This window comes from Streptomyces sp. NPDC006339 (genome assembly GCF_040612775.1).
GTDB lineage: Bacteria > Actinomycetota > Actinomycetes > Streptomycetales > Streptomycetaceae > Streptomyces.
This window is the reverse complement of record NZ_JBEXQW010000005.1, coordinates 111,852-223,608: the sequence shown is the minus strand read 5'-3', so window position 1 is coordinate 223,608 and position 111,757 is coordinate 111,852. Positions and strand designations below refer to the sequence as shown.

At 73.3% G+C, this 111,757-nt stretch carries 106 protein-coding genes (2 of these 106 only partly in view); 59 read left to right on the top strand and 47 right to left on the bottom strand.

The features are described from left to right. Positions 1–1,027: the 3' portion of a GGDEF domain-containing protein gene (locus ABZ135_RS06180; RefSeq protein ID WP_356692292.1), read on the top strand. The gene continues 89 nt to the left of window position 1, outside the view; only the last 1,027 of its 1,116 coding nucleotides appear in the window; its start codon lies off the left edge, out of view; its stop codon occupies positions 1,025–1,027. 565 nt (positions 1,028–1,592) lie between these two features. Then, positions 1,593–2,828 carry a hypothetical protein gene (locus ABZ135_RS06175; RefSeq protein ID WP_356692290.1) on the top strand — a complete coding sequence of 412 codons (1,236 nt, stop codon included), beginning with the start codon at positions 1,593–1,595 and terminating at the stop codon, positions 2,826–2,828. Here the strand turns inward: ABZ135_RS06175 and ABZ135_RS06170 are convergent. Beyond that, positions 2,809–3,759 (bottom strand): hypothetical protein, encoded by a 951-nt coding sequence (locus ABZ135_RS06170; RefSeq protein ID WP_356692288.1) that lies wholly within the window; start codon positions 3,757–3,759, stop codon positions 2,809–2,811. The genes ABZ135_RS06175 and ABZ135_RS06170 overlap by 20 nt on opposite strands. Positions 3,760–4,020: 261 nt before the next feature. On the opposite strand from ABZ135_RS06170, the gene hutH reads away from it, so the two are divergent. After that, positions 4,021–5,562 (top strand): histidine ammonia-lyase, encoded by a 1,542-nt coding sequence (hutH, locus tag ABZ135_RS06165; protein WP_356692335.1) that lies wholly within the window; start codon positions 4,021–4,023, stop codon positions 5,560–5,562. 64 nt (positions 5,563–5,626) lie between these two features. Here hutH and ABZ135_RS06160 read toward each other — a convergent pair whose 3' ends face one another. Next, entirely contained in the window at positions 5,627–5,899 is a 273-nt protein-coding gene (locus ABZ135_RS06160) for an LAETG motif-containing sortase-dependent surface protein (RefSeq protein ID WP_356692286.1), read from the bottom strand. 109 nt (positions 5,900–6,008) lie between these two features. On the opposite strand from ABZ135_RS06160, the gene ABZ135_RS06155 reads away from it, so the two are divergent. Both ABZ135_RS06155 and ABZ135_RS06150 read left to right on the top strand, forming a co-directional pair. After that, positions 6,009–6,353: a hypothetical protein gene (locus ABZ135_RS06155; RefSeq protein WP_356692284.1), complete on the top strand. Its 345-nt coding sequence runs from the start codon at positions 6,009–6,011 to the stop codon at positions 6,351–6,353. Positions 6,354–6,543: 190 nt separating this feature from the next. Next, positions 6,544–7,815: an Ig-like domain-containing protein gene (locus ABZ135_RS06150; protein ID WP_356692282.1), complete on the top strand. Its 1,272-nt coding sequence runs from the start codon at positions 6,544–6,546 to the stop codon at positions 7,813–7,815. A 62-nt stretch (positions 7,816–7,877) separates the two neighbouring features. Here the strand turns inward: ABZ135_RS06150 and ABZ135_RS06145 are convergent, their stop codons facing one another. Further along, a complete protein-coding gene (locus ABZ135_RS06145; RefSeq protein ID WP_356692280.1) occupies positions 7,878–8,768 on the bottom strand; it encodes a helix-turn-helix transcriptional regulator in 891 nt (296 codons plus the stop codon). A 128-nt stretch (positions 8,769–8,896) separates the two neighbouring features. Between ABZ135_RS06145 and ABZ135_RS06140 the strand changes: the two genes are divergently transcribed. Both ABZ135_RS06140 and ABZ135_RS06135 read left to right on the top strand, forming a co-directional pair. Continuing rightward, the gene (locus tag ABZ135_RS06140) at positions 8,897–9,940 is read left to right on the top strand and encodes an NAD(P)-dependent alcohol dehydrogenase (protein WP_356692278.1); all 1,044 of its coding nucleotides are present in this window, start codon (positions 8,897–8,899) and stop codon (positions 9,938–9,940) included. Between the two features lie 80 nt (positions 9,941–10,020). After that, a complete protein-coding gene (locus tag ABZ135_RS06135) occupies positions 10,021–10,374 on the top strand; it encodes a DUF1330 domain-containing protein (RefSeq protein ID WP_356692276.1) in 354 nt (117 codons plus the stop codon). A gap of 24 nt (positions 10,375–10,398) precedes the next feature. Here ABZ135_RS06135 and msrA read toward each other — a convergent pair whose 3' ends face one another. Continuing rightward, complete coding sequence (msrA, locus tag ABZ135_RS06130) at positions 10,399–11,058, bottom strand: peptide-methionine (S)-S-oxide reductase MsrA (protein WP_356692274.1); 660 nt, start codon at positions 11,056–11,058, stop codon at positions 10,399–10,401. A gap of 116 nt (positions 11,059–11,174) precedes the next feature. Then, positions 11,175–12,281, bottom strand: a complete 1,107-nt coding sequence (locus ABZ135_RS06125) for a hypothetical protein (protein ID WP_356692272.1) — start codon at positions 12,279–12,281, stop codon at positions 11,175–11,177. Positions 12,282–12,354: 73 nt separating this feature from the next. On the opposite strand from ABZ135_RS06125, the gene ABZ135_RS06120 reads away from it, so the two are divergent. Then, on the top strand, positions 12,355–13,509 hold the full coding sequence (locus ABZ135_RS06120; protein ID WP_356692270.1) for a cystathionine gamma-synthase: 1,155 nt from the start codon (positions 12,355–12,357) through the stop codon (positions 13,507–13,509). A 168-nt stretch (positions 13,510–13,677) separates the two neighbouring features. Here ABZ135_RS06120 and ABZ135_RS06115 read toward each other — a convergent pair whose 3' ends face one another. Genes ABZ135_RS06115 through ABZ135_RS06105 form a run of 3 tightly spaced genes read right to left on the bottom strand, consistent with a single transcriptional unit; the run spans position 13,678 to position 14,942 of the window. Next, positions 13,678–13,926: a hypothetical protein gene (locus tag ABZ135_RS06115; protein ID WP_356692268.1), complete on the bottom strand. Its 249-nt coding sequence runs from the start codon at positions 13,924–13,926 to the stop codon at positions 13,678–13,680. Continuing rightward, entirely contained in the window at positions 13,923–14,369 is a 447-nt protein-coding gene (locus tag ABZ135_RS06110) for a sigma factor-like helix-turn-helix DNA-binding protein (protein WP_356692266.1), read from the bottom strand. Before ABZ135_RS06110 ends, ABZ135_RS06115 begins: the two co-directional genes overlap by 4 nt. 57 nt (positions 14,370–14,426) lie before the next feature. Beyond that, positions 14,427–14,942 (bottom strand): MarR family transcriptional regulator, encoded by a 516-nt coding sequence (locus tag ABZ135_RS06105; protein ID WP_356692264.1) that lies wholly within the window; start codon positions 14,940–14,942, stop codon positions 14,427–14,429. A gap of 124 nt (positions 14,943–15,066) precedes the next feature. On the opposite strand from ABZ135_RS06105, the gene ilvA reads away from it, so the two are divergent. The 3 genes from ilvA to ABZ135_RS06090 all read left to right on the top strand — a co-directional run bounded on the left by ilvA (position 15,067) and on the right by ABZ135_RS06090 (position 18,308). Next, complete coding sequence (gene ilvA, locus ABZ135_RS06100; protein ID WP_356692262.1) at positions 15,067–16,299, top strand: threonine ammonia-lyase; 1,233 nt, start codon at positions 15,067–15,069, stop codon at positions 16,297–16,299. 132 nt (positions 16,300–16,431) lie between these two features. Next, on the top strand, positions 16,432–17,466 hold the full coding sequence (locus ABZ135_RS06095) for an ATP-binding cassette domain-containing protein (protein WP_356692260.1): 1,035 nt from the start codon (positions 16,432–16,434) through the stop codon (positions 17,464–17,466). Continuing rightward, on the top strand, positions 17,463–18,308 hold the full coding sequence (locus ABZ135_RS06090) for an ABC transporter permease (RefSeq protein WP_356692258.1): 846 nt from the start codon (positions 17,463–17,465) through the stop codon (positions 18,306–18,308). The genes ABZ135_RS06095 and ABZ135_RS06090 overlap by 4 nt, the downstream gene beginning before the upstream one ends. Here the strand turns inward: ABZ135_RS06090 and ABZ135_RS06085 are convergent. The 4 genes from ABZ135_RS06085 to ABZ135_RS06070 all read right to left on the bottom strand — a co-directional run bounded on the left by ABZ135_RS06085 (position 18,253) and on the right by ABZ135_RS06070 (position 24,289). Next, complete coding sequence (locus tag ABZ135_RS06085) at positions 18,253–20,670, bottom strand: protein kinase (RefSeq protein WP_356692256.1); 2,418 nt, start codon at positions 20,668–20,670, stop codon at positions 18,253–18,255. The two genes, ABZ135_RS06090 and ABZ135_RS06085, sit on opposite strands and share 56 nt — an antisense overlap. Positions 20,671–20,691: 21 nt before the next feature. Continuing rightward, on the bottom strand, positions 20,692–23,079 hold the full coding sequence (locus ABZ135_RS06080) for a PQQ-binding-like beta-propeller repeat protein (protein WP_356692254.1): 2,388 nt from the start codon (positions 23,077–23,079) through the stop codon (positions 20,692–20,694). Positions 23,080–23,189: 110 nt separating this feature from the next. Further along, entirely contained in the window at positions 23,190–23,687 is a 498-nt protein-coding gene (greA, locus tag ABZ135_RS06075) for a transcription elongation factor GreA (protein ID WP_356692252.1), read from the bottom strand. Between the two features lie 200 nt (positions 23,688–23,887). Next, positions 23,888–24,289, bottom strand: a complete 402-nt coding sequence (locus tag ABZ135_RS06070; protein ID WP_356692250.1) for a DUF4307 domain-containing protein — start codon at positions 24,287–24,289, stop codon at positions 23,888–23,890. 97 nt (positions 24,290–24,386) lie between these two features. On the opposite strand from ABZ135_RS06070, the gene mca reads away from it, so the two are divergent. Continuing rightward, a complete protein-coding gene (gene mca, locus ABZ135_RS06065) occupies positions 24,387–25,268 on the top strand; it encodes a mycothiol conjugate amidase Mca (RefSeq protein WP_356692248.1) in 882 nt (293 codons plus the stop codon). Continuing rightward, positions 25,261–25,503 carry a hypothetical protein gene (locus ABZ135_RS06060; protein WP_356692246.1) on the top strand — a complete coding sequence of 81 codons (243 nt, stop codon included), beginning with the start codon at positions 25,261–25,263 and terminating at the stop codon, positions 25,501–25,503. The genes mca and ABZ135_RS06060 overlap by 8 nt, the downstream gene beginning before the upstream one ends. Positions 25,504–25,650: 147 nt before the next feature. Here ABZ135_RS06060 and ABZ135_RS06055 read toward each other — a convergent pair whose 3' ends face one another. Beyond that, entirely contained in the window at positions 25,651–28,818 is a 3,168-nt protein-coding gene (locus ABZ135_RS06055) for a tetratricopeptide repeat protein (RefSeq protein WP_356692244.1), read from the bottom strand. Positions 28,819–29,098: 280 nt separating this feature from the next. Between ABZ135_RS06055 and ABZ135_RS06050 the strand changes: the two genes are divergently transcribed. Next, entirely contained in the window at positions 29,099–29,491 is a 393-nt protein-coding gene (locus ABZ135_RS06050) for a rodlin (protein WP_345485985.1), read from the top strand. Positions 29,492–29,648: 157 nt separating this feature from the next. Next, entirely contained in the window at positions 29,649–31,676 is a 2,028-nt protein-coding gene (locus tag ABZ135_RS06045) for a thioredoxin domain-containing protein (RefSeq protein WP_356692242.1), read from the top strand. Positions 31,677–31,703: 27 nt separating this feature from the next. Here the strand turns inward: ABZ135_RS06045 and ABZ135_RS06040 are convergent, their stop codons facing one another. Then, entirely contained in the window at positions 31,704–32,717 is a 1,014-nt protein-coding gene (locus ABZ135_RS06040; RefSeq protein ID WP_356692240.1) for an LCP family protein, read from the bottom strand. A 150-nt stretch (positions 32,718–32,867) separates the two neighbouring features. Between ABZ135_RS06040 and ABZ135_RS06035 the strand changes: the two genes are divergently transcribed. Both ABZ135_RS06035 and ABZ135_RS06030 read left to right on the top strand, forming a co-directional pair. Continuing rightward, entirely contained in the window at positions 32,868–33,071 is a 204-nt protein-coding gene (locus ABZ135_RS06035; RefSeq protein ID WP_356692238.1) for a hypothetical protein, read from the top strand. Positions 33,072–33,258: 187 nt separating this feature from the next. After that, on the top strand, positions 33,259–33,492 hold the full coding sequence (locus ABZ135_RS06030; RefSeq protein WP_356692236.1) for a chaplin: 234 nt from the start codon (positions 33,259–33,261) through the stop codon (positions 33,490–33,492). On the opposite strand, the gene ABZ135_RS06025 is transcribed toward ABZ135_RS06030, so the two are convergent. Next, complete coding sequence (locus ABZ135_RS06025) at positions 33,482–34,780, bottom strand: ATP-grasp domain-containing protein (protein WP_356692234.1); 1,299 nt, start codon at positions 34,778–34,780, stop codon at positions 33,482–33,484. The genes ABZ135_RS06030 and ABZ135_RS06025 overlap by 11 nt on opposite strands. A 368-nt stretch (positions 34,781–35,148) precedes the next feature. Between ABZ135_RS06025 and ABZ135_RS06020 the strand changes: the two genes are divergently transcribed. After that, the gene (locus ABZ135_RS06020) at positions 35,149–36,531 is read left to right on the top strand and encodes a glycosyl hydrolase (RefSeq protein WP_356692232.1); all 1,383 of its coding nucleotides are present in this window, start codon (positions 35,149–35,151) and stop codon (positions 36,529–36,531) included. Between the two features lie 48 nt (positions 36,532–36,579). Here the strand turns inward: ABZ135_RS06020 and ABZ135_RS06015 are convergent, their stop codons facing one another. From ABZ135_RS06015 to ABZ135_RS05975, 9 genes are all read right to left on the bottom strand, one after another. Continuing rightward, positions 36,580–37,713 (bottom strand): GNAT family N-acetyltransferase, encoded by a 1,134-nt coding sequence (locus tag ABZ135_RS06015; RefSeq protein WP_356692333.1) that lies wholly within the window; start codon positions 37,711–37,713, stop codon positions 36,580–36,582. A 167-nt stretch (positions 37,714–37,880) separates the two neighbouring features. After that, the gene (locus tag ABZ135_RS06010) at positions 37,881–38,534 is read right to left on the bottom strand and encodes a lipopolysaccharide biosynthesis protein (protein WP_356692230.1); all 654 of its coding nucleotides are present in this window, start codon (positions 38,532–38,534) and stop codon (positions 37,881–37,883) included. A 10-nt stretch (positions 38,535–38,544) separates the two neighbouring features. Beyond that, a complete protein-coding gene (locus tag ABZ135_RS06005; protein ID WP_356692332.1) occupies positions 38,545–39,735 on the bottom strand; it encodes a glycosyltransferase in 1,191 nt (396 codons plus the stop codon). Positions 39,736–39,941: 206 nt separating this feature from the next. Further along, positions 39,942–40,724: a polysaccharide deacetylase family protein gene (locus tag ABZ135_RS06000; RefSeq protein ID WP_356692228.1), complete on the bottom strand. Its 783-nt coding sequence runs from the start codon at positions 40,722–40,724 to the stop codon at positions 39,942–39,944. Next, on the bottom strand, positions 40,639–42,273 hold the full coding sequence (locus ABZ135_RS05995; protein ID WP_356692330.1) for a lipid II flippase MurJ: 1,635 nt from the start codon (positions 42,271–42,273) through the stop codon (positions 40,639–40,641). The genes ABZ135_RS06000 and ABZ135_RS05995 overlap by 86 nt, the downstream gene beginning before the upstream one ends. A 1,396-nt stretch (positions 42,274–43,669) precedes the next feature. Continuing rightward, positions 43,670–45,067 (bottom strand): O-antigen ligase family protein, encoded by a 1,398-nt coding sequence (locus ABZ135_RS05990; protein ID WP_356692226.1) that lies wholly within the window; start codon positions 45,065–45,067, stop codon positions 43,670–43,672. Between the two features lie 2 nt (positions 45,068–45,069). Then, on the bottom strand, positions 45,070–46,521 hold the full coding sequence (locus ABZ135_RS05985; RefSeq protein WP_356692224.1) for a sugar transferase: 1,452 nt from the start codon (positions 46,519–46,521) through the stop codon (positions 45,070–45,072). Next, positions 46,518–47,678 (bottom strand): glycosyltransferase, encoded by a 1,161-nt coding sequence (locus tag ABZ135_RS05980; protein WP_356692222.1) that lies wholly within the window; start codon positions 47,676–47,678, stop codon positions 46,518–46,520. Before ABZ135_RS05980 ends, ABZ135_RS05985 begins: the two co-directional genes overlap by 4 nt. Continuing rightward, positions 47,647–47,832 carry a hypothetical protein gene (locus tag ABZ135_RS05975; protein WP_356692220.1) on the bottom strand — a complete coding sequence of 62 codons (186 nt, stop codon included), beginning with the start codon at positions 47,830–47,832 and terminating at the stop codon, positions 47,647–47,649. Before ABZ135_RS05975 ends, ABZ135_RS05980 begins: the two co-directional genes overlap by 32 nt. A 433-nt stretch (positions 47,833–48,265) precedes the next feature. On the opposite strand from ABZ135_RS05975, the gene ABZ135_RS05970 reads away from it, so the two are divergent. From ABZ135_RS05970 to ABZ135_RS05945, 6 genes are all read left to right on the top strand, one after another. Then, positions 48,266–48,505, top strand: coding sequence for a chaplin (locus tag ABZ135_RS05970; protein ID WP_356692218.1), 240 nt, complete (start codon positions 48,266–48,268; stop codon positions 48,503–48,505). 296 nt (positions 48,506–48,801) lie between these two features. Next, the gene (locus tag ABZ135_RS05965; RefSeq protein ID WP_356692216.1) at positions 48,802–49,392 is read left to right on the top strand and encodes a hypothetical protein; all 591 of its coding nucleotides are present in this window, start codon (positions 48,802–48,804) and stop codon (positions 49,390–49,392) included. A 256-nt stretch (positions 49,393–49,648) separates the two neighbouring features. Beyond that, complete coding sequence (locus ABZ135_RS05960) at positions 49,649–49,927, top strand: hypothetical protein (RefSeq protein ID WP_356692214.1); 279 nt, start codon at positions 49,649–49,651, stop codon at positions 49,925–49,927. Positions 49,928–50,168: 241 nt separating this feature from the next. Beyond that, positions 50,169–51,158, top strand: coding sequence for an LPXTG cell wall anchor domain-containing protein (locus ABZ135_RS05955; RefSeq protein ID WP_356692212.1), 990 nt, complete (start codon positions 50,169–50,171; stop codon positions 51,156–51,158). 114 nt (positions 51,159–51,272) lie between these two features. Next, on the top strand, positions 51,273–51,773 hold the full coding sequence (locus tag ABZ135_RS05950) for a hypothetical protein (protein ID WP_356692210.1): 501 nt from the start codon (positions 51,273–51,275) through the stop codon (positions 51,771–51,773). A 351-nt stretch (positions 51,774–52,124) separates the two neighbouring features. Then, the gene (locus ABZ135_RS05945) at positions 52,125–52,403 is read left to right on the top strand and encodes a chaplin (protein ID WP_356692208.1); all 279 of its coding nucleotides are present in this window, start codon (positions 52,125–52,127) and stop codon (positions 52,401–52,403) included. Positions 52,404–52,513: 110 nt separating this feature from the next. Here the strand turns inward: ABZ135_RS05945 and ABZ135_RS05940 are convergent, their stop codons facing one another. Together ABZ135_RS05940 and ABZ135_RS05935 are read right to left on the bottom strand one after the other, a co-directional pair. Next, positions 52,514–53,380, bottom strand: coding sequence for a tyrosinase family protein (locus tag ABZ135_RS05940; RefSeq protein ID WP_356692206.1), 867 nt, complete (start codon positions 53,378–53,380; stop codon positions 52,514–52,516). After that, positions 53,364–53,774: a tyrosinase family oxidase copper chaperone gene (locus ABZ135_RS05935; protein ID WP_356692204.1), complete on the bottom strand. Its 411-nt coding sequence runs from the start codon at positions 53,772–53,774 to the stop codon at positions 53,364–53,366. The genes ABZ135_RS05940 and ABZ135_RS05935 overlap by 17 nt, the downstream gene beginning before the upstream one ends. A gap of 149 nt (positions 53,775–53,923) precedes the next feature. Here ABZ135_RS05935 and ABZ135_RS05930 point away from each other — a divergent pair, with 149 nt between their 5' ends. From ABZ135_RS05930 to ABZ135_RS05920, 3 genes are read left to right on the top strand one after another with little or no spacing between them, the layout of a single operon-like run. Next, positions 53,924–54,427 (top strand): DUF5949 family protein, encoded by a 504-nt coding sequence (locus tag ABZ135_RS05930; RefSeq protein WP_356692202.1) that lies wholly within the window; start codon positions 53,924–53,926, stop codon positions 54,425–54,427. Positions 54,428–54,446: 19 nt separating this feature from the next. Further along, a complete protein-coding gene (locus ABZ135_RS05925; protein WP_356692200.1) occupies positions 54,447–55,097 on the top strand; it encodes a vitamin K epoxide reductase family protein in 651 nt (216 codons plus the stop codon). 1 nt (position 55,098) lies between these two features. Continuing rightward, entirely contained in the window at positions 55,099–56,163 is a 1,065-nt protein-coding gene (locus ABZ135_RS05920; RefSeq protein WP_356692198.1) for a glycosyl hydrolase, read from the top strand. Here the strand turns inward: ABZ135_RS05920 and ABZ135_RS05915 are convergent. Further along, on the bottom strand, positions 56,117–56,752 hold the full coding sequence (locus ABZ135_RS05915) for a TetR family transcriptional regulator (protein WP_356692196.1): 636 nt from the start codon (positions 56,750–56,752) through the stop codon (positions 56,117–56,119). The genes ABZ135_RS05920 and ABZ135_RS05915 overlap by 47 nt on opposite strands. 18 nt (positions 56,753–56,770) lie before the next feature. Next, the gene (locus ABZ135_RS05910) at positions 56,771–57,463 is read right to left on the bottom strand and encodes a hemolysin III family protein (protein ID WP_356692194.1); all 693 of its coding nucleotides are present in this window, start codon (positions 57,461–57,463) and stop codon (positions 56,771–56,773) included. A 196-nt stretch (positions 57,464–57,659) separates the two neighbouring features. On the opposite strand from ABZ135_RS05910, the gene ABZ135_RS05905 reads away from it, so the two are divergent. Continuing rightward, positions 57,660–59,483, top strand: coding sequence for a phosphoenolpyruvate carboxykinase (GTP) (locus tag ABZ135_RS05905; protein WP_356692192.1), 1,824 nt, complete (start codon positions 57,660–57,662; stop codon positions 59,481–59,483). 137 nt (positions 59,484–59,620) lie between these two features. Here ABZ135_RS05905 and ABZ135_RS05900 read toward each other — a convergent pair whose 3' ends face one another. The 6 genes from ABZ135_RS05900 to ABZ135_RS05875 form a co-directional block, all read right to left on the bottom strand. Next, positions 59,621–60,235 carry a hypothetical protein gene (locus tag ABZ135_RS05900; protein ID WP_356692190.1) on the bottom strand — a complete coding sequence of 205 codons (615 nt, stop codon included), beginning with the start codon at positions 60,233–60,235 and terminating at the stop codon, positions 59,621–59,623. Then, on the bottom strand, positions 60,222–61,910 hold the full coding sequence (locus tag ABZ135_RS05895; protein WP_356692188.1) for a VWA domain-containing protein: 1,689 nt from the start codon (positions 61,908–61,910) through the stop codon (positions 60,222–60,224). The genes ABZ135_RS05900 and ABZ135_RS05895 overlap by 14 nt, the downstream gene beginning before the upstream one ends. Next, positions 61,907–63,229: a toxic anion resistance protein gene (locus tag ABZ135_RS05890; RefSeq protein WP_356692186.1), complete on the bottom strand. Its 1,323-nt coding sequence runs from the start codon at positions 63,227–63,229 to the stop codon at positions 61,907–61,909. The genes ABZ135_RS05895 and ABZ135_RS05890 overlap by 4 nt, the downstream gene beginning before the upstream one ends. Further along, the gene (locus tag ABZ135_RS05885) at positions 63,226–64,347 is read right to left on the bottom strand and encodes a hypothetical protein (RefSeq protein WP_356692184.1); all 1,122 of its coding nucleotides are present in this window, start codon (positions 64,345–64,347) and stop codon (positions 63,226–63,228) included. Before ABZ135_RS05885 ends, ABZ135_RS05890 begins: the two co-directional genes overlap by 4 nt. 263 nt (positions 64,348–64,610) lie before the next feature. Beyond that, on the bottom strand, positions 64,611–65,003 hold the full coding sequence (locus tag ABZ135_RS05880) for a hypothetical protein (protein ID WP_356692182.1): 393 nt from the start codon (positions 65,001–65,003) through the stop codon (positions 64,611–64,613). Positions 65,004–65,081: 78 nt separating this feature from the next. Further along, the gene (locus tag ABZ135_RS05875) at positions 65,082–66,293 is read right to left on the bottom strand and encodes a pyridoxal phosphate-dependent aminotransferase (RefSeq protein WP_356692180.1); all 1,212 of its coding nucleotides are present in this window, start codon (positions 66,291–66,293) and stop codon (positions 65,082–65,084) included. A gap of 116 nt (positions 66,294–66,409) precedes the next feature. Here ABZ135_RS05875 and ABZ135_RS05870 point away from each other — a divergent pair, with 116 nt between their 5' ends. Both ABZ135_RS05870 and mptB read left to right on the top strand, forming a co-directional pair. Further along, complete coding sequence (locus ABZ135_RS05870; RefSeq protein ID WP_356692178.1) at positions 66,410–66,889, top strand: hypothetical protein; 480 nt, start codon at positions 66,410–66,412, stop codon at positions 66,887–66,889. Positions 66,890–66,940: 51 nt separating this feature from the next. Beyond that, positions 66,941–68,665 (top strand): polyprenol phosphomannose-dependent alpha 1,6 mannosyltransferase MptB, encoded by a 1,725-nt coding sequence (gene mptB / locus ABZ135_RS05865; protein ID WP_356692176.1) that lies wholly within the window; start codon positions 66,941–66,943, stop codon positions 68,663–68,665. On the opposite strand, the gene ABZ135_RS05860 is transcribed toward mptB, so the two are convergent. Beyond that, positions 68,598–70,181: a D-aminoacylase gene (locus ABZ135_RS05860; RefSeq protein ID WP_356692174.1), complete on the bottom strand. Its 1,584-nt coding sequence runs from the start codon at positions 70,179–70,181 to the stop codon at positions 68,598–68,600. The genes mptB and ABZ135_RS05860 overlap by 68 nt on opposite strands. Before the next feature lie 105 nt (positions 70,182–70,286). Beyond that, the gene (locus ABZ135_RS05855; protein ID WP_356692172.1) at positions 70,287–71,633 is read right to left on the bottom strand and encodes an alanine racemase; all 1,347 of its coding nucleotides are present in this window, start codon (positions 71,631–71,633) and stop codon (positions 70,287–70,289) included. Positions 71,634–71,766: 133 nt separating this feature from the next. Here ABZ135_RS05855 and ABZ135_RS05850 point away from each other — a divergent pair, with 133 nt between their 5' ends. The 5 genes from ABZ135_RS05850 (at position 71,767) to ABZ135_RS05830 (ending at position 76,500) form a co-directional block, all read left to right on the top strand. Further along, positions 71,767–72,996 carry a sugar kinase gene (locus ABZ135_RS05850; protein WP_356692170.1) on the top strand — a complete coding sequence of 410 codons (1,230 nt, stop codon included), beginning with the start codon at positions 71,767–71,769 and terminating at the stop codon, positions 72,994–72,996. Beyond that, entirely contained in the window at positions 72,993–73,748 is a 756-nt protein-coding gene (locus ABZ135_RS05845) for an IclR family transcriptional regulator (RefSeq protein ID WP_356692168.1), read from the top strand. Before ABZ135_RS05850 ends, ABZ135_RS05845 begins: the two co-directional genes overlap by 4 nt. A gap of 70 nt (positions 73,749–73,818) precedes the next feature. Next, positions 73,819–74,229, top strand: coding sequence for a RidA family protein (locus ABZ135_RS05840; RefSeq protein WP_356692166.1), 411 nt, complete (start codon positions 73,819–73,821; stop codon positions 74,227–74,229). A gap of 91 nt (positions 74,230–74,320) precedes the next feature. Next, positions 74,321–75,778, top strand: a complete 1,458-nt coding sequence (locus ABZ135_RS05835) for a gluconate:H+ symporter (RefSeq protein ID WP_356692164.1) — start codon at positions 74,321–74,323, stop codon at positions 75,776–75,778. A gap of 74 nt (positions 75,779–75,852) precedes the next feature. Further along, complete coding sequence (locus tag ABZ135_RS05830) at positions 75,853–76,500, top strand: hypothetical protein (RefSeq protein ID WP_356692162.1); 648 nt, start codon at positions 75,853–75,855, stop codon at positions 76,498–76,500. Here ABZ135_RS05830 and ABZ135_RS05825 read toward each other — a convergent pair. Together ABZ135_RS05825 and ABZ135_RS05820 are read right to left on the bottom strand one after the other, a co-directional pair. Next, on the bottom strand, positions 76,497–77,894 hold the full coding sequence (locus ABZ135_RS05825; RefSeq protein ID WP_356692160.1) for a M14 family metallopeptidase: 1,398 nt from the start codon (positions 77,892–77,894) through the stop codon (positions 76,497–76,499). The genes ABZ135_RS05830 and ABZ135_RS05825 overlap by 4 nt on opposite strands. 199 nt (positions 77,895–78,093) lie before the next feature. Continuing rightward, the gene (locus ABZ135_RS05820) at positions 78,094–79,776 is read right to left on the bottom strand and encodes a glycoside hydrolase family 18 protein (RefSeq protein WP_356692158.1); all 1,683 of its coding nucleotides are present in this window, start codon (positions 79,774–79,776) and stop codon (positions 78,094–78,096) included. A 236-nt stretch (positions 79,777–80,012) separates the two neighbouring features. Here ABZ135_RS05820 and ABZ135_RS05815 point away from each other — a divergent pair, with 236 nt between their 5' ends. From ABZ135_RS05815 to ABZ135_RS05755, 13 genes are all read left to right on the top strand, one after another. After that, positions 80,013–80,882: a hypothetical protein gene (locus tag ABZ135_RS05815; RefSeq protein WP_356692156.1), complete on the top strand. Its 870-nt coding sequence runs from the start codon at positions 80,013–80,015 to the stop codon at positions 80,880–80,882. A gap of 61 nt (positions 80,883–80,943) precedes the next feature. After that, positions 80,944–81,651 (top strand): Flp pilus assembly protein CpaB, encoded by a 708-nt coding sequence (cpaB, locus tag ABZ135_RS05810; RefSeq protein ID WP_356692154.1) that lies wholly within the window; start codon positions 80,944–80,946, stop codon positions 81,649–81,651. A 9-nt stretch (positions 81,652–81,660) separates the two neighbouring features. Further along, a complete protein-coding gene (locus ABZ135_RS05805; RefSeq protein ID WP_356692152.1) occupies positions 81,661–82,935 on the top strand; it encodes a P-loop NTPase in 1,275 nt (424 codons plus the stop codon). Between the two features lies 1 nt (position 82,936). Further along, on the top strand, positions 82,937–83,344 hold the full coding sequence (locus ABZ135_RS05800; protein WP_356692150.1) for a TadE/TadG family type IV pilus assembly protein: 408 nt from the start codon (positions 82,937–82,939) through the stop codon (positions 83,342–83,344). Beyond that, positions 83,344–83,712: a TadE/TadG family type IV pilus assembly protein gene (locus ABZ135_RS05795; protein ID WP_356692149.1), complete on the top strand. Its 369-nt coding sequence runs from the start codon at positions 83,344–83,346 to the stop codon at positions 83,710–83,712. The genes ABZ135_RS05800 and ABZ135_RS05795 overlap by 1 nt, the downstream gene beginning before the upstream one ends. Then, a complete protein-coding gene (locus ABZ135_RS05790; RefSeq protein WP_356692147.1) occupies positions 83,709–85,052 on the top strand; it encodes a CpaF family protein in 1,344 nt (447 codons plus the stop codon). Before ABZ135_RS05795 ends, ABZ135_RS05790 begins: the two co-directional genes overlap by 4 nt. A 12-nt stretch (positions 85,053–85,064) precedes the next feature. After that, positions 85,065–86,012: a type II secretion system F family protein gene (locus ABZ135_RS05785; protein WP_356692145.1), complete on the top strand. Its 948-nt coding sequence runs from the start codon at positions 85,065–85,067 to the stop codon at positions 86,010–86,012. A gap of 12 nt (positions 86,013–86,024) precedes the next feature. Beyond that, the gene (locus tag ABZ135_RS05780; RefSeq protein ID WP_356692328.1) at positions 86,025–86,912 is read left to right on the top strand and encodes a DUF5936 domain-containing protein; all 888 of its coding nucleotides are present in this window, start codon (positions 86,025–86,027) and stop codon (positions 86,910–86,912) included. Between the two features lie 11 nt (positions 86,913–86,923). Beyond that, entirely contained in the window at positions 86,924–87,490 is a 567-nt protein-coding gene (locus ABZ135_RS05775) for a response regulator transcription factor (RefSeq protein WP_356692143.1), read from the top strand. Positions 87,491–87,595: 105 nt separating this feature from the next. After that, on the top strand, positions 87,596–87,838 hold the full coding sequence (locus tag ABZ135_RS05770) for a Flp family type IVb pilin (protein ID WP_356692141.1): 243 nt from the start codon (positions 87,596–87,598) through the stop codon (positions 87,836–87,838). Between the two features lie 53 nt (positions 87,839–87,891). Then, entirely contained in the window at positions 87,892–88,521 is a 630-nt protein-coding gene (locus ABZ135_RS05765; protein WP_356692139.1) for a hypothetical protein, read from the top strand. A gap of 21 nt (positions 88,522–88,542) precedes the next feature. Further along, positions 88,543–89,121, top strand: a complete 579-nt coding sequence (locus ABZ135_RS05760) for a hypothetical protein (protein WP_356692137.1) — start codon at positions 88,543–88,545, stop codon at positions 89,119–89,121. Positions 89,122–89,131: 10 nt separating this feature from the next. After that, complete coding sequence (locus tag ABZ135_RS05755) at positions 89,132–89,740, top strand: OmpA family protein (protein WP_356692136.1); 609 nt, start codon at positions 89,132–89,134, stop codon at positions 89,738–89,740. A 1-nt stretch (position 89,741) separates the two neighbouring features. Here the strand turns inward: ABZ135_RS05755 and ABZ135_RS05750 are convergent, their stop codons facing one another. After that, positions 89,742–90,743, bottom strand: coding sequence for a hypothetical protein (locus tag ABZ135_RS05750; RefSeq protein ID WP_356692134.1), 1,002 nt, complete (start codon positions 90,741–90,743; stop codon positions 89,742–89,744). Between the two features lie 123 nt (positions 90,744–90,866). On the opposite strand from ABZ135_RS05750, the gene ABZ135_RS05745 reads away from it, so the two are divergent. Together ABZ135_RS05745 and ABZ135_RS05740 are read left to right on the top strand one after the other, a co-directional pair. Beyond that, positions 90,867–91,232, top strand: a complete 366-nt coding sequence (locus ABZ135_RS05745; RefSeq protein WP_356692132.1) for a hypothetical protein — start codon at positions 90,867–90,869, stop codon at positions 91,230–91,232. Between the two features lie 51 nt (positions 91,233–91,283). Then, positions 91,284–92,381: a mannosyltransferase family protein gene (locus tag ABZ135_RS05740; RefSeq protein WP_356692131.1), complete on the top strand. Its 1,098-nt coding sequence runs from the start codon at positions 91,284–91,286 to the stop codon at positions 92,379–92,381. On the opposite strand, the gene ABZ135_RS05735 is transcribed toward ABZ135_RS05740, so the two are convergent. Beyond that, positions 92,353–92,784, bottom strand: coding sequence for a DUF192 domain-containing protein (locus ABZ135_RS05735; RefSeq protein WP_356692129.1), 432 nt, complete (start codon positions 92,782–92,784; stop codon positions 92,353–92,355). The two genes, ABZ135_RS05740 and ABZ135_RS05735, sit on opposite strands and share 29 nt — an antisense overlap. A 38-nt stretch (positions 92,785–92,822) precedes the next feature. Here ABZ135_RS05735 and ABZ135_RS05730 point away from each other — a divergent pair, with 38 nt between their 5' ends. Continuing rightward, positions 92,823–93,560: an A24 family peptidase gene (locus ABZ135_RS05730; RefSeq protein WP_356692326.1), complete on the top strand. Its 738-nt coding sequence runs from the start codon at positions 92,823–92,825 to the stop codon at positions 93,558–93,560. A gap of 94 nt (positions 93,561–93,654) precedes the next feature. Then, entirely contained in the window at positions 93,655–95,205 is a 1,551-nt protein-coding gene (locus tag ABZ135_RS05725) for a DUF2079 domain-containing protein (protein WP_356692127.1), read from the top strand. Here ABZ135_RS05725 and ABZ135_RS05720 read toward each other — a convergent pair. Continuing rightward, complete coding sequence (locus tag ABZ135_RS05720; protein WP_356692126.1) at positions 95,202–96,365, bottom strand: winged helix DNA-binding domain-containing protein; 1,164 nt, start codon at positions 96,363–96,365, stop codon at positions 95,202–95,204. The genes ABZ135_RS05725 and ABZ135_RS05720 overlap by 4 nt on opposite strands. Before the next feature lie 313 nt (positions 96,366–96,678). Further along, entirely contained in the window at positions 96,679–97,716 is a 1,038-nt protein-coding gene (mgrA, locus tag ABZ135_RS05715) for an L-glyceraldehyde 3-phosphate reductase (RefSeq protein ID WP_356692124.1), read from the bottom strand. A gap of 110 nt (positions 97,717–97,826) precedes the next feature. On the opposite strand from mgrA, the gene ABZ135_RS05710 reads away from it, so the two are divergent. The 5 genes from ABZ135_RS05710 to ABZ135_RS05690 all read left to right on the top strand — a co-directional run bounded on the left by ABZ135_RS05710 (position 97,827) and on the right by ABZ135_RS05690 (position 103,497). After that, positions 97,827–98,588, top strand: a complete 762-nt coding sequence (locus tag ABZ135_RS05710; protein WP_356692122.1) for an isoprenyl transferase — start codon at positions 97,827–97,829, stop codon at positions 98,586–98,588. A 300-nt stretch (positions 98,589–98,888) separates the two neighbouring features. After that, positions 98,889–100,211: a PhoH family protein gene (locus ABZ135_RS05705; RefSeq protein ID WP_356692120.1), complete on the top strand. Its 1,323-nt coding sequence runs from the start codon at positions 98,889–98,891 to the stop codon at positions 100,209–100,211. A gap of 342 nt (positions 100,212–100,553) precedes the next feature. After that, positions 100,554–101,264, top strand: coding sequence for a transglycosylase SLT domain-containing protein (locus ABZ135_RS05700; protein WP_356692118.1), 711 nt, complete (start codon positions 100,554–100,556; stop codon positions 101,262–101,264). Positions 101,265–101,386: 122 nt separating this feature from the next. After that, positions 101,387–102,799, top strand: a complete 1,413-nt coding sequence (locus ABZ135_RS05695) for an AI-2E family transporter (protein WP_356692116.1) — start codon at positions 101,387–101,389, stop codon at positions 102,797–102,799. Then, the gene (locus tag ABZ135_RS05690) at positions 102,796–103,497 is read left to right on the top strand and encodes a hypothetical protein (RefSeq protein WP_356692114.1); all 702 of its coding nucleotides are present in this window, start codon (positions 102,796–102,798) and stop codon (positions 103,495–103,497) included. Before ABZ135_RS05695 ends, ABZ135_RS05690 begins: the two co-directional genes overlap by 4 nt. A gap of 81 nt (positions 103,498–103,578) precedes the next feature. Here ABZ135_RS05690 and ABZ135_RS05685 read toward each other — a convergent pair whose 3' ends face one another. Both ABZ135_RS05685 and ABZ135_RS05680 read right to left on the bottom strand, forming a co-directional pair. Next, positions 103,579–104,112: an alkyl hydroperoxide reductase gene (locus ABZ135_RS05685; protein ID WP_128976662.1), complete on the bottom strand. Its 534-nt coding sequence runs from the start codon at positions 104,110–104,112 to the stop codon at positions 103,579–103,581. Between the two features lie 2 nt (positions 104,113–104,114). Further along, complete coding sequence (locus ABZ135_RS05680; RefSeq protein WP_356692112.1) at positions 104,115–104,669, bottom strand: peroxiredoxin; 555 nt, start codon at positions 104,667–104,669, stop codon at positions 104,115–104,117. A gap of 150 nt (positions 104,670–104,819) precedes the next feature. Here ABZ135_RS05680 and ABZ135_RS05675 point away from each other — a divergent pair, with 150 nt between their 5' ends. Then, positions 104,820–105,764 carry a hydrogen peroxide-inducible genes activator gene (locus ABZ135_RS05675; RefSeq protein WP_356692110.1) on the top strand — a complete coding sequence of 315 codons (945 nt, stop codon included), beginning with the start codon at positions 104,820–104,822 and terminating at the stop codon, positions 105,762–105,764. On the opposite strand, the gene ABZ135_RS05670 is transcribed toward ABZ135_RS05675, so the two are convergent. The 3 genes from ABZ135_RS05670 to ABZ135_RS05660 are packed head-to-tail and all read right to left on the bottom strand — an operon-like array spanning position 105,751 to position 109,510. Continuing rightward, positions 105,751–108,306, bottom strand: a complete 2,556-nt coding sequence (locus ABZ135_RS05670; protein WP_356692108.1) for an FtsX-like permease family protein — start codon at positions 108,304–108,306, stop codon at positions 105,751–105,753. The genes ABZ135_RS05675 and ABZ135_RS05670 overlap by 14 nt on opposite strands. Further along, on the bottom strand, positions 108,303–108,989 hold the full coding sequence (locus ABZ135_RS05665) for an ABC transporter ATP-binding protein (RefSeq protein WP_356692107.1): 687 nt from the start codon (positions 108,987–108,989) through the stop codon (positions 108,303–108,305). The genes ABZ135_RS05670 and ABZ135_RS05665 overlap by 4 nt, the downstream gene beginning before the upstream one ends. Beyond that, positions 108,986–109,510: a PadR family transcriptional regulator gene (locus ABZ135_RS05660; protein WP_356692105.1), complete on the bottom strand. Its 525-nt coding sequence runs from the start codon at positions 109,508–109,510 to the stop codon at positions 108,986–108,988. Before ABZ135_RS05660 ends, ABZ135_RS05665 begins: the two co-directional genes overlap by 4 nt. 252 nt (positions 109,511–109,762) lie before the next feature. On the opposite strand from ABZ135_RS05660, the gene ABZ135_RS05655 reads away from it, so the two are divergent. Next, positions 109,763–111,757 carry the 5' portion of a transglycosylase domain-containing protein gene (locus tag ABZ135_RS05655; protein ID WP_356692103.1) on the top strand. It continues 189 nt past the right edge of the window, so the window shows 1,995 of its 2,184 coding nt (coding positions 1–1,995); the start codon lies at positions 109,763–109,765; the stop codon falls past the right edge of the window.

Below are 111,757 nucleotides of genomic sequence, written 5' to 3'. Positions count from 1 at the left end.
CGCGCTCGGCGCCTGCGAGGCGCTCGGCGGCGGTTTCGCGGCGCTGTCCGTCTGGGAGCGGGACCACGGCCGGCTGAAGGTCCTGGTCAACGCGGGTGCGCGGGCGGTGGGGGAGGAGGAGTTCCCGGACGCCGAGACCTACCCCGTGCACCAGTTCCCGGAGATCACCGAGTTCCTGCACGAGCAGTGGGCGGGCGGCGGCGAGCCGGACGCGTGGGTGGAGACCGTCGACGACCCGGTGCCGACCGCCCGGGTCGCCGGTCTGCGGCGGCGCGGGCGCGGCTGCTGTGTGGTCGCGCCGGTCGTGCTGCACGGGCGCGCCTGGGGCGAGCTGTACGTGGCGCGGCCGGCCGGGGCGGTCGCCTTCGACCGGGACGACGCGGACTTCGCGACCGTCCTCGCCGCCGTCGTCGCCGCGGGGATCGCCCAGGCCGAGCGCCTGGAGGAGGTCCGCAAGCTGGCCTTCACCGACCCGCTGACGGGGCTCGCCAACCGCAGGGCCGTGGACACCCGGCTCGACCAGGCGATCGAGCGCTACCGCGCCGACGGCTCTGTGGTGAGCCTGGTGGTCTGTGACCTGAACGGCCTCAAGCGGGTCAACGACACCCACGGCCACGCGGTCGGCGACCGTCTGCTGGAACGGTTCGGCTCCGTTCTGTCACGATGCGGCGCGATGCTGCCGGGGGCTCTTGCGGCCCGGCTCGGGGGTGACGAGTTCTGCCTCCTGACGGTCGGCCCGACGGCGGATGAGGTGGTGGCGGTCGCCGAGGAGCTGTGCGTACGGGCGGCGGAGCTGGAGCTGGGGGAGGGCGTGGCCTGCGGGGTGGCGTCCACGGGTGACCCGATCGGCCCCCTGAAGTCCGCCCGGCGCCTGTTCCGCCTCGCCGACGCCGCCCAGTACCAGGCCAAGGCGGCCCGCTCCGCCAAGCCCGTGGTGGCCGGCCGCGACGGCACGGTCATCCGCCTCGCCGACGCCCCGCCCGGAGCCCGCGACCGCCGCCGCTTCCGGGACGCGCCGCCGGTGTAGGGCGCGCTGTACGGGACCTCGTGCGGCTGTACGGGGTCCTCGTGCGGGTCCTCGTACGGGGACGTCGTACGGGGGCCTCGTGCGCTGCCCGCCCCGGCCACGCGGCCCTGCTCCGGCCCTGCCCCCGGCCCCGTGGCGGGCCTCATGGCGCACGCCTCCGCGCCGTACTCCCTCGTGCGCCGGGCGGCCGGCGGGGAGGCGCCGGGGTGACGCGGGAGCGGCGCCGGCCGGTGCTGCGCGGCGGTATCCGGCCAGGACCGGGGCGGGCGAGGCGGAACGTTCAGCCGGGTGGGAGGGCGAACCGGGGGACCGCTTCCCGGGCGGCCGGACCGGTCGTATCCGGACAGCGGCTGTCGCCGTGCCCGGACGGTGCGCCGGGGGCGCGTGCCTCCGCCGCGGCGGCCATGGGCAGGGGTTTCGCCCGGCGCCGGGGCGGCGGACGGGCCGCGGGGCGCTTCCGGAGTACGGGTGCGTGCGCCTTTTTCGGCCCGACGGGCCCCTCCTAGCATCCGGGACACCGGGACCCCGCTGCCGCGGGGTCGGTGACGGTTGATCAGGGGGGTTCATGAAGAAAAGAATCAGGCGCTCCCTCGCCTTCCTGGGAGCGCTGGTCCTGCTGCCCGCCCTGGCGGTCTCCGCCCACGCGGAGCCGCCCGAGCCCGAACCGCTGTCCGCCGACCGCGTCGCGGCCCTGTCCCCGGAGCGGCAGGCCGAGATCCTCGGACCGCTGAGGCTGGCGGCCGACGCCGCCGCCCAGGCCGGGCAGGGCCCCATGGCCGACGTCTACACCCAGGTCGCGATGGCCTCCGACTACCGCTCCGTCCACGTCCATCTGACCGACCCCCGCCAGGGCGCGCGTTTCCTGGCGGCCGCGCACCGGGCCGTACCGGAGGCGGACACCCGCCTGATCCGCATCCTCCCGGCCAAGAAGTCCCGTAAGGAGCTCAGGGCGGAGATCACGGCCCTCACCTCCCGTGCGGACCTGCCCTTCACCGTCTCCCTGGCCGGTGCCTCGCCGGACGGCGGCACCATCGAGCTCGGGGTCGACAAGCCGGGCGCGGCCCGGGAGTGGCTCGCCTCCCCGGCCGTGACCCGCCAGCGCGCGGCCGCCGGGGCCACACCCGTACGCGTACGGCAGGCGCCGCCCTCGGCTCCGCTGAGCCGGTGGAACGACACGGCACCCTTCTACGCGGGAGCGGCGCTCGGCCCGGCCAACGGCGACCGCTCGTGGTGCACCAGCGGGATCCCCGCCGTCAGCACCTGGGACGGCCGCCAGTGGCTGGTCACGGCCGGGCACTGCTACAACGTCAACGACAACGTCTGGGCGGCCGGCGGCAACTACATCGGCCAGGTGAAGTACAAGAAGCCGGAGATCGACTCGGCCTTCATCGAGACCCGGACCTACCGCGCCACCTGGGACGGCGTCGACGCGGCGGGATACAGCCGCTATCTGAACGGCGTCCGCAACGTCGCCGTCGGCGACTTCACCTGTCAGTTGGGCTACAACTCCAAGGTGGTCTGCAACATCCGCACGGTGTACGCGGGCAACGCGAGCTGGAACGTCAACGGGACGACCGTGTGGGGAAGTTACGGCGTCCCGCACCACGGCGGCATCGTCGGCCGCGGCGGTGACAGCGGCGGCCCCGTGATCTTCATCAACGATCCCGACTCGCGCCAGCTCAACGGCATCGTGAGCGTCGGCTACGGCTGCAACGCCGCGAAGGAGTGCAGCACGGGCCTCGGCTGGGTCGACGTCTGGTCCGTCTTCAACGGATTCGCGATCAAGCTGAACCCGTCCTGAGGGGCGGCGGCCCGGCCGGGAGGGGTGCGGGGGGCGGGGGTGCGGGGCGCGGAGCGCACCGGGCGCAGAGCGTCTCGTCCCCGACCGGCCGGAACAGGGTCGCCTGAAGGTGCTCGCCCTCGCACTCCCGGACCCCGTCCAGCCGCGCCGAAAGACGCGGCCCGGTACGGGGCCCGGGAGTGACGGCTTCCGGGGGCGCGGGCGGCGGGACCTCCCGCAGCAGATACCGCACGAGCCCGCCGGGCCGGTGCACGGGCGTGCCGCCCCCGGGCAGGCCGCGCAGCAGGTGGGCGTGGATGTCGGCCGCGCTGTGCCCGGCGGCCAGCCAGCGGGCGGCGAGCCCGGCCAGCTCGTCCCGCATGCCGGCCGGGATGTACCGGAGGGCGGGCGAGAGGAGGGGCAGCGCGGCGACGAGCGCGCGTGCCTCTTCGGGAGCGGCGGGCGGGGGCGGCGCGGGCGGCGCGGGCGGCGCCGCCCCGACCTCGACGTCCGGGCCGGGTGGACGGTCGGAGGTGTCTTCGACACGGTCTTTCTTCGGATGACCGCCGGTCGACGGGGTGGTCGGCCCACCGACGGCCGGAATCCCGGCACCCGGTACGGGCACCCGCCCCAGCAGCTTCGCCGCCTCCGCCGCGCTCAACGGCCGGTTCGACACGAGCTGTTCGGTCACCCACCGCCCACCCGGCCCCTGCACGCGCCGCTCGTGCACGAACCCCTCCTCCTTCAACTGCCGCTTCGCCCTGGCGAACGCGCATGCCCCGATCCGGGCACGTTCGGCCGTCCGGGACAGCGACTCGGCCGCACCAGGCGGCAGGGACAACTGCCAGGTCAGAAGCCGTACGGCATCGGAGCCGAGGCGTGGATGCCGGATGATCTCGTGGGAGAACGGGGTGAAGCCGCGCGAGGGCGCGATAATGTGCCGGTACATCATCGGTGGAGGGGTCTCGATTCCACTGGTGGTGAAGGCCCTCGCCGATGGCTGCAACCATCGCGGGGGCCGTTTTGCGTGAACGGTACCGCACGCAGAGTGTCACTCCGGACGCGTTGAGTGAATATGCCAGAACTTGAAGGCTCCTGATCACCAGGGGTGGGTGTCGCCCCTCCGGCGGCCCGTGGAACTTTGCCCTCCAGGCGTCTCCCCAGGCGACTAGTGACATGTCGCTCTTCAGTCCGTAGGCTGCTGAATATGGATATGCAGACTGTCGTCCTTGGGACGTCCGGCACCACCCCGCAGGACGTCATCGACGTCGCCCGCCACGGCGCCCGCGTCGAGCTGTCATCCGAGGCCGTCCAGGCGCTCGCCGCCGCGCGTGCCACCGTGGACGCGCTCGCGGCCAAGCCCGAGCCGGTCTACGGCGTCTCCACCGGCTTCGGCGCGCTCGCCACCCGGCACATCGGCCATGAGCTGCGCACCCAGCTCCAGCGCAACATCGTCCGCTCGCACGCCGCCGGCATGGGCCCGCGCGTCGAGCGGGAGGTCGTGCGCGCGCTGATGTTCCTGCGGCTCAAGACCGTCGCCTCCGGCCACACCGGCGTCCGTCCCGAGGTCGCCCAGACCATGGCCGACCTCCTCAACGCCGGGATCACCCCCGTCGTCCACGAGTACGGCTCGCTCGGCTGCTCCGGCGACCTCGCCCCGCTCTCCCACTGCGCCCTCGCGCTCATGGGCGAGGGCGACGCCGAAGGCCCCGACGGCGTGGTCAAGCCGGCCGGCGAGCTGCTCGCCGCCGCCGGCATCGAGCCCGTCGAGCTCCGGGAGAAGGAGGGCCTCGCCCTCCTCAACGGCACCGACGGCATGCTCGGCATGCTGATCATGGCGCTCGCCGACCTCGACACCCTCTACAAGTCGGCCGACATCACCGCCGCCCTCTCCCTCGAAGCCCTCCTCGGCACCGAGAAGGTCCTCGAGCCCGAGCTGCACGCCATCCGCCCGCACCCGGGCCAGGCCGCCTCCGCTGCCAACATGCTGGCCGTGCTCAAGGGCTCCGAGCTCACCGGCCACTACCAGAGCGGCGAGGCCCCCCGCGTCCAGGACGCCTACTCCGTGCGCTGCGCCCCCCAGGTCGCCGGCGCCGGCCGCGACACCATGGCCCACGCCCGGCTCGTCGCCGAGCGCGAGCTCGCCGCCGCCGTCGACAACCCCGTCGTCCTCGCGGACGGCCAGGTCCGCTCCAACGGCAACTTCCACGGCGCCCCCGTCGCGTACGTCCTCGACTTCCTCGCGATCGCCGCCGCCGACCTCGGCTCCATCGCCGAGCGCCGCACCGACCGGCTGCTCGACAAGAACCGCTCGCACGGCCTGCCGCCGTTCCTCGCCGACGACGCCGGTGTCGACTCCGGTCTGATGATCGCCCAGTACACGCAGGCCGCCCTGGTCAGCGAGATGAAGCGGCTCGCCGTCCCGGCCTCCGCCGACTCCATCCCGTCCTCGGCGATGCAGGAGGACCACGTCTCCATGGGCTGGTCCGCCGCCCGCAAGCTGCGCACCGCGGTCGCCAACCTCAACCGGATCATCGCCGTCGAGCTCTACGCCGCCACCCGCGCCATCGAGCTCCGCCACGGCCTCGCCCCCGCGCCCGCCTCCGCCGCCGCCATCGCGGCGCTGCGCGCGGCCGGCGTCGAGGGCCCGGGCCCGGACCGCTTCCTCGCCCCCGACCTGGCCGCCACCGACGCCTTCGTGCGCGAGGGCCGGCTGGTCGCCGCGGTCGAGCCGGTCACCGGACCGCTCGCCTAGCGGACGTACGAGCCGGTACGGAAAGGGCCGCCCCCGAGCACCCGGGGGCGGCCCTTCGCCATGCTCAGGAGGCCCGGCCGCTCTGGCGCATCGCCAGCGTCACGAAGCCCGCGCCCACGGCCAGGAAGGTCGCGCCGCCCAGCAGATACGGCGTGGTGTCGATGCCACCGGTCTCCGCGAGCCGCGGCTCGCCGCCGTGGACCTCGGCGCCGGCCGAGGACGCGCCGACCTGCGCGTGCTGTTCGCCGGTGGCGTTCGCGGAAGGCACGAACCAGAGCGCGCAGAGCAGTGTCCCCGCGGCGGTGGCGGTGAGCAACGGGCGTCGGGCGGCGGACACGTCTTTTCGATCCCCCTTGCGGAAACCGCGAATTGGTAGGTGCGCCGATGCTAATGAACTCAGCGGGTCGCGGGAAAGCCGAGGCCCCCGCGCGCTCTACGCTCCGCCCATGAGCACTTCCGAGACATCACGCTATGTACGGCTTCGGGTCGATCTAGTCCTGGAGGTCGACGGCCCCGCCGAACTCACCGAGGCCGCCGCGGGCCGCATCGACGCCGACGAGTTCATGCCGGAGGAGGAGCGGGTGCACGCCCGCGCCGCCGTCGCGGAGGACAGCGCGGAGGCCCTCGCCTACCTCGTCGAGCCCTTCGACCTGGTCGGAACCGTCCCCGGAGTCGAGATGGTGCAAGCCTCCTGGAGCAGCGAGGAGATCGACTACGACCCCGATGCGATGGAGTGGGACCCCGACGACGAAGATGGTGTGCGGGAAGACGACGAAGACGACCGCACCTGACGACCGCCCCTGCCCTCCGGGCCCCGGGACGACGTCGTCCCGGGGCCCGTTCCCGTGACGGGACGACGGCGGGAACCGAACGCTCCGCCGGTGCGTGTCGCACAGTGGTGTTCCCCACAAACCCCCCGGTTACGGAACCGGGCGGGTTGTCATGGGTGTTTCAGTGGGAAGTGGCAGGTAATCGGCGACGATGGAGAAGCGTGTGATGACGTACGGCAAGCGCCGCAAGAGCCTGACGGCGGCCGCCGCGGTGCTCGGTGGCGTGCTGGTGCTCTCGGCGTGCAGCGACAGCGACAAGGGCGGCAGCGCCGCCGACGCCTCGCAGAGCGCCCAGTCACAGGCTCAGGTCGACGAGGCCGCCGCGCAGAAGACCTCGAAGGCGCAGATCACCATCTCGCCGAAGAACGGTGCCCAGAACGTCTCGATCAACGACGGCGCCAAGGTCACCGTCACCGACGGCAAGCTCACGGAGGTCACCATGACCTCCGCCGAGGGCGACACCGTCAAGGGCGAGATAGCCGCGGACGGTCTGAGCTGGCAGCCCAGCGGTCAGCTCAAGCGGGGCGTCGTCTACAAGATCGCGGCGACGGCCACGGACGCCGACGGGCTGGAGGCGCACGAGAACTCCTCCTTCACCACGGTCTCCAAGGCCAACAGCTTCATCGCCAACTTCACGCCGGAGGCCGGCTCCACGGTCGGCGTCGGCATGCCGGTCTCGATCAACTTCAACAAGTCGATCAAGGACAAGAAGGCCGTCCAGAGCGGCATCAGCGTGAGCTCCAGCTCCGGCCAGGAGGTCGTCGGCCACTGGTTCAACTCCACGCGGCTCGACTTCCGCCCGGAGAAGTACTGGGCCGAGGGCTCGACCGTCACCATGAAGCTGCAGCTCGACGGTGTCGAGGGCGCCGACGGCGTCTACGGCGTCCAGGAGAAGACCGTCACCTTCAAGATCGGCCGTAACCAGGTCTCCACGGTCGACGTGGCCACGAAGATGATGACGGTCAAGCAGGACGGCCGCACGATCAAGACCATCCCGATCTCGGCGGGCTCCCCGGAGAACACCACCTACAACGGTCAGATGGTGATCTCCGAGAAGTTCAAGGAGACCCGGATGAACGGTGCCACCGTCGGCTTCACCGACGCCGACGGCAAGGGCGAGTACGACATCAAGGACGTGCCGCACGCCATGCGCCTGTCCACCTCCGGCACCTTCATCCACGGCAACTACTGGGGCGCGCGCTCGATCTTCGGCAACGTCAACACCAGCCACGGCTGTGTGGGCCTCGCCGACGTCAAGGGCGCGGGCGACCCGAACCAGCAGGCCGCCTGGTTCTACAACAACTCGCTCATCGGCGACGTCGTCATCGTCAAGAACTCCAAGGACAAGACGATCGCGCCCGACAACGGTCTCAACGGCTGGAACATGAGCTGGTCGGAGTGGAAGGCCGGCTCGGCGGTCTGATCCCTGCCGTACCGGTGAAGTGAAGCGGCCCCCCTCGTCCACGACGAGGGGGGCCGCTTCGTTCAGGGCCGCGTGTCCGCGTTCGGGTCCGGCTCCGCCTCCACCGGATCGTCCACGCCCCACTGCGCCAGCAGCCGCAGCGCGTCCGCCGACGGCGAGCCGGGCTCCGCGTGGTAGGTCACCAGCATCAGGTCGGGATCGTCGCCGGACACCTTCAACGACTCGTACGACAGCGTCATCTCGCCCACCAGCGGATGCCGCAGCCGCTTCGTCCCGTGCCCCTTGTCCGTCACCGTGTGCGCCGCCCACAGCGAGCGGAACTCCTCGCTCCTGACCGACAGCTCGCCGACCAGCGTCATCAGCTCCGGGTCGTCCGGGTGCAGCCCGGCGTACAGCCGCAGCACGCTCACGACCTCGACCGCCTTGCACTCCCAGTCGACGTACAGATCACGCGCGTTGGCGTCCAGGAAGATCATCCGGGCCATGTTCCGCTCACCGGGGTCCCACGCGGCGAAGTCCCCGAACAGCGCCCGCGCCATCCGGTTCCAGGCCAGGATGTCGAGCCGCCGCCCCAGGACGAAGGCCGGCACCCCCTCCATCGCGTCCAGCAACTGCGCCAGACCCGGCCGCACCTGCTGCGGGCGCGAGCTCCCCGCCCGCTGCCGCTTCTTCACGGTCGGCTTCGCCAGATGGGTCAGGTGCGCCCGCTCGGTGTCACTGAGCCGCAGCGCCCGCGCGATCGAGTCCAGCACCTCCATGGACACGTTCCGGCCGTTGCCCTGTTCGAGCCGCGTGTAGTACGCCACCGACACCCCGGCCAACTGCGCCAGCTCCTCGCGGCGCAGGCCGGGCACCCGGCGGTGCCGCCCGAACTCGGGCAGGCCGACGTCCTGGGGTTTCAGGCGTGCCCGCCGGGAGCGGAGGAATTCGCTGAGTTCGGCACTGAGGTCCATGCCTCCCCAGTATTCCCGGTGACGGCCGGAACCGTGCGTACGTTCCTGACCCTGCCAGTGGTAGGCACGCCGGTCGTAGGCAGAACAGTGGTCTGGGTGTGGCCGGAAACCCACGGCAGGCTTGCCCCATGACCACGAACGTCTCCGCCATCGCAGCACCCGCCGCCAACGCCCCGCTGGAGCGCACCACCGTGCCGCGCCGGGCCGTCGGCGAGCACGACGTCCTCATCGAGATCAAGTACGCCGGCATCTGCCACTCCGACATCCACCAGGCCCGCAACGGCTGGGGCGAGGGCATCTTCCCGATGGTTCCCGGCCACGAGATCGCCGGCATCGTCACCGAGGTCGGCTCCGGCGTCACCCGGCACAAGGTCGGCGACCGCGTCGGCGTCGGCTGCTTCGTCGACTCCTGCCGCACCTGCGCGTACTGCGAGCAGGGCCTGGAGCAGTACTGCGTGAACGGCATGACCGGCACGTACAACGCCCTCGACAAGAACGGCGAGCCGACCTACGGCGGCTACTCCACCCACATCGTCGTCGACGAGAACTACACCCTGCGCATCCCCGAGGGCATCTCGCTCGACGTTGCCGCCCCGCTGCTGTGTGCCGGCATCACCCTCTACTCGCCGCTCGCCCACTGGCAGGCCGGCCCCGGCAAGAAGGTCGCCATCGTCGGTCTCGGCGGCCTCGGCCACATGGGCGTCAAGATCGCCCACGCGCTCGGCGCCGAGGTGACCGTGCTCAGCCAGTCGCTGAAGAAGCAGGAGGACGGCCTCCGGCTCGGCGCCGACCACTTCTACGCCACCAGCGACCCGGCGACCTTCACCGAGCTCGCCGGCACCTTCGACCTGGTGATCTCCACGGTCTCCGCGCCGCTGGACTTCGACGCCTACCTGAGCCTGGTCAAGACCGACGGCGCCCTGGTCAACGTCGGCGCCCCCGAGGAGCCGGTCAAGGTCGGCCTCTTCTCCCTCATCGGCGGCCGCAAGACGCTGGCCGGCTCGATGATCGGCGGCATCGCCGAGACCCAGGAGATGCTGGACTTCTGCGCCACGCACGGGCTGGGCGCGGAGATCGAGCTGATCACGGCGGACCAGGTCAACGAGGCGTACGAGCGGGTCCTCGCCTCCGACGTGCGCTACCGCTTCGTGATCGACGCGTCGACGATCTGACCGGCGCTGGGCCCCAGCGGGCCGGGGCATGACCTGCGGGGTAATCGACCCCGTACGGCATGCCCCGGCATGCTCTCCCCATGACCGCATACGCGATAGCCAACCTGCAGCCGAGCGCCACCCCCCACGAGGAGGTCCTCGACTACATCGAGCGCATCCAGGCCACCCTCGACCCCTTCGGCGGCCGCTTCCTCGTCCACGGCGCCCCCCGCCGCGAGACCCTGGAGGGCGAGTGGCCCGGCGCCCTCGTCATGATCGCCTTCCCGACGTACGAGGCCGCCCGCGCCTGGTACGACTCCGAGCCCTACCAGGCCCTCATCCCCCTGCGCACCCGCCACATCCCCGGCGACATCCTGCTCGTCGACGGCGTCCCCGAGGACTACGACCCGGCCACGACGGCGGCGGCGATGCGCGCGGCGGCGTCGGCCGAGTAGGGGCGGAGTCCGGATGACCGACGCCTACTCCGCCTTCGCCACCCCGATCGGGCACGAGACGCCCGTGCCGCCGATGCCGCAGTAGCCCGCCGGGTTCTTGTCCAGGTACTGCTGGTGGTAGCCCTCGGCCGGGTAGAAGCGGCGGCCCTCGGCGGGGAGGATCTCGGTGGTGATCGCGCCGTAGCCGGAGCCGGTCAGGACCTTCTGGTAGGCGTCACGGGAGGCCGCGGCGGCCTCGGCCTGCTCGGGGGAGTGGGTGTAGACGGCGGAGCGGTACTGGGTGCCGACGTCGTTGCCCTGGCGGAAGCCCTGGGTCGGGTCGTGGGACTCCCAGAAGAGCTTCAGCAGGCGCTCGTACGACACCTTCGCCGGGTCGAAGACCACGCGGACGACCTCGGTGTGGCCCGTGAGGCCCGAGCAGACCTCCTCGTACACCGGGTGCGGCGTGTAGCCGCCCTGGTAGCCGACGAGGGTCGTGAAGACGCCCTCGGTCTGCCAGAACTTGCGCTCGGCGCCCCAGAAGCAGCCCAGCGCGAAGTCCGCGACCTCCAGGCCCTCCGGGTAGGGCCCGAGGAGCGGGGTGCCGAGGACCGTGTGGCGCTCCGGGACCTGGAACTCGGGCTCGGAGCGCCCGCGCAGGGCCTGGTCGGGAGTGGGGAGCACGGGGGTGCGGGACAGGAACATGCGGCATCTCTCCTCGACAGTCGGCGAAAGGCACAACGTCCCCCGCCGTCCGGCGATTCCCCGCCCCGGCGGCATCACCCCGCAGGCATCACCCCGCCAGCGTCACCGCGGCGGCGTCACCTCGGCAGCGTCGCCGGGCTGCCCCCGCTCGCCTCGTAGCCGGCCACCACCAGGTTGCGGTGCGCCGTGTACGCCGCCGCCGGGTCCTCCTCCAGCGTCCACGGCAGCGCGCCCACGTACCCGTCCACCCGCACCAGGAGCGCCATCGCCTCGCTCCAGCGCTCGGCACCGATCAGGAAGGGCACCAGCAGGTGGCGTACGTGCGCGAGCATCGGGTCGTCGGGGCGGGCCGAGTGCACCGCGTACAGGGCGCCCTCCACGGCCCTGGTCACCACCGCCGTGCGGTGGAAGTCCACGCCGACCACGATCTCCGGCCGGTTCTCGAACACGGCGAACAGCGGCAGCGCGGCGAGCAGCGAACCCCGCGGCGCGCGGGCCGCCGCCGAGGTGGCGAAGCGGTCCGCCTCCTCGCGCGAGCCGTGCCACTTCCCGCACCAGTAGTGCAGCGCCGCCAGATGCGCCCCCATGTGCTCCGGCGCGCGGTCGATGACCTTCGCCCACAACTGGTCGAACTGCTCGTGCGGGTAGGCGAGTCCACGGGCCACGGCCAGCTCGGAGATGTACGGCACCGGGTCGCCCGGCGACAGCAGCGCCGCCTGCTCGCACGCCGCCCGGGCCTCCTCCAGGATGACCCGGAAGTCCTGCGAGCCGGCCGTCGACGAGCGCCACGCCTGCTGCACCAGGAACTCCGCGTACACCTGCGCGCCGCCCGGGTCCTTCGGCGCCTCCGCCCGCCAGGAGCGAAGCCACGCCGCCCCGACGCCCGGCCGCTCGGCCAGCTCCAGGGAGGCCGCGCCCGCGAAGGACTGGACCCGCTGCCAGCGCGTCTCGCCCTCCTTCGCGGTGCCCTTCAGGAGCTGCGAGGCGGCCCGCCAGTCCTGCGTCGCCTGGACCACGTCGAGCACGTCGAGGAGATCCCGGTCCGGCCCGGGCAGCCGCACGTCCTGCTCCTCCTGGCGCAGGAATCCGTACGCCTCCGGGTCCGCCGCGTCGGGCGAGCCGGGTGCCACCTGCCGGATGCCGCCACCGCGCCGGCGCAGCACATAGGGACCCAGGACGCCGAAGAGCAGTCCGAGCGCGATCAGGAACCAGAGAATCTCCATGCGTCCATTGTCCAGGACACCCGATGAGACATGAGGCGGCGACCGGCCCACCACGGGACTACGCTCCTTCCTCATGAGCGACCAGCACACCCACCAGAGCTTCGAGACCCGCGCCATCCACGCGGGCAACACCGCCGACCCGCTGACCGGCGCGGTCGTCCCGCCCATCTACCAGGTGTCCACCTACAAGCAGGACGGCGTGGGCGGGCTGCGCGGCGGCTACGAGTACAGCCGCAGCGCCAACCCCACCCGTACCGCCCTGGAGGAGAACCTGGCGGCCCTCGAAGGCGGCCGGCGCGGTCTCGCCTTCGCCTCCGGCCTCGCCGCCGAGGACTGCCTGCTGCGCACCCTCCTCGTCCCGGGCGACCACGTGGTCATCCCCAACGACGCGTACGGCGGCACGTTCCGCCTCTTCGCCAAGGTCGTCGAGCGCTGGGGCGTGGACTTCTCCGTCGCGAACACCTCCGACGTCGAGGCGGTGCGCGCCGCGATCAACGAGCGTACGAAGCTGATCTGGGTGGAGACCCCCTCCAACCCGCTGCTCGGCATCACCGACATCGAGGCGGTCGCGGGCGTGGCCCGGCAGGCCGGGGTGAAGCTGGTCGTCGACAACACCTTCGCCTCCCCCTACCTCCAGCAGCCGCTCGCGCTCGGCGCGGACGTGGTCGTGCACTCGCTCACCAAGTACATGGGCGGCCACTCCGACGTCGTCGGCGGCGCCCTGGTGACGGCCGACGCGGAGCTGGGCGAGGAACTGGCGTACCACCAGAACGCCATGGGCGCGGTGGCCGGCCCGTTCGACTCGTGGATCGTGCTGCGCGGCATCAAGACGCTCGCCGTGCGCATGGACCGGCACAGCGAGAACGCCGGCAAGATCGTGGAGATGCTGACCCAGCACCCGAAGGTCACCCAGGTCCTCTACCCGGGCCTGCCGGAGCACCCGGGCCACGAGGTCGCGGCCAAGCAGATGCGTTCCTTCGGCGGCATGGTGTCCTTCCGCGTGGAGGGCGGCGAGGCCGCGGCCGTCGAGGTCTGCAACCGCGCCAAGCTCTTCACCCTCGGCGAGTCCCTCGGCGGCGTCGAGTCCCTGATCGAGCACCCGGGCCGGATGACGCACGCCAGCGTCGCGGGCTCGGCCCTGGAGGTCCCGGCCGACCTGGTCCGCCTCTCGGTCGGCATCGAGAACGTCGACGACCTGCTCGCGGACCTGCGCGAGGCGCTGGGCTAGTCCGTGTCCTCCGGCTGAGGTCCGAGCCCCCGTCGGGCGCCCCGCCAGGGGCGCCCGCCCGGTCGTCCGGCCTGGTGGGCCCCGCGCGGTCGTCCGGCCTGGTGGGTCCCGCGCGGTCTTCCGTCCTCCCGCGCCCTGCGCGGTCGTCCGGCCGGGCCGGGACCGCCGTCACCAGCCTTCGAGCGGTGGCGTCGTCCGTGCCGGTACGTGCCAGGGCTCGGCCACCGACGCCCAGACGGCGAAGGCGACCACGGCCGCGGCGAGCAGCGCCCAGCCGATCCGGCGCAGTACGCGGTCGCGGCGCAGCCGCCGGGTGCCGCGGGCCACGGCCCGCGCGGCGAGGTCGACCGGCACGGCCGGCGGCGCGGTCCGCATCAGCCGCCGGACCTCGTCCTCCTTGCGTTCGTGGCGGTTCACGAGGCCGCCCGCAGGGCGCTCACGGAGCGCGCGCAGACCGCCCGCACCCGCTCCTCGGGCAGCCCGAGCAGCGCGGCCGTCCGCTCCTCGGGCACGCCCTCGTACAGCCGGAGCACGACGACGAGACGTTCCTGCGGGGTGAGCGCGGACAGGACGCCGCCGCGGCCGCGGTGGTGCCGCCAGGCGGTGCGGGCGAAGCGGCCGGCGAGGTCGGCGCGCGTGACCTCGTACGGGTCCTCGCCGCGCAGCCGGTCCCACCGGGCGTAGGTGTGGGCGAGGGAGGCGGTCAGCAGGTCCTGGGCGAGCGGGTTGCGGTGCGCGGGCTCGGTGGTGAGCAGGGTCGCGACATGCAGCAGCCGGCCCGACGCCCCGGCCGCGAAGGCGTGGAACTCCCGGGTGCGGGTGGCGTTTCCGTCAGGGTGGCCGTGATTCGACTCGCGCACGTCCTCATCTAGCGGCCGGCGCGCGCACGGGGTCAAGACCCGTGCGAGGGCCCCGGGTCACGGCTTCGGCGCGGCTTCTTCCCGGTCGGCGGGCGGCAGGCCCGACTGGCGTGCGGACAGCGCCGAGTTGAAGCGCGTGAGCAGGGTGCAGAAGGACTCGCGCTCGGCGGGCGTCCAGCCGTCCGTCACCTCGGCCATCAGCCGGCGGCGCGAGGCGCGGACCTCCTCCAGGCGGGCCTGGCCGCGCGGGGAGAGCTGGAGCACGACCGCACGCCCGTCCTCGGGGTGGGAGGTGCGCTTGACCAGGCCGGTGTCGACGAGCGGGGCGACCTGGCGGGTGACCGTGGAGGAGTCGATGCCCATGCCGGCGGCGAGCGCCTTCACGCCCATCGGGCCTTCCTGGTCGAGCCGGTTGAGCAGCAGGTAGGCGGCGCGGTCCATGGAGTTGCGGAGCTGCCCGGTGCCGCCGAGCCGGGTCTGCTCGGCCCGCCGGGCGAAGACGGCCACCTGGTGCTGGAGGGCGTCGAGGAGACCGGGGTCGAGCTCAGTCGTCATGTCCTGAGATGTGGGCATGGCTGTGGGGGCTCTCTCGTGCGGTGGTCGGTTGGTGGGGGACAGAGTACGCGGCCCCGGCGGGGTCCGTACCGGCGCTGCGCAATCCGGATCCGGACCCCGCTGAGCTGCGAGACTTGATGTCATGAGCTTCCGTACACCACGCCCCTTGCACCCGCTGATCCTCGACGACGTACGGGGGGCGCAGAAGATGCTCGCCGGGGTGGCGCGGGTGACCGCGATGGAGGGCAGCCGGCATCTGTCGTCGCTGGTGGGGGCGCCGGTCCACTTCAAGTGCGAGAACCTGCAGCGGACCGGCTCGTTCAAGCTGCGCGGCGCGTACGTGCGGATCGCGGGGCTGCGGCCGGAGCAGCGGGCGGCCGGGGTGGTCGCCGCCTCGGCCGGCAACCACGCGCAGGGGGTGGCGCTCGCCTCCGCCCTGCTCGGGGTGCACGCGACGGTCTTCATGCCGGTCGGCGCCCCGCTGCCGAAGGTGGCGGCGACCCGTGAGTACGGGGCGGAGGTGCGGCTGCACGGGCACGTCGTGGACGAGACGCTGGCGGCGGCCGAGGAGTACGCCCAGGAGACCGGCGCGGTCTTCATCCACCCCTTCGACCATCCGGACATCATCGCGGGCCAGGGCACGGTCGGTCTGGAGATCCTGGAGCAGTGCCCCGAGGTGCGGACGATCGTGGTGGGCGTCGGCGGCGGGGGTCTGGCGGCGGGCATCGGTCTCGCGGTGAAGTCGCTGCGGCCCGACGTGCGGGTGGTCGGCGTGCAGGCGGAGGGCGCGGCCGCGTACCCGCCCTCGCTGGCGGCGGGGCATCCGGTGGCGGTCGATTCGCCGGCGACGATGGCGGACGGGATCAAGGTGGGGCGGCCGGGGGACGTGCCGTTCGGGATCGTCCGGGAGTACGTGGACGAGGTCCGCACCGTCTCGGAGGACGCCCTCTCCTCGGCGCTGCTGCTGTGCCTGGAGCGGGCGAAGCTGGTGGTGGAACCGGCCGGGGCGAGCCCGGTGGCGGCGCTGCTCGCGGAGCCGGAGGCGTTCCGGGGGCGCGGGCCGGTGGTGGCGGTGCTGTCCGGCGGGAACGTGGATCCGCTTCTGATGCAGCGGATCCTGCGGCACGGCATGGCCGCCGCGGGCCGCTATCTGAGCCTGCGGCTGAAGGTGACGGACCGCCCGGGCGCGCTGGCGACGCTGCTGGCGGTGCTCACGGTGGTGGACGCGAACGTGCTGGACGTGAGCCATGTGCGGACCGATCCGCGGCTCGGGCTGACGGAGGCGGAGGTCGAGCTGCACCTGGAGACCAAGGGGCCGGAGCACTGCCAGGAGGTCGCGGCGGCGCTGCGGGACGCGGGGTACACGGTGCTGTAAACCGGTGGCGTGTCGCGATGTATCGCGTTAGCGTGTGGTCTGGGTCACGAAATCGCCGGGCGGGCGCCGCTCGGCGTTCCTAGACTTGGACAGAAACGCTCAAAACCGCCTCGATCGTGTGGGAGACCCCTTATGCCAGGCGCGATCCACGCCGAAGGTCTGGTGAAGACCTTCGGTGACGTACGAGCTCTGGACGGCGTGGACCTCGACGTCCCCGAGGGCACCGTCCTCGGCCTCCTCGGTCCGAACGGCGCGGGGAAGACCACCACCGTGCGCGTCCTCACCACCCTCCTGAAACCCGACAGCGGCAGAGCCGTGGTCGCGGGGATAGACGTGCTCAAGCACCCCAACGAGGTGCGGCGCTCCATCGGCCTGTCCGGCCAGTTCGCCGCCGTCGACGAGTATCTGACCGGCCGCGAGAACCTCCAGATGGTCGGGCAGCTCTATCAGATGAACGCGAAGAGCGCGAAGGCCCGCGCGGGCGAGCTGCTTGAGCGGTTCCACCTCGCCGACGCGGCCGACCGCCCCGCGAAGACCTACTCCGGCGGCATGCGCCGCCGCCTCGACCTCGCCGCCGCCCTCGTGGTCTCCCCGCCCGTCATGTTCATGGACGAGCCCACCACCGGCCTCGACCCCCGCAACCGGCAGGCCCTGTGGGAGGTCATCCAGGAACTGGTCGCGGGCGGCACGACCCTGCTGCTCACCACGCAGTATCTGGAGGAGGCCGACCACCTGGCCCACGACATCTGCGTCGTCGACCACGGCAAGGTCATCGCCCGCGGCACCTCCGACGAGCTCAAGGCCAGGACCGGCGGCGAGCGCGTCGAAGTCGTCGTCCACGACCGCGAGATGATCCCGCCCGCCCGCGAGGTCCTCGCGCGCTACGGACTCGCCGGCGTCGGCCACGGCGACATCTCCGTGGAGGAGCACACCCGCAAGCTGACCGTCCCGGTCGCCGGCGGCGCCAAGCTCCTCGCCGAGGTCATCCGCGATCTCGACGCCGTCGGCGTCGAGATCGACGACATCGGACTGCGCCGCCCCACCCTCGACGACGTCTTCATCTCCCTCACCGGACACACGGCCGAGCGGACCGACGACGAGAGCGGCGACTCCCGGCCCCAGGACGCCCGGGGCAGGCGCGCCCAGGCGAAGGAGGCCGCCAAGTGACCGCACTGACCGACACCGCCCCGCGGCCGAAGCCCCGCGGCGCGCTCGCCCAGTCGATCGCCGACTCGCTGGTCGTCACCAAGCGCAATCTGATCCGGATGATGCGCATCCCCGAGATGATCATCTTCGGTCTGATCCAGCCGATCATGTTCGTGGTGCTGTTCAGCTACGTCTTCGGCGGCTCCATGCAGATCGGCGGCTCCACCTCCCCGGAGGTCTACCGGGAGTTCCTGATGGCGGGCATCTTCGCCCAGACCGTCACCTTCGCCACGGCCGGCGCGGGCGCCGGCATCGCCGACGACATGCACAAGGGCCTGATCGACCGCTTCCGCTCGCTGCCGATGGCCCGCGGCGCGGTCCTCACCGGCCGCACCCTCGCCGACCTCGTGCAGACCGCCCTGACCGTGGTGGTCCTGGTGATCGTCGCCCTGCTCGTCGGCTGGCGCGTCCACGAGGGCATACCCAAGGCCCTCGGCGCCTTCGCCCTGCTGCTCCTCCTCGGCTACGCCTTCTCGTGGATCGGCGCCCTCATCGGCCTCTCGGTCCGCACCCCCGAGGCCGCCACCTCGGGCGGTCTGATCTGGCTCTTCCCGGTCACGTTCATCTCGAACGCGTTCGTGGACTCCAGCAAGCTGCCGTCCTGGCTGCAGCCCGTCGCCGAGTGGAACCCGTTCAGCGCGACCGTCCAGGCATGCCGCGAACTCTTCGGCAACCCGGGCGTCTCCCCGTCCGACGCCTGGCCGATGCAGCACCCGGTGTGGGCCTCGCTGCTCTGGTCGCTGCTGATCATCGTGGTGTTCCGGACGCTGGCGGTCCGGAAGTACCGCTCGGCGACGGCGTGAAGGGCAGATAGCCCGAGACGACCAGGCCGCCGGCGAAGGGCAGGAACACCGCCCCTCCGGCGGCCAGCGCCTCCGGCGAGGTCAGCGTGCTCTCCTCGACCCCACCGGGCAGCTCGGCCGTGAACACCTCCAGGTCCTCCGCCCGCTCCGGCGGCCCGGACACCGGGACGGCGGTCACCTGGTGCCGGCCGCCCGCCAGGACCCGGTCGCCCGCGAAGTAGACCCGGCTCAGCTCGTTGCGGTGCGGCATCGTCTCCGCACGCCACCGCTCCCGCCCGCTCTCCAGGTCATAGGCGATCACCTCCTGGGCGGGCCGGCCGGCCGCCACGACCACGGTGCCTGCCGCGTTCACCGCCGGACCGGCCATGATCCACTCACCCGCGCCGAGGGTGCGCTTCCGCTTCAGGGTGCGGGCGTCCAGCACGGGGATCCCGCTGTCCTGCGAGGCCGAGCAGAGTACGGACTCGCCGTGGAGGACCATGTCGCCGCACGGGACGTCGGCCGCCGCGCGGGCCGTCTCCCGGCCCGTCGCGGCGTCGAGCGCGACCGGCGTGGCGACGTCGACCGGCACATACACCCGGTCGCCGCCCGCGACCGGCTGCTCCGGGATGCCGTCGAGCTCTGTCCGCCACAGCTCCCTGCCCGAGCCCTTGCCGTCGAGCCGGACCGCCGTGACCAGGCCCCTGCCCTCGTCCAGGAGGTGCAGATACGCGGAGTAGAGGACACCGTCCCGCAGGTCGGAGCCCTTCACCGCCCACGCGTCGCCGGGTGCCGGGAGCTTCCCCCGCCGCCCACCGTCCTCGATCCCGTACGCCGTGATCCCGTCCGGGCCCGTGACATACGCCGTGTCGCCGACCACCGCCGGATGACCGGCCGACGACAGCAGCCCCTCGCCGCCGGACGCCTCCCGGCCCGGCACCGACCACAGCGTGCCGCCGTCCGCCGCCCGCAGGCCGGTCGCCGCACCCCCGGCGCCCACGCAGACGAGCACCTTCGGTGCGAGGGCACAGGTCTCCAGGCCCTGGCCGACCTTCGCCGTCCACGGCGACCAGCCCGCCGGGCGGGACGCGCGGTCCGTGCCCGCCGCCCCGAAGTCGCCGGTGTGGCCCGCACCGCCGTACGGCAGGACGACCCGGTCCAGCGTCTTCGGCGTCGCGACCGGGCCGGACGACGACACGGAAGGACCGCCCGACGGACCCCGCCCGGCCGCGTCCCCGCCGCCGTCCCGCCGGTCGAGCACCACCACACCCGCCGTCACCACGACCGCCGTCACCACGACCGCGGCCGCAGCGATCCGCCCCCACGGCCGGCGCCGCGACGCCGACCCGGCCAGCCCAGCGGGCCCCGCAGGTTCCGCGGGGCGGGAGCCCGCCGCCGTCGGCGAGTACGGCACCACCGGCCCCAGCGTCGGCAGATCCGCCACGCCCGCGCCCGACCCGGCCGCCTCGCCGACCCGGCGCGCCGCCTCTCCGTACTCCGCGACCAGCGAGAGCACCCCGCCCGGCCACGGGAAGACCTCCGGCACGTCCTCGCCCGCCGCACCGGCCCCCAGGAGCCCCACCAGCTCCGCCGCCGTCGGCCGCTCCGCCGGGTCGAGCCGCAGACACCGCTCCACGACCGGCCGCAACTCCTCCGGGACACCGGACAGTTCGGCCTCGGCCCGGCTGATCCGGTAGACCACCGCCGCCATCTCGTCGTCCTGGAACGGCCCCCGCCCGCTCGCCGCGAACGCCAGCACCGCGCCCAGACAGAAGACGTCGGACCCGGGCACCACGGCCCGGCTCCCCACCAGATGCTCCGGCGACATGAAGCCGGGCGAGCCGACGACCAGACCCGTCGACGTCAGCGCCGTCGCCTCGAACGCCTGCGCGATGCCGAAGTCGATCAGCTTCGGACCGGCGGATCCGAGCAGCACGTTCGCCGGCTTCAGGTCCCGGTGCAGCACCCGCGCGCCGTGCACCCCCTCCAACGCCCGCGCCAGCGCGGCCCCGAGCGCCCGCACCGCCGCGACCGGCAGCGCCCCGGACCGTACGACGGCCTCGGCGAGCGAAGGGCCCGGCACGTACTCGGTCGCCAGCCACGGCGTCGGCGCGTCGGCGTCCGCGTCGACGAGCCGCGCCGCGTAGGGACCGCTCACCGCCCGGGCCGCCGTGATCTCGCGCCGGAACCGGGTCCGGAAGTCCCCGTCGACCTCCAGGTCCTCCCGCACGGTCTTCACCGCGACCATGCGATACGGGTCGGCCGTCGGCTCGTCCGCCCGGCAGGCCAGATGGACCTCGCCCATCCCGCCCGCGCCGAGCCGGGCCAGCAGTCGATAGGGGCCGACGAACCGCGGCGGCCCGGCGGGCAGTGCTTCCAGCACCGGAGTCGTCCTCTCAGCAGATCACTCGGGCAGTTCCACGGCGACGACGGCGCCCCTGTCGTACACGAGATAGGCGATGCCGCCGACCGGCAGCACCTCGGGCTGCCGCAGCATCTCGTCGAAGGACACGCCGTTCGCCGGGTCGGCCGGCCCCTCGTCGACCCGCGCCCCCGGCGCCCCCGGCACCGGCGTGACCGTGAGCCCGAGGGGCTTGCCGTCCGCGCCGAGGTGCACCGAGTACAGCGCGGAGTAGTCGGCGTAGACCACCCGGTCGCCCGCGAGCAGCGGTGCCGACAGGGCCTGCGCCTGGCCGCTCGGTGCGGCCCGCACCGGGTAGGAGCCGAGCTCCCTGCCGTCGCGCGGATCGTGGAAGCGAAGGCTGTTCCGCTCGGGAGCCGCGAAGCCCACCGCCACCCGGTCGGTCACGAGGTCGGGCCGCGCGCCCACCACCGGCGCCGGGGCGCCGCCCTCGGTCGCCAGCGTGGTGGCGTCGAGCAGGTGCAGGACCGTCCGGTCCCCGGCGCCGCCGGCGCAGTACGCGTGCGCCCCCAGCACCCTGACCCTGGCACAGCTCTCGGCCTCGGGATCGACCTGCCCGCGGGTCGTGCCGGTCTTCGCGTCGAAGGCGACGAGCCCCGCGTCACCGAGGGCGTACACGAGGCCCTTGGCGTACGCGACGGGTTCGAAGTCCCGGTTTTCGCCGCGGGCGAGTACGGAGTTGGTCAGCGCCTTCGACCACAGCCTGCGGCCGTCGGCGAGGGCGTACGCGGTGAGGGCGACGCCGCGCGACGTGGCCTCGTCCTCCGACGCCCGGGCGGCCACGAACACCGTCCCGTCGGCCACGACCGGCCGGCTGTCCACGCCCTGCTGGGCCCACGCCGGTCTCTCCCAGCGCAGCGCACCGGTGCGCGCGTCCCGGACCTGCACCTTCGAGTCGGCGGCCAGGACGGCGAGGCCCTCGTGGACGGTCGGCCGGGCCGTCCCACCCGCGAGGAAGACCGCGCCCGTCGGCCCGACGTAGCTGCGGTCCTCGCGCGGATCCGGGGCCAGGTCCGCCTCCCACAGCTTCCGCCCGCTCGCCGGGTCCAGCGCCTCGTACCGTCCGTCGGTCGTCCGGCAGACCAGCGCCCGCTCGTTCGCCGAGCAGCCGAACGCCGGTGCCGCCAGCTTCGCCCGCCAGGGCTTCCAGCCGGCCGGCCGCTGGGCGGCGTTCTGCGGGACGACCCCGGAGGCGTCGGCGAGTCCCCGGTCGTCCACGCCGGGGATCCGGGGCACCGAGGGCGCGGGCGGGCCCGCCGTGGCCGGCTCGCGGGGTTCCGTGCGGGGCCACAGCAGATACGTGCCGAGGCCGCCGCCCAGGACCGCGAGGGCCACCGCGGCCGCGAGCAGGGCCCGACGCCGCTTCCGCGCGGGCGCGGGGGGCCGGGCGGCGGGGGCGAGCGTGGGGGCCGCGTGGAGCGACGGCGGGCCCGGTGCCGGTGCCGGGGCCCGGTCCGGTGCCTCCAGGAGCGGGCCGCCGGACGCGACGAGCTGGGCCAGCTCCGTCCCGTACGCGCCGATGTGCTCCCGCACACCCTCCGGCCACACGGGCGGCCGCCCGGTGTCGCCGCCCAGGAGCTCCACCAGGGCCTCGGGGGCCGGCCGGTCCGCCGGGTCCGCCGCCAGGCACGCGGCGACGGCCGGCCGCAGCTCCTCCGGCACCCGCTCCAGGTCGGCCTCGGCCCGCGCGACGCGGTAGAGGACGGCCGCCACGGGCCCGTCGCCGAACGGGTCCTCGCCGGTCGCCGCGTAGCAGAGCAGCGAGCCCAGGCAGAAGACGTCGGACGCCCCGGTCACGTGCCGCGCGCCGGCGACGTGCTCGGGCGACATGAACGCGGGGGTGCCGACCATCATCCCGGTGGCCGTCATGGTGGTCGCCCCGCTCGCCCGGGCGATGCCGAAGTCGATCAGGCGCGGGCCGTCGGCGGCGAGCATGACGTTGCCGGGCTTGAGGTCGCGGTGCAGCACCCCGGCGCCGTGGAGGTCGGCGAGGGCCCGGGCGATCCGGGCGCCGAGGGCGCGGACGGTGGCGACGGGCAGCGGGCCGCCGCGGCGGACGGCCTGCGACAGGCTCGGGCCGGGGATGTACGCGGTGGCCAGCCAGGGCACCTCGGCGTCGGCGTCCCCGCCCACCGGCGCGGCGGCGTACGCGCTGCGCACCAGCGCGGCGACCTTGATCTCGCGGCGGAAGCGGTCGCGGAAGGCGGGATCGCCGGCCAGGTCGCGCCGCACGGTCTTGACGGCGAAGAACGCGCCGGAGGTGTCGCGGCGCGCCAGGTACACCTCGCCCATGCCGCCGGCCCCGAGCCGGGCCAGGACCTCGTACGGTCCGATCCGTCGTGGCGCGCCCTCGCGCAGCGGTCCCAGCATCTGCCCCGTCCCCCTCCGTGCGGCCGACGCCCTTGATCATTACATGAGCATGGCGAAGGGCCGGACCCCTCACGGGATCCGGCCCTTCGCGCGGACGAGCGGCAGCGGCCTCAGCCGGTGTACGGCTTGGCGCTGAGGATCTTCACCATGGCGGTCTTGCCGTTCGGCAGCTCGTAGTCGGCCTCGTCACCGACCGACTTGCCGATGACGCCGACGCCCAGCGGGGACTGCGGGGAGTAGGTCTCGATGTCGTCGCTCGCGTACTCGCGGGACGCGAGCAGGAACGTCAGCGTGTCGTCCTCGTCACCGTCGAACGCGATGGTCACGACCATGCCGGGACCGACCACACCGGTGTCCTCGGGGGCCTCGCCGACCTTGGCGTTCTGCAGGAGCTGCGTGAGCTGGCGGACCCGGAGCTCCTGCTTGCCCTGCTCCTCCTTGGCCGCGTGGTACCCGCCGTTCTCGCGCAGATCGCCCTCCTCGCGCGCGGCGGCGATCTTGGCGGCGATCTCGGTACGCGCGGGACCAGACAGGTACTCAAGCTCGTCCTTGAGCTTGTTGTACGCCTCCTGGGTGAGCCAGGTGACGTTGTCGCTGGTCTGGGTCACAGGTGCTCCTCGTAGGTACTGGGAATACAAAGCTCGCCCTGCGCGAAAGGCGGGCACCTTGAAGGCGGCCTTCCGAACGGGCGAAACCACGAGCCTAACAATGAGTGGCGAAAAGCGGGAGGACATAAACCACGGAGTTCACGTCACCCCAGGTCACCGAGGTGACTCGCCGAGGCTCCACCCCGGCTCCCTACCCACCGCTACCGGGCCGTACACCCGATCAGCTCGGCGGTGGTGGCGCGGGCGGTGGTGCGGATCGCGTAGACCCGGTCGACGCGGTCGGCGGCCTCGTCGACCCGGACGTCCTTGCGGCCCACCTCGGCCCCGTCCTCGGAGCGCGAGCGGAGCGTGCAGACGCCCCGGGCGTCGGTGTCCTTGCGGATCTCCAGGTGGACCTGGACCTCGGTGTCGGAGACCACGTCGAACTTGATCATCTCGGCGCTGATCTTGTTGTCGACGACGTAGTACCAGCCGAACCAGCCCATCAGGGCGAGGAAAAGGGTGCCGAGCACCGCACCGGCGATCTTGAGCTTGCGGTCGGCGCGCTCGTCCGCGGAACGCCCGTAGCGCCCCTCGGGCGGCTGCTCTCGCACCGCGCTCATGATCGTTCCTCTCGCCGTCGGGGACACGGAATTTTCCCACCCCCGATTCCGTCACTATAGAGACCTCCCTAGGCGACGAATCACTGAGGATCGAGTCTTGACTGAGCAGCTCCGACTGATGGCCGTTCACGCCCACCCCGACGACGAGTCGAGCAAGGGCGCGGCGACGATGGCCAAGTACGTTTCCGAGGGGGTGGAGGTCCTGGTGGTGACCTGCACGGGCGGCGAGCGCGGCTCCATCCTCAACCCCAAGCTCCAGGGCGACCCCTACATCGAGGCGAACATCCACGAGGTCCGTCGCAAGGAGATGGACGAGGCCCGCGACATCCTCGGCGTCCGCCAGGAGTGGCTGGGCTTCGTCGACTCGGGCCTGCCCGAGGGCGACCCGCTGCCGCCGCTGCCCGAGGGCTGCTTCGCCCTGGAGGACGTGGACGCCGCCGCCGGCCGGCTGGTCCGCAAGATCCGTTCCTTCCGTCCCCAGGTCATCACGACCTACGACGAGAACGGCGGGTATCCGCACCCCGACCACATCATGACCCACAAGATCACGATGGTGGCCTTCGACGGCGCGGCCGACACGGAGAAGTACCCGGAGGACGAGTTCGGCCCGGCCTTCCAGCCGCAGAAGCTCTACTACAACCAGGGCTTCAACCGCCCGCGCACCGAGGCCCTGCACCAGGCCCTGCTCGACCGGGGCCTGGAGTCCCCGTACGGGGACTGGCTGAAGCGCTGGGACGAGTTCTCCAAGAAGGAGCGGACGCTCACCACCTTCGTGCCCTGCGCGGAGTTCTTCGAGACCCGCGACAAGGCGCTGATCGCGCACCGCACCCAGATCGACCCCGACGGCGGCTGGTTCCGGGTCCCCATGGAGATCCAGAAGGAGGTCTGGCCCACCGAGGAGTACGAGCTCAGCAAGTCCCTCGTGGACACCTCCCTCCCCGAGAGCGACCTCTTCGCGGGCATCCGCGACAATGCCTAGCATGAGCGCACACCTGGCACTGACCCAGCTTGTCCCCTTCGCCGCCGAAGAACTGGACAAGAACAAGGTGACCCCCGGCGTCCTCGGGTTCGTCGTCTTCGCCGTCCTGGCGCTGGCCGTCTGGATGCTGATGAAGTCGATGAACCGCCACATGCACAAGGTCGACTTCGTCGAGGCCCCGGACCCGGCCGGCGCCGCCCCGGCCGCCCCGGCGGCCGACAGCCCGAAGAAGTAGCGGCCCGCCCCCGCCCGGGCCCCGGCACGGCCGGGGCCCGGACGAGCGCTACCCGCCGCGCGACCGGGGGCCCCGTACGGAGCGGGGTGCGCCGTACGAGCGGGGCGGCTGCACGAGCCGCGCGCGCCGTCCCGCGGCCGGGCGCGGCTACGTCAGCGGCACCCCCATCACCTCGCGCGCCTGCCGCCCCGGCACCATGCCCAGGTCCCATGCCTGCCAGCCGGCCTCCGGCGGGGTGACGCGGTCCAGGACCAGGGCGTACGCCTCCGCGCAGTCCTCCAGACCCGGGTCGCGGGCCGGATGCCGGTCCGCGGTCAGGGCGGCGAGCTCCTCGCGGGCCGCGGCCGGGTCGGACCGCAGCGTGCAGCGCAGGAAGCGGGCCCAGTCGGCCCCCCTGCGGTCGCCGTACGACAGGAAGAGCCGGGCCGCCTCCTCGCACAGCTCCACGGCCTGGGCGGTGCGGCCGTTGCCCGCGTCCACGATGGCCAGCTCCAGACAGGTCCACGCCTCGCCGTGGGCCACCCCGATGCGCCGGAAGTCGGCGCGGGCGTCGGCCAGAAGCTGGCGCGCGAAGCCCGAGTTGCGCAGGTTGCCCGTCTGCGCGGCCCGCTGGTCCCGGGTGACCCGCCCCGAATGATGGCGGGCGCATGCCAAGCCGTAGACGTCCCGCATCCGCGAGAACATCGTCCTGGCCCGCTCCAGCTCCCGTATCGCCTGATCCCGGTCGCCCCGCTCCTCCAGCGCGTGCCCCAGGTAGTACAGCGTCCACGCCTCACCCCGCGCGTCCTCCTGCTCCCGGTGCCGGGCCAGCGCCTGCCGCAGCCCCTCCACGGCCGGTTCCACGTCCCCGTCGACCAGCCGGGCCCGGGCGAGCTGGGTCAGCGCCCACGCCTCGCCGCGGCCGTCGTGCGTGCGGCCGTACAGGTCCAGGGCGAGCCGCAGCGCGTCCTCCGCCCGCGCCACCTCGCCCGTCCGCAGCCGCACCTGGCCCAACTGGAAGTGCGCCCACGCCTCGCCGTGCAGCGACTCGTGCGCGCGGTGCAGCGCCAGCGCCCGGTCGAGCAGCGCCAGCGCCTCCGCCAGACCGCCCCGGTCCCGCTCCACGGCCGCGAGCGCGTGCAGCGTCCAGCCCCGGTCGGCGGCCAGCGACTCCGGCTCCTGCAGCCCCAGCGCCTCCCGCAGCCGCGCCGCCGCCTCCGCCAGCCGGCCCTGGTGGTGCAGGGTGATCCCGAGCGAGCACAGCGCCAGCGCCGCCCCCGCGTCCTGGTGCGCCTCCTGGTAGAGCGACACCACCGAGGTCAGCGTGGTCCGCGCCTTGTCCAGCTCGCCGAGCTGACGGGCCGCGATACCGGTCCGCCACCGCACCGAACGCGACAGCAACCCCTGCCCCACCGAGGCCGTCAGCTCGTCGATCTCGCCCAGCCGGTACAGGTCGCCCCGCAGCAGGCAGTAGTCGCACAGCGCGCCCAGCAGGTCGAGCACCGTCTGCTGGTCCACGCCCTCCGCGTGCCGCAGCGTCGCCGTGATGAAGCTGGACTCCTCGTCCAGCCAGCGCAGCGCCGCGTCCAGCGAACCGAAGCCGTGCCCGTCGAAGCGGTTCGCACGCGTCGACATCTTGCCGTCGACCATCCGGATCACCGCGTCCGCCAGCTCCGCGTAGTTCCGGATCAGCCGCTCCTGCGCGGCCGCGATCTCCGCCGCGTCCTCCTCCTTGGCCAGCCGCGCCGCCGCGAACGCGCGCACCGCGTCGTGCAGCCGGTACCGCCTGCCGCGCACCGGGACGAGCAGACCCGCCCGCGCCAGCTCCGCCAGGAGCCGCGCCCCGTCCGCGCCCGAACCGCCGAGGAGGGCCGCCGCGGCCGCCGCGCCCAGCGAGGCCCGGCCCGCCAGCGCGAGCCGGCGCAGCAGCCGCCGCCCGTCCTCGTCGAGCGCCGCCGCGTACCCGGCCGCGAGCGCCCGCTCCACCGGCCCCGCGTCCGCGCCGCCGGTCTCGGCGAGCAGCCGCGCCACCTCGTCCGCCGGCCGGCCGCCCAGCAGGGCGCCCGCCGCCCGCAGCGCCAGCGGCAGCCCGCCGCACAGCTCCCGGGCCCGCTCGAAGCCGTCCCCGTCGTACGGCCCCGTGTCCGGCCCGCCCGCCGCCGCGAGGAGCAGCTCCTCCGCCCCCGCCGCGTCCAGCGGCGCCACCGGCAGCACGTGCACCGAGGCCGGCACGTCCGGCCCCAGGTCCAGCGGCTCCCGGCAGGTCACCAGGACCAGGCTGTCCGAACGCTCCGGCAGCAGCGTCCGCACCTGCTCCGCGTCGACCGCGTCCTCCAGGACCACCGTCACGGGAAGCCCGGTCAGATGCCGGTGGTACAGCTCCGTGAGCCGCCGCTCCTGCTGCTCCGCCGACGCCCCCTCCCGGAACAGCAACTGCTCGCGCGGCGCACCGAGCCGGTTGAGCAGATGCAGCAGCGCCTCCCGGGTCGACAGCGGCCGCTCGCCGCCCGCGGCACCGCCCCGCAGATCCACCACGCACGCCCCGCGGAACTGGTCCCGCAGCGCGTGCGCCGCCCGCACCGCGAGGGCGCTGCGGCCCGAACCGGGCGCCCCGGGCAGCATCACCACCGTCGGCCGGGTGGTCGTCGCCGCCCGGCCCGCCTGCACCCAGCGGGTGATCCGCGCCAGCTCGTCCCGCCGCCCCGCGAGCGGCTCCACCGGCTCCGGCAACTGGCCGAAGGACTGCTCCAGGACCGTACGCCGCCGGGCCGCGGCGCTGCGGTCCGCGCCCCGCAGCCGCTCGACCACCTTCTGCGGCGGCTGCCCCGCCGTCGTGCCGAGCAGCGCCCGCTGCTGCTCCAGGAACGGCCGCACCCCCCGCACCTCGAAGGCGGTCAGCCAGCGCAGCCGCAACTGCTCCACCCCGCCGGGCCGGCCGGCCACCCCGGCCCTGCGGTGCGCGGCGGCCCGGCGGCCCGCGCCGACCTTCAGGGCGGTCGCCGCGGCGCCGGCCGCCGCGACCACGGCACCGGCGCCGAGCGCCGTGCCCGACCCCGTACCGAGGGCCAGATCGCCGCCCACCGCGGCGACGGCCGCGACGGCCGTCACCAGCGCCGGCGTCGCCAGATCCGCCGTGGCCGGGCCGGCCTCCGCCGCCTCGACGGCCCGCAGATAGGCCGCGTACTCCTCGGCCGCGGGCGCCGCCATGGCGTCCAGAGCCGCCCGGCCGCGCGACAGGAGCACCGCCCCGTCGACCCGGCCGCCCGAGCGCCCCACCTCTTCCTCCACGGCCCGTTCCCACAGCCGCTCCGCCTCGGCCCGGTGGCTGTCCCGCATCCGCGTCCCCCTCCGCCGCAATCGAACAGTCCGGACCCCAGTGTCCTGCCGGACGCCCGTCCGCGCGAGGGAGCGTCGGGACGGCCCAGACGCCCCAAGGGATCAGGCCCACAAAGGGTTTTGACCGAACGACAGCCCGTCGACCTCGCGTCCGATGGCGTTCATGTGCCGAATACCGCGTCCGGGTGATGCCCCGGAACCAATCCTTCCCGGGCCAGTTGATCAGGACGCTTCGGTCAACGGAGCAGTTCCGGGCCATCGAGCTCAAGAAGGAAGACTCGTGATCAAGAAGGTTCTTGCTACCGCTGCTGTTGCGGCCACCGTCGCCGGCATGTCCGCGACCACGGCGATGGCGGCCGGCAACGACGGCGGCAGCGCCAACATCATCGGCAACCAGTCGAAGCAGTCCATCGGCAGCAACTCCACCGGTGGTTACATGAGCCCGAACTTCGGTCTCGTGAACGGTGGCGTCCTGCACTGCTTCGACATCCAGAAGGTCCAGGCGCAGGTGCCGATCGGCGTCATCGCCATCCCGGTCGCCGTTCAGGACGTCCTCGGCAACCCGATGGCGAACCAGACCTGCACCCAGAACTCCGTGCAGCAGAAGGGCGACGACGCGCTGTCGCACATCCTGGGCGAGGTCCTCTCCCAGAACGGCAACGTCGGCGGCTGATCTCGGCATCTCCGCTGAAGAAGCCCGACGGAAGCGGCCCCGTTCCTCGCAGAGCCAGTGCGAGGAACGGGGCCGCTCCCCGTATCAGTGCCCCGCCCGCGCCCCCGCCACCCGTGGCGTACGGGCGGTCTTTCCCCGGGTGCGCAAGGATGGGGACATGCCGAACAGACTGGCCCATGAGACTTCCCCCTACCTCCTCCAGCACGCCGACAACCCCGTCGACTGGTGGCCCTGGTCGGCCGAGGCGTTCGAGGAGGCCCGGCGGCGTGACGTACCGGTGCTGCTCAGCGTCGGCTACAGCTCGTGCCACTGGTGCCATGTGATGGCCCACGAGTCCTTCGAGGACGAGACCACCGCGGCCCTGGTCAACGAGCGCTTCGTCGCCGTCAAGGTCGACCGCGAGGAGCGCCCCGACGTCGACGCCGTCTACATGGAGGCCGTGCAGGCCGCCACCGGGCAGGGCGGCTGGCCCATGACCGTCTTCCTCACCCCGGACGCGGCGCCCTTCTACTTCGGCACCTACTTCCCGCCCGAGCCCCGGCACGGCATGCCGTCCTTCTCCGACGTCCTCGACGGGGTCGCCCGCGCCTGGGACGAGCGCCGCGACGAGGTCGGCGAGGTCGCCGGGAAGATCGTCAAGGACCTCTCGGCCCGCTCCCTCGCCTTCGGCGGCGAGGGCGTCCCCGGCGAGGAGGAGTTCGCCCAGGCCCTGCTCGGCCTCACCCGGGAGTACGACGCGAGCTCCGGCGGCTTCGGCGGCGCGCCCAAGTTCCCGCCGTCGATGGTGCTGGAGTTCCTGCTGCGCCACCACGCCCGTACGGGCGCCGAGGGCGCCCTCCAGATGGCCGTCCACACCTGCGAGGCGATGGCCCGCGGCGGCATCTACGACCAGCTCGGCGGCGGCTTCGCCCGCTACGCGGTGGACCGCGCCTGGGTCGTGCCGCACTTCGAGAAGATGCTCTACGACAACGCGCTGCTGTGCCGCGTGTACGCGCACCTGTGGCGGGCCACCGGCAGCGAGCTCGCCCGCCGGGTCGCCCTGGAGACCGCCGACTTCATGGTCCGCGAACTGCGCACCCCCGAGGGCGGCTTCGCCTCCGCGCTCGACGCGGACTCCGACGACGGAACGGGCCGGCACGTCGAGGGCGCCTACTACGTGTGGACCCCCGGGCAACTGGCCGAGGTGCTCGGCGAGGACGACGCGCGCTACGCCGCCCGCTACTTCGGCGTCACCGAGGAGGGCACCTTCGAGCACGGCTCCTCCGTGCTCCAGCTCCCGCAGGACGCGGGCCCCGCCGACGCCGGCCGGATCGCCTCCGTCAAGGAGCGGCTGCTCGCCGCCCGTGAGGAACGCGCCCGCCCCGGCCGCGACGACAAGATCGTCGCCGCCTGGAACGGGCTCGCCATCGCCGCCCTCGCCGAGACCGGCGCGCTGCTCGACCGCCCCGACCTGATCGAGCGGGCCACCGAGGCCGCCGACCTGCTCGTCCGGCTGCACCTCGACGACGGTGCCCGCCTCACCCGTACCTCCAAGGACGGCCGCGCCGGTGCCAACGCCGGAGTCCTGGAGGACTACGCCGACGTCGCCGAGGGCTTCCTCGCCCTCGCGTCCGTCACCGGCGAGGGCGTGTGGCTGGAGTTCGCCGGCTTCCTCCTCGACATCGTCCTCGACCGGTTCACCGCCGAGGGCGGCGCGCTCTACGACACCGCCCACGACGCCGAGCGGCTCATCCGGCGTCCCCAGGACCCGACCGACAGCGCCGCCCCGTCCGGCTGGACCGCGGCCGCCGGCGCCCTCCTCGGCTACGCGGCGCACACCGGCTCCGACGCCCACCGCACCGCCGCCGAGCGCGCCCTCGGCGTGGTCAAGGCCCTCGGGCCGCGCGCCCCCCGGTTCATCGGCTGGGGCCTGGCGGTCGCCGAGGCCCTGCTCGACGGGCCGCGCGAGGTCGCCGTGGTCGGCGCACCCGACGACGAGGGCTTCCAGGCCCTGCGCCGTACGGCCCTGCACGGCACGGCCCCCGGAGCGGTCCTCGCCACCGGCCTGCCCGGCGGCGAGGAGTTTCCCCTGCTGCGGGACCGGCCGCTGGTCGACGGGGCGGCCGCGGCCTACGTCTGCCGGCACTTCGTCTGCGACGCGCCGACGACGGACCCGGCCGAGCTGGGCCGCAAGCTGTCCCGCTGAGGCGGCGGCCCGTACGCGGCGGGACGACTAGCCGCAGAGGAACGACGTGCCTCCCCTGGGCGTGTACTCGCCCAGGGGGGTCTCGCTCTGCGGCGTGGGCCGGGGCTCCGGCAGCCCCCGGTCCGCGCGGAGTTCCGCGAAGACCTCTTCGGCGTACGGCACGTCCCACGAGATCGTCGCGCCGACGTTCGGGATCAGCGGGTTGACGGTCTTGATGGGCACCGTGGCGAACTCGGTGCGCTCGGGCGGCAGGTCCCGCAGCCGGGCCGCGAGCGTCAGCAGCTCCGGCACGCTGATCCCGCGCTCGGTCCTCGCGTCGCCGCGCAGGGTCTCGGCGAACCAGCGCAGCCCGTCGGTGTCCTCGAACAGGCGGGTGCGGACCTCGCGCAGCGTGTTCACCACGAACGACTGCTGCTTCTTGATCCGTCCGAAGTCCGCCTCCCCGTCCGCCTTGCGCGAGCGCACGTACTGGAGCGCCTCGCCGCCGAGGACCCTGCGGGTGCCCGGCTGCAGGTCGAGCCCGGTGACGGGGTCCTTCAGGGGGCGCTCGGTGCAGACCGGCACGCCGTCGACGACGTTCACCGTGTCCATGAACCGGCGGAAGTCGATCTCGAGGTAGCGGTGGACCGGCAGCGCGGTCATCGCCTCGACCCGCTCGATCACGAACGACGGACCGCCCTCCTTCCAGGCGTTGTTGAGCTTCGCCCGGTGCGGCGCGTGGATCTCGCCGGTGTGCCGGTCGCGGTGCTCGGGGAACTCGGTGAGCGAGTCACGGGGCAGGCTGACGACGCTGACCCGGTCGTACCCCGCCGAGACGTGGACCAGCATCATCACGTCCGTACAGCCGCATTCCTTGAAGCCGATCCGGTAGTCGGTCCGCTCCGCGGCGGTGACGCCGGCCCGCGAGTCGACGCCGACGACGAGGATGTTGAGCCCCTTGTCCGGTGACGGCAGAGCGGCCGGGGCGGCGGCGAGCGCGCCCGAACCGAGGACGGCCAGCGTGCCCGAGGCGAGGAGCAGACGCAGTCTGGGGACTTTCATGACGGACACCACCGATGCTCGGAGACGGAGATGCCCGCACCGTAATTCGAATGCCGTCGCACACAGGTGCGCGGCGCGACATGGACCGTTCGAATCACTCTCCTGCTGAGGCTGTGTCATGATGCCGGAACCTCAGCGGAAGGAGCGAATATGGCACCCGATCCCGGGAAATGGGAGCGGCTGGCCTTCATTCCGAAGAGCCGATATGTGACCGACCCTTCACCCTTCGATCGCGAACCCTTTCCCCTCTATTCCGCGCTGGCCCGCCAATGGGCCATGGACGGGCGTACGGTGCCCGGCCATCCCGACCGGGAGTGGGAGCGCCTCACCCGGACCCCGATCTGGCCCCGTTGAGCCGAATGCGGCACGAAGCAACCGCCGCCCGAGGCAACGGAGTGAAAACGTGCTGTCGGATGATGATGCGGTTTCCTTTCCGTGGCAGGGTCGTTGTGAACTGTGCAGCGGAAGGCGGGGGCATCAGTGCTCCCGCACCTCACGAAAGCCGTGAATTTTCTTCCGCCGCAGAAAGGATCCAGACGAAATGAAGTGCAAGAAGGCTGCGGTCGCCGTCGCCGGTCTGCTCATGGCCCTGGGTGCCGCCGCCCCCGCGATGGCCGACGCGCACGCCGAGGGCGCGGCCATCGGCTCGCCGGGCGTCCTGTCGGGCAACGTGGTCCAGGTTCCGATCCACGTTCCGATCAACATCTGCGGCAACAGCGTGAACATCATCGCCGCGCTGAACCCGGCGTTCGGCAACGTCTGCATCAACGCCTGACGTTCCGACGTCGGCAGGACGGGCCGGCCCCGGGGAGTGTCCACCACACCCCCCGGGGCCGGCCCTTGCGTCCGGTCGTCCGCAGCAGGCGGCGGAGCGACCGCGCGCCCCTGCGCGCGAGGCGGGACAGCCGGGTCCGCAGCATGGCGAGCGCCGGACGCGGATCGTCGGCGGCGAACCAGGCCGCCTCGCCGCCGCGCCGCACCGGCGCGTACCGGCGGCGCGGCGAGGTCAGCCAGGACAGCGCCGCGTGGTCCTCGACGACGAAGCGACGCCCGTACACGGGCTGGTGGGCGGGCACCGGGCGGCCGGTGAGGTCGAGGTGCATCGCCCGGACCACGTCGAGACCGTCCCGGTCGGCGAAGAGCCGGAAGTGGGCGCCGGGCCGCGGGTTGAAGTCGAGCAGGTGATAGGCGCCGGTCACCGGGTCGAGCCGGAAGTCCAGATCGCACACACCCCGGTAGCCCAGTGCCGCGATCAGCTCCCGGGCGATGCCGTCGACCGCCGGGTTGGCGGTCCAGCGGCCCACCGCGGTAGGGCCGGCCCCGGCGGGCCAGGAACGCTCCTTGCGGCCGGTGGCCCCGGTCGAGCAGCCGCCGGCGGAGTCCACGTACCCCTCGAAGAACCAGTCGAGCTCCCGCCCGGGCGGCAGCAGCTCCTGGAGCAGCAGCCGGCTGCCGGCCTCGGGGGTGCGCGCGTACAGCTCGCGGACCTCGGCGAGCGAGCCGACGATCGTGGTGCCGCGCAGCCCGCCGTCGGCCGGAAGCAGCCAGGGGCGGCTCCACTTGGCGATCAGCGGCAGCCCGAGCGACCGGGCCATGGCGGCGGCCTCGTCGGGGCCGGCGGGCAGTTCGGTACGCGGGTGGGGGACGGACAGGGACCGGCAGGTCTCGGCGAGCCGGGCCTTGTCGGCGACGCGGGCGAGCTGCTCGGGCGACTGGTCGGGCAGCAGGTAGCGGCCGGCGAGCTCCGGCCGGCACTCGGCGAGGAACAGGGCCGTGATGTCGTCGAGGGGGACGAGCACGGCCGGCGGTGACGGCTCGGCCAGCCGGTCGGCGATGCGGAGCAGGAGACGGGTGAGCTCCGCCGGGGAGGGCTCGGCGGGGCGTGGGTGGGCGCCGCGGAGATAGCGGGAGCGGGCCACCGGACCGGCCGGCGACTCGACCACCGCGTGGACCGCGATGCCCGCCCGCCCCAGGGACCGCGCGGCACCGAGCGTGCCGTGATGGAAAGGGTTCGGATCGAGCCGCACAAGGACCGCGGGAACGCGGGTGTCAAAACTCGGCACGGCATGTCCTTCGTTTCGGATGCCCCATTCGGGCGAGGAAGAATGCTCTAACGGGCGACGGAACAGATCCAAGCCGCGTTCTCGGTCGGCTCATTAGGAATACTTTCTGAACATCGGACTGACGACTCGTCACGGGATGCCAGAGAGAAGGAGCTGCCATGGACAGCAGAAAACGGAGAACTTCGAGGGCATGGCTGGGGGTGTTCACCGCCGCTCTCCTTGCGTCAGGTTCTGTCGTGCTGTCGTCCCCCGCTCACGGGCACGACGGAGCTCGGGAACGGGCTCAGGCGCCCGCTCCGGCACGCGCCCAGACCTCCGCACCCGAATCCGTAACGACCCGGGGCCCCCAACCGACTCTGTCGAGTGCCATGGGGGCCTTTCTCGAATCCGGGCCGCTCGGGGTGGCCCGGATCAGTCAGCTCGAACGATGGCTCGGCGGCCGGGAGCTGCGCGTCGGCCACACCTACCTGCCCGGCGACCTCTGGTCGAACATCGAGGGCCCGCCCGGCTTCCTCGACTCCTGGGCGGCCTGGCGCAAGGAACGGGCCGACCGGCTGTTCGTCCTGAACGTGCCGATGCTGGAGCGCAACGAGGCCGGCGTCTCCGACTACGAGGTCCGCCGCAAGCTCCAGCTCGGCGCGGCCGGCTACTACGACCACCACTTCCGTACGCTCGCCCAGCGGCTCGTCGACCTGGGCGCCACGGACACGGTGCTCGTCCTCGGCTGGGAGATGAACGGCACGACGTACACCCACCGGTGCGCGCCCGATCCGACCGCGTGGAAGAAGTACTGGACGCGCATCGTCACCACGATGCGTTCCGTGCCGGGCCAGGAGTTCCGTTTCGACTTCAACCCGAGCCGGGGCCGGGACGCCATTCCGTGGACGGAGTGCTATCCCGGTGACGACGTCGTCGACATCATCGGCATGGATTCCTACGACCAGCCGCCGGGCTCCCGTTTCGACGAGCACGTCAACGAACCGTACGGACTCCAGGCGCAGGTCGATTTCGCCGCCGAGCACAAGAAGCAGATCTCCTACCCGGAATGGGGCCTGTTCCGGAACGGGGACAACCCCGAGTACATGCGGCGCATGCTCGAATGGATGAAGCAGCACAAGCCGCTGTACCACACGATCACGGACTACTGTCCGCACGGCGTCTGGCAGTGCGACGACAATCCGCGCTCCTCGCAGGTGTTCCGGCAGATGCTGTACGGCTTGGAGCAGCCGGAGCCGACGGAGCCGACGGAGCCGACGGAGCCGACGGAGCCGACGGAGCCGACGGAGCCCACGGAGCCGACCGACCCGGTCGACCCCACGGACCCGGTGGACCCGACGGACCCGGTGGACCCGACGGATCCTGTGGACCCGACGGATCCTGTGGACCCGACGGATCCTGTGGACCCGACGGATCCGACGGACCCGGTCGACCCGACGTTCCCCGAGCCGAAGCCTGAGCCGAAGCCGGAACCGAAGCCTGAGCCGAAGCCGGAACCGAAGCCTGAGCCGAAGCCCGAGCCGAAGCCCGAGCCGAAGCCCGAGCCGAAGCCCGAGCCCAAGCCCGAGCCGAAGCCTGAGCCCAAGCCCGAGCCGAAGCCTGAGCCCAAGCCTCAGCCCACCTGCTGGACCATCAACCTCGGTTCATGGGTCGAAGGGTGGATCGGCAGCACGATCTGCGTCCCGACCGCGCCCTCCTGGAAGGACGTGGACGTCGACCTGAAGGGCACGTGGCAGGGGGTCTGGCCCTTCTGACCCGACGGTGACCCCGCCGGTGACGGCCCCGAACGGCTGCGGAGGAGCTCATCCTCCGCCGCCGTTCGCCGTGGGGCGCCGCCCCGTCAGACGGCCGATGATCCGCCCCAGCCACTCCCGCTCCCGCGCCTGCCCGGCCACCCAGCGCCGCCCGGCCGCCGCGCCCGCGCGCGCCCACAGCAGCGGAGCCGCGGCCCGTCCCGCCAGCATGAACCGCTGGTTCGCGACCGACTCCGGGCGCCAGTGGTTCTTGTACGGCTCGGTGCCCCGCAGCAGGCTCAGCGTCGCCCGCCCGTCGGCGCTGGTCTCGCGGGCGCCGTGCCGCAGCAGCAGCGCCGCCACGTCCGCCTTGCGGGCCCGCAGGACCGGATCGGCCCCGTACAGATAGCCACCGGACAACTGCCGCGACATCAGCGTGAGGTCCACGCAGACCACCTCGCCGTCGAGCCGGAACTCGGTGACCCGCGCGTCCCCCGACTCGACCATCGACCCCACCGCCCGCTCCAGGTGCCGGGCGAACCGCTCGCTGGTGTGCTCGGCGGTCACGCCCCGGCCCTGCCACTGGAGCAGATGCAGCTCCAGGAGGCGTTCCAGGGCGGCCGGCACCTCGGGGCCGGAGACGATGCGGGCCTCGATGCCGAGCGCGTCCAGCTTGCGGAGCTTCGCCCGGGCCCGCTGGGCCTTGGTGGAGGGGAGCCGCTCGATCAGCCCCTCGACCGGCACGCCCGGCAGCTCCTGGCACAGCGAGTCCGTGAGCCGTCGCCGGGGGCCGCGCCACAGCGCGTGGACCCGCTCGGCCACCGCCCCCGGCCGCACCTCGCGCAGATCGAGCACCGCGCCGCGCGCCAGCCGCGCGAGCGCGTCGGTCAGCACCGGCACCGCCTCGGGGCAGTCGTCGTCGACCAGCACGTCCATGTAGTCGGTGAGGGCGCCGCCGAGCGGCGTGAGCACCGGCAGCGGCCCGGCCGCCCGCGTCAGGGGCGCCGCCGCGACCAGCGTGCCGTCGGCCCGCCGCACCAGGACCAGGCGCAGGGCACCCGGCCGGCCGTACGACAGCCACCAGGAGTGCAGCCACGCGTGCGACTGGAAGGGCGTCGCCGCCGAGCAGCGGCGGTACAGCGTCGTCCATTCGGGGCCGAGCCGGCCGAACTCGGCGCCGTCCCGGCAGACCTCGGCGCGCAGCCCGCCGCCCGGTCCCTCGCCCGGTCCCTCGCCCGGTCCGTCGCCGGGGCCGTCGCCCGGCCCGGGGGCCGACCGGCCGCGCGGCCCGATGCGGAGCCCGGCGTGCAGCCCGGCGCGCAGTCCGCCCCGGCCCCCGGAGCGCGGCTCGGTGGACAGAGGTCCGCTGTTCACACCGCCTCCGGTTCCGGCTGCTGCGAGGCCACCGACGGGCCCGGCACGGCGGCCGTGCCCTGCCGCGAGTGCCGTGCCTCGGCGCGCGCCGGCCGCTTCGGCCGGACCAGCAGTCCCAGGCCGCCGAGCAGCCCGCCCGCGCAGGCGCCGACGAGCGCCGACAGGGACGCGGACGGCGACACCGGCTCGACCGGCTTGGTCGCCCGCGAGAAGGGCACCACCTTCACGCCCGTGTTCCCGGCGGCGTGCGTGCTGTTGAGCACGAGGGCCCGGGCCACTCCGTCGGCCATCGACACCGCCGTGGACGGCTTCGCCGAGCGCGCGGTGATCGAGATCATCGGCGCGTCCGGGGAGGTGGACGCCTGTACGCCGGCGCGCAGCGTCTCCGCCGGGACACCCGCCCACACCTGGGCGTCACCGGTCACGGCGATGTCCGTGGCGACCCGTCCGTACGCCTGGGCGAAACCGAGCGCAGCGGCCGGGTCCGACTTCTCGCCGGGCACGACGATGACATAGCTGGTCGCCGCGTACTGCGGGGTCTTCAGGGCGCCGTAACCGCCGCCGAGGACGGCGCCGGCGAGCGCGGCGGCCGGCAGCACCATCCAGCGGGCGGGGGTGAGGAGGGAGGAACGTGGCGGGGTCGTGGTCATGGTGCAGCTCTCACTTCACGGGAAGTCGGGTCGCGGGTGGACGGGGCGCCGGAGGACGGGACACGGATACGTGCGGGCCGTGGACGGCCCGCCGGTAGAGGGACAGCAACCGCCGGGCGCTCTGCGCGATGTCGTAGCGGCGGACGGCCTCGGGCGGCGGCAGCCGGTCGGGCCGGGCGTCGTGTGCCGCGCGGAGCGCGTGCAGCGCGCCGATCAGCTCGGGCACGGACGGCCCGATGCGGCGCGCGCAGGGAACGGCGCCCGGCGGCAGGTCGTCGATCGCCGGGCAGGCCGCGTACAGCGTCGGCAGGCCCGCCGCCAGCGCCTCGACGATCGCGAGACCGAATGCCTCGTCGGGGGAGGTGGACACGAAGACGTCCATCGCCGCCAGCAGCGACGGCAGATCGGGCCGCCCGCCCGCCGGGTGCGCCGGGGGATCCGGGAACGCCCCCGGGAGCAGCACCCGGCCGGAGGCTCCGCACTCCTCGGCGAGCCGCAGCAGCTCCGCCCGCCGGTCGCCCTCGCCGACGAGCAGCAGCCACGCGTCGGGAACCGCCGCCACCGCCCGTACGAGCCGGTCGAAGCGCTTGCCCGCCGCGAGCCGCCCCACCCCGCCGACCACGAACGCGTCGGCGGGCAGGCCGAGCGCCGCTCTCGTCGTCGCGCGGGCGCGCGGGTCGAAGGCGAAGCGGTCGGTCTCGATGCCGTTCGGCACGACGTGGACACGGGACGGGTCGACGCCCCAGTCGGCGAGCCGGCGCGCCACGCTCGGCGAGACGGCGACGGTGGCGGTGCCGAGCCGTTCGGTCGCCAGGTAGAGGGCCCTCGTGCCCGCCGACAGCGGCCGGCCCTCGATCTGGGCCTCGCCGAGGGAGTGCTCGGTCGCGACGACGGACCGCACCCCCGCGAGCCGGGCGGCGGGCCTGCCGTAGACGCAGGCCCGGTACAGGTGCGTGTGCACGAGGTCGTAACGGCCCTGCCGGATGAGGCGGGTGAGCCGGGGCAGCGCGCCCACGTCGCGGTTGCCGGTCATGCCGAGGTGGACGACCGGGGTTCCGTCGGCCTCGATGCCCTCCGCGACCGCGCCGGGGTTGGTGAGGGTCACCACCCGGCTGTGGACGGGGAGGTGACGCAGCAGCAGCCGCAACTGCTGCTCGGCGCCGCCGATGCCGAGCCCGGTGATCACGTGCAGGACCCTCAGCTCCGGCCCGTCGTCCGCGACCGTCTCGTCCGTCACCGTCTTGTCCGTCACCGTGCCGTCCGTCACCGTGGCGCCGGTCGCCGGGTCGTCCGTCGCCCGGTCGTCGTCCGTCGCCCGGTCCTCGTCTGTCGTCATGCCGTCCGTCGCCGTTTCGTGGGTCGCCGTCCCGTCCGTCCTCGTCCCTGCCGCCCTCCCCCTGTCCGGCGTCATGACAGGACGCTCCGGGCCGGGTCGTCGCGCAGCGGGCCCAGATCGGCGGGGCGGCGGCGCCGCAGCGGATGCAGGAGCCGCTTGGCGGTGAGCCGCCACGAGGTGTCCTCCTCGCCGATGTGGACGCGGGGCAGGGCGTACGTGCCGGACAGCGGGCCCGGGTCGATCGCGCAGGCGTACGCGTAACCGGCCTTGCGGACGGCCCGGACCACCCGGGCGTCGACCGACCCGTACGGGTAGCAGAAGCCGTCCACCCGGTCGCCGGTGATCTCCTCGATCAGCTCCCGGCTCTGCCGGGTCTCGGCGGCGAGGGTGGCGTCGTCGGCGTCCGTGAGGGGCACGTGGCGCAGGCCGTGCGAGCCGATCTCCATGCCCGCGGCGGCCGCCCGCCGGATGCCGTCCTCGTCCAGGAGCGGTTTGCGCGGCCCGTCCGCGTCCCACGCGTTGTCGCCGCCGAGACGCCCCGGCAGCACGTACACGGTCGCCGTGAACCCGTGCCGGCGCAGCAGCGGCACCGCCGACTCCAGGAAGTCCGCGTAGCCGTCGTCGAAGGTCAGCCCCACCAGGCCGCGTTCCCGCCCTTCGGCGGCGGCCGCGAGCAGCTCCCGCACGGACACCCCGCGCAGCCCCCGGTCGCCCAGCCAGTGGAGCTGACGGGCGAAGCGCACGGGGGAGACCGTCACCTTGTACGGGTCATCGGGGGCCTCCGCGATCGAGTGGTACATCGCCACCCACAGGGGAGGCTTCGGCAGCAGACGACGCAGCACGGAAGCGGGCATGGGAGGTCCTTCGGCGGGGAGTGCGGGGCAGGGGCGGGATCTCTGGCGCCTTGGCGGCACGCGTGACGAACAGCAGGAAGACGCCGCCGACCACCAGGGCGGCGACGGCCAGGGAGAGCACGGGCGGTTCCACGAACAGCGCGCACAGCCAGGCCGCGCCGGTGGCCCAGGCCCCGGCGGTGGTCAGCCGCAACAGGCCCTCGCCGAGCCGGCGGACGTCCACCGGCACGGACTGGCGGTGCGCGCCGCGGAGCAGCATCACGGCGGTCAGGGTGATGCCGAGCGCGTTGGCGCCGGCGATGCCGACGGCGCCCCACAGGGGTGCGGCGACCGCCCCGGTGACGGCGGTGGCGGCGAGCCCGGTGGCCATGGCGAGGGCCGGGTACCAGAGCGGGCGGGCCGCCGAGAAGTAGCAGCGGACGAGGGCGCCGACCATCGTCTGGCCCAGCAGGCCGAGCGCGTACACCCGCATCACGGCGGCGGTCGCGGCCGTGTCGCCGGCGTCGAACGCGCCGCGCTGGAACAGGATGCCGACGATCTGCGGCGCGGCGGCGATCACCGTCGACGCGCCGGCGAGCACGACGACCGCCGCGAGCAGCAGGTCCCGCTCCACGCGGCGCCGGGCCTCCTCGGTGTCGCCGGCCGCGAGGGCGCGGGCGATGACGGGGAAGCTGACCGTGCACAGCATCAGCGACAGGATCATCGGCATCTGCGCGACCTTCTGCGCGTAGTTCAGATGCGAGATGGCGCCGGCCGGCAGCGGTGAGGCGAGGAACCGTTCGATCAGGATCTGCGACTGGCGGGTCAGCGCGAAGACGACGACCGGCGCGATCATCCCCAGGACGAGGAGCCGTGTCTCGCCGGGCGGCGGCGGAGCGGCCGGCTCCGCGGTCGTAGCGCCGGCCGTCCGGACCGGCCGGTTCCGCAGTTTCCGCAGCAGCGTGGGCGCCTGGACCAGCACCATCAGGACCGCGCCGACGGCCACCCCGGCGGCGGCGGACCGCACGCCGAACGGCTCCCGCAGGACGAGGATCGTCCCGATGATGCCGACGTTGTACGCCACGTAGATCGCGGCCGGCGGCAGGAACGAGCCGTGCGCGCGCAGCGCCGCCGAGCAGTACCCGGCGAGCGCGAACGACAGCACGCACGTGGCCGTGAGGCGGGTGCAGTCCACGGCGAGGCGCGGGTCGGGCAGACCGGGCGCGAGCACGGCGACCAGGAAGGGGGCGAAGAGGACGAGGAGGACGCAGACGGCGGCGACGGAGAGCACGAGCCGGGGCAGCGTGGCCCGTACGAGGGCACGGACCGGGTCCCCGGACCGGGCGCCGACGCGGCGGGCCAGCGCCCGCGCGAACGCCGGCACGAGGATCAGCGCCATCGCGTCCTCGATGAGCAGCGTGGACGCGAACTCGGGCACCGTCCACGCCACCAGGAACGCGTCGGTCTCGGCGCCGGCGCCGAAGTACCCGGCCAGGATCTGGTCCCGTACGAGCCCGAGCACGGCCCCCACGGCGGTGAGCGCCGCCGTCACGACCGCGGCGCGCAGCAGGAACCGCCCCGACGGCCGGCGCGCGTGCCGGGCCCGCGCGGGGGCGGCCGCGGGTGCGGGCGGGTCGGCCGGGACGGGGCGTGCGCCGTGCCCCAGCGGCCGCCCGCCGAGCAACGGCGCGCGGACCTCACCCGGCACGGAGTGCCCGATGATCGCCCCACCGCCGAGCACCGGCACCCGATGCCCGACCCCGGCCCGCACCCGCTCACCCCGCCGGTACGGCGGCAGCCCGCACAGCGCGTCCACGGCGGCCACGGTCGAGTGGGCCGCCCACGGATCGGCCACCGCGTCGGCGCCCCTCACCGCCGCCGCCGTCGCGGACGGCTGCGCGCCGTCGTCCGGCGCCAGCCCGCAGAGCGCGTCCACGGCAGCCACCGTCGAGTGCGCCGCCCACGGATCGGCCACCGTGTCGGCGCCCCGCACCGCCGCCGACGCGGACGGCTGCGTACCACCGCCCGGCGCCAGCCCGCAGAGCGAGTCACCGGCGATCGACGCCCACGCCCCGGACCGGTCGGCGCCGGGCGCCCAGCGGTCGGGGCCGCTCGGGTCGGCCGCCCACCGGTCGGTGTCGCCCGTGTCGGGCGCCCAGTGGCCGGGGCCGCTCGGGTCGGCGGCCCACCGGTCGGAGCCGCCGGCCTCATGCGCCCACGGCCCGGGGCCGTGGGCGTCGGGCGCCCAACGGTCGGTGTCGCCCGTGTCGGCAGCCCACGGCTCGGTGCCGTCGGCGTCGGGTGCCCAGCCTCCGATGCCGGTCCCGTCGGGCGCCCAGCGGTCGGAGCCGTCCGTGTCGGCAGCCCACAGGTTGGAGCCGCCAGCTTCATGCGCCCATGGCTCGGAGCCGTCGGCGTCGGGCGCCCACCGGTCGGTGTCGCCCGCGTCGGCAGCCCACGGCCCGGTGCCGCCCCCGGCGCTAGCCCAGTCGGCGGCCGACCGTCCGGAGCCGCCCGCGTCAGGCGCCCGCCGTCCCGAGCCACTCCGGTCGGCGGCCCAGCCTCCGCCGCCGCCCTCGTCGACAGCCCACGGCCCGGTGCCGTCGGCGTCAGCAGCCGACCGTCCGGTGCTGTTCGCGTCGGGATCCCGCCGCCCGGAGCCGCCCCCGGCGGGATCCCATGGCCCGGGCCCGCCCCCGTCGGGCGCCCACCCACCGGCGCCGCCCTCGTCGGCAGCCCAGGACCCCGGCCCGCCCCCGTCGGGCGCCCACCCACCGGCGCCGCCCTCGTCCGCAGCCCACGACCCGGGCCCGCCCCCGTCGGGCGCCCACCCACCGGCGCCGTCCCCGTCCGGCGCCCGCCGTCCTCCGCCCTCCACACCCCGCACCCACTCCCCGCCGCCGCCCCCGGTCGGTGTCGGGCGGGTGGCGGGTGGGTCCGGGGGGTTCTGGGGGGTGGCCCAGGGGTCACGCACGGGGCACCTCCGTGAGCGACCACCAGGCCGCCAGGCCGAGGACGACGGAGGTCAGGACCGTCGAGGGGCCGCCGATGTCGGCGTAGACGAAGTCGATCAACTGCCAGGACAGCAGGCCGATCGCGACCAGCGCGCAGTCCGCGCCGAGCCGGCGCCGGCGGAAGGCCGCGAGCAGCAGGGCCAGCCAGCTACCGGCGAGGGCGAGCAGGCCGATCAGGCCCTGTTCGCTCAGCACGAGCAGGTACATGTTGTGCGGGGACAGCAGCGGCTGCCGGGCGAAGCCCGCGCCGGCGCCGGCCGTGTCGCTGCCGGAGGACAGCGCGAGGGAGGCGTTGGAGTCGCGGTACGCGGGGAAGCCCTTGAGGCCCACGCCGGTCAGCGGCTCCGCGCGCCACATCCGGCCCGCCGCCGCCCACATCGTGTACCGGTCGGTGACCGACTGGTCGGGCGCGGCCGTGACCTGCGTGATGCTGGCGACGCGGTCCTTCACCATCGCCGAGCCGATGCCGAGACCGCCGACGAGGACCACCGCGAGCGCCCCGACGGCGAGCGCGACCCGTCCGGCCCGCCGTAGCCCCGAGAGGAGCAGCAGGATCCCGCACGCCAGGACCGTCGCGATCCACGCGCCCCGGCTGAAGGAGAGGACCAGCGGAAAGAAGAGGAGTCCCGCGCAGACCAGCGCCGCCGTCCGGGCCCGTCCGGGCCGCCCGCCGAGGGCCAGGGCGACGCTGACGACCACCCCGTACGAGACCACCGTCGCCATGCCCATCACATCGGTCGCCCCGAACGTGCCGACCGCCCGGACGTCCTCGCCCTGGTACGACGCACCGGTGCCGGTCAGGTACTGCACCACGCCCACCGCGCCCTGGAGCAGCGCGAGGCCGACCAGCGCCCACGCGACCACCGCGAAGTCCCGCCGGTCGCGGACCGTCAGGAGCACGGCCGCGGGCACGAGCACGAAGACCTGGAGATAGCGGGCGACTCCCGGGAGGCTGGCGCCCGGGTCGTGGGAGGTGATGGCGGCCAGGCAGATACCGAGCACGGGCAGGCCGAGCACGACGGCCGCCGCCCGGGTCAGCGGCCGGGCACCGCTGCGCAGCACCCGCACCAGACACACCAGCACCAGCAGCCCTGACGCGGCGTCGGCGACCGTTCCCGTACCGCCCGTGCCGCCCTCCGCGCCCCCGCCGCCGCCCGGCACCAGGAGCAGCGCGATCACGGCGAGGACCGGGGACAGCGCCCCGGCCCTGCGCGCCGCGTCCCGTACGTCCTGCCGCAAGCCGTACCGCCGCAAGCCGTCCCGGCGTACGCCGTGCGGCCCTATGTCGCGTTCCCGTGCGCCGGGGCCGGTGTCCGGCCCCGGCACGGTCGCCGTCACGGCCGTCGCCATCCTCAGCTTCCCGTCGGTCGCACGAGACCGGCCGCCGTGCGCAGCAGGATGCAGACGTCCTGCCAGAGCGACCAGTGGTCGATGTAGTGGTTGTCGAAGCGGCAGCGGTCCTCGATCGAGGTGTCCCCGCGCAGACCGTGCACCTGGGCGAGCCCGGTCAGCCCCACCGGCATCCGGTGCCGTGCCGCGTAACCGGCGTGGACCCGGCTGAACTGCGCGACGAAATACGGCCGTTCGGGCCGCGGGCCGACCAGGCTCATGTCGCCGCGCAGCACGTTCCAGAGCTGCGGCAGCTCGTCCAGCGAGGTCTTCCGCAGGAAATGCCCGACCGCGCTCATCCGGTGGTCGTCGGCCACGCTCCACCGGGTCGCCGACTCCGTCTCGTCGGCCGGCCGCAGCGTACGGAACTTCAGCAGCGTGAACAGGCGGCCGTTCTGCCCCACCCGCTCCTGCCGGAACAGCACCCCGGGCCCGTCCGCGATCCGCACCGCCAGCGCGCAGACCAGCAGCACCGGCAGCGCGCACGCGAGCGCGGGTGCCGCGAGGGCCACGTCCAGGACCCGCTTCGCGGTGATGCCGCGCCGCTCGCCGGCCGGCACCAGACGCCGGCAGGCGTAGCCCCACAGGTGGTCGCCCATCGCCGCCCCGTCCGGGCCGCCGCCGATCCGCCAGGTGGTGCACCCGTACTGCTGGAACAGCGTCACCAGCCCGTCGTCGTCGGTCAGGAAGACCGCGTCGCGGACCGTGTTCTGGATGACGGCCCGGTGGATCTCCTCGGTCGTGGTGAGCACCGGGAGCCCCGGCCCGTCGTCCGGACGTCCGTCGTCCGCGCGCGCCCCGACGATGCCGACCGGCCGGATGCCGTACTCGGGGTGCTGGGCCAGTGCGGCGGCGAACCGCTGCGCCGGGCCCGGCCCGCCCACCACCAGCGCCGACCGCGGATGCGCCCGCGCCGACCGCCGCCTGCGCGCGTGCACGAGTCCGCGCAGCACGGCCACGGCCCCCACGTGCGCGCCGTACGCGGCGGACAGCCGCAGCGGTCCGAGCGCGAGCCCCGGGGCGTACGCGGCGACCGCGGCGGCGGTCACGCACCAGGCGACGCCGGCGCGGGCGGCCAGCGCGGGCAGGTCGTCCAGGACCCCGGTGAGCACGACCACCGGCCGGTAGAGCCCGGCCCGGCCGTCGAGCAGCACGACGAGGGCGACGACGCACAGGCCCAGCTCCCAGCGGCGGTGCGCTGCGGACAGCAGGCAGACCGCGAGCAGGACGGCGAGCACGTCGGCCGCGACCAGGGGGGCGGCGGCCGGCCGTCCCCGGGCCGGCCGCCGGCGTGGCGGCAGCGCGAGGCGGTCGGTGGCGCCGCGCGGCGGCGCGAGGGAGGTGCGTCCGGGAACGTGGCCCGCGGAGGGCCAGGAACCCGGCGACGGAGGGACGCTGGTGCTTTCCGTAGTCACTGTGCGATCGGCTCTCTGTGCTCCGTGCACCGCACTCCGGCCAGTTCGCGGTAGAGCTCCGCGAAGGCCGCGCCGGTGCGCCGCACATCGAATCTGCTGAGTACGTGCTCGCGGGCCTCCCGGCCCAGCGAGTGCCGCAGTTCGGGCCGGCCCAGAAGGCGGCCGAGCGCCGCGGCGAGCGCCCCGGGGTCCTCGGGCGGGACCAGACACAGCTCCCGGTGGCCGGGCGGCAGGCTCTCCCGGGCCCCGTCCACGTCGCCGACCACCACCGGCCGCCCGGTCGCCATGGCCTCCAGCGGCGCGAGCGCCATGCCCTCCCAGCGGGAGGGCAGCACGACGACGTCGGCGGCCCGGTACCAGGGCGCGGGATCGGCGACGGACCCGGTGAACCGCACCGAGGGCGGCGCGGCGGCCCGCAGCCGCTCCGCGTCGGGTCCGTCCCCGACGAGGACGAGCCGGGCCTCCGGCACCCGCGCGAGCACCTCGGGCCAGGCGGCCAGGAGCACGTCCTGCCCCTTCTGCCGGCACAGCCGCCCGACGCACACGACGAGGGGCCCGCCGGGTTCCCGGTCCCACCCGTCCGCGGGCGTGAACCGGTCCGTGTCCACACCGTTGTGGATCACCGACCAGCGCGCCCGCACGCCGGCCGCCTCGCCGGTGTGCCGCTCGGCCTCGCTGACGCACACGGTCGTGGCCGTCCAGCGGGCGGCCCAGCGCTCCCAGCGCACGGCGAGCGCCGCGGTCGTGCCCTCGACCGCCTCGAAGGACCAGGCGTGCGGCTGATACACCGTCGGCACCCGTCCGCGCAGGGCCAGCCGGGCGCACAGGCCCGCCTTCGCGCTGTGCGCGTGGACCAGCGCGGGCTCCGCGGTACGGATCAGCCGGGCGAGCTCGCGGGTCTCCCGGACCAGGCGCGGGCCGGGTTCGCGGCCGGCCCGCCAGTCGTACGTGTCGGCGCCCTCGGCCCGTACCGCCGCGGCGAGCTCGGTGCCGGGCGGGCAGGCCACGGCCACCCACAGCCCCGCGGCGAGCTGACCGCGGACCAGGTCGGTGACGACCCGGGCGACCCCGCCGTCACCGGGCTGCACGGCGTGCAGGACGTCCGGGCGCGCGTGCGGGCGCACGTCAGCTCCGGCCCTCCGCCCGCCGGACGGCATCCTTCCGGTTCTCGAGGCGGATGTGGAAACGATCGGCCCCATGGCGCAGCGCCCCCCGCAGATCGAAGACGTCGAAGTCGTACTCCAGGGTGTTGCGACGGGCGGGCAGCCGTTCCGTCCGACGTGCCCCCGGTTCCGTGATGCTGGAGTTCATCACGTCGTCCGCCACCAGGCCCCGATGTACGGCATGAACCACTGAATTCCGCATACAGGTTCTCCGCTTTGATGAGAGAAGGAAGGGAAGACCCGTGAAGACCGGGAGAGAGGTGGGTGTCGTCCGCGCGAAATGGATGAACGCGCGAGGGGGCCGGAAGCAACGTTCGGGACCGTTATAACCCCCGAGCCGGGCGATAGTAAGCATGAGATGCCCGGAAACCCTAACTTCCGTATCCGCGTGGCAGGTTCCTCGTTGAGCGTGTTGCGCCATTCTCGGGCCAGTCACTCGAATGACGCTCTTATGGCCCAAAGATCGGTTGAACGTCACCCGTTCGGGAGAGCAACCGATGAATAGCGGCGGCGTTGATGAAGGAGCCGGGCGAAACCGTCCGCGCCGTCCGAGTAGCAAATCGATCGAGGAGACGTTCTCCATGTCCCGTATCGCGAAGGCTGTCGCCCTCTCCGTCGGTGCCGCCGCCACTGTCGCCGGCGCCGCCGGTGTCGCCGCCGCCGATGCCGGTGCCCACGGCGCGGCCGTGCACTCCCCGGGTGTCCTGTCCGGCAACCTGGTCCAGGTCCCCGTCCACATCCCGATCAACGTCTGCGGCAACACCGTGAACGTGATCGGCGCCCTGAACCCGGCGTTCGGCAACACCTGCGTCAACGCCTGATCTCGCACGCGGGACCGTGGTCCCTCCGAGGCCGGTGCGCCGCCCCTGACGGGGTGGCGCACCGGCCTTTCGCCGTCTGCTCACCGTCTCGTCGCCCCCTTGGCATCCGATGTCTCGTTCGGCGCACGCCCGTGCGCCGTCGGGTGCAACGGCGCACGCCCCCGGGAGGAGCAGGTCAGGAGGGTGAATTCACTCGAACGGAGGCGTGGCGCTCAGTAGTTCTGCGGTTGCGGAGCGCTATGGCCGCAGGCACGGTGGCCGAGATGTTGTCCGACGCATAAGGAAAAGGAACACATATGCGTCCCCTGGTCTCACGCCGCCTCACCGCCCTGGCGATAACCGCCGCCCTCAGCCTCGGCACGGCGGGAACCGCCTTCGCCGACGAACACCACCCGTCCCGCCCGGCTCCCCACGCCGGCTCCCGAGCCCCCCTCTCCGACGCCGACACCGAGGCGCTCCGGGCGAGGATCCAGGCCGCCGTCGACGCGGCCGAGGCCGCGACCCCGGGGGCCTCGAAGCCCGCGGTGCCGAGTGCCGTGCCGGCCGCGCCCGCCGATCTGATCGGTGACACGCTGGCGCTCGTCCAGAAGGCGGTGGCGGACCTGCTCGCCGCCGTCACCTCGCTCAATCCGGCCGATGTCGTCGGCACGGTCACCGGCACCCTCACCTCGCTGGTCGACCTGGTGACGGCCACCCTGGGCGCGGGCGGGCTGCCGAAGCCCGAGCTGCCCGGCCTGACGGGCGTGTCCCAGCCGGCGGTCCCGCTGCCGGCGGACACTCCGCCGAAGCTGCCGCAGGCCCCGGAGCTGCCGGCCAAGCCGGCGGCCCCGGAGCTGCCGGAGCTGCCGGAACTGCCGGTCAAGCCGGCGGTGCCGCCGGTCCGCTAGCGGCGCGCGAGCGGTGCGCATCAGGGCCGTGCCCGTCCAGGTCTCCTGGGCGGGCACGGCCCTTTCCCCCGTCCTTCCGGGCATCCGATCGGGAAATAGCACCGGCACTCATCGTTCGGGTGCAGTGTCGAGAAATCCCCGCCGCCGGAGTTTCCGGGCGGCGTACGCCTCGTTACAGAGGGCGTAACGGCGTACAGGAATCGTCCAAGACGCCTGTACGGCAAGCGACTTGCACGCAAAAGGAAGGACTCTCCTCATGAAGCCCACCAAGGTCGCCGCGGCCGTCGCCGGTTCTGTGATGGCCCTGGGCGTCGCCGCGCCCGCGATGGCCGCGGAGTCGATGGTGCCCACCAGCCTGGACGGTGGCCTCGGCTCGCTCACCGGCAGCGGGCTCACGACGGAAGCGCTCAGCAGCACCACGGAAGGCTCCCCGGTCAAGACCGTCACCGACACCGCGACCGCGCTGAACCAGGACGGCGCCGGCGCCTCGCTGCTCGGCGGCCTGCCGCTGGGCGCCGGACCGCTGGGCGGCTGACGGGTATTTCGACGTCTCCGCTGTGCAAGGCCCTGGCGACCTTCCGTGCCAGGGCCACACTTTTGGGCTCTGCTGACTCCGATTGAATGATTTTCGGATTGTCCGCCGTGTGGCCTCGATCCGGGCACCACTCGCGTCCCTACGCTCACGCCATTCCCACGCAGTCGGACGGCGCGGGAACGGCCGGACGGAGTGAGGGGGGATCCTCGCCGGTTTCTCCCTGTCCCAGAGGAAGAGCGGTATGCGATCCATCATCAGCAGGAAATTGCTCACCACCGCGGCGGCGACCGGTCTTCTGTCGCTGACCGGCGGCTTCGCCCTCACCGCGAACACGGCGGCCGCCACGGGCGATTCCCCCGGCCCCGACAGCGGCCAGCACGCGCCGGTGCCCCCGGGTGACGTCTGCGACCACGCGAACCTGGGGGACCTGATCGCCGCGGTGCTCGGCGGCCACTGCCGGCCGGCGCCCCAGCCCGCCGGCGACGAGGACGGCGACGAGCCCGACGGATACGGCGACGAGCCCGACGGTCACTCGTCGACCCCGCCGGACCACACACCGCCCGGCCACCCGACGAAGCCGCCGACGAAGCCGACGAAGCCGCCGACGACGTCGACTCCGCCGACGCATCCGGACGAGCCGGACTGTGAGAACGGCGGGTCGGGTCCGCACTGCGAGCCGACGAAGCCGCCCACGAAGCCGCCGACGAAGCCCCCGACGACATCGACTCCGCCGACGCATCCGGACGAGCCGGACTGCGAGAACGGCGGGTCGGGTCCGCACTGCGAGCCGACGAAGCCGCCCACGAAGCCGCCGACGAAGCCCCCGACGACGTCGACCCCGCCCACGCACCCGGACGAGCCGGACTGCGAGAACGGCGGCACGGGACCGGACTGCGAGCCCACGAAGCCGCCCACGAAGCCCCCGACGACGTCGACCCCGCCCACCAAGCCCGACGAGCCGGGCTGCGAGGGCGACGAGAACGGTCCCGGCTGCGAGGGGCCCGGAGGCACCACCCCGCCCGGCAGCACCACCCCGCCCGGCAGCACCACCCCGCCCGGCAACCCCACTCACCCCGGTAACCCCAGCCACCCCGGTGAGCACCCCCACCTCCCCGACACCGGCGGCGACTCCGCCGCCCTCATGGGAGCCGCCGCGATCAGCGCCGCGCTCCTCATTGGCGGTGGCGTGATGTACCTGCGCGGCGGCCGACTGGTCCGCGGCCGGCACTGACCGCCCCACTGACGCCACGTCAACCCGGGCCCCCGCCCTCACCGGTGGGGGCCCGGTGTTGCTGCACTCAGGGGAATCCCGTCACGAAACACCCCCACAACTCGTTTGCAGGACATGAATCTGCGATCTCACGCCGGCCTGGGCCTGCTCGCCGCCGCCTTCGCGTCCGCCGCCCTGGCGTCCCCCGCCACCGCCGACGCGCCCGTCATCGTGCCGCTCCAGGGCCTCGAGCCGGTGCTCCCGATGGACGCCCCCTCCGTCGCCACGGGCGTCCCCACCCCCATCCCCGGCGCGCCCACCGGCTTCCACGAGGGCACCGGCGGCCTGCCGGACCTCACCCTGCCCCGTATCCCGCTCAGCAGCACCCTGTCGGAGACCGACATCGCGGCCCCGCTGCCCGAGGTCCTCAGGGACAGCGAGCCCGGCACCGCCGCGCTCACCAGCCCGCGCTCCGAGATGAAGGCCGTCACCCCCGGCGCCGTCGTCGGCAACCCGGTGGCCGACCCCCACGGCGCGCCCCTGGGGATGCCGGAGCTCGGTGTCCCGCAGGTCGGCGTCCTCACCCCCGCGCTGAACGGCGCCCTCGACCCCCAGTTGGGCCTCGCGCCGTCCTAGGCCGGGCGCGTCCCGCCACGACGGTCTGTTTGTACGACCGATGTCCCGGCGGGTGAAGACACGATTCTTCCCGCCACCCGAGGGGTCACGGCTCGTTGCACCGGAAGGCTTGTCGCATGGCCGCGGCCCACGGATCACCGTTCGCTCCGTCGTATCCGGCGGCGGGTGGACGGTGGTCCGCGGGCCATCCCTTTCGCTTGCCCGTCCCGTCGGCGCCTGTTCGTCGCGTCGCGCTGCTGTTCGGTTCATTCCCGTTCGGCGCAATGGCCGTGACCTGTATGACATTCCGCCGTTGAAAGGCATACGTGACCGTGATTCTCGCGGTCGCTTTCCACGTTCAAGGAGTTCCTGATGTCTCGCATCGCGAAGGCTGCCGCTGTCATCGCCGGCACCGGTGCCGTTGCCCTCAGCGGAGCCGGCATGGCCGTCGCCGACTCGGGCGCCGAGGCCGTCGCCGCCCACTCGCCCGGTGTCGCCTCCGGCAACGTCGTGCAGGTGCCGGTCCACGTGCCGATCAACCTCTGCGGCAACACCGTCAACATCATCGGCCTGATCAACCCGGCCTTCGGCAACCAGTGCGCGAACGTCGACGGTGGCGACCACCACCGTGACGGCGGCTACGGCGGCTGACCCTCCGCCTCCCCGCAGCACGAAGCGTCCCCCCGGCCCGCACGGGCCGGGGGGACGCTTCATGTGAGGGCGCTCTCGCCCGGGCGCGCGCCCTCGTCGGGGCACGCGCCCTACGCGTACCGGTAGATCGTGCTGTGGTCGAGGAGATCCGCCGGCGTCACGTTCCACGGGCCCATCCGCTCGTGCAGCGCGGCCACCTTGCGGTACTGCGGGTCGCCCAGCGGCGGCGGGTCCTTCGGCAGATAGCCGGCCCCGGGATTGCGGGCCTGCCAGCGCGACCACAGCAGGTCGACGAAGGCGTGGTGCAGCCAGAACACCGGGTCGTTGACCGAGGCGCCGCCCAGCATCAGCCCGCCGACCCAGCGGTGCACCCGGTTGTGCACGCGGAAGCGGTCGTTGCCCGTGCCCTGCGCCCAGCCCTCGAGCCGGTTGCGGAAGCCGGAGCGGCTGGTGGAGTTCCAGGGCGCCGTGTCGTAGACCCGCTCCCGCAGCACCTCCTCCACCTCGGCGGCCGTCGGCAGCGTGATCGGATCGCGCGGACGGCCGAAGTCCCGGCTGAGGAAGCGCTGTTCCGTCATGCCGTGCCGGACGGTCCACCGGCCGCCCGCGTAGGCGAAGGGCCCGGTCATGACCTGGAGGTCGCCGCGCCGGCCGTTGCCGCCGAGGAAGTCCTCGCTCCACAGGGAGGCCGCCGGGGTGTTGTCCCGGGTCCAGTCCCAGTACGGCACGGTCACGGACGGGTCGATCACCCGCAGGGCCCGCTCGAACTCCAGCAGGAACTTGCGGTGCCAGGGCAGGAAGCTCGGGCACATGTGCGCCACCCGCAGCTTGCCCTCGCCGTCGGCGACGTAGTGGTCGATGTGGGTGCGGACGAAGTCGTCGTACTTCCCCGTCCGCTTGAGTTCGAGGACGGCGGAAACGAAGCGCTTCCGCTCGGCGCTCGTGAGATCGCGCTGGTTCTTACGCGTGTACGCCACGGGGGCTCCCTCCCGGGTGGGCGCCGTGGACGGCGGCGTAACGGGTCAGCGGGGCGGGCCCCGCCGCGTCCACGGCGGCGCGGGTGGCCGCCAGCGGTGTGGGGCACGACTCGTAGTGGTCGAGCGGGCTGACGTAGCCGCCGTCGGCGCAGCGCATCAGATGCAGCGGCCGGCCGTCGACGAGGACCACGGGTGCGCCGGACGGTCCCGTACGGCCCTGGATGTGCCGGCCCGCGTACATCTCGTCGAAGGCCGCCGGGTCGAAGGCCGCGGGGTCGACGGGCTCGCGGCCGGACGGTGGCGTGCCGGCGATCCGGGCGAGGGCGCCGCCCGTGAAGGCGGTCACGGCCAACGCGAAAAGGGACCGCAAGGCCGCGCGGCGCGGGACGATCATGAGCGATCTCCTGTCGTCGACGGATGCCCTCTGGGCACAACGAGGAAAAGGCCGGTTCGTTGCGCCGAAATCGCCACGGGACGGAATGTCGGCCGAATGAGTGAATACGGTGAAGGGTGTCCCGCATTCGTCGCCTAGCATCCGGATTCATGACCACTTCCAACGCCGCGTCCCTGGCCCACAGCGCCCATTCGATGGGAACGCTCACCGCCATCTCGTGGATCCTCGGGCCCACCGACGACATGCCCGCCACTCCCTTTCTGATGGTGTATTCGATCGGGGACGGTCTGCACGGCCCCGAGGCCGGCGAGGCGGAGCTCCGGCAGACCCTGGAGGGCATGGGCGTGCCGATCGGCGGCACCGTCGTCGACGCCGGCCAGGACCGCGGGATCGGCGCGCACCTGCTCGTCGAGGCGGAGCGGGCGGTGCTGACGCTGCCGTTCACGAACGCGCAGTGCCCGGTGTCGGCGGAGTGGCAGGCGGCGGCCTACGAGAACGGGCACGCCATTCTGATGGTCCCGGTCGTGCCGTGGCCGGACGGGCAGCCGGGCGTGCCGGTCCCCGAGGACCGCCTGCAGGCGTTCATCACCTCCGACGAGGTCGTGAAGAACGCGGCGCACATCGCCGTGCCGGTCAGCCGGATCCAGGGCTGAGCGGACAGGGGGCGACCTCATGACGGCGGTCAACGTACGGGGCGGAGTGCCGGACGGACGGCGGCAGCGGGAGGCCGGACACGCGGGCGGAGCGGGGATCGGCGCGAGCCGGGCCTTCGCCTGGATGCTCGTCGTGACGGGCGCGGCCGGTGTGCTGGCCGGCTGGGTCATCACGATCGACAAGATCAAGCTGGCCGAGGACCCGGGGTTCCAGCCGGGGTGCAGCCTGAACCCGGTCGTCTCCTGCGGCAACATCATGAAGAGCGAGCAGGCGGCGGTGTTCGGCTTCCCGAACCCGCTGCTCGGTCTCGTCACGTACGCCGCCGTCGTCGCGGTGGGCGTCGGGCTGCTGGCCGGCGCCCGCTACCGGGGCTGGTTCTGGCTCGGGCTCAACGCCGGGATGCTGTTCGGCGTGGGCTTCTGCACGTGGCTGATGCAGCAGTCGCTGTACGAGATCAACTCGCTGTGCCTGTGGTGCTGTCTGGCCTGGTGCGCCACGATCGTCATGTTCTGGTACGTCACCGCGCACAACGTGCGCGCGGGGGTGCTGCCCGCGCCCGCCGCTGTGAAGAGCTTCCTGGGCGACTTCACCTTCGCGCTGCCGGTGCTGCACATCGGGATCATCGGCATGCTGATCCTGACCCGCTGGTGGGAGTTCTGGACCGGCTGACGTGCGCTTCCTCCTCTCCTGGCCGCGGGTGGCACTGGCCGTGCTGCTCGCGGCCGTCCTCGCGTTCCTGCTGCCGTACGAGCGGCTCGCCCCGGGCGACCGGCACACCGGCGGGCGGGTGTCGCCGCCGCGGCCGGACCCGGAGCCGGTGCCGGTGCCGTCGGAGCCGTCGGAGCCGTCGGGCGTGCCGGCGGGTTTCTTCACCGGCTCGGACGAGGCCGGGGTGCGCCGGATCGCGGAGGTGGAGAAGTGGCTGGGCGGGGAGCCGCTGACGGTCGGGCACACCTATCTGCCGGGCGACCGTTGGTCCAACATCGAGGGGCACCCGGCGCTGTTCGAGCCGTGGGCGCGGTGGAAGGAGCGGCGGCCCGGGCGGCTGTTCGTCCTGAACGTGCCGCTGCTCGACCGCAACGAGGAGGGGCTCGGCGACGCGGAGGTGCGGGAGGGCCTGCGGCGCGGAGCGGCCGGGGAGTTCGACCGGCACTTCCGGACCCTGGGCGAGCGGCTCGTGGAGCACCGGCTCGCCGACGCGGTCCTGGTCCTCGGCTGGGAGATGAACGGCACCACGTACGCGCATCGCTGCGGCCCGGACCCGGAGCGCTGGAAGGCGTACTGGCGGCGGGTGGTGGCGGTGCTGCGGGAGGTGCCGGGGCAGCGTTTCCGCTTCGACTTCACGCCGAGCCGGGGGACGGACGCCATCGCCTGGCCGCGCTGCTACCCGGGCGACGACGTCGTGGACATCGTCGGCATGGACGCCTACGACCAGCCCGCGGGGCTGTCGTTCGAGGAGCAGGTGAGCGAGCCGTACGGTCTCGCCTTCCACGCCCGGTTCGCGGCGGCGCACGGCAAGCCGGTGTCGTTCCCGGAGTGGGGGCTGTTCCGCAACGGCGACAACCCGGCGTACGTACGGGGGATGCTCGACTGGTTCGCGCGGCACCGGCCGGTGTACCAGACCTTCACGGACTACTGCCCGCACGGGGTGTGGGCCTGTGCGGACAATCCGGCGTCGGGCGCGGTGGTCAGGGACGCGCTCGGCGCGGGGCGCGGGGCGTCAGACCGGTCTTGAGGGTGTCGACGGTGCGGTCGAGGAGCGCGACGAGGTCGTCGCCGCGGCCGTGCTCGGCCCAGTGGACGGTGGCCTCGCGCAGGGCGCCGAGGACGGCGGCGGTGAAGACCCGTACCTCCAGGTCGTCGGGGGCGCGGCCGGTGCGTTCGGCGACGGCGCCGGAGAGCAGCCGGCCGGTCTCGGCGGTGGTCTCGGTGAGCCGGGCGCGGACGGCGGGGATCTCCACCACGAGGCGGGCCCGCAGCCGGGTCTCCTCCGGCTCGCGGGCGAGGGCGGCGGTGACCGCGTCGAGGACGACGGCCCGCAGCGAGTCGAGCGGGTCCTCTCCGGCGGGCCGGGCGCGCAGCCGCTCGACGAGGAGCTCGTCCTGGTCGTCGGTGAGGAGGATGTCCTCCTTGACGGGGAAGTAGCGGACGACGGTGGAGGGCGAGACCTCGGCCGCCGCGGCGATCCGCTCGACGGTGGTGGCCTCCCAGCCCTCCTCGGCCGCGAGCCGGTAGGTGGCCTTCCGGATCGCGGCGCGGGTCTTGAGCTTCTTGCGCTCGCGCAGCGAGGGGCGTGGCGGTGCGGGGGGCGTGTCGGCGGCCATGGCCGTCATTGTGCCTGGTCAGGCGTGCTGGTAGGCCACCAGCGAGATGCCGACGTAGTGGACGGTGAAGGCGGCCAGGGTGAGGGAGTGGAAGACCTCGTGGAAGCCGAACCAGCGGGGGGAGGGGTTGGGGCGCTTGATGCCGTAGATGACCCCGCCCGCGCTGTAGAGCAGCCCGCCGACGACGACGAGGACGAGCACGGCGATGCCGCCGGCGCGCAGGAAGTCGGGCAGGAAGAAGACGGCGGCCCAGCCCATCGCGATGTAGCAGGGCGTGTACAGCCAGCGGGGGGCGCCGACCCAGAAGACGCGGAAGGCGATGCCGGCCGCGGCCGCGACCCAGACCGCCCACAGGAGCGGCCGGCCGGTGGAATCCGGGAGCAGGAGCAGGGTCAGCGGGGTATACGTGCCCGCGATGATCAGGAAGATGTTGGCGTGGTCGAGGCGCCGCAGCACGGCCTCGCCCCGCGGTCCCCAGTCGCCCCGGTGGTACAGGGCGCTGATGCCGAACAGCAGGCAGGCGGTGAGGACGTAGATGCCGCAGGCGATCCGGGCCCGGGGCGAGTCGGCGAGGGCGACCAGGACGACCCCGGCGACGATCACCGCGGGGAACATTCCGGCGTGCAGCCAGCCTCTGAGTCGCGGTTTCAGCGGGAGCGGCAGCGCCGGGCGCTGCTCCGCGGTGGTGAGGTCCGGTGTGGCTGCAGTCATGTCCCCGCATGCTACCGACGTCGTCGTAAGAAGCGGATATGAGTGGCGATGCTCACGTGTGAGGCCCTCTGGACATATGGGCGCTAGCATCGGATGATCAAATGAGTGCGGTCGGCACCGGATGAGCGCCTACGACGCATCCGGGTCGCAGCCCCCAAGGGGCAGACATCTAAAAACCCCTCTTCAAGGAGCAATCGTGGCGCGCGACAACGCGGCTCCCTCCACCGTCCCCACCCAGCACCAGGAGCTCGTCTCCTGGGTGAACGAGATCGCCGAGATCACCCAGCCCGACCGTGTCGTGTGGTGCGACGGGTCCGAGGCCGAGTACGAGCGCCTGTGCGAGGAGCTCGTCGCCAAGGGGACCTTCAAGAAGCTCGACCCGACCCTGCGCCCGAACTCGTACTACGCCGCCTCCGACCCGACCGACGTCGCGCGCGTCGAGGACCGGACCTTCATCTGCTCCGAGAAGGAGGAGGACGCGGGCCCGACCAACCACTGGAAGGCCCCGGCGGAGATGAAGGAGATCTTCGCGGGCGAGAAGGGCATCTTCCGCGGCTCCATGAAGGGCCGCACGATGTACGTCGTGCCCTTCTGCATGGGCCCGGTCGGCTCGCCGCTCTCCGCCATCGGCGTCGAGATCACCGACTCCGCGTACGTCGCCGTCTCCATGCGCACCATGACCCGCATGGGACAGGCCGTCCTCGACGAGCTCGGCACCGACGGCTTCTTCGTCAAGGCCGTCCACACCCTCGGCGCCCCGCTGGAGGAGGGCCAGGAGGACGTGCCGTGGCCCTGCAACTCCACCAAGTACATCTCGCACTTCCCCGAGAGCCGCGAGATCTGGTCGTACGGCTCCGGCTACGGCGGCAACGCCCTGCTCGGCAAGAAGTGCTACGCCCTGCGCATCGCCTCCGTCATGGCCCGTGACGAGGGCTGGCTCGCCGAGCACATGCTCATCCTCAAGCTGACCCCGCCGTCCGGCGAGTCCAAGTACGTCGCCGCCGCCTTCCCGTCCGCCTGTGGCAAGACCAACCTCGCCATGCTGGAGCCCACGATCTCCGGCTGGACGGTCGAGACCATCGGCGACGACATCGCCTGGATGCGCTTCGGCGAGGACGGCCGCCTCTACGCGATCAACCCCGAGGCCGGCTTCTTCGGCGTCGCGCCCGGCACCGGCGAGCACACCAACGCCAACGCCATGAAGACGCTGTGGGGCAACGCCGTCTTCACCAACGTCGCGCTCACCGACGACAACGACGTGTGGTGGGAGGGCATGACCGAGGACGCCCCGGCGCACCTCACCGACTGGAAGGGCAACGACTGGACGCCCGCGTCCGAGACGCCCGCCGCCCACCCCAACGCCCGCTTCACCGTGCCCGCCTCGCAGTGCCCGATCATCGCGCCCGAGTGGGAGGACCCCAAGGGCGTGCCGATCTCGGCGATCCTCTTCGGCGGCCGCCGCGCCTCCGCCGTCCCGCTGGTCACCGAGTCCTTCGACTGGCAGCACGGCGTCTTCCTCGGCGCCAACGTGGCCTCCGAGAAGACCGCCGCCGCCGAGGGCAAGGTCGGCGAGCTGCGCCGCGACCCGTTCGCCATGCTGCCGTTCTGCGGCTACAACATGGGCGACTACATGGCGCACTGGATCAAGATCGGGCAGGGCGCCGACCAGGCCAAGCTCCCGAAGATCTACTACGTCAACTGGTTCCGCAAGAACGACGAGGGCAGCTTCGTCTGGCCCGGCTTCGGCGAGAACAGCCGCGTCCTGAAGTGGATCGTCGAGCGCCTCGACGGCAAGGCCGACGGCGTCGAGACCCCCATCGGCGTGCTGCCGACCAAGGAGGCCCTGGACCTCGACGGCCTGGACCTGCCCGAGGCCGACCTCGACTTGCTGCTCACCGTCGACAAGGACGTCTGGCGCGAGGAGGCCGCCCTGGTCCCCGCGCACCTGGAGACCTTCGGCGAGCACACCCCGAAGGAGCTGTGGGACGAGCACCGCGCCCTCGTGGAGCGCCTCGGCTAGTCCCCCCGTGACTCGTGGCGGGTTGCCCCGATTTCCGCCCTGACCAGTGGGGTCACGACGGCCCGCCACGACGCATCCGGCCCCCGGAGCCCCCTCACGGCTCCGGGGGCCGGCGCACGTCCACCGGTGCTCGCGCCTCAGCGGCCCCGGTCCTCCAGATAGCGGGTGTGGGTCTGCTGCCGCAGCGCCTCCGCGTCCTGGAGCGCGGCGGCGATCGCGGCCGCCTCCGTGCGCAGCGCCCCCAACTGCCGCTCCAGATGGCGCTCCGGCGACTCCCCGCCCGGCACCACCCGCGCCCACCACCGCGTCCGTACGAACGCGTCGACGGACTCCGGGATGTCCTGCCGCACCGCACGGGCCAGCACCCGCACATGCTCCGGGTCGCTCACCCAGCCCGGTTCGAGCAGCGCCGCCACCAGCGTGTCCAGCTCCGCCAGCCGGGCCTGCGCGGCCGGCGGCAGCTCCACCTCCGCGAGGTAGCCGCGCAGCGTCACCAGGTCCGCCCGCAGCGCGTCGAGCTGGTCGGCCGGCTCCGGGAACTCCGGCGCCGAGGGGCGCTCGGGCGGGGCGATCAGCGCCCCCGCCGCGTACAGGCCCGCCACCACCACGGGCCACAGCACGCCCGCCACACCGGTCAGCGTCAGCACCACCCCGACCAGGCCGCAGACGCAGCCCGCGAGGTTCTTGTCGGACTCCACATACCGCAGCGCACCGCGCAGGGCGCGCAGCACCGTCGGGTTACTGATAGCCACGGATCTCCTCGAAGGCACCGTCCAGGGAACCCCGGCTCGCGTCGAACAGCCTGCCACCGGTGAGGCCCGCGATGTGGTCCAGCTCGGCGCGGTCCGAGTCCCCGAACAGGATCGGGAAGACCGGGGTGCGCTGCCGCTCGGCGGGCAGGGACCGGTAGAAGGCGTCGAAGTCGGCGGCCCGGTCGCCGTCGGTGTTCTCGCCGTCCGTCATCAGCACGATCGAGGTGAACGCGTCACCGGACGGCGAGCCGAGGAAACGGTACGCCTCCCGCAGGCTGGAGTAGATCGCCGTTCCCCCGGAAGCCGTCAGGCCCCGCGCGTCGGCCCGGATCGCGGCCAGGGCCGCCTCGGGCGCCGCCGGGTCGACCGTGTGCGTACGGACCTCACCGGTCTTCACCGACGACCCGAACGGCATCAGCGTCACCTGCTCGCGGTCCCGGAAGTCCCCGGTCAGCTCCGCGAGCGCCGACCTGAGCCGGTCCAGGCGCTCCCCGGCCATGGAGCCGGAGGTGTCGAGGACGTACACCGTGCGGGAGGGCCTGCGCAGGGTGTTGTCGTACGCGTCGAGCAGCCCGTCCGCGACGGCCCGGCTGCCGGGGAACGGGAGCTCGCGGCGCTGGTCCCGGGCGAGCCCGGCGGCCGGGGCGACACCGGCGACGACCGGGCGGCGGAGCGTGGACGCGGTGATCCGGCGCTGGACCTCGGGGCTGCGCAGGTGGGCGGCGAGCCTGCGGGCCGCGTCCTTCGCCTCCGGGCGGGCCGAGGTGAGCAGGGTCAGCGGATAGTCGGCGGTGACGACCCCGTCGGCCGGCCGGATCACCGTCAGCTCGGGGGACGAGGACAGCAGCACCGACTCGTAGTTGATCAGCGCGTCGACGTCGGTGCGCCGCTGGTAGGCGCCGGCCAGCCAGCCGGAGGAGCCCGAGGTGAGCTTCTGCCCGGTGAAGAACTCCTTGAGTTTCGGGGTGGCCGCCCGGACGTCTCGCTCCGTGAGGGCGGCCTGCGCGCCGGAGAGTCCGGAGGCCACCGAGACCAGCGCGGAGAAACCGGAGTTGGAGCGCTTCGGGTCCGTCATCCCGTAGCTGAGCCTTCCGGCGGCGACGGCGCCGTGCACCTGCGACCAGGTGACCTTCGCCGGGTCCCAGCCGAGGCGGGCGACGGCGGCGGGCCGGACGCCGAGCGCGACCGGGGAGGTCATGATCGGCGTCTCGCCGGTGATCCGGCGGGCGGTGTCGGGCCGGAGCCGCAGATAGTCGTTGGAGGAGAGCCACACGGCGTCGTAGGCGCCGTCGGCCTTCCCGGAGGCGATCCGCTCGACGGCCTCCAGGGTGCCGACGTACGTGGGGCGCACGGTGACACCGGTGTCGCGCAGAGCGGAGTCGAGGACGGGCGCCATGTCGGCGAGTTCGGAGGAGGCGAGGACCCGGAGCGTGCCGGGCGCAGGCCGCGGGCCGTTGCCGTCGGTGCGGCCGCCGGCGTCGTCGCCGGCGCAGGAGCCGGCGGTGGCGGTGAGCAGGAGAGTGAGGGCGAGAGCGGCGAGCAGGCGGGGGAGGGGGCGGGTGTGGGGGCGGAGGCGGGGGAGGAGGTGGGGGCGGGGGCCGCTTCGGGCGCCGGTGCGGGTGGGGAGGCGGGTGCCGGGGCGGGGGCGAGTGTCGGGGCGGGGGGTGATCGTCATGCGGGGCCACCGTCCTCCGGCGCGTTCGTGCGGCGGCTGCGCTCCAGGTGGCCGTGGGCCTCCTGGAGTCCTGCCGTCAGGGACTCGACCGTCGCCGCCATCGTCTCCGTCGCCCGCGCCCGGTACGTGTCGATGGCGTCGAGGGTCCGGAAGATCTCCTGGAACGCGGTGCGGAGCGTCTCCGCGCCGACCGCCGGATCCGCCGCGATCCGCTGGACCTCGCCGGCCTGACCGGCCAGCATCTCGGCGTTACCCCGGATCAGGTCCTCGGTCGTCGACCGAAGGACGTTCACCTGCTCGGTGACCTTCCGCTGGTTCTCCAGGGCCGAGGCGAGCATCACCGCGATCCGCAGCGCCGTCAGGGTCGTCGTCGCGGCCCGGTCCACGCCCTTGATCAGCTCGTCGTTGTTGCGCCGGACCACGTCCATCGCCAGGTATCCCTGCGCGCAGACGGCGAGCTGGGTCAGCAGGTCCTGACGCTTCAGCCGGACGGGGAAGAGGACGTCGGCGCGCAGCGCGTCCGCCCGGTCGGGCTCCGGGGTACGGGCGATGCGCTCCTCGACGGCCGAGTCGAGCGCCTCGGTGAGCACCGCGTACTCCTGGAGCCTGCCCATGGTCTCCCACAGCCGGGCCCGCTCCGTCCCCAGGGCCGCGTTGTCGCGCCGCAGTTCGTCCTGGCCGCCGCGCAGGGCGCCGACGATCCGGTCGAGGGTGGCCCGGGAGGAGGCGTAGGCGGCGACGCGGTCGCGCAACCGGTTGCCGCCGGGCAGCCGGGCGAGCAGCCGGCGGGCGCCCTTGCCGGGGGTGTCGCGCGGGTCCAGGTCCTCGACGGTGCGGCGGAGTTCGAGCAGCGAGGAGCCGACCCGGGCCTGGGCGTCGCCGCCGCCCCGGCCGAGCGAGCGGACGGTGCGGTCCAGCATCCGGTCGGACTGCCGGGCGGCGGCCCGCATCTCGCCCGCGCCGAGCGCGGCGATCTCGCCGATGCGGCCGGCGAACTCCGGCGAGCGCGGGTCGAGCCCGGACAGCGAGTCGACGTACTCGGCGGCCCTGCGGGTCATCTCCGCGACGACGGGCGCGTCCAGCGGTACGAGGCCGGTGGCCTGCTCGGGACGGACGGGCGGGACCGGGTCCGGCGGCGTGAGGACGAGCGGCGGCTCGTGGCCGGGTGCGGTCTCACGGGTCGGCGGGCGCGCGTCGAGGGGTGGGTGCGCGTCGACGGGCGGGTGCGCGTCGACGGATGAGTGCGCGTCGGCGGGTGGGCGCTCGTGGGCGGATGGGCGCGCGTCGTGGGGCGGGCGTTCGTGGGCCGGTGTCGTCATGTGGTGTCCCCCTGGTCGCGGGCCCGCAGGGCCATCGCGCGCAGCACCGCGGAGGTGGGCACGGGCGCCTGGCGGACACCGGTCAGCGTCTGGTTCAGATAGCCGGTGTGGCCGGCGGTGGCGGCGGTGAACTCCGCCGCCGCGCCCTGCGGGCGGAATCCGTGCCGGACCGCGAGCTCCCGCAACTCCGGGTCCGTGGACAGGAGTTCACCGAGGGCGCGGCCGGCCTCGGTGAGCGGCACGAGGGTGTGGTCGCTGTTGACGGTGGTGTCCGGGTAGAGGACGACCAGGTCGCCCATGTCCGTCCCGGCGAGCAACTGGGCGGCCACCTGCGACTCGTAGACCAGGACCAGCGGATTGCCGACGCCGCTGACGAAGTCCCGGAACGGCGCGTCCGAGCCGGACTGCTGGGCGCCCTGCACCTGGATGAGCTTGCGCAGCAGCGGCGCGGTGCGGTCCACGGCCGCGCTGTCGCCGGCGACCCGGCCGCCGTCGGCGACGTAGCTCGCGGCGGCGAGGTAGAGGGCGCCCGAGTTGGAGGCGACCGGGTCGGTCGAGGTGATGAAGAGGGTGCCGCGCAGCTCGGCGTGCCGGGCGGAGCCCTTGAGCTGCTGCCAGGTGCGGTCGGCGCGGGCGGCGTCGAGATAGGCGTCCATCCGCAGGGTGCCCGTGCGGCCGCCGGGGCCGAGCTCGGCGAGCCCGTTGTCCGCGAGCACCGTGGCGGCGGCGCTGTGCGCGACGACCACGAGCGGCGAGTAGAAGGGGCGCAGCGGGGCCGAGGTGACCTTCGCCTTGGCCCTGAGCTCGTCGGCGGGCGCCTTGGCTGCGGGGAACGCGAAGTCGTAGCCCGTCAGGGGCAGTTCCTCCATGTCCCAGGACCCGGAGGTGTCCGTCCGTACGGTGAGGCCCTCGGCCGCCAGGGCGCGCACCACCGCCGGGTCGGCGAAGAACTCCGCCTTCTCCGACCCGATCACTCCTCGCACGGTCTTCGTTGCCGTGCCGCTGTCGCCCTTGTCGCCGCCCACCGCGAGGGCGGCGGCCACGCCGCCGAGGAGCAGGACGGCGAGGACGATTCCCAGGATGCGTCTCACGCGGGCAGCGTGCTCCCGGAAACCCACATTCCAGGGGGAGTTGTGTGTACGGGCGGTGAAGCGACGATCCCGGTAGGGAACCGGAGGGGGTGTGCCGGTGGGGCACCGCACGGTGACCGTGGAGTTCCGGGACGAGCGGGTCCGCTGGGGCGAGCGGGTCCGATGGGGCGAGCGGGTCCACCGGGCCGAGCGGGTCCACCCGGCTCGCGGCGCGCGCCGCTTCCCAGCCGGTCCGGCCGGGTGGGTGGCGCCCGGTCCGCGCGGGGTCGTGGCCGCGCGGACCGGGGCCGTCAGGGGGCGCCGACCAGGGGTTCCCCGGCGAGCGCCGCGGTGTGCGCGTCCATGCGCTCGGCGGCGAGGATCGCGGCGGCCGTGTCGGCCCGGGAGGCGGCGACGACCAGGGCGCGGCCCGCCAGGGCGTGCGCCTTGCGGTGCAGCGCTTCGGGCGAGGAGCCGCTCAGGCCGGCGTGGCGGGCCGGCGGCGCACCACGCAGCCGCGCCACCTGCCGGGCGATCAGCTCGCCGGCCTCGGTGTCGCCGAGCTCGTCGGTGACCGCGAGCAGGGCGGAGAGGTGGCCGGCGAGCTGGATGTCCAGCTCTTCCTCGCGGGAGCGGTGCGGGTAGCCGTTCTGGTCGTCGTCGGCCATCCGGTGGACCGACTTCGTGCGGATCGGTTCGTACATGGGGATGGCCTCCTGCGGTAGCTCTGGAGCCATCCTAGCTTAGATTCAATCTAAAGTTGAGCTGCGTCGAGAAGAGGTTCAGTGCTGGGCGTAACCGTCCAGGAAGGTCCCGATCCGGGTCACGGCGTCCGCCAGATCCGTGGCGTTCGGCAGGGTGACGATCCGGAAGTGGTCCGGCTCGTGCCAGTTGAAGCCCGTCCCGTGCACCACCATGATCTTCTCGGCCCGCAGCAGGTCCAGGACCATCTGCCGGTCGTCCTTGATCTTGTAGACGTTCGGGTCGAGGCGCGGGAACAGGTACAGCGCCCCCTTCGGCTTCACGCACGTCACGCCCGGGATCCGCGTCAGCAGCTCGTACGCCGTGTCGCGCTGCTCCAGGAGCCGCCCGCCCGGCAGCACCAGGTCCTCGATCGACTGCCGCCCCTGCAGCGCCGCGGCCACCGCGTGCTGGGCCGGCATGTTGGCGCACAGCCGCATGTTGGCGAGGATGGTCAGCCCCTCGATGTACGAGGAGGCGTGCGCCTTCGGGCCGCAGACCGCGAGCCAGCCGGAGCGGAAGCCCGCCACCCGGTAGTTCTTGCTCATCCCGTTGAAGGTCAGGACCAGCAGGTCCGGGGCGATGGCGGCGGTCGGGGTGTGCGTGGCGCCGTCGTAGAGGATCTTGTCGTAGATCTCGTCCGAGCAGACGACCAGGTTGTGGCGGCGGGCGATCTCGGTGAGGCTCCGCAGCATCTCGTCGTCGTAGACCGCGCCGGTCGGGTTGTTCGGGTTGATGATCACGATCGCCTTGGTCCGATCGGTGATCTTCCGCTCGATGTCGGCCAGGTCGGGCATCCAGTCCGCCTGCTCGTCGCAGCGGTAGTGCACCGCTGTGCCGCCGGCCAGCGACACCGACGCCGTCCACAGCGGATAGTCCGGGGCCGGGACGAGCACCTCGTCGCCGTCGTCGAGCAGCGCCTGCATCGACATCTGGATCAGCTCGGACACCCCGTTGCCGAGGTAGATGTCCTCGACCGACAGGGGGATGCCCTTGGTCTCGTAGTGGCTCATCACCGCGCGCCGGGCGGACAGCAGGCCCTTGGCGTCGCCGTAACCGTGCGCCCCGGCGAGGTTGCGCAGCATGTCCTCGAGGATGGCCGGCGGACACTCGAAGCCGAAGGCGGCCGGGTTGCCGGTGTTGAGCTTGAGGATGCGATGACCCGCAGCTTCCAGCCGCATCGCCTCTTCGAGCACCGGGCCCCGGATTTCGTAACAGACGTTGGCGAGCTTCGTGGACTGGATCACCTGCATGACGAGAGCTTACGGCGGGGGCGGGTGTCGCGCTTCGTGTTTTGGGACACGTCGGGCACCGCCGCCGTGTGACCCACGTCGCTTCCGGCATGTCGTGCTCCCTACAATCACGCCTCGTGAGCCAGTACGAAACGGGGGGCGCCGAGCCTCCGAGACGGCGCCGTCACGCGTCGAAGCGCCGCGGTCCGGGCCCGCTCTGGATGATCGGGAGCGGGGCCGTCGTGGTGGTCGGCGTGCTCGCGGCCGTCACGGCCCTCGACTCCGGGCCGACCGGCCGTGCGCCGGCGGTGGACGGCGGGCACCCCGGCATGCCCGCGCTCATCCAGCCGGGCGCCGGAGCCACCGGCGAGGCGGAGGACGGCGCCCCGACGTCCCCGGGCGACCCGTCCGGCACGGCGAGCGGCTCGCCCACCGCCCCGGCCGGCACCACCGCCACCGGATCCACGCCCGCCGGACCGACTCCCTCCGGCGCCCCTTCCTCCGCCACCCCGTCCGCCGGAACGACCGGAACCGGCGCCGGCAGCGGCTCCGCCGGCTCCACCCAGCACCCGGGGAAGTCGGGCTCCGCCCCCGGCGTCACGAAGAAGCCGCGCTAGGCCGACCGGGAAGCCGGGGTGCGGGCGGGCCGCAGGATAGGTTGTCCCGTCATGTGGGTTTTCAGTACCGCCGGATGCCGGTGGCTCGGCGCGGCCGGATCGCTCGCCGTCACCGCCGGCGGCTGGGCCGCCGGAACGCTTCCCGTGCGTGGCGGGCAGGGCCTGTGGCACCCGCACGGCTCCGCCCTCACCCTCGCGGGCGCGATCCTCGCCTACCTCGGCCTGACCCTGCTGCTCGCCGCCTGGTGGCGGTACGGGCGGCTGCTCGCCGCCGGCGCCCGCGACCGGGTCCTGGTGACCCTCGTCTGCTGGACGGCCCCGCTGCTGCTCGCCCCGCCGCTCTACAGCGCCGATGTCTACAGCTACATCGCGCAGGGGGCGATGGTCCTGGAAGGCCATGACGTGTACGGGGCCGGGCCCTCCGTCCTGGGCCCCGGCGACCTCGGCCACGACGCCGCCGCGAGCGTCGGCGGGCACTGGACGGACACCCCCGCCCCGTACGGCCCCGTCTTCCTCGTCCTCGCGCAGGCGGTCGTCCACCTGACCGGCGGCGCGGTCGTCCCGGCCGTCCTCGGCATGCGCCTGCTCGCCGTCGCCGCGCTCGCCCTGATCGTCTGGGCGGTGCGGGGCCTGGCGGGGGAGGCCGGTGAGGGCGGGGAGAACCCGGGCGGCGCGAGGCCGGACGGGTGGGACCGGGGGGCCGGGAGCGGGGCCGGGGCGCTGTGGCTCGCCGCGCTCAACCCGCTCCTCCTCATCCACGTCGTCGGCGGCATGCACAACGACGGCCTCATGATCGGCCTCATGCTGGCCGGCGTGCTGCTCGCGGTCCGCGACCGGTGGGTGCTCGGCAGCGCGGTCATCGGCCTGGCGGCGATGGTCAAGTCGCCCGCCGCCGTCGCGCTCCTCTTCGTCGGCATCCTCCTCGCCCGCCGCCGGGGCGGCGGTGCGCGGAACCTCCTGCGGGGCCTCGTCCTGCCCGGCGCCGTCGCGGCCGCCGTCGCCGCCGGGACGACCCTGCTCGCCGGCACCGGCTTCGGCTGGCTGCGCACCCAGAGCGTGGCCGGCACCATCCACACGGCGCTCTCCGTCACCAGCGACCTCGGGCTCGGCCTCGGTCTGCTCGTCGCGGACGACCCGCAGCCGGTCAAGGCGGTGGTGCAGAAGCTGGGCCTGCTCGCCGCGCTCGTCCTGATCGCCCTGCTGGCGCGGCGGGCCTGGCAGGGCCGCCTCTCCCCGGTCGCGGCCCTCGGACTCGCTCTCCTCGCCCTGGTGGCGCTGTCACCGATGGTGCAGCCCTGGTACCTGCTGTGGGGCACCGCCACCGTCGCCGCGGCCGGCGCCTGGCGCGCCCGCCCGGCCCGGTACCTCGCGGTCCTGTGCGCGGCCCTCACGTACGAGACGGCCCCCTCGGGGCACACCCCGGCGTACGGCTTCGCCCTGGCGGGCGTGGCCCTGCTCCTCGGCGTGCTGTGGATCCGCCGCCGCGAGCGGGCCGGGGCGGAGGTGTCGGCCGAGGCGGTCGGGCCTGTGGGGCCGGGCCGGGCGGTTGGGCTGTCGGGGTCGGCTGAGGCGGTCGGGCCTGCGGGGTCGGCCGAGACGGTCGGGCCTGCGGCGTCGGCCCAGGCGGACGGGCCTGCGGGGTCGGGCCGGGCGGTCGGGCCGTCGACGTCGGCCGAGGCGGACGGGCCGGCGGGGTCGGCCGAGGGGGTCAGGCCGTCGGCGTGCGCCGGATCGAGCGACCCGGCAGGGCGTCCGTCCGGCGACCGTCCTCGATGACGAAGCGGCCGTCGACCAGCACGTGCGGGATGCCGACCGGGAGGGTGCGGGGGGACGCGTACGTGGCGCCGGACGCGACCGTCGCCGGGTCGAAGAGGACCAGGTCGGCGACGTAACCCTCGCGGACCAGGCCCCGGTCGGGGAGGCGGAGGCGGGCGGCGGGGCGCGAGGTGAGGTGGGCGACGCACTCCTCCAGGGAGAGCACGCCCTCCTCGCGGACATAGCGGCCGAGGTACTCGGGGAACGTGCCGTACGCCCGCGGGTGCGGCTTGGCGCCCTGGAGGATGCCGTCCGAGCCGCCGGTGTGGACCCGGTGACGCATGATCGCGCGCACGTTCTCCTCGTGGCCGACGTGCTGGAGGATCGTCGAGCCGAGCCGGTCCTCGACCAGCAGGCGGCGGGCCGTGGCCCAGTCGGGCACGCGGCGGCCGACGAAGGCGGCCAGGGCCGGGTCGGTCACGCCGGAGATCTCGATGGTGTCCCACTCCACCGGCACCCCGTGGCAGCCGTCCGAGCCGACCTCCTCCAGATGGTGGCGGATCCGCTCCGCCGTCGCGTCGTCGCGCAACCGGGCGAGCAGCGCCTCCGGGCCGCCCTCGTGGGCCCAGCTCGGCAGCACGGCGGCCAGGGTGGTGCAGCCCGGGGTGTAGGGATACGTGTCGAGGCTGATGTCGGAGCCGTCGGCGAGGGCCTCGTCGAGGAGGGCGAGGAGCTCCGGCGCCCGGCCCTCGTTCACGCCGAAGTTCATCGTGGCGTGGGCGAGGTGGAGGGCGCAGCCCGCGTCCCGGGTGAGCCGCACCATCTCCCCGTACGCCTCCAGCGCCCCCGCCCCGTAGGAGCGGTGGTGGGGGCAGTAGTAGCCGCCGTACCGCGCCACCACCCGGCACAGCTCGGTGAGTTCGGAGTCGGGGGCGTACATCCCGGGGGTGTAGGTGAGGCCGGAGGACATGCCGACCGCGCCCTGCTCCAGGCCCTCCGCGACCAGCCGCCGCATGTGGTCCAGCTCGGCCTCGGTGGCGGGCCGGTCCTCCCAGCCGACCGCGTGCATCCGGACCGTCCCCTGGGGGACGAGATACGCGGCGTTGACGGCGATGCCCCGGTCGAGCCGGTCCAGGTACTCGCCGACCGTCCGCCAGTCGAAGTCGATGCCGGAACCGTCGCCGTTCCAGCCGGTGATCGCCCGGCGGACCTCGTCGAGCGTGCGGTCGTCGACCGGCGCGTACGACAGGCCGTCCTGGCCCAGGACTTCGAGGGTCACGCCCTGCGCGGCCTTCGCGCTGTGGTCCGGGTCGCGGAGCAGCGCGAGGTCGCTGTGGGCGTGCATGTCGACGAAACCGGGGGACAGGGCGAGGCCCTCGGCGTCGACGACGCGCCGCGCCGTGGGCCGCTGGCAGCCGGCCGCCGCGCCCTCCTTGACGATCGCGGCGATCCGGCCGTCCCGGAGGGCCACGTCGGCCCGGTACGAGGGGGCGCCGGTGCCGTCGACGACCTCGGCGTCGCGGAAGACGAGATCCATGGCGGGCTCCTGACAGTGGTGAGGGTCGACGATCGGCGAGAGACGGCCGGCGGCCCGACGGTCGGCGGCCGGTGGGTGACAGGTGACGGGGGGAGGGGGTTTCGGTCAGAAGAAGGTGCGGATGTAGTCGACGACCGTGCCGTCCGCCTCGACGAGCGGGATCAGTTGCCACTTGTCGAACGAGGTGCACGGGTGGGACAGGCCCATGCCGAGCCAGTCGCCGACCTCCAGATCGGCGCCCTCCTCGGTGCGCAGCCAGCCGTGCTGGTCGGACAGGCCGGTGACGGTGATGCCGTCGGCGGGCCGCAGCTCGCCGGTGCGGGCGTCGCGGACCACCTGGGCCTCGGGCAGATGGAGGTCGTACGCGGCGTCCCTCTTGCCCGCGTTGGTGAACGCCTGCTCGGGGGTCGGCCGGGACACGACCTGCGCCCACAGCCGGAACGCGGGCTCCAGGGCGCCCTCTTCGGGGATCCGGTTGAAGGGGGTGAGGGTGCGGTAGTGGCCGCTGTCGTGCGACACGTACGCGCCGGAGCGCAGCAGCTTCAGGACGGGCAGGGACAGGGCGGGGATCTCCGCGAACACCTCGGCGACCGTGTCGAACCAGGCGCTGCCGCCCGCGCTGACGACGATCTCGCCGATCTCCGGCGCGAAGCGCCCGTCCTCGTCGAACGCGGCGGCGAGCGCGGTGAGCCGCTGGAGCCAGGCGCGGACCCGGTCCGGGTCCGCCCGCGGGACCTCGCCCTCGTAGCCGGCGACGCCGACGAGCCGGAGGGTGCGGGCGGCGGCGACGGCGTCCGCCACGGCGGCGCAGTCGGCCTCGGTACGGGCGCCGGTGCGGGCCCCGTCACCGGCGCCGAGCTCCACGACGACGTCCACGGGACGCCGGGCGTCCGCCGCGCGCAGGGCCTCGTCCATCAGCTCCACCCCGCGCACGGAGTCGACGTAGCAGACGAAGCGGAAGCCGGGGTCGGCGTCGAGTTCGGCGGCGAGCCAGCGCAGGGCGACGGCGTCGACGAGCTCGTTGGCCAGGAAGATCCGGGCGATGCCGTGGGCGCGGTAGACGCGGGCCTGGTGGGGGACGGCGGCGGTGATGCCCCAGGCGCCGTGCTCGATCTGGCGGTCGAAGAGCCGGGGTGCCATGGAGGTCTTGCCGTGCGGGGCGAAGGCGAGGCCGTGGCGCTCGGCGTAGGTCTCCAGGAGGCGGAGGTTGTGCTCGACCGACTCGGCGGAGAGCGCGAGGACGGGGGTGGTGAAGCCGCCGGTGAAGAGGTTGCGGCGCTGGGCGGCGAGCGCCCCGACGGTCAGGCCCTCGGCGTCCGGCGGCAGGCCCTTGAAACGGTGGTCGACGCGCTCGTTCGCCAGGTCCGGTGCCGCGGCCGGTGCCGCGGCCGGGTCCGGGGCCGGGGTCGGGTTCGCGTTCCGGTCCGGTTCCGGGGTCGGGTCCGGCGTCATGGGTCCTCCTCCTCCAGGGTGTTGCAGCATATGCAACACCCATTGCGCATATCGCTAACGGCTGTCTAACATCCGGGCCGACGCCGGGTCAATGGATCCCGCGCCCGCCGCACCGAAGCCGAGGAGCCCCGCAGTGACCGGAACCCCGTCCGTGGACGCGCCTGTGGACGTCGTCTGCCTCGGCGAGTCCATGGTCACCTTCCTGCCCACCCGGCCGGGCCGCCTCGCCGACGTCCCCTCCTTCGACCGGGCCATCGGCGGCGCCGAGTCCAACGTCGCCTGCGCCCTCGCCGCCGCCGGACACCGGACGCGGTGGGTCGGCCGGGTCGGCCGCGACGGCTTCGGGGACCACCTGACCGAGGCGATCGGCGCGTACGGCGTGGACGTCTCCGCCGTCGTCCGCGACCCCGACCGCCCCACCGGCGTCTACTTCCGCACCGCCACCGACCGGGCCGCCGCCGCCCACGAGGTCGTCTACTACCGGGCCGGCTCGGCGGCCTCGGCGATGTCGCCCGCCACCGTGCCGTACGAGACCGTCTCCGGCGGCCGCGTCCTCCACCTGTCCGGGATCACGGCGGCCCTGTCCGACGACTGCCGCGCCCTCGTGCACGAGCTGACCCGTCCCCGCCCCGGCCGCCCGCTCGTCTCCTTCGACGTCAACTTCCGCCCCGGCCTGTGGCCCGCCCCGGCCGCCGGCGGCCGGGTGCTGCTGGAGCTGGCGCGAGGTGCGGACGTCGTGTTCGTCGGAGAGGACGAGGCCGAGGCGGCGTGGGGCGTGCGCGGCCCGGCGGCGATCCGGGCCGCGCTGCCGGAACCGGCGGTGCTGGTGGTGAAGCGGGGCGCCGAGGGCGCGGTGATGTACGAGCGCGCGGGCGCCGCCGGGGCGGCCGGCGTGGCCGGGCCGGCCGAGGCCGAGCCGGGACGTGCGGGCGCCGCCGCGGGGGCGGACCCTTCGGGGTCCGGGGCGGAGCCCCGGTTCCGGGAAGGGGCGGGGTGGGGTGAGGCCCCGCGCAGCGGCCCGGCACCCGTGCCCGAGAACCCGGCCCCCGGCACCGCCGGCCCCCGCCCCGACACCCTCACCCACGTCCCCGCCCCCCGCGTCCGCGTCGTCGCCCCCGTCGGCGCCGGGGACGCCTTCGCCGCCGGGTTCCTCTCCGCGACCCTGCGCGGGCTCGGGGCCAAGGAGCGGATACGGCACGGGCACCTCATGGCCGCCGCCGCGCTCACCGTGGCCGGGGACCTCGCCGCCCCGCCCCGCCGCGCCCACGCCGACCGGCTGGCCACCGCCGACGACGAGGACTGGGGGAGACTGCACCTCGGCCCCGGCTGGACGGGGGAGGACCAGGAGGTACGTACGCCATGAGCCAGACCGTCGACCGCGCGCTCAGCATCCTGCCGCTGCTCGCGCAGGGACCCGCCGACCTCGGCCAGGTCGCCGACCGGCTCGGCGTCCACAAGTCCACCGCCCTGCGGCTGCTGCGCACCCTCCACGAGCACGGCCTCGTCTACCGCCAGCAGGACCAGCGCTACCGCCTCGGCGCCCGCCTCTTCGCCCTCGCGCAGGAAGCCGTCGAGAACCTCGACATCCGCGAGATCGCCCACCCTCATCTCCTCGCCCTCAACGAGCGGATCGGCCACACCGTCCACCTCGCCGTGTACGAGGAGGGCGAGGTGCTCTACATCGACAAGGTCGAGAGCCGCTACCCGGTCCGCATGTACTCGCGGATCGGCAAGCCCGTCGCCATCACCGTCGCCGCCGTCGCCAAGCTGCTCCTCGCCGACCTGCCCGAGCCCGAGCGCCGCGCGCTGGCCGCGAAGCTCGACTACCCGCCGTACACCCCGCGTTCGACGCCGAACGCCGCCGCCTTCCTCGAGGAGCTGGCGACCGTACGCGAACAGGGCTGGGCCACCGATCTCGGCGGCCACGAGGAGTCCATCAACTGCGTCGGCGCGCCGATCCGCGGCGCGGACGGCCGGGTCGTCGCCGCCATGTCGGTCTCGGCGCCCAACGTGGTCGTCACCGCCGAGGAACTCCTCGCCCTGCTCCCGCTGGTGCGGCGCACCGCCGACGACATCAGCCGGGACTACTCGGGCACCGCCCCGACGACGACCTGAAGACCGCTACGGCGGACTGACGTACCGACGTACCGACGTACGACCTGACGAAGGACACGTAAGGACACCCATGACCGAGAAGATCGCCCTCACCCCCGCCACTCACACCGCCCCGCCCGCCCGCTTCTCCCACGGCGTGAAGAAGGGCAACATCCTCCAGGTCGCCGGCCAGGTCGGCTTCCTGCCCGCCGTGCCGGGGCAGCCCCCGACGCCGGCCGGCCCGACCCTGCGCGAGCAGACCCTCCAGACCTTCGCCAACGTCAAGGCGATCCTGGAGGAGGGCGGCGCCACCTGGGACGACGTGATGATGATGCGCGTCTACCTCACCGACGTCGACCACTTCGCCGAGATGAACGAGATCTACAACGCGTACTTCGAGGAGCAGGGCCTGAAGGCCCCCGCCGCGGCCCGCACGACGGTCTACGTCGGCCTGCCCAAGGGCCTCCTCATCGAGATCGACGCACTGGCGGTCCTGAGCTGATTCCGCTTCACCGGCCGCATCACGGCACGGCGTTCACCCCCCGGACGCCGTGCCGCGCTCCCCCCTACCCGAAAACGAGGTCTCCCCCGTCATGATCCTCGCCGCCGACGCTCCACCGACCCCGCCGCACACCGGGGGTCTGCTCCTCCTCGTCCCCGGCACCGCCGGGCTGCTCACCGTCGCCGCCCTCGGCATCGCCCTGCTGCTCTTTCTGATCATCAAGGTCCGGCTGCAGCCCTTCGTCGCCCTGCTCGCCGTCTCCGTCACCGTCGGCCTCGCCGCCGGACTGTCGGTCACCGAACTCTTCGGCACCGTCCAGAAGTCGGCCGCCACCTCCGTCATCGAGACCGGCATGGGCGGCATCCTCGGCCACGTCGCCATCATCATCGGCCTCGGCACCATGCTCGGCGCGATACTCGAGGTGTCCGGCGGCGCCGAGGTGCTGAGCGGCCGGCTGCTCGGCCTCTTCGGCGAGCGCCGCGCCCCGCTCGCCATGGGCCTGACCGGACTCGTCTTCGGCATCCCGGTCTTCTTCGACGTCGGCATCTTCGTCCTCGCGCCGCTCGTGTACGCCGCCGCCAAGCGGTCCGGAAAATCGATCCTGCTCTACTGCATGCCGCTGCTCGCGGGCCTGTCGATGACCCACGCCTTCCTGCCGCCGCACCCCGGCCCGGTCGCCGCCGCCGGACTGCTGCACGTCTCCCTGGGCTGGGTGGTCCTCATGGGCGTCGTGGTCGGCGTCCCCGCCGTCCTCGCCGCCTGGGCCTACGCCGCCTGGATCGGCCGGCGCATCTTCGTCGAGGTGCCGCAGGACATGATGGAGGCCGCCGAGGACGCCAGGCGCCAGGTGGCGGCGCAGCGCACCGGAGGCTCCGAGGCCCCGGTCGGGCTCGGCACCGTCCTGTTCATCATCGGTACGCCGCTGGTCCTCATCCTCGCCGCGACCTTCTCCTCCATCGCCCTCGACCCGTCCACCGCGCGCTCGGTGATCGAGTTCTTCGGCAACCCGTTCGTGGCCCTGACGATCGCGCTGGTCCTCGCGTACTACCTGCTCGGCGTGCGGCGCGGCTGGACCCGCGCGTCCCTGGAGCAGGTGTCCACGTCGTCCCTCAAGCCGGTCGGCAACATCCTGCTCGTGGTCGGCGCGGGCGGCGTCTTCGGCGCCGTCCTCAAGGCGAGCGGCGTCGCCCAGGCCCTCTCCGACACCTTCCACGACGTCGGCCTGCCGGTGATCGTCCTCGCCTACCTGATCTCGCTGGTGCTGCGCGTCGCCCAGGGCTCGGCCACCGTCGCCATCGTCACCACGGCCGGCATCGTCCTGCCGCTGGTCGAGGGCGCCGGGCACTCCCAGGCATTCCTCGCCCTCGTCATCATGGCGATCTCGGCCGGCTCGATCTTCGCGTCGCACGTCAACGACGGGGGCTTCTGGATCGTGTCGAAGTACTTCGGCATCTCCGAGCGGGACACCCTGAAGTCCTGGACGGTCCTGGAGTCGGTCCTCTCGCTGGCCGGCTTCGCGGTGGCGGCGCTCCTGAGCCTGTTCCTGTGAGGCCGTTCCCGTAAGTCCGCTTTCTCGGCGGGGGCGGCTGGGCTCCTCACAGGTCCGTCGTCCATACTTCCGCCGTGGACCAGCGCACAGAACCCAGCATCCAGCCCCTGCAAGGGGCCGCGGCCGACCCGGCGTTCGTGCCCGGCATCATGGGCCCGCGCCCGGCCCGGCCGGAGGACAGGACCCCGGCGGACGAGACCCCGCAGGACGGGACCCCGCAGGACGGGACCCCGCAGGACGGGACCTCGGCGGCCGAGCCCACCGATGCCGCCGAGCCCGCCGACGAGGCCGTGGACGCGGCCGGCGGCGAGGAGTCGCCGGCCCCGGAGGACTCCGGACGCGCCGACGGCGGCCCCGTGTTCGAGGCCGCCGACCGGCGGGCCCGGATCGTCGCCGACGCCGCCGGCGTCCGTCTGAGCCTGGACGAGGAGAAGTGCGACTTCCGCTGGGACGAGATCGGCGCGGTGGAGACCGCGGTCTCCCGCTTCGGCAAGCGGTTCACCGTCACCGTGCACACCCCGGACCGGCGCTGGTACCCGGTCGACATCGAGGCGCCGGCCAAGGCGCGCATCGGTGAGTGGGAGTCACAGCTCGACGCGGTGCTCGACGCCTACTTCGACGAGGGCGACGAGGGCGGCGAGGGTGACGGGAGCGGCGAGGGTGACAGGAGCGGCGGGGGCGACCGGGCCGCGGGGAGCGACCCGGCCGCCGGCGACGCCTAGCAGTACTGCGCCGCCTTGCCGATGGAGCGGTACATGCAGTCGGAGTTCTCGAGGAGCTGGAGCACGGCGTCCCTGTTCCGGCTGGTCTCGCGCTCGATCACCTCGTCGGGCGGGTAGAAGCCGCCGTTCCAGGACGAGGCCGGGTACATCTCGAAGGTGTACCCGAAGATCTTGTGCACGCCCCAGAGGTAGTCGTCGATCGACCCGTCGGTGATGTAGAGGTCGCTGGACTGCTCGGGGGTGTAGCCGTTGCTCGACGCCATCTTCCGGCCGACCGTGGCGAAGGCGTCACGGTCGTCCTGGGTCATGCCCGTGGCGGTGTCGGCGGTGGTCCAGCCGAAGGGCCACAGGACGAGCTCGCTGTAGGTGTGGAAGTCGATGCCCGTCTTGATCTGCTGCTTGCCGCCCACCACGCGGGAGCGGACGAAGTCGGCGACGACCTTCACCTCGGGCGCGGACTCGGGGGCGGCGCCGCGGTAGGTCTCGGAGCTCTTGGAGCCCGAGGAGCCGCCGCAGCAGCCCCACTTGTAGTCCCAGTTGCGGTTCATGTCCGTGCCGACGTACGTCGAGCCGGAGTTGGGCTGGCGGTTCTTGCGCCAGCTCCGGTACGAGCCGCTGGCGATGTCGTACTCGCCGCCGTCCGGGTTGAGGTCGGGGATGATCCAGATCTCCCGGCCGTTGACCATGTTGGTGATCCGGGAGTCGCTGCCGTAGCCGGCGCCGAGCTCGCGCAGCAGGTAGAGCGCCATCTCGACGGTCAGGTGCTCGCGGGCGTGCTGGTGGTGGGTGAAGAGGACCTCGGGCTCGGCCTCGTCCGTGCCGACGTTGTCGCTGATCTTGATGGCGACGATGTCGCGGCCCTGGTAGCTCTTGCCGATGACCCGCTTGTTCATGATGGACGGGTAGGCGGCGAGGCGCTGGTCGATCTCGGCGTTCATCTCCGCGTAGTTGTGGTACTTGGAGTCGGCGGACGGGAAGTCGAGCGGTCCGACGCCCTGGGTGTGGTCGTGGCCGCCGCTGCGGTCGGGCGGCCCGGGCAGAGCGGTGGTCTTGTAGCCGAGGCTCTTGAGGTGGGCGAGCTGCTGGGCGTTGGCGCTGACGACGACCGAGCGGGCGTCGACCTCGTCGATGGAGACGCCGGTGGCGGTGAGGGCGGAGCGCTGGGCGGCGGTGGAGGGTCCGGCGACCTCGTACTGCCGGATCACCTCCTCGCCGTCCCGGGCGACGGCGGTCGGCGCCGGGTCGGCCCCGGCGGTCGGGGTGAGGGCGGAGAGGGGCGCCGCGAGCGCGAGCGCCAGGAGGGCCGCGAGGCCGGCGGTCCTTCCTCGGCCCGGGCCGAGGATGCCGCGGGTTCCGCGGGCACCTCGGGGGGCACCTCGGGTGCGAAGTCGCATGCTGTCTCCTGGGTGGGGAGTGTGGGGGTGTGCGACAGACTGGTGCGGGTGTGCACATCGTGGGGGCGTGGCATGCACCGGTCAAGGAGTGGAGTTCGGCCATATTCTCCCGCCCGTGGTCCCGGAAACGGCGCAGCGCCGCCGGGGGAAGCGGCGGCGCTGCGGAGCGATTCCCCCGAAGGGGGGACCGGGGAAGGTGTTACGGGAGGTTGTGGACGTGCGGGCCGACCGCGTTCGACCAGGCGTTGCCGGCCGTCGCGTCCCAGTTGGTCGACCAGGTCATGGCACCGCGGATGCCCGGGTAGGTCTTGGCGGGCTTGAAGCTGCCGCAGCCGGTGCCCCGGGCCAGGCAGTCGAGCGCGTTCTTCACGATCTGCGGGTCGACGTAGCCGCTGCCCGCGCCCCGCGTCGAGGCGGGCACGCCCAGGCCGACCTGGGAGGCGTCGAGGCCGCCCTGGAGCTGGATGCAGGCGAGCGCGGTGAGGAAGTCCACCGAGCCCTGGCTGTAGACCTTGCCGTCGCAGCCCAGCATCGAACCGCTGTTGTAGTACTGCATGTTGACCACCGTGAGGATGTCCTTCACGGCGAGCGCGGTCTTGAAGTACTCGGTGTTCGTGTTCTGCATGTCGATGGTCTGCGGGGCCATCGTCAGCACCATCGACGGACCGGCCTTGGCGGACAGTTGGCGCAGCGCCTTGGTCAGATACGTGGAGTTGATGCCGTGCTCCAGGTCGATGTCGACGCCGTTGAAGCCGTACTCCTGCATCAGCGCGTACGCGCTGTTCGCGAAGGCGGTGGCGGAGGCGTCGCTGTTGATGGTGACGTTGCCCTTCTCGCCGCCGACCGAGATGATCACGGACTTGCCGGCCGCCTTCTTGGCCGCTATGTCGGCCTTGAAGTCGGCGACGGAGGCGTAGCCGACGGCCGGGTCGAGGTTGAAGACGATCTGGCCGGGCGTGGCGGTGGAGTCCGCGAAGGAGACGGCGATGATGTCGTACTGCGCCTGGACGTCCCGCAGCTTCTGCACCGCGGCGCCGTTGTCGAAGTTCTGCCAGTAGCCGGTCAGTGCGTGCTTGGGCACGGCCGGGCCGGGGCCCGGGTCGGTGGCCTTGGCGGTCCGCGCGGCGACGGCGGCCGACTTGGCCGACTCTCCGGCGGCGTTGGTGGCGGCCACCTGGAACTGGTACGCGGTGTCGGCGGCGAGCCCGGTGACCGTGGCCGACGTGCCGCTCACCGTCGTCGCGAGGGAGCCGTCCCGGTAGACCTTGTAGCCGGTCGCGCCGGAGACCGCGCCCCAGGAGAGCGAGACGGACGACGAGGTGACGGTGCCGGCGGCGAGGCCGGCCGGGGGGGCCGGGACCGTCGGCTCCGGGTCCGTGCCGCCGCCTCCGTCCGGACCGAAGACGCTCACGTCGTCGACGGAGTACGCGGCCGTGCCGTACCACCCGTGCGTGTAAATCTGGACCGAGGTGGTGGTGGGGCCGGTGGTGAAGGTGGTCGTGAGCTGCTTCCAGGAGGCGCTGTCCGGCGTCCAGGTGGAGACGTCGGTGGTGCCGGTGCCGGTCGCGCCGAGGTACGCGTAGCCGCCCTGCACCCAGGCGCTCAGGGTGTAGGTGGAGCCCGGCTTGACCGTCACGGTCTGGGTGCAGCGGGCGTTGTCGAGGCCGGCCGGGGTGGCCCGCAGGGCGCCCGCCCCGGTGCGTACCGGCGAGGAGACGGCCGCGCCGCTGCCGGCCGAACAGGACCAGTTGGCGAGGCCGTTCTCGAAGCCCGCGTTCTTGGCGACGTTGACGTTCGCGGCCTGGGCGGTGCCGGTGCCGCCGACGACGGCGAGCCCGGCGCCGACGGCGAGCGCGAGCGCGGCGGTGAAGGTGCGGTCCACGGTGCTGCCTCCGGGGGGAGTGGGGAGGGGCAACAAGTTGGTCCAGACCAATCGGGTTGTCAAGACCTCTGGAAGGAACCGCAGTTCACGCCGCCGAGAAAGTGACGGAGCTTGAACGATTGTGTGTTCAGCGCTCAGGTCGCCTGGCTAGAGTGCAAGAGCGGTGACGCCGCGAACGCGGCAAGTGATCGACGAGTGATCCACGAGTGGTCAGTGAGGGATCGGGGGAGCCCGACGTGCCGACAGCGATTGCGGTCACCAGGCCCGACCTGGTGCTGCCCCCGACCGATCCCCAGACCCTCCCCGCCGCCGTCCTGCCCGGCCCCGACACCCGGCCGCTCGACGCCGCGCTCGCCGACGTCCAGCTCCTGCTCGAACGGCACGGCCACCTGATCGTCGTCTGCCCCACCACGGCACCACCCGCCACCGAACAGCGCCTGTACGCCGTCCGCGCGCTGCTCGAATCCGACCGGATCGCCATCGTCAGGACCGACCTGCCCCCACTCGGCGCCGCCGTCCTCGTCCGGCAGTTGCGCCAGCTCTCCGCCTGCGACTTCAGCCCCGGAGTGCTCGCCTCCGCCGCCCGGCTGCTCGCCCACTACGTCTACGCCGGCGCCGTCCTCGGCTCCGTGGCCCGGCTCGACCACGTACCGGTCGGCCTCGCCTCCCACGTCAAGGGCTGGCTGCCCGGCGCCCACTTCGCCGTCCTCGCCGGACCCGTCCCCCAGCTCGTACGCCTCGGATCCTCCGGTCCTGCCGGCTCCGAGACCCTCACCGGGCCCGAGTTCGCCACCGACCTCGTCCTCGCCCGCGGTCAGCTCCAGACCGACTGGCCCACCACCGCCCTCGCCCCCCGCTGGCAGGTCCGCGCCGTCCAAGAGGCCGCCCTGCCCGAGTCCTCGCCCCGCTGGTGGGGCACGGGCAAGCTCGTCGAGTTCGCCGCCTACCTGCCCGACCTGGCCGTCCTGCACCACCTGGTCTCCTCCGTACGGCGCGACACCTGCCACTGGTGCCGGATGGAACTCATCGGAGACCGCTGCGGCTTCTGCGCGGCCCCGCTGCCCACGGCCGAACCGACCCCGGTCACCCCCGCCGGCCACCCCTAGGGGGCACGACCACCCCAGCGTCCCCGTTCCCGTTCCCGTCCACGATCGAGGTAGTACGGCCATGAACTCCCGCCAGCGCCGTGGCGTCATCCTGCTGCTGCTCTCCGTCCTGTGCGCCCTCGGCGCCTTCGCCGGCGTGCTCTCCGTGATCAGCGACGTGAACTCCAAGGTGGGACCCGAGGTCACCGCGTACCGGATCAAGAACGACATCCGGCCCTACACCCCGCTCGGTCCCGGCCAGTTCGAGAAGGTGACCATGCCCGAGCGCTGGCTGCCGGCCACGGCCGTCACCGACCTCGACCGCACCGAGGGCAAGATCGCGGTGACCACCCTCAAACGCGGCTCCCTCCTCCAGGCCGACATGATCGTCGACCGGCCCGCGCTGGAACCCGGCCAGCAGGAGATCGCCATCATGATCGACGCCGCCACCGGAGTGGCCGGCAAGATCACCCCCGGCGCCACCGTCAACATCTACGCCACCTTCGCCGGCGACCGCGGCGGCCGGGCCGCCCAGTCCAAGCTGATCGTCGCCGCCGCCCGGGTCCTCGACGTCGGCGCGCTCACCCCCATCGACGCCCGCCGCGACGACCGCGCCGACCGGGCCGGCGAGGCCGTCCCCATCACCTTCGCCCTCAGCACGGCCGACGCCCAGCGCGTCGCCTACGCCGAGTCCTTCGCCGAGCACGTCCGCCTCGCGCTCGTCGCCCCCGGCACCACCACCCCGCCCGACCCGCGCGACCGCACCTACACGCTCGACAAGGACAAGTGAGGCCCGGCCATGCCCACCAGGATCCTGCCGGCCGTCGCCGACCCCGACGCGGCCCGCGCCGTCACCACCCTCATCGGCCAGCTCCCCGACGGCGAACCGGTCGGGCCCGTCACCGACTCCACCCAGCTCGTCGACACCCTCGCCCGGCTCGCCGCCGAGTCCCTCGACGAACTCCCCGAGGTCGTCCTCGTCCACGAGCGCATCGGGCCCGTACCGGCCCTGGAACTCATCCGCGAGGTCGCCCTCCGCTTCCCCGCCGTCGGTGTCGTCCTCATCACCGCCGACGCCAGCCCCGTGCTCTTCTCCGCCGCCATGGACTCCGGCGCCCGCGGCCTCGTCACCCTCCCGCTCGGCTACGAGGAACTCGCCAGCCGCGTCCAGGCCGCCGCCCAGTGGTCCACCGGCGTCCGCCGCCACCTCGGCGGCGGCGCCGACACCCCCGCCGGTCCCGGCGGCACCGTCGTCACCGTCAGCGGCGCCAAGGGAGGCGTCGGCACCACCGTCACCGCCGTCCACCTCGCCCTCGCCGCCCGCGCCTCCGGCCGCACCGTCGCCCTCGTCGACATGGACCTCCAGGGCGGCGACATCGCCTCCTACCTCGACGTCCAGTTCCGCCGCTCCCTCGTCGACCTCGCCGCCGTCGACGACCTCTCGCCCCGCGTCCTCCAGGACGCCGTCTTCGTCCACGAGACCGGCCTCGCCCTGCTTCTCGCCCCCGCCGAGGGCGAACGCGGCGAAGAGGTCACCGACCGCTCCGCCCGCCAGATCGTCAGCGCCCTGCGCGGCCGCTACGAGGTCGTCGTCCTCGACTGCGGGACCCACCTGGACGCGGCCGGCGCGGCCGCCGTCGAGATGGCCGACACGGCCCTGCTGGTCACCACGCCCGACGTGGTGGCGGTACGGGCCGCCAAGCGGGTCGTCCGGATGTGGGACCGGCTCCAGATCCGCAAGCCCGAGGAGAGCACCCTGGTGGTCAACCGCCACCAGCGCTCCTCCGAGATCCAGCCCGCCCTCGTCCAGAAGATCACCGGCACCCGGATGGCGGGCGTCGCCGTCCCCGCCCACTTCAAGGAACTCGCCGCCGTCGTCGACGCCGGCCGCCTCCACGACCTCGACGCCCGGTCGACCGTGAAGCAGGCGCTGTGGTCGCTCGCGGGCGAGCTCGGCCTCGTGAAGGCGGCGGCCGAGCAGGGCCGCGGCGGACAGGGCGGCCGGGGCCGCGAGCTCGTCCGGGCGTCGGACCGCGGCGCGCTCGGGCTGCGGCGGCGCGGCGGAGGGCGCTGACATGAGCCGGATGCCGGTCGGACGCGACGTACGGCGCGCCCTGCGGCGTGGCGTACGGCGTGACGAGGGACAGGTGGCGGTCGAGTTCGTCGGCATGCTGCCGCTGATCCTGCTCACGCTCGTGCTGCTGTGGCAGTGCGTCCTGATCGGCTACACGTACACCCTCGCCGGCAACGCGGCCGACGAGGCCGCGCGGGCCGGGGCGGTGGGCGACGACTGCGGGGCGGCGGGACGCCGGCACCTCGACGGGGCGTGGGCCTCGGGGGCCGCGGTGAGCTGCCCGGAGAGCGGGGGCATGGTGCGGGCGACGGTGAGGCTGCGGGTGCCCGTGCTGTTCCCCGGCGCCGTCAGCTTCCCCTTCGACGTCACCGGCGAGGCCGCCGCCGTGTGGGAGGGGGACGAGCGGTGATGAGACGCCTCCGGAAGCGGGACCGCGGCCAGGTCGCCGTCGAGTACCTGGGCTTCCTGCCGATCCTGCTGCTCATCGGCCTCGTCGGCGTACAGATGGGCGTCATCGCCTACGCCGCCCAGCAGGCCGGCACGGGCGCGCGGGCGGCCGCCCGCGCGGCGAGCGTCGACGACCCGGACGCCGTACCCGATCCGGAGTCGGCCGGCCGGACGGCCATGAGCGGCTGGATCGCCCGCCGCAGCGACGTCACCGAGGAGGGCGGGGTCGCGACCGTCACCGTACGGATCCCCTCCCTCATCCCCTTCTGGACCTTCGAGCCCGTCGAGAAGACGGCCACCATGCCCGTGCCCGAGGAGGACCAGCCATGAGCCTGCGGGCCCGCATCAGCAGCCCCGACGACCACCGGGCCGGCGGCGGACGGGAGGACGGCCACCTCGTCGCGTCCTTCCGCGCCAAGCTCCTGGAGGAGATCGACCTCACCGAGATGTCCGCGCTCGCCGCCGCCGAGCGGCGGGCCCGCCTGGAACGCGTCCTCGGCCACATCATCAGCCGCGAGGGCCCCGTCCTCTCCACCGCCGAACGCGCCCAGTTGATCCGCCGGGTCGTCGACGAGGCACTCGGTCTCGGCGTCCTCGAACCGCTCCTCGAAGACGCCTCCATCACCGAGATCATGGTCAACGGCCCCGACCAGATCTACATCGAGCGGGCCGGCCGCGTGGAACTCCTCCCGCTCCGCTTCGCCTCGCACGAGCAGCTCATGCAGACCATCGAGCGGATCGTGTCCACCGTCAACCGGCGCGTGGACGAGTCCAACCCCATGGTCGACGCCCGGCTGCCCTCCGGCGAACGCGTCAACGTCATCATCCCGCCGCTGTCGCTCACCGGCGCCACGCTCACCATCCGCCGCTTCCCCCGCGCCTACACCCTGCACGAGATGATCGGCCTCGGCTCCCTCGACGAGCAGATGCTGCTCCTGCTGTCCGGACTCGTCCAGGCCAAGTTCAACATCATCGTCTCCGGCGCCACCGGCACCGGCAAGACCACCCTGCTCAACGCCCTGTCCGGGCTCATCCCCGACGGCGAGCGGGTCATCACCATCGAGGACTCCGCCGAACTCCAGCTCCAGCAGTCCCATGTGATCCGCCTGGAGGCACGCCCGCCGAACATCGAGGGCCGCGGCCAGGTCACCATCCGCGACCTCGTCCGCAACTCCCTGCGCATGCGCCCCGACCGCATCGTCGTCGGCGAGGTCCGCGGCGGAGAGACCCTCGACATGCTCCAGGCCATGTCCACCGGCCACGACGGCTCCCTCGCCACCGTCCACGCCAACTCCGCCGAGGACGCCCTCATGCGGCTCCAGACCCTCGCCTCCATGTCGGAGGTGAAGGTGCCCTTCGAGGCCCTTCGCGACCAGATCAACAGCGCCGTCGACGTCCTCGTCCAGCTCACCCGCCACCCCGACGGCACCCGCAGGATCACCGAGATCGCGATCCTCGCCTCCAACGGCCGCGAGCGTTACCTCCTCGCCACCGTCTGCCGCTTCGAGGCCCGGCCCATCGCCGCCGACGGCCGGGTGCACGGCGCCTTCGCCTACCACCCGCTGCCGCGCCGCGTCGCCGACCGGCTGTACCTGGCGGGCCAGCCCGTCCCGCAGGCATTCGGCGTGGCCACGACCGACGCGCACCTCGCCGTGCGGGAAGCGAAGTAGGGGGACACCACCGTGAATCCGACACTGCCGACGGTGGCCGCGGCCCTGATCGCCGGCGTCCTCGCCGTGATCGGCGTCCAGCTCTACGCGAGCGGGGCCGCCCAGCGGGCCGCCCTGATCGCCCGCCTGTCACGGGCCGCGGGCGAGGCGGGCGAGGGCGGCACCGGCCGGCGCGGGCGCCCGTTCCGCGGCATCGACCGACGGATCCGGCGCACGTCCTTCGGGCGCCGGCTCGAACTCCGCATCTCCGCCACCGGACTCTCGGTCACACCGGGCGAGTTCGTCGTCGCCATGGCGGCCGCGGTCGTGGCCCTGTGGATCACCGGACAGACCCTGCTCTCCCCGTTCTTCGGCCCGATCTGCGGATTCCTGGGCGTGTGGGTGGCCATGGGCTTCCTCAACTGGCAGCGGCAGAAGCGCATCGAGAAGTTCATCAACCAGCTCCCGGAGCTCTCCCGCATCCTGGCCAACGCCACCCAGGCCGGCCTCGCCCTGCGCATGGCACTCTCCCTCGCCGCCGACGAACTGGAGGCGCCCGCCGGCGACGAACTGGAGCGGGTCGCCCAGCAGCTCGCCGTCGGCACCTCCGTCGACGACGCCCTCGGCGAGCTCGCCGAACGCCTCCCGTCCCGTGAGCTCGTCGTCCTCGTCACCACCCTGGTCCTCGCCAACCGGGCCGGCGGCACCGTCGTCTCCTCGCTGCGCAACCTCACCGAGACCCTGGAGGAACGCAAGGAGACCCGGCGCGAGGTCCGCACCCAGCTCTCGCAGGTCAGCATGACGGCGTACGCGGTCCCGGTCATCGGCGTCGGCTCCCTGCTGCTCATCGACAACATGCAGCCCGGCGCCCTGGACCGGATGACCGGCTCGGCCGCCGGGCAGCTCGCCGTCGTCGTCGCCTTCGCGCTGTACGTGGTCGGCTTCGTCGTCATCCGCCGCCTCGCGAAGATCGACGTATAGGGGGACGTGCTCGTGGATCTGCTGCTCGCCCTCCTCGCCGGCCTCGCCGTCGCCGGCTTCTTCTACGGCATCCGCCTCTACCGCGCCGACGCCAAGCTGCCCGACGACCTCCAGCTCGCCCTGGAGGTCGGCGCCACCCGTACCGGCGCCGTCGACTCCCTCGTCGACCGGCTCGGCATGCGCTGGTCGCCGGCCGTGCTGCGGCTCATGGGCCCGAAGCGGGTGAACTCCGTCCGCCGCCGCATCGACCTCGCCGGCAACCCCGGCGGCCTGACGATCGACCGCTACGGGGCCCGGCGGGCCGTCTACGGCTTCCTCGGGGGCTTCGGCGGCCTGCTCATGCTCGGGCGCGGCTCCGTCCTCGTCGCGCTGCTGCTCTTCGCCTTCGGCGCCTTCTGGACGGAGGTCGGCATCTGGTCGGCGGTCCGGATCCGAAAGGACCAGATCGAGCGCACCCTGCCCGACTTCCTGGACGTGCTGGCCGTCGTCGTCTCGGCCGGCCTCGGTTTCCGCCAGGCACTGGAGCGGGTCGCCGAGCGGTACGAGGGCCCGTGGGCCGACGAACTGCGCATCACCCTGCGCCAGATGGACATGGGCGTCAGCCGCCGCGAGGCGTTCGACGCCCTGCGCCGCCGCAACGACTCCGAGCAGGTCGCCCAGTTCGTCACCGCCCTGCAGCAGGGCGAGGAGCTCGGCGCCCCCATCGTCGACACCCTGATCCAGATCGCCGACGACATGCGCCGCACCGACGCCCAGAACGCGAGGAGGAAGGCCGCGAAGGCCGTGCCCAAGGCCACGATGGTCATCACCACGCTGATGGTCCCGGCCACGATGATCCTGCTCGGGGCGGGCCTCTTCCTCGGCACGGGCACCGACTTCGGCTCGATCACGGGCGAATGAGGACGGCGGCGATGCTGAGAGTCCTGGTGGCGACCGACAACCCGGTGGTACGGGCGGGCCTGACGGTGCTGCTCGGCGCGCACCGGGACATCGAGGTCCTGGCGGCGCTCCCGGCCCAGGCCCTGTCCGCGGCCCGCCGCCCCGCCCCCGACCTGATCGTCCTCGACGGCCCGCCCTCCGCCGCCCGCACCCTGGCGCCCCTGGCCCCCGTCCTCCTCCTCACCCACACCCCGGCCCGGGGCGCGGGCTGCGCGCAACTGGTCCACGGGGAGTTCGACGAGGCGGAACTGATCGCTGCGGTGCGTGCGACTGCACATCCTGGCGGTGCGTCAACTGTCTCGAATATACTGAGCTTCAGGAATCCAGCTTCGCACGTGCAACGGTTCGGTCTGAGCGCGAGGGAGGTGGAGGTGATGAACCTGATCGCATCCGGCATGACCAACCAGCAGATCGCCGCCACCTGCTCCATCACCGAGAAGACGGTCAAGAACCACATCAACCGCATCTTCGCCAAGCTCCACAGCACCACCCGCGGCGAGGCGATCGCCTCCTGGCTCGGCACGAGGACGGCCTCATGACCCCGCCGCCCCCGATCACCCACCGTAATTGGGCCTACGGACCCTGTGATCCCCCGCCCCTCCGGGCGTACCCTGCCCGCGTCGCCGCACACGGAGGGAACCACCATGAACGACGCGCTGCTGAAGGCCCTGACCAAGGCCAGGGTGCACGCGAGTGCTTGGGCCACCACCAGAGCCACCCGCTCCAGGCAGGACCGCGGCCAGACGGCGGTGGAGTACCTGGGGATCATCGTGGTGGTGGTGGCGATCGTGGTGGCGATCACCGGCACGGACATCGGCCAGAACATCAAGAATGCGATCGTCAGCAAGATCGCGAGCCTCACCGGGGGCGGCGGAGGCCAGGGCTGAGTGTGCTGCGGCGCTGTCAGACCAACGACTCCGGGCAGGCATTCCCCGTCTACGTGGCAGTGATAGGCGGACTGCTGTTCCTGGCGTTCGTCTACTTCGCGGTAGGACAGGCAGCGGTCACGCGCGGCGGTGGTCAGACCGCGGCGGACGCCGCCGCACTCGCCGCAGCGCAGGACGCACGTGAACAACTACGGGAAGGCTGGCTCCTTGTGCTGGCGGACCCGGAGGCATGGGAGGACTTCCTCAGCGGCAGGGAATACGTCCCAGAGCGGTCCTGCGAACGGGCTGCTCAGTTCGCGGCAGAAAACGGCGCAGAACTGCTCGCCGGCGGATGCACGGCGCGGACTGTCGGAGGGGAAGAGGAGTTTCGCGTGCGGATCCGAACCCTGGACACGGTCGGCAGTTCGCTCGTCCCCGGCACGGAGACTCAACACGCCATGGCAGCAGCGACCGCCGTCCTCGAACCCCGCTGCTCCTTCGACCCGCCCGAGCCGACCCCACCGCCGACGCCCAGCACACCCACGCCGACGGATTCGGCCTCCCCGGAGCCGACTCCCACGCCCAGCCCTGAACCGGAACCGATCACCGGCCTTGTCTGCGACGGCGTCGAGTGGACGATCGAGCCGGAAGACCCGCGGCTGCCCGACGCAGCCGACCTCTTTACCGTCCGACTGGTCGACTGACGAGCGAAGGACCCTGTTTCCATGAGTGTGCGGCACACGAAGAAGGCCGGCCGAGGATGGGCCACGATGGCCACGGTGGCCGGACTTGTCATCGGCCTTGCCGGCTGCGGCCAGGAAGACAAGCCGCAGGACAAGCCGACGACGACCAGCAGCGCCTCCCGGAGCAGTGGGGGGAACGCCCAGCCGCAGTCCGAGGAGCCGACCGAGCCCATTGCCACTCTCAAGGGGCAGGAGGGCCTGCAACTCTCGGTCGTCTCGGCGAAGCGCGACCAGGGAGGCTTCGTCACCGTCAGCGGCAAGCTGAGCAACACGGCGAGTGACGTCCGCGTCATCCCCGCCCAACTCGGCGGCAATGAGACGGAGATCATCAAGCACGGAAACTCCCTCGGCGGCGCCACCCTCGTCGACCCCGTCGGCAAGAAGCGCTACTACGTCCTTCGCGACACGGACGGCCGCCCCCTCACCACCACCGACCTGTCCAGCCTCGCCCCCGGCGCCTGGACCAGCGTCTTCATGCAGTTCCCCGCCCCACCCCCCACCACCACCGAAGTCTCGCTCCAACTCCCCACCTTCGACCCCGCCACCATCAAGCTCTCCTGAGGGCGCTGCCATGACGACGACACCACGCCGCCTCGCCGCTCTCACCGTCACGGTGCTTCTCCTCGGGGGAGGCGTCGGGACGGCTCGGGCCGATGATCCGCCCGGGTCGACGACGGTCGGCGCGCCGCCCGCCGCGATCGACGCGAGCTCGCCCGCGCTGATGCTGCCGGACGGCGCCACCCTCGCCCCCGCGAAGGTCCTCGACATCAAGCAGATCGTCGAGGAGGAGGGCGGCGAGCAGCGCCGGGAGGACACCAACGTGGACGTCACGTTCGCCCTCCAGGCCGAGGTGCTGTTCCCCAAGGACAGCGCCCGGCTCAGCCCCTCCGCCACCGCCCGGATCGCCGCCATCGCCGTGGAGATCGACAAGCAGGGATCGAGCCGCGTCCGGGTCTTCGGGTTCACCGACGACCTCGGGACCTACGAGCACGGGCTGAAGCTCTCCAAGCAGCGTGCCGACGCCGTGCAGCAGGTGCTCGCCCGGCACCTGGACCCGGGGACGACCTTCGACATCCGCGGGTACAGCGAGGACTACCCGATCGCCGACAACTCCACCGAGGAGGGACGGAAGAAGAACCGTCGCGTCGAGGTGTCCTTCCCCCGCACCTCCGGCGGGTGACCTACGGCGCCCCCGGACGCGCCGCCAGAGCCGTGACGGCCGTGAGGGCCGTGAGGGCCGTGAGGGCCGCCCGGACGGTCGCCGTCATCCGGTCGGGGCGCGCGAAGACCTCGTGGGCCGTGAAGCGCAGGACGCGCCGCACGCCCGGACAGTTCTGCAGCTCGTTGAAGCGGCGGACGTCGCGCTCGTGCGCCTCCCGCGTGCCGTGGAAGGCGAAGCCCTCGATCTCGACGGCCAGTCCGGCGGCGCGGAAGTAGAAGTCGGGGCGCAGGGGCCGGCCGGTCAGGGTGTGCAGGGTCGGCTGGACCTCGGGGTGCAGGCCCGCGTCGCGCATCCGCAGCCGGGCGACCGTCTCGGCGGGGGAGCCGGACCCGGGCACGGCGAGCGCCAGCCAGCGGCGGGCCGCCGGGCCGCCCGGGCAGCGGGGCGCCGCCAGTTCGGCGGCCAGCTCCTCGACGCGGACGAGCGGCGCGCGGCGCAGTCCGTCGACGAAGCGGTGGGACAGCGCCGAGTCCGCGACGAGCACGGCGGCCTCCCGGCTGCCGGCCGCCCGTATCAGGTCGCCGACCGTCCGCGCCGGACTCGTCACCCGCAGCCCCCGCCGCAGCGAGCAGTCCCGGTCCGTCAGCCGGCTCGTGCCGTACACCCGTATCCACCCCCGCCCGGCCGTTCCTCCCCGGTGGGGCGGGAGGGCCGCGAACTCCAGCACCTCCTCCGCGTCCACCGGCCGCCGCCCCTCGGCCGGTAACTCGATGCGGTGAAGCGCCGCCGCCGTCCGGTGACTGCACACCAGCTCCGGCCGCAGCAACTGGACCGCCCTGGCCCGCACCCGCCAGTCCACCTCCTTCCCCGGAACCGCCCACGCGCCCCGGCAGATCCGCTGCCAGCCGTCCCGCCGCAGCCGCCCCGTCAGCCGGCCCCGCGGCCAGCCGGCCGCGACCGCCCACACCGTGAGCAGCACCCCGCCCCGGGCGAGCATCGTCGGCGTCATCAACTCGTACATACGAGCAACGATCCACGGAAGAGCGACAGTTCGCACCCCCTGTGGAAAACCCGTCGAAAGAGGCCGTCAGGAAAGCGCAAAAGCGGCGGAAGAGGGCCTGCCCGAGGAGCATTCTGGGCCGTCATGACGACCACCACCCCGAGCGTGCAACTGGTCAGCGACCTCGTCGCCCGGATCCCCGCCTTCCGCGACGCCTACGAGTCGCACGTCTTCACCCAGGGCGGCGTCCTGCCGCACGTCTTCTTCTGGGACGTCGTCCAGGGGACCGTCCGCGCGTTCCTGGAGGAGGAGGGGAGCACGGTCGACTGGCGGCGCACGCTCGACTTCCTGGAGGAACAGAGCCGCCGAGGGGACGTCGGCGTCGACGAGGTGATCGTCACCTCCTTCCTCGGCGACCTGCCGCGCCCCCACGAGCCGGGGTACGGCATCGTCCGGCAACTGGGACCGGTCATGACCGCCCGGTTCCTGCGCATGCGCCCCCGCGGCTGACCGTCGGACCGCGTGGCCGGCCCTGCGGCCGGGCGACCGATAATCGACCGCATGTCCCGCACCACCCCCGCCCCGCCCTGGGCCGCGCTCGGCGGCTACGCCGCCACCCGCCTGCTCGGTCTCGCCGTCCTCGCCGCCGTCGCCGCGGCCACCGGCAAGGACGGCCTGCACCGGCTCTCGGGGCGCTGGGACTCCGTCTGGTACGTGCGGATCGCCGAGCACGGCTACGGCCACGAGGTCACCCTGCCCGACGGTTCCGTCCACGCCGACCTCGCGTTCTTCCCGCTCCTCCCGGCTCTGGAACGGGCCCTGTCCGCCGTGCTGCCGGTCGACGCCGCCACCGCCGGGCTGCTGGTGTCCTGGACCGCCTCGCTCGTCGCCGCCTGGGGCCTCCACGCCGTCGGCACGCAGGTGGCCGGGCCGCGCACCGGGGTGGTGCTCGCCGTCCTGTGGGGGGTGTACCCGACGGCGTTCGTGCAGTCGATGGCGTACACCGAGACCCTGTTCACGGCCCTCGCCGCCTGGTCGGTGTGGGCCGTGCTGCGCGACCGCTGGATCCTGGCGGGCGCGCTGTGCGTGCTCGCCGGGCTCACCCGGCCGACGGCCGCCGCGCTGATCGCCGCGATCGGGATCACCGCCGTGGCCACCGTCGTACGCGAACGGAGGCTCCGGCCCCGCGTCGCCGCCGGCGTCCTCCTCGCCCCGCTGGGCTGGCTCGGCTACATCGTCTACGTCGGCGTCCGCCAGGGCAGCCCGACCGCCTACTTCGACGTGCAGGCCGCCTGGGGCAACTCCATCGACGGCGGTGTCGCCCTCGCCCTGTTCATCGCCGGCCTGCCGTGGCCCGCCGCCCTCGGCCTGTGCGCGGCGCTCGCGCTGCTCGCCTGGCTGATCGTGCTGTGCGTACGGCAGCGGCAGCCGCTGCCGCTGCTCGTGTACACGATCGCCGTCGTCCTCGTCTCCCTCGTCGGCGCCGCGTACTTCGGCTCCCGGCCGCGCCTGATGATGCCCGCGTTCGGACTGCTCCTGCCGCCCGCCGCGGCCCTGGCCCGGCTCCGTACCCGCACGGCCGTGCCCGTGCTGGCCGCCCTGGCGCTGGCCTCCGCCGCGTACGGGGCGTTCACGCTCCTGGGCCCGGGCCCTCCGTAAGGCCCGTGCGGCCCGCAGGGCCCGGACCCCCGGAGCCCCCGCGGTCCGTGAGGTCCACCGCGACCCGTACGCCCGGCCGCAGACCCCAGCTCGCCATCGCCCCGCCCTCCGCCTCCAGCACGTGCCGGCCCCGCCACCGGACCATGCCGAGCCGTCCCGGCCGCATGGTCACCACGTCGAGGACCCTCAACGAGCGGTCCAGATAGGCGACGTCGACGGTGAAGCGCATCCCGAAGGTGTGCACGCTGTTCGTGGGCGTGATGAGCAGGGCGCCGTCCAGGCCGTCACGGCCCAGCAGACCGCGCCGCCGGGCCCGGTAGGAGGCCGCGACCTCCAACGGCACCCGCCCCCGCCCGCCCGGAACCGCCAACCAGCCTCTCCCGTCCCCCCACTTCCGCCCCATGGCCCCGACCCTAGCTCTACGCTCACGCCGTGGACGCCCTGTCGATCGCCTTCGTCACAGCCGCCGCCCTGTGGGGCGCGGCGGCCGGGCTGCTCGTGCCCCGTGCCGCCTACCGGCTGTCGGTCGCCCCGGACGAGCCCTGGCGCTCCCGCTGCCCCGCCGGGCACGCCTTCGCCGGGCCGGCCCGGGGCTGGCTGGGCGGTCCGGGGCGAGCCGGCTGCGCCACCACCCCCGCACCCCTCGTCGCGCCGCTGCTCACCGCGCTCGCCTGCGCCGCGCTCGCCGCCGCCACCGGCGTCCCCCGGCCCGAGCTGCTGGTCTGGCTGCTCGCCGCGCCGTTCGGCACCCTCCTCGCCTGCGTCGACGTGCGCGTCCACCGGCTGCCCGACCGGCTGACCCTGCCGCTCGCCGTCGCGCTGCCGCTGCTCCTCGCGGTCGCCGCACTGTCGCCGTACGCGGCGGGGTCGTGGCCGCACAGCCTGCTCGGGGCGCTGGTGCTCGGCGGCGGCTATCTGCTGCTGTTCCTTCTCCACCCGAACGGCATGGGGTTCGGCGACGTGAAGCTCGCCGTGCCACTCGGCGCGGCCCTCGGCTGGTACGGCTGGGGCGTGCTGTTCGCCGGGGCCTTCGCCGGATTCCTCCTCGGCGCGCTGTACGGGCTCGGTCTGGTTGTCACGCGGCGCGCGACCCGCGGCGCCCACATCCCCTTCGGTCCGTTCATGATCGTCGGCGCGCTCCTCGGCCTTCTGCTCGGCGCGTTCACCGCCGTCCCCTGAAAGCGCCCGCCTAGCATCACGCCGTATGCGGACAATTGATGAGCAAGCAGCATCAAAGAACTCAAAGGACTCAAAGGAATCAAAGGGTGCAAAGGTGTCAGCGGCATCGGCGGCCCCAGAGGAAGGCGCCGGAGACCGGCCCACCCCCACCGGCCCCGCCCCCCTCCACCGGCGGACCGCCCTGATCCCCTGGGCCTGGGCCGCCGCGCTCTGCCTGCTGTACGCCACCGTGGCCGTACGCCGCCACGTCCTCCTGCGCACCACCGGATACGACCTCGGCATCTTCGAGCAGGCCGTCCGCGCCTACGCCGAACTCCGCGCCCCCGTCGTCCCCCTGCGCGGCGAGGGCTTCAACCTCCTCGGCGACCACTTCCACCCCCTCCTCGCCGTCCTCGCCCCGCTCTACCGCCTCTGGCCCTCCCCGCTCACCCTGCTCATCGTCCAGTCCGCCCTCCTCGCGCTCGCCGCCGTCCCCCTCGTCCGCTGGGCGCTGCGCGTCGTCGGCCGCCGCGGCGCCCACGCCGTCGCCGCCGGGTACGGACTGAGCTGGGGCATCGCCTCCGCCGCCGCCTTCGACTTCCACGAGGTCGCCCTCGCCGTACCGCTGCTCGCCTTCTGCCTCGAAGCGCTCGGCCGGCAGCGCTGGCGGACCGCCGTCGCCTGGGCCGCGCCGCTCCTGCTCGTCAAGGAGGACCTGGGGCTCACCCTCGCCGCCGTCGGCGGCTACATCGCGTTCAAGGGCCGCGCGACCCGGAGCGTTCGCGTCCTCGGACTCGCCACCGTCGCGGCCGGACTCCTCGGCTCCTTCCTGGCGATCAAGGTCCTGCTGCCCGCCCTCGCCCCCACCGGCGGCTACGTCCACGGCGGCAACCTCGCCGCCGCCCACGGCTCCCTGCTCTCCGCGCTCGCGCACGCCCCGCTCGACCTGCTGCGCCCCGAGACCAAGGCGACCACGCTCGTCCTCGTCTTCGCCCCGTCCGCGCTGCTCGCCCTGCGCTCCCCGCTCGCCCTGATCGCCCTGCCCACCCTGGCCTGGCGGATGGCCTCCGAGAACGGCTTCCACTGGAGCACGGCGTTCCACTACAGCGCGATCCTCATGCCCGTCGTCTTCGCCGGACTCCTCGACGTCCTCGGCCGCCAGACCGACCGCCGCAACGTCCGCGCCGCCCTCGCCACGGTCCTCGCCGTGACCGCCGTCCTCATCCCCTCCTTCCCGCTGGCGCAGCTCACCCAGCGGGCCACCTGGCGCACCACCGATCACGTGGAGGCCGCCCGGTCGCTCCTGGCGCGCATCCCGGACGGTGCCACCGTCGCCGCCTCCAACCGGCTCGTGCCGCAGCTCACCTCCCGCTGCACGGTGGTCCTCTTCCCGACCTTCCCGGTGGACGGCCGGCTCTACGAGCCCCGGCGCGGGGAGCTGCCGCCGCCCACCGCCGAATGGATCGTCCACGACCGCGAGGCCCCCGAGGCATGGCCGTACCCCCGAGGCCACTGGCCCTACCCCCCGGAGCAGCAGAGCGCGGAACTGCGGGCGGCCCGCGAGCAGCACGGCTACGAGGTGGTGGCCGTCCGCGACGGCATCACCCTGCTGCACCGCACCACCCCGGCCCGTACCCCTTCCCCCGCCCACGCCCCCGCTCCCTAGGCGTGCGGGCCCACCGCCACCGGTCCCACCGTCAGCTCCGCCCGGCCCTCCAGGATCTCCGCCACCCGCTCGGCCTGCGCCGACAGTGCGCGCAGCCGGGCGGCGCCCAGCGGCCGGAGCGGTTCCACCGTCACCGCGATCCGCTTCCCGGAGCGGCGCTGGTGCCAGACGCCCGCCACCGTCCCGTCGACGAGCAGCACCGGGAAGTTCCCCGCCTGGCCGCCCGCGAGGGCCCGCTCCCGCGCCGGGCCCGGAAAGAGGCGCTCGCGCGGCTGGGAGGCGATCGCGAAGGCGTCGAAGTACGGCAGCAGCCGCACCCCGCGGGCCGGCCGCTCCTCGGGGAAGGCGGTGTCCCCGGCGGCGACCCAGGCCGCCGCGCCCTCGAAGGACACCTCCTCGACGCGGCCCGCCTCGGCGAGCGAGGCGAAGAGCCCGGCCGCCCAGCCGGGCGGTGCCGCCAGCCACTTCGCGAAGTGCCGGGGCTCCGCCGGTCCGTACGCGCGCAGATAGCGGTCGACCAGATCGCCGAGCGCCCGCGGTCCCGGCTCGGGACGCACTCCCGGGTGGGTGTACGTCACCTTCCGGCCCCGGTCGGCCCCGAAGCACAGCACCCCGCGGTGCGCGGCCAGGTGCGTGATCTGCCGCCAGCGCGGCCACTTCTCCTGGAAGGCGTCCATCACCCGCTCGCCGGCCCAGGGGCCCGTGCGCGCCACGATCGCGTCCGTCAGCTCGTCCACGGTCAGTTCCGCACCGGTCAGCGCGTCCGCGACGGCGGCCAGGACCGCGTCCGTCTGCTCGGCCGTCATCCGGACGTGCGGCGGCTGCGGGCTCGGCCCGGCCGGGATCGCGGAGAGGGCTCCCGTCCACATCGGCAGATCGGCGGCGGGGAGCAGATGGACGGTGCCGCGCGGCCCGTACGTCTTGACCAGCGTGCGGTCCCGCCGCAGCGCGGCGCGTACGCCGGCCCGTGTCCCGGCCGTCGTACGCAGCGCGACGGACAGCTCGGCGGCGGACAGCACCTGGGCGTGCGCGCCCAGCATGGCCGCGGCCACCTCCGCAGGCGGCGCGTCCGCCGGCTCGGCCAGGAACTGGCGGCGGATCCTGCGGGCGTCGGCCTGCGCCCAGGTGACCGGGGGCGCGGCGGGAGTGGCGGTCGTCATGCCCCGACCGTAGGAGCGAATCAGGTCGGTTTCCGTCCGCCTTGCCCGGCGCTGTCGACCCGGGTCGCCGCGTCAACCGGGTGAGGCCCGGCGGGGGTCCCCCGTGGGAGGTACGAAATCCGCCGCCACGCCCGGGCGCAAACCCGCCACGGGGCCCTACAGCCCTTGTGCCACCTGGGCTCCGGCCGATCCGACGGCACCCGTTCGGCGCAGGTGGCACCCAGCACGACTAATGAAGGGTTATGGTGGAAACCCCCCCTCGGGCCGGTCCGTATCCCCCCCACGGACCGGCCCGTTTTTCTGTCCGGGCGCGTCAGCCCCGGCCGGCCCAGATGTTGGTGCCGGCGGTGTCGACGGCGAAGGAGTCGATCTCCTTCAGCTCCTCGTCGGTCAGCGGCGGACCGGCCAGCGCCGCCACGTTCTCCTCCAGTTGTCCCACGCTCGACGCACCGATCAGGGCCGAGGTCATCCGCTCGTCGCGCAGCACCCAGGTCAGCGCCAACTGGGCGAGCGACTGCCCGCGCCGCCGCGCGATGTCCGCGAGGCCGCGCAGGCGGCGCAGCACCTCGTCGGAGAGCAGGTCCGGGTCGAGGGACTTGCCCTGGGTGGCCCGCGAACCCTCGGGGATGCCCTGCAGGTACTTGTCGGTGAGCAGGCCCTGCGCCAGCGGCACGAAGGAGATGCAGCCCATCCCGGCCGCCTCCAGGGTGTCGAGGAGCTTGTCCTCCTCCGTCCACCGGTTGATCATCGAGTACGAGGGCTGGTGGATCAGGGCCGGGACGCCCATCTCCTTGAGGATCCGCGCGGCCTCGGCGGTCTGCTCGCTGGTGTACGAGGAGACGCCCACGTACAGCGCCTTGCCCTGCTGGACGGCGGAGGCCAGCGCCCCCATGGTCTCCTCGAGCGGGGTGTGCGGGTCGAAGCGGTGGGAGTAGAAGATGTCGACGTAGTCGAGGCCCATCCGCTTCAGGGAGGCGTCGAGCGACGCCATCAGGTACTTGCGGGAGCCCCACTCGCCGTACGGCCCCGGGTGCATCAGATAGCCGGCCTTCGTCGAGACGATCAGCTCGTCCCGGTACGGCGCGAAGTCCTGCGCGAAGATCTTGCCGAAGTTCAGCTCGGCGGAGCCGGGCGGCGGCCCGTAGTTGTTGGCCAGGTCGAAGTGGGTGACGCCCAGGTCGAAGGCGCGGCGCAGGATCGCGCGCTGCGAGTCGAGGGTGCGGTCGTCGCCGAAGTTGTGCCACAGACCGAGCGAGATCGCGGGCAGCTTGAGCCCGCTGCGGCCGGTGCGCCGGTACTCCATGGAGTCGTAGCGGTCCTCGGCGGCGCGGTACACGGGGGAATCAGTCACGTATCTCTGCTTATCACGGACTTGTGACAGTCCCGGGCTGGGAGCCGGTCACCCCTCCGCAGTAATGTGGCGGCTTCGGGGGCCGACACTGCATGGAGGGGTAAAGAACAGTGAACCTGCGCGACCTGGTGTACGGGCTCTACGCACGCCGGGTGGAAGGCCGCCTCGATCACGCCCAGGTGCCCAAGCACATCGGTGTCATCCTCGACGGCAACCGGCGCTGGGCCAAGGCATCCGGCGGCACCCCGGAGCAGGGTCACAAGGCAGGCGCGGACAAGATCCAGGAGCTGCTCGGCTGGTGTGCCGAGACCGACGTCGAGGTCGTCACGCTCTGGATGCTCTCCACCGACAACCTGAACCGTCCCGAGGAGCAGCTCGTCCCGCTGCTCGCGATCATCGAGGACGCGGTGCGGGCGCTCGCCGCCGACGGCCGCTGGCGCGTCCACCACGTCGGCACCCTCGACCTGCTCCCGGCGCGCACCCAGTCCGTCCTGAAGGAGGCCGAGCAGGCCACGGTGGACAACACCGGGATACTCGTGAACGTCGCGGTGGGCTACGGCGGCCGGCAGGAGATCGCGGACGCGGTCCGCTCGCTGCTCCTGGAGCACGCGGAGCGCGGCACCAGCTTCGAGGAGCTGGCGGAGATCGTCGACGTCGAGCACATCTCCGAGCACCTCTACACGCGCGGCCAGCCCGACCCGGACCTGGTGATCCGCACCAGCGGCGAGCAGCGCCTGTCCGGTTTCATGCTGTGGCAGAGCGCGCACTCGGAGTACTACTTCTGCGAGGTGCACTGGCCGGCCTTCCGCAAGGTCGACTTCCTGCGCGCGCTGCGCGACTACGCGGCCCGGCACCGCCGTTTCGGCAACTGACCCCCCGCGCGGAACTCCCGTCACCCCCTGTTCACGAACACGCCGTCATATGCCATGGCATGACGGCGCGTGCGGAAGGGCATATCCCCAGTGAAGTGAGCGGCACGGAGACCGCCACCCGGGAGGTCCTTTGCACCAGGACGACCGTGCAGGACACGCACGGACGAAGCGGAGGGCCGGAGCTCGGCCCGCGCATCGTGGCCAGAGCCCGGTCCCATTCCGCAGCGACGCCGGCTCCTCCTCCCGTGGAGCCGTCGCACCCCGACCTCACAGGGGTCCTCGAAGGGGGTCTGTCCTTCCGTGGTGACCAGCACTAAGCGCCGCTTGTCCGACAGGCGCACCTATGTTCTCGACACCAGCGTCCTGCTGGCCGACCCCAGCGCGATGTCCCGCTTCGAGGAGCACGAAGTGGTGCTCCCGATCGTCGTGGTGACCGAGCTGGAGGCCAAGAGGCACCACCCCGAGCTCGGTTACTTCGCCCGGCAGGCCCTGCGCCTCCTCGACGACTTCCGGGTCCGGTACGGACGCCTCGACGCCCCGCTCCCCATCGGGGACCTGGGCGGCACGCTGCGCGTCGAGCTCAACCACTCGGACCCCGGTGTCCTGCCGGCCGGCTACCGGCTGGGGGACAACGACTCGCGGATCCTCGCGGTCGCGCGCAACCTCCAGGCCGAGGGGTACGACGTCACGGTCGTCTCCAAGGACCTGCCGCTGCGGATCAAGGCGTCCTCGGTCGGTCTCCTCGCGGAGGAGTACCGGGCGGAGCTCGCCATCACGGACTCCGGCTGGACCGGAATGTCCGAGGTCGCCCTTTCGGCCGATCAGATCGACCTCCTCTACGACCAGGAGACGCTCTACGTGCCGGAGGCGGCCGAGCTGCCCGTGCACACCGGTCTCGTCCTGCAGTCCGAGCGCGGCAAGGCGCTGGGCCGGGTCGGGGCCGACGGCAGCGTGCGCCTGGTGCGGGGCGACCGGGAGGCATTCGGCATCCGCGGCCGCAGCGCCGAGCAGCGGATCGCGCTCGACCTGCTGCTCGACCCGGACGTCGGCATCGTCTCCATGGGCGGCCGGGCCGGCACCGGCAAGTCGGCGCTGGCGCTGTGCGCGGGCCTGGAGGCGGTCCTGGAGCGCCGTCAGCACCAGAAGGTGATGGTGTTCCGTCCGCTGTACGCGGTCGGCGGTCAGGAGCTCGGCTATCTCCCCGGCACCGAGGCCGAGAAGATGAGCCCGTGGGCCCAGGCCGTCTTCGACACGCTGTCGGCCGTCGCGAGCCGGGACGTGATCGAGGAGGTGCTCGGCCGCGGCATGCTGGAGGTGCTGCCGCTCACCCACATCCGGGGCCGCTCGCTGCACGACGCGTTCGTCATCGTGGACGAGGCCCAGTCCCTGGAGCGGAACGTACTGCTGACCGTTCTGTCCCGGATCGGGGCGAATTCCCGTGTGGTGCTGACCCATGACGTCGCCCAGCGCGACAACCTGAGGGTGGGTCGGTACGACGGGGTCGTCGCCGTGGTGGAGAAGCTGAAGGGGCATCCGCTCTTCGCGCACGTCACGCTCACCCGCTCCGAGCGCTCCCAGATCGCCGCGCTCGTGACCGAAATGCTGGAGGACGGCCAGATCTGACCGATTCGAGGGTCCTGTGGGCGCCGCCCGGCAAAGCGCGAGAGCTTAGCCGGGCGGCGCCGCGCTGTCCGCCGTATCCGCCAAATCCCGTGCCCCCGGCCGGGTGTGAGCTTTCACACGCGGCATGGAATTGCCTCGCGGCGCCGACGTCCGGCAGAGTCTTGCTTCCGTCAGGCCCCGCATACGGCACACGTGCACCCTCAGGGGTGCGGCACCACACAACTCAACAACCGTTCGCCGTATGCCGCCCACAGCACCACGGGCCCGTGTCTTCAGTGACCCATGCAGTCGAAGACCAGTGTCAGGGGCACGATTTCGCCCGCTTGGTCACCTGCGCGGGCGATGCTGGAAGGAAACCGTGTGAGCCGGATCTCGGTCCGGGGATTCGCGGTGGCTTCGGCCACTGCGGTCACCACTGTCGGCGCCGTCGTCGGTGTTGCCTCGGGCAACGCGGCGCAGCCCTCGGACGACAACTTCGAGGCCACCGCGGCCGACACCACGCTGCTCGCGGACATCCCCGCGGGAGAGCAGGCCCAGGTACAGATCTCCTCCCTCACGGAGCAGGCCGACGTCCAGGCCGCCGCCGCCGACTCCCTGGCGCGCAAGTCCGCCGAGGAAGCCGCCCGCATCCAGGCCGCCAAGGACGCCGAGGCCAAGAAGAAGGCGGCCGACAAGGCCGAGAAGGAGCGCAAGGAGGCCGCCGAGCGCGCCAACCGCGACTCCCTGCGTGACGCGTCGAGCTTCTCCGCCCAGGGCTCGTACAGCATCGCCGAGGTCAAGGCGATGGCCCGCCAGATGATCCCCGCGGACCAGTTCCAGTGCTTCAGCAACATCGTGGACCACGAGTCCGGCTGGAACTACCGCGCCACCAACCCCTCTTCCGGCGCCTACGGCCTGGTCCAGGCGCTCCCCGGCTCGAAGATGTCCTCGGCCGGCGCCGACTGGCGGACCAACCCCGCCACCCAGATCAAGTGGGGCCTCAGCTACATGGACGGCCGCTACGGCAGCCCCTGCGGCGCCTGGTCGTTCTGGCAGGCCAACCACTGGTACTAGGGCGGCCCCCGGCCGGGACCGGCCGACGCTCAACCCCGCGAAGCCCCTCACCGTCTTTCGGTGAGGGGCTTCGCGCGCGCGTGGGGTAGGTTCGGGGACCCGAAGGGGGAAGAGGGAAGAGCATGTCGAGACTGCCGAGATGGCTGCACCGGCTGGGCGAGGGCCTCAGCCGCGCGAGCGAACGCCTGGACGAACGCCGGGCCGAGGCCGAGCGCGGCGACCCACTCGGCCCGCCGTACGACGCCCCCGCCCCGGAGCCGCACCCCGCGGCGAAGGCCGCCCCCGCCACCGCCCCGGAAGCCTCCTCCGCCTCCGGCCCCGCACCCGAGCCCGCCTCCGTACCCGCGCCGCCCGCCTACGCGCCCGCCGTCGCCGCCCGCCCCGACCCGGCGGCCGCGATCCCCTGGGGCATGCGGGTCGCCGCCGAGGCAGGCTGGCGCCTGCTGGTCCTCGCCGGCACCGTCTGGGTCCTGATGAAGGTGATCAGCTCCGTCCAGCTCGTCGTCCTCGCCTTCGTCGCCGCCCTCCTCATCACCGCACTGCTCCAGCCCACCGTGGCACTCCTGCGCCGCAAGGGCCTCCCGCGCGGCCTCGCCACCGCCGTCACCGCCGTCTCCGGCTTCGTGATCATGGGTCTCGTCGGCTGGTTCGTGGTCTGGCAGGTGATGGACAACATCGACAACCTGACCGACCGGGTCCGGGACGGCATCGAGGAGCTCAAGCGCTGGCTCCTCGACAGCCCCTTCCACGTGACCGAGCGCCAGATCAACGACATCGCCCAGAACCTCAGCGACACCATCGGCGCCAACGCCGAACAGATCACCTCCGCCGGACTCCAGGGCGTGACCGTGATCGTCGAGGCGCTGACCGGCATCCTGCTCGCCATGTTCTCCACCCTCTTCCTGCTCTACGACGGGAAGAAGGTCTGGGAGTGGACGCTGGGGCTGGTGCCCGCCCAGGCACGGCCCGGCGTCGCCGGCGCCGGCCCCCGGGCCTGGCGCACCCTCACCGCGTACGTCCGCGGCACCGTCCTCGTCGCCCTGATCGACGCCGTCTTCATCGGCCTCGGCCTGTGGTTCCTCGACGTGCCGATGGCGGTGCCGCTCGCCGTCTTCATCTTCCTCTTCGCCTTCGTCCCGCTCGTCGGCGCCGTCGTCTCCGGCGCCCTCGCGGTCGTCGTCGCCCTCGTCACCAACGGCGTGTTCACCGCCCTGATGGTCCTCGTGGTGGTGCTCGCCGTGCAGCAGATCGAGGGACACGTCCTCCAGCCGTTCATCCTCGGCCGGGCCGTGCGGGTCCACCCGCTCGCGGTCGTCCTCGCGGTCGCGGCCGGCGGACTGACTGCCGGCATCGGCGGCGCCGTCGTCGCCGTCCCGCTGGTCGCCGTCGCCAACACCGTGGTCGGCTACCTCCGCGCGTACAGCACCGAACAGGCCCTCCGGGCCGCCCCCGAGCCGCGCGGCGCGACCGCCCACCAGGTGGCGCCGACCCCCGCGCCCGGCTCGACCGATCGCCCCACCGGAAGTGACACGTGATCTCGGAACCGGAACTCGTCGGCGGTACGGCGTTCCCCGCCCCCGCCCCCGGCTCCACGCCGATGGCCCCGCCCCCGGCACCGCCCGCGCCCCCGCGCCCCGAGCCGTCCGGCCGCCGCCCCTGGCTGTGGGCGCTCGGCGGCGCGGTCGTCGCCTCGGCGCTGTGGGCCGGCGGCCTCGCCGCGTACGACCCCGACGACCGCCCCGACCTCGGCGGCTACCGCACGGACCGGGACCCCTGCGAGGTGGCGAAGCTGGAGGGGCTGACCGCGGCGTTCGGCCCCAAGGGACCGGCGCCGGAAGAACCGCTGAAGTCCGACCACCCCGCCCTCTTCGAGTGGGACTGCAGCGTCACCCTGGCGGCGAAGCCCGTCCCGTACACCCTGCGCGTCGGCTACACCCTGCACCGGGTGACCGACCCCGGCCCGGAGTTCGAGGCCCGGAGGGCCGACCCGCAGTTGGCGGGTGGCGGCGACAGGGTCGGCGGCATCGGCGAGATCGCCTACTTCGGGGGTGCGTGGGGAGACGACTCGCTGGAGGTCCTGGACGGGCAGGCGGTGCTGCGCCTCGTGCTCCAGGCGGACGACTACGACGACGAGAGGGGCCGGCCCATCGAGAAGCCCGAGCTGGACCCGGCGGCCGTCCAGACCTACCTCGTCGAGGACATGCAGCAGTTGATGAAGGCCCTCAAGAGCTGACCGGGCCCGCGGACGGCGAAGGGCCCCGGGGTGGGAAACCCCGGGGCCCTTCACTCGTACGGGCTCACCCGTACGGCGCCCTTACTCGGCGAGAACCGCCTCGGCGTCCAGCGTCACGCCGACCGCCTGGATGACCGCGGCGATCTTCACGGCCTCCTGGATCGTCTCGCGGTCCACACCGGCCTTGCGCAGGACCTGCTCGTGCGAGTCCAGGCACTGGCCGCAGCCGTTGATCGCGGAGACGGCCAGCGACCACAGCTCGAAGTCGACCTTCTCGACACCCGGGTTGCCGATGACGTTCATCCGCAGACCGGCGCGCATCGTCCCGTACTCCGGGTCCGACAGCAGGTGCCGGGTCCGGTAGAAGACGTTGTTCATCGCCATGATCGCGGCGGCCGACTTGGCGGCCTGGTACGCCTCGGGCTTCAGGTTGGCCTGGGCCTCCGGCTCCAGCTCCTTCAGGACCTTCGGCGAACGCGAGGCGATGGCGCAGGCGAGCACCGTGCCCCAGAGCTGCTGCTGCGGCAGCTCGCTGTTGCCGATGACCGAACCGAGGTTCAGCTTCAGGTCCTTGGCGAAGTCCGGTATGGCGGCCTTCAGCTCATCGAGGGCCATGCTCACTCACCGGCCAGGAGCGCGACCGGGTCGAGGGTGTCCTCGCCCTTGGTCCAGTTGCACGGGCACAGCTCGTCGGTCTGCAGGGCGTCCAGAACCCGCAGGACCTCCTTGGGGTTACGGCCGACGGAGCCGGCGGTCACCATGACGAACTGGATCTCGTTGTTCGGGTCGATCACGAACACGGCACGCTGGGCGAAGCCGTCCGCGCCCTCGACGCCGCAGTCCCGCATGAGCTCGTGCTTCGAGTCGGCGAGCATCGGGAAGGGCAGGTCACGCAGGTCGGCGTGGTCCTTGCGCCAGGCGTGGTGGACGAACTCGGAGTCGCCGGAGACACCGAGGATCTGCGCGTCGCGGTCCGCGAACTCGTCGTTCAGCTTGCCGAACGCGGCGATCTCGGTGGGGCAGACGAAGGTGAAGTCCTTCGGCCAGAAGAACACCACGCGCCACTTGCCCTCGTACGACTTGTGGTTGATCTGCTCGAACTCCTTGCCGCTCTCCAGCGACACGCAGGCGGTCAGGTCGTAGGTGGGGAACTGGTCACCGACAGTGAGCACGCGCTCTCCTTGCGAACGGGAAGGGTCCCTTTTGGGGTCTTCCGTGGGGGTTGGACGGCTCACAGCATGGCACGGAGTGCATTGATCAGTGAAATAGCTAGAGTGGGTCGCGTTGATCGAAGGTGGTTATCAGTGATTCCGGTACGTCGGGTGAAGCAGCCCAGCCTGTCCCAGCTCAGAGCCTTCGCGGCGGTCGCGGAGCACCTGCACTTCCGCGATGCGGCCGCGGCCATCGGGATGAGCCAGCCGGCGCTTTCGGGCGCGGTTTCGGCTCTCGAAGAGGCACTCGGTGTCCAACTGCTCGAGCGTACGACGCGCAAGGTGCTGCTCTCGCCCGCGGGGGAGCGGCTCGCGGCGCGGGCGCACGCGGTGCTGGAGGCGGTGGGGGAGCTGATGGAGGAGGCGGAGGCGGCGCAGGCGCCGTTCACGGGGGTGCTGCGGCTCGGGGTGATCCCGACGGTGGCGCCGTATCTGCTGCCGACCGTGCTGCGGCTGGTGCACACGCGCTATCCGGAGCTGGATCTCCAGGTGCACGAGGAGCAGACCTCGTCGCTCCTGGAGGGGCTGGCCGCCGGGCGGCTCGACCTGCTGCTGCTCGCGGTGCCGCTCGGCGTGCCCGGGGTGACCGAGCTGCCGCTGTTCGACGAGGACTTCGTGCTGGTGACGCCCGAGGGGCATCCGCTGGCCGGGCGCGGGGACATCCCTCGGGAGGCGCTGCGGGAGCTCAAGCTGCTGCTCCTGGACGAGGGGCACTGCCTGCGCGACCAGGCGCTCGACATCTGCCGGGAGGCGGGTCGCACCGAGGGGGCGCCGGTCACCACGACCGCGGCGGGGCTTTCGACGCTGGTGCAACTGGTGGCGGGCGGTCTGGGCGTGACGCTGCTGCCGCGCACCGCGGTGAAGGTGGAGACGGCCCGTAACTCGGCGCTGTTCACGGGGTATTTCGCCGAACCGGCGCCGTCCCGCCGGGTCGCGCTCGCGATGCGTACGGGAGCGGCCCGCCAGTCCGAGTTCGAGGAACTGGCGGGCTCGCTCCGGGACGCGATGCGGCGGCTGCCGGTGCGGATCGTGGCCGGGGACGCTATTCCGTCCTGAGGCCGTCGGCCCGCATCAGCCGCCACAGCAGCGGCAGGCTGAGCAGGGTGACGAGCAGGATCAGGGCGGCGCCGACCCCGGTGACGGGCAGGAAGACCCACCAGTCCTCGACCTGCTTGCCGATCATCCGCAGCAGGGCCAGGCCCAGGGCGAGTCCGCCGGCCACGGACAGGGCGAGGCCGAGGGTGATCGGTACGGCGGTCTGCCAGAGCACCGACCAGCCGAGGGTGCCGCGGCGGGTGCCGAAGGCGACCAGCGAGGACAGCAGCCGCTTGCGTTCGCGCAGTTGCTCCAGGGTGGTGACCAGGAGCGAGGCCGCGACGAGCAGCATGGTGAGGGTGGCGCCGACCAGGATGCCGGTGCGGACGCTGGTGAACTGGGCGTCCCGCTCGACGTCCTGCAGGGTCTGGACCCGGGTCAGCGGGTCGAGCGCGGCGACCGTGTTCCGTACGTACTCGTGCGCGTCCGGCACCGTCGGGTCGATGCGGATCATGGCTCCGGCCTCGGGCGAGTCCAGCCGGGTGGCGTCGATCGCCTTGGGGGTGGCCATCACGCCGAACTGGACGCGGCCCATCGGGTCGAGGCGGGCGTCGACGGTGCGGGCGGTGTCCGGGATGCGCCAGGTGGGCACCGGTCCGCCCTCGTGGGCGACCGGGTCGCGCAGGGCGACGTGCGTGCCGGGCCTCGCGGTCTTGGCGACCCAGGCGTCGTCGGGGCCCTCCGCGCCGTGGGCGAGGGCGATGAACACGTCCCCGTCGGCGCAGGACGGCAGGTGGGCGAACTCCCTGAGCGACGCGCAGTCGCCGACGGCGATCGAGGTGATCGGGGCGAAGTCCTCGCCCGGCTTCAGGGGGCCGGGGCGCCAGACGCTCGACTCGATGGTGCCGACGACTCCGGTGACGCCCTTCGTCCGGGACAGCTCCTCGATGGCCCGGCGGGCGTCGGCGGCGCTGCGGGCCTCGACCTTGGTCTCCATCTGGGCGCGGGCGGTGTCCATGTTCGTGACCCGCAGGAAGTCGTTCTGCATCGCCTGGAAGAGCATCTGCAGGGCGATCGCCCCGACCGCGGCGACGACGATGCCGCTGACGGCGCGGGCGGCGGTGCCGCTGCTGAGCTGGAGCCGGCGGGTGGCGAGCTGCCAGGCCACCGGGCCGCCGCGGAGCCGTCGGACCAGTGACTCCACCAGCCAGGGCAGCAGGCTGGTGAGGCCGATCAGGGCGAGGGTGGCGCCGAGGGCGACGCCGGGCATGTTGATCTCGGTGTCGGTGGCCTCGACCTGGCCGACGCTGGGGACGAGCACCGCGGCGCCGGCGAGGAGGAGGACCAGTCGCCAGGCGAGCCTGCGGGGCCGGGGGGTGGCGGTCCTGACCACGCCGAGCGGTTCGATGGCGACGCCGCGCAGGGCGACGAGGCTGACCACGACGGCGGCGACGGGCACGGTGGCGATGATCAGGGCGGCGAGCCAGGGCACCGGGGACACGTCGGAGGGGAAGGCGTTGACGTCCCAGATCTGTACGGTGCCGGCGAGCTGCCGGGCCAGGGCGAAGAACCCGGCGCCGGCCGCGAGTCCGAGCAGGGCGCCGGCCAGGGACTCGCCGGCCGCGATCCGGCGGGTCATGGCGGTGTCGGCGCCGACCAGGCGGAGCGCGGCGAGCCGCCGGTCGCGCTGTTCGCCGCCGAAGCGCACGGCGGTCGCGATGAAGACCAGGACCGGCAGGAGCAGCACGACGCAGGCGATGACGACGAGGAGCAGGAGGAACGCGTTCATGGGTTCCTCGGGCACGGACCAGCCGTAGTGCTTGCCCCGGCCCTCGTGGCCGTACGCGGCGAGGACGTCGCTGCCCGCGACGTAGCGGAGCTCGGCGGGGCCGATCAGGGCCGCGTCGCCGAGGGTGCCGACGATCTCGTACGGGAGCCGGTCGCGCAGGAGGGCGCCCTCGGGCGAGGCGAGCAGCTCGCGGAGGGCGGGGGAGACGAGCATCTCGCCGGGCGCGGGCACCTTCGCCGCTCCCGGGGGGACCGGGGGGTTCGGGCCGTCGGGCTGCAGCAGGAGGCCGGTGACGGTGGCGCCGCGGTAGAGCGTGGACTGGTCGGCGTAGCGAAAGGTGTCGGGCCCGGGGCGGGTGACCAGCTCGCTCGCGTCGACGGCGCGGGCCGACTCGCGCACCTCGCGCTGGAACAGCATGTGCGGCAGGGAGGCGGCGGCGAGCAGCAGGGCGACGCCGAGGCCGATGCCGGTGGCGGTCAGGGTGGTGCGCAGCCAGCCGCCGCGGCCGCCGGTGACGGCGAAGCGGGCGCCGAGGGCGAGGTCGCGGAGCCAGGCGCGGGGGCCGGGGCGGTATCCGCCGCCGGTGGCTCCGGTACGGGTGTCACCGGTGCGGCCGGTGCCGGTGCCGGTGCCGGGGCCGGTGGCTCCGGTGGGGGCGGTTGCGGTGCCGGTGCCGGTGCCGGTCGTGGCCGCGTGGGCGCCGGTGTCCGTCCCGTGCGGGTCGGTGCCGGCGCTGCCGCCGGGGCCCGTCCCGCTGGTGTCGGTGTCGCTCATGCCGCCCACTCCGTGTCCCGTACGGAGCCGTCGCGGACCACGATCTCGCGGTCGGAGTAGGCGGCGACCCGGGCTTCGTGGGTGACCAGGACGACGGCGGCGCCGGTGTCCCGGGAGGCGTCGGTGAGCAGGCGCATCACGCGCTCGCCGTTGAGGGAGTCCAGCGCGCCGGTCGGCTCGTCGGCGAAGATCACCCGCGGGGCGGTGACGAGCGCGCGGGCGACCGCGACCCGCTGGCCCTGGCCGCCGGAGATCTCGCCGGGGCGTTTGCCGGCCACGTCCTCGACCTCCAGGCGGGCCAGCCAGTCGCGGGCCCGGGATTCGGCGCTCTTGCGCCGTTCGCCGTTCAAACGCAGCGGGAGGGCGACGTTCTCGGCGCAGGTGAGCTCGGGGACGAGCTGGCCGAACTGGAAGACGAAGCCGAAGTCGGAGCGGCGCAGGGCGCTGCGCTCCCCGTCGCCGAGGGCGGTGAGCTCGCGGCCGTCGTAGTGGATGGTGCCGGCGTCGGGGCGGACGATGCCCGCGAGGCAGTGCAGCAGGGTGGACTTGCCGGATCCGGAGGGCCCCATCACGGCGACGACCTCGCCCGCGCGCAGGGAGAAGTCGGCCCCGCTGAGGGCGGGGGTGGGGCCGTACGCCTTGTCGATCCCGGTCGCCCTGAGGAGCGGTGTGCTGGTGGTCATCGGCGGATCTCCTCGGCGAGCCGGTCGAGGCGGGCGGCGGTCAGCTCGAGCCAGCGCAGGTCGGCCTCCAGATGGAAGAGGGCGTGGTCGCAGATGAGCTGGTCGGTGAGGTCGCCGTCCCGCTTGCGCCGGGTGAGCTCGCGCATCAGGCGCAGGTGTTCGGCGCGCTGGACGTCGAGGATCTCGGCGGCGCCGCGTCCGGTGAGCAGGGCGAGGACGACCTTGGTGTAGAGCGTGGACTGGAGGTACGGCTCCGGCTTCTCGGGGGTGGCGAGCCACTGGGCGACATCGGTGACGCCGGCCTCGGTGATGGCGTACCGCTTGCGGTCGGGGCCGCCGCCGGCCTCGATGCCGTCGACCTCGACGAGGCCGTTCTTCAGGAGCCGGGACATGGTCGAGTAGACCTGCCCGTAGTGGAGGGGCCGGTCGTGGCCGAAGCGCTCGTCGAAGGCGCGCTTGAGGTCGTAACCGTGGCGCGGGCCGGACTCCAGGAGTCCGAGGAGGGTGTGACCGATGGACATGGGCGTCACTGTACACGGGGTGTATACACGCGATGTATAGCCCTGGTGGGGGCCGGTCCCCGCCGGGGTGACACCCTTCGAACGAGCTGCCTGTGACCGGGGGCACACAACCATCGGGGCCCGTGGAGCGTCGGTTCCGTCGGGGGTGGGTGCTGATTCTCACGCCCGGAAAGCCGGATGGGTCGCGCTTTGTCGCGATGGGCGGTGTTAGCTTGCTGAGCTGATTCGACGACGAGCGGAGCGAACGAGGACATGGGCCGATCGGGCACGAGCCAGGCGAGGAAGGGCGGCCGCATACGCCGCCTCTTCACCTGGAAGAAACTCCTGGGCACGTTCTTCGTGGGCTGCCTGCTCGCGATGGGCGCCTTCTACGCGCTCTACCTGATGGTCCCGGTGCCGACGGCCAACGCGGACGCCACGCTGCAGAGCAACGTCTACAAGTACTCCAACGGCAAGGTCATGGCCCGTACGGGCAAGATCAACCGCGAGATCGTCGGCCTGGACAAGGTCCCCGTCGACGTCCAGCGCGCCTTCGTCGCCGCCGAGAACAAGACCTTCTACAAGGACCACGGCGTCGACATCAAGGGCACCTTCCGCGCCGCCTGGAACACCGTCACCGGCAAGGGCAAGCAGGGCGGCTCGACGATCACCCAGCAGTACGTCAAGAACTACTACCTGAGCCAGGACCAGACCGCCACGCGCAAGCTCAAGGAAATGGTCATCGCGCTCAAGGTCGACCAGAACATGTCCAAGTCGGAGATCCTCGCCGGCTACATGAACACCAGCTACTACGGCCGCAACGCCTACGGCATCCAGGCCGCCGCCCAGGCGTACTACGGCGTCGACGCCGGCAAGCTGACCGTCGGCCAGGGCGCCTACCTCGCCTCCCTGCTCCAGGCCCCCAGCCAGTACGACTGGACCTCCGCCAGCGCCGACGGCCGCAAGCTCGTCGAGCAGCGCTGGAACTACGTCCTCGACAACATGGTCGAGGAGGGCTGGCTGGACTCCGCGCAGCGCGCCGGCCTGAAGTTCCCCGTCCCGCACAAGCCCAAGGCCCCCAAGGGCCTCAGCGGCCAGAGCGGCTACATCGTCGAGGCCGCCAACCAGGAGCTGATGCGCCAGGGCGTCAGCGAGGAGGACCTCAAGGCCGGCGGCTGGACCGTCACCCTCAACATCGACGAGAAGAAGCAGAAGGCCCTGGTCAAGGCGGTCGACGAGCAGCTCGAGGACAAGCTCGACCGCAAGGGCGACAAGAAGGACGCCACCGTCCAGGCCGGCGCCACCTCCGTCGACCCGAAGACCGGCGCGATCGTCGCCATGTACGGCGGCGTCGGCGCCACCGAGCACTGGACCAACAACGCCACCCGGCGCGACTACCAGCCCGCCTCGACCTTCAAGCCGATCGTGCTCGCCTCGGCGATCGACAACCGCTCCGTCACCCAGGACGGGCGCAGGATCGGCCTCGGCACCATCTACGACGGCACCAGCAAGCGCCCGGTCGTCGGCAGCCCCATCGACTTCGCCCCGGAGAACGAGGACGACCGCAGCTACGGCCCGGTCACCGTCCAGAAGGCCACCAACAGCTCGATCAACTCGGTCTACGCCCAGATGATCGTGGACGTCGGCTTCGCCAAGACCAAGCAGACCGCCCTCGCCCTCGGCATGAAGGACGGCCCGGACTTCGGCGAGGGCCCCTCGATGTCCCTCGGCGTCATGACGGCTTCCACCGTGGACATGGCCGGCGCCTACGCCACCCTCGACAACCACGGCGTCAAGGTCACCCCGACCCTCGTGAAGTCCGCCGAGCACAAGCAGCGCCAGGCCGAGCCGGTGAAGTCCATCGGCGAGCGGGTCATCAGCCGCGAGGCCGCCGACACCACCACCAAGGCCATGCAGGGTGTTGTGCAGTCCGGCTCCGGCTTCCGGGCCGCGGGCGACTACCAGGCGGCCGGCAAGACCGGCACCTCCGAGAACAACCGCTCGGCCTGGTTCGTCGGCTACACCCCCGAACTGGTCACCGCCGTCGGCCTCTTCGGCGAGGACACCGCGGGCAACCAGGTGACCCTCACCGACACCATCAACCCGGGCCGCGCCAACGGCGGCCGCACCCCGGCGCAGATCTGGGGCGCCTACACCGAGCGGGCGCTCGGCGGCGGCTCGGACGCGACCTTCGACCTGGAGACCGACGGCACCTTCGGCGGCGACACCGCCCCGACGCCGACGCGCACCACCGGCTCGCCGACGCCC

What these genes read in the sequence shown, in the direction of transcription:
- ABZ135_RS05880 (WP_356692182.1), bottom strand. Translation starts at nt 65,003, where the DNA reads ATGTACGAACCGATCCGCACGAAGTCGGTCCACCGGATGGCCGACGAC.
- ABZ135_RS05975 (WP_356692220.1), bottom strand. Translation starts at nt 47,832, where the DNA reads ATGAACTCCAGCATCACGGAACCGGGGGCACGTCGGACGGAACGGCTG.
- ABZ135_RS05925 (WP_356692200.1), top strand. Translation starts at nt 54,447, where the DNA reads ATGACGGCGGTCAACGTACGGGGCGGAGTGCCGGACGGACGGCGGCAG.
- msrA (WP_356692274.1), bottom strand. Translation starts at nt 11,058, where the DNA reads ATGTTCCTGTCCCGCACCCCCGTGCTCCCCACTCCCGACCAGGCCCTG.
- ABZ135_RS05855 (WP_356692172.1), bottom strand. Translation starts at nt 71,633, where the DNA reads ATGACGCCGGACCCGACCCCGGAACCGGACCGGAACGCGAACCCGACC.
- ABZ135_RS06125 (WP_356692272.1), bottom strand. Translation starts at nt 12,281, where the DNA reads ATGGAGATTCTCTGGTTCCTGATCGCGCTCGGACTGCTCTTCGGCGTC.
- ABZ135_RS05700 (WP_356692118.1), top strand. Translation starts at nt 100,554, where the DNA reads ATGCTGGAAGGAAACCGTGTGAGCCGGATCTCGGTCCGGGGATTCGCG.
- ABZ135_RS06105 (WP_356692264.1), bottom strand. Translation starts at nt 14,942, where the DNA reads ATGCCCACATCTCAGGACATGACGACTGAGCTCGACCCCGGTCTCCTC.
- ABZ135_RS06175 (WP_356692290.1), top strand. Translation starts at nt 1,593, where the DNA reads ATGAAGAAAAGAATCAGGCGCTCCCTCGCCTTCCTGGGAGCGCTGGTC.
- ABZ135_RS05960 (WP_356692214.1), top strand. Translation starts at nt 49,649, where the DNA reads ATGAAGCCCACCAAGGTCGCCGCGGCCGTCGCCGGTTCTGTGATGGCC.
- ABZ135_RS05955 (WP_356692212.1), top strand. Translation starts at nt 50,169, where the DNA reads ATGCGATCCATCATCAGCAGGAAATTGCTCACCACCGCGGCGGCGACC.
- ABZ135_RS05695 (WP_356692116.1), top strand. Translation starts at nt 101,387, where the DNA reads ATGTCGAGACTGCCGAGATGGCTGCACCGGCTGGGCGAGGGCCTCAGC.
- ABZ135_RS05670 (WP_356692108.1), bottom strand. Translation starts at nt 108,306, where the DNA reads ATGAGCGACACCGACACCAGCGGGACGGGCCCCGGCGGCAGCGCCGGC.
- ABZ135_RS05735 (WP_356692129.1), bottom strand. Translation starts at nt 92,784, where the DNA reads ATGGGGCGGAAGTGGGGGGACGGGAGAGGCTGGTTGGCGGTTCCGGGC.
- ABZ135_RS06010 (WP_356692230.1), bottom strand. Translation starts at nt 38,534, where the DNA reads ATGACCACGACCCCGCCACGTTCCTCCCTCCTCACCCCCGCCCGCTGG.
- ABZ135_RS06035 (WP_356692238.1), top strand. Translation starts at nt 32,868, where the DNA reads ATGGCACCCGATCCCGGGAAATGGGAGCGGCTGGCCTTCATTCCGAAG.
- ABZ135_RS05875 (WP_356692180.1), bottom strand. Translation starts at nt 66,293, where the DNA reads ATGCAGGTGATCCAGTCCACGAAGCTCGCCAACGTCTGTTACGAAATC.
- ABZ135_RS06120 (WP_356692270.1), top strand. Translation starts at nt 12,355, where the DNA reads ATGAGCGACCAGCACACCCACCAGAGCTTCGAGACCCGCGCCATCCAC.
- ABZ135_RS05770 (WP_356692141.1), top strand. Translation starts at nt 87,596, where the DNA reads ATGAACGACGCGCTGCTGAAGGCCCTGACCAAGGCCAGGGTGCACGCG.
- ABZ135_RS05845 (WP_356692168.1), top strand. Translation starts at nt 72,993, where the DNA reads ATGAGCCAGACCGTCGACCGCGCGCTCAGCATCCTGCCGCTGCTCGCG.
- ABZ135_RS05950 (WP_356692210.1), top strand. Translation starts at nt 51,273, where the DNA reads ATGAATCTGCGATCTCACGCCGGCCTGGGCCTGCTCGCCGCCGCCTTC.
- cpaB (WP_356692154.1), top strand. Translation starts at nt 80,944, where the DNA reads ATGAACTCCCGCCAGCGCCGTGGCGTCATCCTGCTGCTGCTCTCCGTC.
- ABZ135_RS06045 (WP_356692242.1), top strand. Translation starts at nt 29,649, where the DNA reads ATGCCGAACAGACTGGCCCATGAGACTTCCCCCTACCTCCTCCAGCAC.
- ABZ135_RS05910 (WP_356692194.1), bottom strand. Translation starts at nt 57,463, where the DNA reads ATGACTGCAGCCACACCGGACCTCACCACCGCGGAGCAGCGCCCGGCG.
- ABZ135_RS06080 (WP_356692254.1), bottom strand. Translation starts at nt 23,079, where the DNA reads ATGCTGGGACCGCTGCGCGAGGGCGCGCCACGACGGATCGGACCGTAC.
- ABZ135_RS05720 (WP_356692126.1), bottom strand. Translation starts at nt 96,365, where the DNA reads ATGACGACCGCCACTCCCGCCGCGCCCCCGGTCACCTGGGCGCAGGCC.
- ABZ135_RS05930 (WP_356692202.1), top strand. Translation starts at nt 53,924, where the DNA reads ATGACCACTTCCAACGCCGCGTCCCTGGCCCACAGCGCCCATTCGATG.
- ABZ135_RS05895 (WP_356692188.1), bottom strand. Translation starts at nt 61,910, where the DNA reads ATGACGATCACCCCCCGCCCCGACACTCGCCCCCGCCCCGGCACCCGC.
- ABZ135_RS05835 (WP_356692164.1), top strand. Translation starts at nt 74,321, where the DNA reads ATGATCCTCGCCGCCGACGCTCCACCGACCCCGCCGCACACCGGGGGT.
- ABZ135_RS05860 (WP_356692174.1), bottom strand. Translation starts at nt 70,181, where the DNA reads ATGGATCTCGTCTTCCGCGACGCCGAGGTCGTCGACGGCACCGGCGCC.
- ABZ135_RS05755 (WP_356692136.1), top strand. Translation starts at nt 89,132, where the DNA reads ATGACGACGACACCACGCCGCCTCGCCGCTCTCACCGTCACGGTGCTT.
- ABZ135_RS06020 (WP_356692232.1), top strand. Translation starts at nt 35,149, where the DNA reads ATGGGGGCCTTTCTCGAATCCGGGCCGCTCGGGGTGGCCCGGATCAGT.
- ABZ135_RS05970 (WP_356692218.1), top strand. Translation starts at nt 48,266, where the DNA reads ATGTCCCGTATCGCGAAGGCTGTCGCCCTCTCCGTCGGTGCCGCCGCC.
- ABZ135_RS05890 (WP_356692186.1), bottom strand. Translation starts at nt 63,229, where the DNA reads ATGACGACACCGGCCCACGAACGCCCGCCCCACGACGCGCGCCCATCC.
- ABZ135_RS06095 (WP_356692260.1), top strand. Translation starts at nt 16,432, where the DNA reads ATGCCAGGCGCGATCCACGCCGAAGGTCTGGTGAAGACCTTCGGTGAC.
- ABZ135_RS06070 (WP_356692250.1), bottom strand. Translation starts at nt 24,289, where the DNA reads ATGAGCGCGGTGCGAGAGCAGCCGCCCGAGGGGCGCTACGGGCGTTCC.
- ABZ135_RS06155 (WP_356692284.1), top strand. Translation starts at nt 6,009, where the DNA reads ATGAGCACTTCCGAGACATCACGCTATGTACGGCTTCGGGTCGATCTA.
- ilvA (WP_356692262.1), top strand. Translation starts at nt 15,067, where the DNA reads ATGAGCTTCCGTACACCACGCCCCTTGCACCCGCTGATCCTCGACGAC.
- ABZ135_RS05965 (WP_356692216.1), top strand. Translation starts at nt 48,802, where the DNA reads ATGCGTCCCCTGGTCTCACGCCGCCTCACCGCCCTGGCGATAACCGCC.
- ABZ135_RS05775 (WP_356692143.1), top strand. Translation starts at nt 86,924, where the DNA reads ATGCTGAGAGTCCTGGTGGCGACCGACAACCCGGTGGTACGGGCGGGC.
- hutH (WP_356692335.1), top strand. Translation starts at nt 4,021, where the DNA reads ATGCAGACTGTCGTCCTTGGGACGTCCGGCACCACCCCGCAGGACGTC.
- ABZ135_RS06055 (WP_356692244.1), bottom strand. Translation starts at nt 28,818, where the DNA reads ATGCGGGACAGCCACCGGGCCGAGGCGGAGCGGCTGTGGGAACGGGCC.
- ABZ135_RS06170 (WP_356692288.1), bottom strand. Translation starts at nt 3,759, where the DNA reads ATGATGTACCGGCACATTATCGCGCCCTCGCGCGGCTTCACCCCGTTC.
- ABZ135_RS05740 (WP_356692131.1), top strand. Translation starts at nt 91,284, where the DNA reads ATGTCCCGCACCACCCCCGCCCCGCCCTGGGCCGCGCTCGGCGGCTAC.
- ABZ135_RS05840 (WP_356692166.1), top strand. Translation starts at nt 73,819, where the DNA reads ATGACCGAGAAGATCGCCCTCACCCCCGCCACTCACACCGCCCCGCCC.
- ABZ135_RS06000 (WP_356692228.1), bottom strand. Translation starts at nt 40,724, where the DNA reads ATGCCCGCTTCCGTGCTGCGTCGTCTGCTGCCGAAGCCTCCCCTGTGG.
- mptB (WP_356692176.1), top strand. Translation starts at nt 66,941, where the DNA reads ATGTGGGTTTTCAGTACCGCCGGATGCCGGTGGCTCGGCGCGGCCGGA.
- ABZ135_RS05685 (WP_128976662.1), bottom strand. Translation starts at nt 104,112, where the DNA reads ATGGCCCTCGATGAGCTGAAGGCCGCCATACCGGACTTCGCCAAGGAC.
- ABZ135_RS05980 (WP_356692222.1), bottom strand. Translation starts at nt 47,678, where the DNA reads ATGCCGTCCGGCGGGCGGAGGGCCGGAGCTGACGTGCGCCCGCACGCG.
- ABZ135_RS05990 (WP_356692226.1), bottom strand. Translation starts at nt 45,067, where the DNA reads ATGGCGACGGCCGTGACGGCGACCGTGCCGGGGCCGGACACCGGCCCC.
- ABZ135_RS06140 (WP_356692278.1), top strand. Translation starts at nt 8,897, where the DNA reads ATGACCACGAACGTCTCCGCCATCGCAGCACCCGCCGCCAACGCCCCG.
- ABZ135_RS05945 (WP_356692208.1), top strand. Translation starts at nt 52,125, where the DNA reads ATGTCTCGCATCGCGAAGGCTGCCGCTGTCATCGCCGGCACCGGTGCC.
- ABZ135_RS06145 (WP_356692280.1), bottom strand. Translation starts at nt 8,768, where the DNA reads ATGGACCTCAGTGCCGAACTCAGCGAATTCCTCCGCTCCCGGCGGGCA.
- ABZ135_RS06150 (WP_356692282.1), top strand. Translation starts at nt 6,544, where the DNA reads ATGGAGAAGCGTGTGATGACGTACGGCAAGCGCCGCAAGAGCCTGACG.
- ABZ135_RS05935 (WP_356692204.1), bottom strand. Translation starts at nt 53,774, where the DNA reads ATGATCGTCCCGCGCCGCGCGGCCTTGCGGTCCCTTTTCGCGTTGGCC.
- ABZ135_RS05760 (WP_356692137.1), top strand. Translation starts at nt 88,543, where the DNA reads ATGAGTGTGCGGCACACGAAGAAGGCCGGCCGAGGATGGGCCACGATG.
- ABZ135_RS06060 (WP_356692246.1), top strand. Translation starts at nt 25,261, where the DNA reads ATGCCTAGCATGAGCGCACACCTGGCACTGACCCAGCTTGTCCCCTTC.
- ABZ135_RS05750 (WP_356692134.1), bottom strand. Translation starts at nt 90,743, where the DNA reads ATGTACGAGTTGATGACGCCGACGATGCTCGCCCGGGGCGGGGTGCTG.
- ABZ135_RS05915 (WP_356692196.1), bottom strand. Translation starts at nt 56,752, where the DNA reads ATGGCCGCCGACACGCCCCCCGCACCGCCACGCCCCTCGCTGCGCGAG.
- ABZ135_RS05790 (WP_356692147.1), top strand. Translation starts at nt 83,709, where the DNA reads ATGAGCCTGCGGGCCCGCATCAGCAGCCCCGACGACCACCGGGCCGGC.
- ABZ135_RS05800 (WP_356692150.1), top strand. Translation starts at nt 82,937, where the DNA reads ATGAGCCGGATGCCGGTCGGACGCGACGTACGGCGCGCCCTGCGGCGT.
- ABZ135_RS05665 (WP_356692107.1), bottom strand. Translation starts at nt 108,989, where the DNA reads ATGACCACCAGCACACCGCTCCTCAGGGCGACCGGGATCGACAAGGCG.
- ABZ135_RS06030 (WP_356692236.1), top strand. Translation starts at nt 33,259, where the DNA reads ATGAAGTGCAAGAAGGCTGCGGTCGCCGTCGCCGGTCTGCTCATGGCC.
- ABZ135_RS05745 (WP_356692132.1), top strand. Translation starts at nt 90,867, where the DNA reads ATGACGACCACCACCCCGAGCGTGCAACTGGTCAGCGACCTCGTCGCC.
- ABZ135_RS05805 (WP_356692152.1), top strand. Translation starts at nt 81,661, where the DNA reads ATGCCCACCAGGATCCTGCCGGCCGTCGCCGACCCCGACGCGGCCCGC.
- ABZ135_RS06135 (WP_356692276.1), top strand. Translation starts at nt 10,021, where the DNA reads ATGACCGCATACGCGATAGCCAACCTGCAGCCGAGCGCCACCCCCCAC.
- ABZ135_RS05795 (WP_356692149.1), top strand. Translation starts at nt 83,344, where the DNA reads ATGAGACGCCTCCGGAAGCGGGACCGCGGCCAGGTCGCCGTCGAGTAC.
- ABZ135_RS05660 (WP_356692105.1), bottom strand. Translation starts at nt 109,510, where the DNA reads ATGTCCATCGGTCACACCCTCCTCGGACTCCTGGAGTCCGGCCCGCGC.
- ABZ135_RS06040 (WP_356692240.1), bottom strand. Translation starts at nt 32,717, where the DNA reads ATGAAAGTCCCCAGACTGCGTCTGCTCCTCGCCTCGGGCACGCTGGCC.
- ABZ135_RS05825 (WP_356692160.1), bottom strand. Translation starts at nt 77,894, where the DNA reads ATGCGACTTCGCACCCGAGGTGCCCCCCGAGGTGCCCGCGGAACCCGC.